106 protein-coding genes, 1 tRNA gene, 4 pseudogenes and 1 riboswitch (1 of these 112 running past the window's edge) are annotated in these 112,184 nt (G+C 59.1%); of the genes and pseudogenes, 65 read left to right on the top strand and 46 right to left on the bottom strand.

Features of this window, described 5'->3' with window-relative positions:
• Window positions 1–962 carry the 5' portion of a putative urea ABC transporter substrate-binding protein gene (locus F8N96_RS12230; protein ID WP_150798025.1) on the bottom strand. It extends 106 nt beyond the left edge of the window, so only the first 962 of its 1,068 coding nucleotides appear in the window; it begins with the start codon at window positions 960–962; its stop codon lies beyond the left edge, outside the window.
• A 63-nt stretch (window positions 963–1,025) separates the two neighbouring features.
• Window positions 1,026–1,126, bottom strand: a riboswitch (guanidine-I (ykkC/yxkD leader).
• Between the two features lie 425 nt (window positions 1,127–1,551).
• Here F8N96_RS12230 and F8N96_RS12220 point away from each other — a divergent pair.
• Window positions 1,552–2,025, top strand: a complete 474-nt coding sequence (locus tag F8N96_RS12220; RefSeq protein WP_150798024.1) for a hypothetical protein — start codon at window positions 1,552–1,554, stop codon at window positions 2,023–2,025.
• A gap of 116 nt (window positions 2,026–2,141) precedes the next feature.
• Here the strand turns inward: F8N96_RS12220 and F8N96_RS12215 are convergent, their stop codons facing one another.
• A complete protein-coding gene (locus F8N96_RS12215; RefSeq protein WP_150798023.1) occupies window positions 2,142–3,245 on the bottom strand; it encodes an enoyl-CoA hydratase/isomerase family protein in 1,104 nt (367 codons plus the stop codon).
• A gap of 132 nt (window positions 3,246–3,377) precedes the next feature.
• Between F8N96_RS12215 and ung the strand changes: the two genes are divergently transcribed.
• Window positions 3,378–4,073 carry a uracil-DNA glycosylase gene (ung, locus tag F8N96_RS12210; protein WP_150798022.1) on the top strand — a complete coding sequence of 232 codons (696 nt, stop codon included), beginning with the start codon at window positions 3,378–3,380 and terminating at the stop codon, window positions 4,071–4,073.
• A 111-nt stretch (window positions 4,074–4,184) separates the two neighbouring features.
• On the opposite strand, the gene F8N96_RS12205 is transcribed toward ung, so the two are convergent.
• The 4 genes from F8N96_RS12205 to F8N96_RS12190 are packed head-to-tail and all read right to left on the bottom strand — an operon-like array spanning window position 4,185 to window position 8,229.
• The gene (locus tag F8N96_RS12205; protein ID WP_150798021.1) at window positions 4,185–5,225 is read right to left on the bottom strand and encodes an AbrB family transcriptional regulator; all 1,041 of its coding nucleotides are present in this window, start codon (window positions 5,223–5,225) and stop codon (window positions 4,185–4,187) included.
• Window positions 5,218–6,732 (bottom strand): tripartite tricarboxylate transporter permease, encoded by a 1,515-nt coding sequence (locus tag F8N96_RS12200; RefSeq protein ID WP_150798020.1) that lies wholly within the window; start codon window positions 6,730–6,732, stop codon window positions 5,218–5,220. The genes F8N96_RS12205 and F8N96_RS12200 overlap by 8 nt, the downstream gene beginning before the upstream one ends.
• A gap of 1 nt (window position 6,733) precedes the next feature.
• Complete coding sequence (locus tag F8N96_RS12195) at window positions 6,734–7,192, bottom strand: tripartite tricarboxylate transporter TctB family protein (protein ID WP_150766706.1); 459 nt, start codon at window positions 7,190–7,192, stop codon at window positions 6,734–6,736.
• Window positions 7,193–7,251: 59 nt separating this feature from the next.
• Complete coding sequence (locus F8N96_RS12190) at window positions 7,252–8,229, bottom strand: Bug family tripartite tricarboxylate transporter substrate binding protein (RefSeq protein ID WP_150798019.1); 978 nt, start codon at window positions 8,227–8,229, stop codon at window positions 7,252–7,254.
• Window positions 8,230–8,611: 382 nt separating this feature from the next.
• Here F8N96_RS12190 and F8N96_RS12185 point away from each other — a divergent pair, with 382 nt between their 5' ends.
• Both F8N96_RS12185 and F8N96_RS12180 read left to right on the top strand, forming a co-directional pair.
• Window positions 8,612–9,283 carry a response regulator gene (locus tag F8N96_RS12185; protein ID WP_008034908.1) on the top strand — a complete coding sequence of 224 codons (672 nt, stop codon included), beginning with the start codon at window positions 8,612–8,614 and terminating at the stop codon, window positions 9,281–9,283.
• Window positions 9,276–10,664 carry a sensor histidine kinase gene (locus F8N96_RS12180; RefSeq protein WP_064679261.1) on the top strand — a complete coding sequence of 463 codons (1,389 nt, stop codon included), beginning with the start codon at window positions 9,276–9,278 and terminating at the stop codon, window positions 10,662–10,664. The genes F8N96_RS12185 and F8N96_RS12180 overlap by 8 nt, the downstream gene beginning before the upstream one ends.
• A 121-nt stretch (window positions 10,665–10,785) precedes the next feature.
• Here F8N96_RS12180 and F8N96_RS12175 read toward each other — a convergent pair whose 3' ends face one another.
• Both F8N96_RS12175 and F8N96_RS12170 read right to left on the bottom strand, forming a co-directional pair.
• Window positions 10,786–11,607 (bottom strand): HDOD domain-containing protein, encoded by an 822-nt coding sequence (locus F8N96_RS12175; protein ID WP_150798018.1) that lies wholly within the window; start codon window positions 11,605–11,607, stop codon window positions 10,786–10,788.
• A 34-nt stretch (window positions 11,608–11,641) separates the two neighbouring features.
• Window positions 11,642–12,583 (bottom strand): YgfZ/GcvT domain-containing protein, encoded by a 942-nt coding sequence (locus F8N96_RS12170; protein WP_150798017.1) that lies wholly within the window; start codon window positions 12,581–12,583, stop codon window positions 11,642–11,644.
• Between the two features lie 149 nt (window positions 12,584–12,732).
• On the opposite strand from F8N96_RS12170, the gene F8N96_RS12165 reads away from it, so the two are divergent.
• Window positions 12,733–12,987 carry a succinate dehydrogenase assembly factor 2 gene (locus F8N96_RS12165; RefSeq protein WP_064679258.1) on the top strand — a complete coding sequence of 85 codons (255 nt, stop codon included), beginning with the start codon at window positions 12,733–12,735 and terminating at the stop codon, window positions 12,985–12,987.
• Entirely contained in the window at window positions 12,971–13,423 is a 453-nt protein-coding gene (locus tag F8N96_RS12160) for a protein YgfX (protein ID WP_150798016.1), read from the top strand. Before F8N96_RS12165 ends, F8N96_RS12160 begins: the two co-directional genes overlap by 17 nt.
• On the opposite strand, the gene nadB is transcribed toward F8N96_RS12160, so the two are convergent.
• Window positions 13,392–15,008 (bottom strand): L-aspartate oxidase, encoded by a 1,617-nt coding sequence (gene nadB / locus F8N96_RS12155; RefSeq protein ID WP_150798015.1) that lies wholly within the window; start codon window positions 15,006–15,008, stop codon window positions 13,392–13,394. The genes F8N96_RS12160 and nadB overlap by 32 nt on opposite strands.
• 556 nt (window positions 15,009–15,564) lie before the next feature.
• On the opposite strand from nadB, the gene rpoE reads away from it, so the two are divergent.
• From rpoE to F8N96_RS12135, 4 genes are all read left to right on the top strand, one after another.
• A complete protein-coding gene (gene rpoE / locus F8N96_RS12150) occupies window positions 15,565–16,146 on the top strand; it encodes an RNA polymerase sigma factor RpoE (RefSeq protein WP_007944079.1) in 582 nt (193 codons plus the stop codon).
• Window positions 16,147–16,177: 31 nt separating this feature from the next.
• Window positions 16,178–16,765: a sigma-E factor negative regulatory protein gene (locus F8N96_RS12145; RefSeq protein WP_150798014.1), complete on the top strand. Its 588-nt coding sequence runs from the start codon at window positions 16,178–16,180 to the stop codon at window positions 16,763–16,765.
• An 8-nt stretch (window positions 16,766–16,773) separates the two neighbouring features.
• The gene (locus tag F8N96_RS12140; RefSeq protein WP_150798013.1) at window positions 16,774–17,736 is read left to right on the top strand and encodes a MucB/RseB C-terminal domain-containing protein; all 963 of its coding nucleotides are present in this window, start codon (window positions 16,774–16,776) and stop codon (window positions 17,734–17,736) included.
• A 208-nt stretch (window positions 17,737–17,944) separates the two neighbouring features.
• Window positions 17,945–19,372 carry a DegQ family serine endoprotease gene (locus tag F8N96_RS12135; RefSeq protein ID WP_150798012.1) on the top strand — a complete coding sequence of 476 codons (1,428 nt, stop codon included), beginning with the start codon at window positions 17,945–17,947 and terminating at the stop codon, window positions 19,370–19,372.
• Between the two features lie 224 nt (window positions 19,373–19,596).
• Here F8N96_RS12135 and F8N96_RS12130 read toward each other — a convergent pair whose 3' ends face one another.
• Window positions 19,597–21,030, bottom strand: a complete 1,434-nt coding sequence (locus F8N96_RS12130) for a M48 family metalloprotease (protein WP_150798011.1) — start codon at window positions 21,028–21,030, stop codon at window positions 19,597–19,599.
• Window positions 21,031–21,128: 98 nt separating this feature from the next.
• Here F8N96_RS12130 and F8N96_RS12125 point away from each other — a divergent pair, with 98 nt between their 5' ends.
• Window positions 21,129–21,368 carry a sulfurtransferase TusA family protein gene (locus F8N96_RS12125; RefSeq protein WP_028621876.1) on the top strand — a complete coding sequence of 80 codons (240 nt, stop codon included), beginning with the start codon at window positions 21,129–21,131 and terminating at the stop codon, window positions 21,366–21,368.
• A 31-nt stretch (window positions 21,369–21,399) separates the two neighbouring features.
• Window positions 21,400–22,470 carry an AI-2E family transporter gene (locus F8N96_RS12120; RefSeq protein WP_150798010.1) on the top strand — a complete coding sequence of 357 codons (1,071 nt, stop codon included), beginning with the start codon at window positions 21,400–21,402 and terminating at the stop codon, window positions 22,468–22,470.
• A gap of 147 nt (window positions 22,471–22,617) precedes the next feature.
• Here F8N96_RS12120 and F8N96_RS12115 read toward each other — a convergent pair whose 3' ends face one another.
• Entirely contained in the window at window positions 22,618–23,091 is a 474-nt protein-coding gene (locus F8N96_RS12115; protein WP_150798009.1) for a peroxiredoxin, read from the bottom strand.
• Window positions 23,092–23,101: 10 nt separating this feature from the next.
• Window positions 23,102–23,662, bottom strand: a complete 561-nt coding sequence (locus F8N96_RS12110) for a glycine cleavage system protein R (RefSeq protein ID WP_019692529.1) — start codon at window positions 23,660–23,662, stop codon at window positions 23,102–23,104.
• 328 nt (window positions 23,663–23,990) lie between these two features.
• Between F8N96_RS12110 and dapA the strand changes: the two genes are divergently transcribed.
• From dapA to F8N96_RS12075, 6 genes are all read left to right on the top strand, one after another.
• Entirely contained in the window at window positions 23,991–24,869 is an 879-nt protein-coding gene (dapA, locus tag F8N96_RS12100; RefSeq protein ID WP_150766692.1) for a 4-hydroxy-tetrahydrodipicolinate synthase, read from the top strand.
• A gap of 17 nt (window positions 24,870–24,886) precedes the next feature.
• Window positions 24,887–26,005, top strand: coding sequence for an outer membrane protein assembly factor BamC (gene bamC / locus F8N96_RS12095; protein WP_150798008.1), 1,119 nt, complete (start codon window positions 24,887–24,889; stop codon window positions 26,003–26,005).
• A gap of 4 nt (window positions 26,006–26,009) precedes the next feature.
• Window positions 26,010–26,768: an MBL fold metallo-hydrolase gene (locus tag F8N96_RS12090; RefSeq protein WP_064679248.1), complete on the top strand. Its 759-nt coding sequence runs from the start codon at window positions 26,010–26,012 to the stop codon at window positions 26,766–26,768.
• A gap of 28 nt (window positions 26,769–26,796) precedes the next feature.
• Window positions 26,797–27,510: a phosphoribosylaminoimidazolesuccinocarboxamide synthase gene (purC, locus tag F8N96_RS12085; protein ID WP_007898671.1), complete on the top strand. Its 714-nt coding sequence runs from the start codon at window positions 26,797–26,799 to the stop codon at window positions 27,508–27,510.
• Window positions 27,511–27,593: 83 nt separating this feature from the next.
• Window positions 27,594–27,683: transfer RNA gene (locus F8N96_RS12080), tRNA-Ser, on the top strand.
• A gap of 325 nt (window positions 27,684–28,008) precedes the next feature.
• On the top strand, window positions 28,009–28,326 hold the full coding sequence (locus tag F8N96_RS12075; RefSeq protein ID WP_150798007.1) for a hypothetical protein: 318 nt from the start codon (window positions 28,009–28,011) through the stop codon (window positions 28,324–28,326).
• Window positions 28,327–28,348: 22 nt separating this feature from the next.
• On the opposite strand, the gene F8N96_RS12070 is transcribed toward F8N96_RS12075, so the two are convergent.
• On the bottom strand, window positions 28,349–29,299 hold the full coding sequence (locus tag F8N96_RS12070) for a hypothetical protein (protein ID WP_150798006.1): 951 nt from the start codon (window positions 29,297–29,299) through the stop codon (window positions 28,349–28,351).
• Window positions 29,300–29,645: 346 nt separating this feature from the next.
• Between F8N96_RS12070 and F8N96_RS12065 the strand changes: the two genes are divergently transcribed.
• Window positions 29,646–30,287: a replication/maintenance protein RepL gene (locus F8N96_RS12065; RefSeq protein ID WP_150798005.1), complete on the top strand. Its 642-nt coding sequence runs from the start codon at window positions 29,646–29,648 to the stop codon at window positions 30,285–30,287.
• Window positions 30,288–30,935: 648 nt separating this feature from the next.
• Here F8N96_RS12065 and F8N96_RS35040 read toward each other — a convergent pair.
• Window positions 30,936–31,079, bottom strand: a complete 144-nt coding sequence (locus F8N96_RS35040) for a hypothetical protein (RefSeq protein WP_191635345.1) — start codon at window positions 31,077–31,079, stop codon at window positions 30,936–30,938.
• A 903-nt stretch (window positions 31,080–31,982) separates the two neighbouring features.
• Here F8N96_RS35040 and F8N96_RS12055 point away from each other — a divergent pair.
• A complete protein-coding gene (locus F8N96_RS12055; protein WP_150798004.1) occupies window positions 31,983–32,552 on the top strand; it encodes a recombinase family protein in 570 nt (189 codons plus the stop codon).
• Between the two features lie 199 nt (window positions 32,553–32,751).
• On the opposite strand, the gene F8N96_RS12050 is transcribed toward F8N96_RS12055, so the two are convergent.
• The 3 genes from F8N96_RS12050 to kwaA form a co-directional block, all read right to left on the bottom strand.
• Window positions 32,752–34,176 carry a hypothetical protein gene (locus F8N96_RS12050; protein ID WP_150798003.1) on the bottom strand — a complete coding sequence of 475 codons (1,425 nt, stop codon included), beginning with the start codon at window positions 34,174–34,176 and terminating at the stop codon, window positions 32,752–32,754.
• Between the two features lie 70 nt (window positions 34,177–34,246).
• Entirely contained in the window at window positions 34,247–35,230 is a 984-nt protein-coding gene (kwaB, locus tag F8N96_RS12045; protein WP_150798002.1) for an anti-phage protein KwaB, read from the bottom strand.
• The gene (gene kwaA / locus F8N96_RS12040; RefSeq protein ID WP_150798001.1) at window positions 35,227–35,814 is read right to left on the bottom strand and encodes an anti-phage protein KwaA; all 588 of its coding nucleotides are present in this window, start codon (window positions 35,812–35,814) and stop codon (window positions 35,227–35,229) included. The genes kwaB and kwaA overlap by 4 nt, the downstream gene beginning before the upstream one ends.
• Window positions 35,815–36,080: 266 nt before the next feature.
• On the opposite strand from kwaA, the gene tnpA reads away from it, so the two are divergent.
• From tnpA to tnpC, 3 genes and pseudogenes are all read left to right on the top strand, one after another.
• Window positions 36,081–36,413: an IS66-like element accessory protein TnpA gene (gene tnpA / locus F8N96_RS12035; RefSeq protein ID WP_150798000.1), complete on the top strand. Its 333-nt coding sequence runs from the start codon at window positions 36,081–36,083 to the stop codon at window positions 36,411–36,413.
• Window positions 36,410–36,745, top strand: coding sequence for an IS66 family insertion sequence element accessory protein TnpB (gene tnpB / locus F8N96_RS12030; protein WP_150797999.1), 336 nt, complete (start codon window positions 36,410–36,412; stop codon window positions 36,743–36,745). The genes tnpA and tnpB overlap by 4 nt, the downstream gene beginning before the upstream one ends.
• A gap of 48 nt (window positions 36,746–36,793) precedes the next feature.
• Window positions 36,794–37,888: pseudogene (gene tnpC, locus F8N96_RS12025) on the top strand (IS66 family transposase); the annotation flags it as partial.
• A 118-nt stretch (window positions 37,889–38,006) separates the two neighbouring features.
• On the opposite strand, the gene F8N96_RS12020 reads toward tnpC, so the two are convergent.
• Together F8N96_RS12020 and F8N96_RS12015 are read right to left on the bottom strand one after the other, a co-directional pair.
• Complete coding sequence (locus tag F8N96_RS12020) at window positions 38,007–38,519, bottom strand: GNAT family N-acetyltransferase (protein WP_150797998.1); 513 nt, start codon at window positions 38,517–38,519, stop codon at window positions 38,007–38,009.
• A gap of 9 nt (window positions 38,520–38,528) precedes the next feature.
• Window positions 38,529–38,945 carry a hypothetical protein gene (locus F8N96_RS12015; protein ID WP_150797997.1) on the bottom strand — a complete coding sequence of 139 codons (417 nt, stop codon included), beginning with the start codon at window positions 38,943–38,945 and terminating at the stop codon, window positions 38,529–38,531.
• Between the two features lie 288 nt (window positions 38,946–39,233).
• On the opposite strand from F8N96_RS12015, the gene F8N96_RS12010 reads away from it, so the two are divergent.
• Both F8N96_RS12010 and F8N96_RS12005 read left to right on the top strand, forming a co-directional pair.
• Entirely contained in the window at window positions 39,234–39,449 is a 216-nt protein-coding gene (locus F8N96_RS12010; protein ID WP_150797996.1) for a hypothetical protein, read from the top strand.
• A 68-nt stretch (window positions 39,450–39,517) separates the two neighbouring features.
• Window positions 39,518–39,850 carry a type II toxin-antitoxin system HicB family antitoxin gene (locus tag F8N96_RS12005; RefSeq protein WP_128872000.1) on the top strand — a complete coding sequence of 111 codons (333 nt, stop codon included), beginning with the start codon at window positions 39,518–39,520 and terminating at the stop codon, window positions 39,848–39,850.
• A 221-nt stretch (window positions 39,851–40,071) separates the two neighbouring features.
• Here the strand turns inward: F8N96_RS12005 and F8N96_RS12000 are convergent, their stop codons facing one another.
• A complete protein-coding gene (locus F8N96_RS12000; RefSeq protein ID WP_150797995.1) occupies window positions 40,072–41,340 on the bottom strand; it encodes an OmpP1/FadL family transporter in 1,269 nt (422 codons plus the stop codon).
• Window positions 41,341–41,471: 131 nt separating this feature from the next.
• On the bottom strand, window positions 41,472–43,130 hold the full coding sequence (locus tag F8N96_RS11995) for an arylsulfatase (protein WP_150797994.1): 1,659 nt from the start codon (window positions 43,128–43,130) through the stop codon (window positions 41,472–41,474).
• Between the two features lie 789 nt (window positions 43,131–43,919).
• On the opposite strand from F8N96_RS11995, the gene F8N96_RS11990 reads away from it, so the two are divergent.
• The 7 genes and pseudogenes from F8N96_RS11990 to F8N96_RS35350 all read left to right on the top strand — a co-directional run.
• Window positions 43,920–44,225, top strand: coding sequence for a DUF1778 domain-containing protein (locus F8N96_RS11990; RefSeq protein ID WP_150797993.1), 306 nt, complete (start codon window positions 43,920–43,922; stop codon window positions 44,223–44,225).
• On the top strand, window positions 44,197–44,748 hold the full coding sequence (locus F8N96_RS11985; RefSeq protein WP_150797992.1) for a GNAT family N-acetyltransferase: 552 nt from the start codon (window positions 44,197–44,199) through the stop codon (window positions 44,746–44,748). The genes F8N96_RS11990 and F8N96_RS11985 overlap by 29 nt, the downstream gene beginning before the upstream one ends.
• Before the next feature lie 90 nt (window positions 44,749–44,838).
• Window positions 44,839–45,222 (top strand): hypothetical protein, encoded by a 384-nt coding sequence (locus tag F8N96_RS11980; RefSeq protein WP_224794089.1) that lies wholly within the window; start codon window positions 44,839–44,841, stop codon window positions 45,220–45,222.
• A gap of 124 nt (window positions 45,223–45,346) precedes the next feature.
• On the top strand, window positions 45,347–46,273 hold the full coding sequence (locus F8N96_RS11975; RefSeq protein WP_150797991.1) for a LysR substrate-binding domain-containing protein: 927 nt from the start codon (window positions 45,347–45,349) through the stop codon (window positions 46,271–46,273).
• A 57-nt stretch (window positions 46,274–46,330) separates the two neighbouring features.
• Window positions 46,331–46,696 (top strand): 5-carboxymethyl-2-hydroxymuconate Delta-isomerase, encoded by a 366-nt coding sequence (locus F8N96_RS11970; protein WP_150797990.1) that lies wholly within the window; start codon window positions 46,331–46,333, stop codon window positions 46,694–46,696.
• A 64-nt stretch (window positions 46,697–46,760) separates the two neighbouring features.
• The gene (locus F8N96_RS11965) at window positions 46,761–47,531 is read left to right on the top strand and encodes a class I SAM-dependent methyltransferase (RefSeq protein WP_150797989.1); all 771 of its coding nucleotides are present in this window, start codon (window positions 46,761–46,763) and stop codon (window positions 47,529–47,531) included.
• A gap of 21 nt (window positions 47,532–47,552) precedes the next feature.
• A pseudogene (locus tag F8N96_RS35350) lies at window positions 47,553–47,651 on the top strand (5-carboxymethyl-2-hydroxymuconate isomerase); the annotation flags it as partial.
• Between the two features lie 3 nt (window positions 47,652–47,654).
• Here F8N96_RS35350 and F8N96_RS11955 read toward each other — a convergent pair.
• Both F8N96_RS11955 and F8N96_RS11950 read right to left on the bottom strand, forming a co-directional pair.
• On the bottom strand, window positions 47,655–48,590 hold the full coding sequence (locus F8N96_RS11955) for a LysR family transcriptional regulator (protein WP_150797988.1): 936 nt from the start codon (window positions 48,588–48,590) through the stop codon (window positions 47,655–47,657).
• Between the two features lie 223 nt (window positions 48,591–48,813).
• Window positions 48,814–49,998 carry a cyanate transporter gene (locus F8N96_RS11950; RefSeq protein ID WP_150797987.1) on the bottom strand — a complete coding sequence of 395 codons (1,185 nt, stop codon included), beginning with the start codon at window positions 49,996–49,998 and terminating at the stop codon, window positions 48,814–48,816.
• Window positions 49,999–50,522: 524 nt separating this feature from the next.
• Between F8N96_RS11950 and F8N96_RS11945 the strand changes: the two genes are divergently transcribed.
• The 6 genes from F8N96_RS11945 (at window position 50,523) to F8N96_RS11920 (ending at window position 57,079) form a co-directional block, all read left to right on the top strand.
• Window positions 50,523–51,905 carry a glutamine synthetase family protein gene (locus tag F8N96_RS11945; protein WP_150797986.1) on the top strand — a complete coding sequence of 461 codons (1,383 nt, stop codon included), beginning with the start codon at window positions 50,523–50,525 and terminating at the stop codon, window positions 51,903–51,905.
• A 179-nt stretch (window positions 51,906–52,084) separates the two neighbouring features.
• Window positions 52,085–53,734, top strand: coding sequence for a phosphoethanolamine transferase (locus tag F8N96_RS11940; RefSeq protein WP_150797985.1), 1,650 nt, complete (start codon window positions 52,085–52,087; stop codon window positions 53,732–53,734).
• Window positions 53,735–53,807: 73 nt separating this feature from the next.
• Complete coding sequence (locus tag F8N96_RS11935; RefSeq protein ID WP_150797984.1) at window positions 53,808–54,470, top strand: class I SAM-dependent methyltransferase; 663 nt, start codon at window positions 53,808–53,810, stop codon at window positions 54,468–54,470.
• A 123-nt stretch (window positions 54,471–54,593) separates the two neighbouring features.
• Entirely contained in the window at window positions 54,594–55,727 is a 1,134-nt protein-coding gene (rnd, locus tag F8N96_RS11930; RefSeq protein ID WP_150797983.1) for a ribonuclease D, read from the top strand.
• Window positions 55,724–56,017, top strand: a complete 294-nt coding sequence (locus tag F8N96_RS11925; protein ID WP_150797982.1) for a YcgL domain-containing protein — start codon at window positions 55,724–55,726, stop codon at window positions 56,015–56,017. The genes rnd and F8N96_RS11925 overlap by 4 nt, the downstream gene beginning before the upstream one ends.
• Window positions 56,018–56,146: 129 nt before the next feature.
• Window positions 56,147–57,079 carry a D-2-hydroxyacid dehydrogenase gene (locus tag F8N96_RS11920; protein WP_150797981.1) on the top strand — a complete coding sequence of 311 codons (933 nt, stop codon included), beginning with the start codon at window positions 56,147–56,149 and terminating at the stop codon, window positions 57,077–57,079.
• A gap of 253 nt (window positions 57,080–57,332) precedes the next feature.
• On the opposite strand, the gene F8N96_RS11915 is transcribed toward F8N96_RS11920, so the two are convergent.
• The gene (locus F8N96_RS11915) at window positions 57,333–57,926 is read right to left on the bottom strand and encodes a nitroreductase family protein (RefSeq protein WP_150797980.1); all 594 of its coding nucleotides are present in this window, start codon (window positions 57,924–57,926) and stop codon (window positions 57,333–57,335) included.
• A gap of 278 nt (window positions 57,927–58,204) precedes the next feature.
• On the opposite strand from F8N96_RS11915, the gene F8N96_RS11910 reads away from it, so the two are divergent.
• Both F8N96_RS11910 and F8N96_RS11905 read left to right on the top strand, forming a co-directional pair.
• A complete protein-coding gene (locus F8N96_RS11910) occupies window positions 58,205–58,654 on the top strand; it encodes a YcgN family cysteine cluster protein (RefSeq protein ID WP_150766671.1) in 450 nt (149 codons plus the stop codon).
• A gap of 19 nt (window positions 58,655–58,673) precedes the next feature.
• Window positions 58,674–59,903 (top strand): hypothetical protein, encoded by a 1,230-nt coding sequence (locus tag F8N96_RS11905; protein WP_150797979.1) that lies wholly within the window; start codon window positions 58,674–58,676, stop codon window positions 59,901–59,903.
• A gap of 127 nt (window positions 59,904–60,030) precedes the next feature.
• Here the strand turns inward: F8N96_RS11905 and F8N96_RS11900 are convergent, their stop codons facing one another.
• The 4 genes from F8N96_RS11900 to F8N96_RS11885 form a co-directional block, all read right to left on the bottom strand.
• A complete protein-coding gene (locus F8N96_RS11900) occupies window positions 60,031–60,408 on the bottom strand; it encodes a DUF2892 domain-containing protein (protein ID WP_150797978.1) in 378 nt (125 codons plus the stop codon).
• 92 nt (window positions 60,409–60,500) lie between these two features.
• Window positions 60,501–60,971 (bottom strand): RNA methyltransferase, encoded by a 471-nt coding sequence (locus tag F8N96_RS11895; RefSeq protein WP_128872026.1) that lies wholly within the window; start codon window positions 60,969–60,971, stop codon window positions 60,501–60,503.
• Window positions 60,972–61,194: 223 nt separating this feature from the next.
• On the bottom strand, window positions 61,195–61,566 hold the full coding sequence (locus F8N96_RS11890) for a YajD family HNH nuclease (protein ID WP_150766668.1): 372 nt from the start codon (window positions 61,564–61,566) through the stop codon (window positions 61,195–61,197).
• A 49-nt stretch (window positions 61,567–61,615) separates the two neighbouring features.
• Entirely contained in the window at window positions 61,616–62,302 is a 687-nt protein-coding gene (locus F8N96_RS11885; RefSeq protein ID WP_150766667.1) for a spermidine synthase, read from the bottom strand.
• A gap of 96 nt (window positions 62,303–62,398) precedes the next feature.
• Between F8N96_RS11885 and F8N96_RS11880 the strand changes: the two genes are divergently transcribed.
• Complete coding sequence (locus F8N96_RS11880; RefSeq protein WP_150766666.1) at window positions 62,399–62,689, top strand: hypothetical protein; 291 nt, start codon at window positions 62,399–62,401, stop codon at window positions 62,687–62,689.
• A 5-nt stretch (window positions 62,690–62,694) separates the two neighbouring features.
• On the opposite strand, the gene F8N96_RS11875 is transcribed toward F8N96_RS11880, so the two are convergent.
• Window positions 62,695–64,749 carry a S9 family peptidase gene (locus F8N96_RS11875; protein WP_150797977.1) on the bottom strand — a complete coding sequence of 685 codons (2,055 nt, stop codon included), beginning with the start codon at window positions 64,747–64,749 and terminating at the stop codon, window positions 62,695–62,697.
• Between the two features lie 212 nt (window positions 64,750–64,961).
• Between F8N96_RS11875 and F8N96_RS11865 the strand changes: the two genes are divergently transcribed.
• From F8N96_RS11865 to F8N96_RS11855, 3 genes are read left to right on the top strand one after another with little or no spacing between them, the layout of a single operon-like run.
• Window positions 64,962–65,459, top strand: a complete 498-nt coding sequence (locus F8N96_RS11865; RefSeq protein ID WP_150797975.1) for an MFS transporter — start codon at window positions 64,962–64,964, stop codon at window positions 65,457–65,459.
• 31 nt (window positions 65,460–65,490) lie between these two features.
• On the top strand, window positions 65,491–66,267 hold the full coding sequence (locus F8N96_RS11860; RefSeq protein ID WP_128872030.1) for a class II glutamine amidotransferase: 777 nt from the start codon (window positions 65,491–65,493) through the stop codon (window positions 66,265–66,267).
• Window positions 66,268–66,279: 12 nt separating this feature from the next.
• Window positions 66,280–66,822, top strand: coding sequence for a DUF2937 family protein (locus tag F8N96_RS11855; RefSeq protein ID WP_150797974.1), 543 nt, complete (start codon window positions 66,280–66,282; stop codon window positions 66,820–66,822).
• Window positions 66,823–66,863: 41 nt separating this feature from the next.
• Here F8N96_RS11855 and F8N96_RS11850 read toward each other — a convergent pair whose 3' ends face one another.
• Window positions 66,864–67,790: a LysR family transcriptional regulator gene (locus F8N96_RS11850; RefSeq protein ID WP_150797973.1), complete on the bottom strand. Its 927-nt coding sequence runs from the start codon at window positions 67,788–67,790 to the stop codon at window positions 66,864–66,866.
• A gap of 160 nt (window positions 67,791–67,950) precedes the next feature.
• Here F8N96_RS11850 and F8N96_RS11845 point away from each other — a divergent pair, with 160 nt between their 5' ends.
• The 4 genes from F8N96_RS11845 to F8N96_RS11830 all read left to right on the top strand — a co-directional run bounded on the left by F8N96_RS11845 (window position 67,951) and on the right by F8N96_RS11830 (window position 71,690).
• Window positions 67,951–69,237, top strand: a complete 1,287-nt coding sequence (locus tag F8N96_RS11845) for an MFS transporter (RefSeq protein WP_150797972.1) — start codon at window positions 67,951–67,953, stop codon at window positions 69,235–69,237.
• A gap of 76 nt (window positions 69,238–69,313) precedes the next feature.
• Entirely contained in the window at window positions 69,314–70,066 is a 753-nt protein-coding gene (locus F8N96_RS11840; protein ID WP_150797971.1) for a 5-oxoprolinase subunit PxpA, read from the top strand.
• A complete protein-coding gene (locus F8N96_RS11835; RefSeq protein ID WP_150797970.1) occupies window positions 70,063–70,767 on the top strand; it encodes a 5-oxoprolinase subunit B family protein in 705 nt (234 codons plus the stop codon). Before F8N96_RS11840 ends, F8N96_RS11835 begins: the two co-directional genes overlap by 4 nt.
• The gene (locus F8N96_RS11830; RefSeq protein ID WP_150797969.1) at window positions 70,764–71,690 is read left to right on the top strand and encodes a biotin-dependent carboxyltransferase family protein; all 927 of its coding nucleotides are present in this window, start codon (window positions 70,764–70,766) and stop codon (window positions 71,688–71,690) included. The genes F8N96_RS11835 and F8N96_RS11830 overlap by 4 nt, the downstream gene beginning before the upstream one ends.
• 109 nt (window positions 71,691–71,799) lie before the next feature.
• On the opposite strand, the gene F8N96_RS11825 is transcribed toward F8N96_RS11830, so the two are convergent.
• A complete protein-coding gene (locus F8N96_RS11825) occupies window positions 71,800–72,978 on the bottom strand; it encodes a vWA domain-containing protein (RefSeq protein ID WP_150797968.1) in 1,179 nt (392 codons plus the stop codon).
• Window positions 72,979–73,011: 33 nt separating this feature from the next.
• A complete protein-coding gene (locus F8N96_RS11820) occupies window positions 73,012–73,857 on the bottom strand; it encodes an AAA family ATPase (protein ID WP_150797967.1) in 846 nt (281 codons plus the stop codon).
• A 204-nt stretch (window positions 73,858–74,061) separates the two neighbouring features.
• Between F8N96_RS11820 and F8N96_RS11815 the strand changes: the two genes are divergently transcribed.
• Together F8N96_RS11815 and F8N96_RS11810 are read left to right on the top strand one after the other, a co-directional pair.
• Entirely contained in the window at window positions 74,062–74,292 is a 231-nt protein-coding gene (locus F8N96_RS11815; protein ID WP_150797966.1) for a DUF4160 domain-containing protein, read from the top strand.
• The gene (locus F8N96_RS11810; RefSeq protein WP_150797965.1) at window positions 74,280–74,780 is read left to right on the top strand and encodes a DUF2442 domain-containing protein; all 501 of its coding nucleotides are present in this window, start codon (window positions 74,280–74,282) and stop codon (window positions 74,778–74,780) included. Before F8N96_RS11815 ends, F8N96_RS11810 begins: the two co-directional genes overlap by 13 nt.
• Here F8N96_RS11810 and F8N96_RS11805 read toward each other — a convergent pair.
• Complete coding sequence (locus F8N96_RS11805; protein ID WP_150797964.1) at window positions 74,777–75,853, bottom strand: DUF748 domain-containing protein; 1,077 nt, start codon at window positions 75,851–75,853, stop codon at window positions 74,777–74,779. The two genes, F8N96_RS11810 and F8N96_RS11805, sit on opposite strands and share 4 nt — an antisense overlap.
• Window positions 75,854–75,979: 126 nt before the next feature.
• Here F8N96_RS11805 and cysK point away from each other — a divergent pair, with 126 nt between their 5' ends.
• Both cysK and F8N96_RS11795 read left to right on the top strand, forming a co-directional pair.
• Window positions 75,980–76,954 (top strand): cysteine synthase A, encoded by a 975-nt coding sequence (cysK, locus tag F8N96_RS11800; RefSeq protein ID WP_150797963.1) that lies wholly within the window; start codon window positions 75,980–75,982, stop codon window positions 76,952–76,954.
• A 242-nt stretch (window positions 76,955–77,196) separates the two neighbouring features.
• Complete coding sequence (locus tag F8N96_RS11795; RefSeq protein ID WP_150797962.1) at window positions 77,197–78,135, top strand: aspartyl/asparaginyl beta-hydroxylase domain-containing protein; 939 nt, start codon at window positions 77,197–77,199, stop codon at window positions 78,133–78,135.
• A 130-nt stretch (window positions 78,136–78,265) separates the two neighbouring features.
• Here F8N96_RS11795 and F8N96_RS11790 read toward each other — a convergent pair whose 3' ends face one another.
• The 4 genes from F8N96_RS11790 to F8N96_RS11775 all read right to left on the bottom strand — a co-directional run bounded on the left by F8N96_RS11790 (window position 78,266) and on the right by F8N96_RS11775 (window position 82,400).
• Window positions 78,266–79,204: a LysR family transcriptional regulator gene (locus F8N96_RS11790; protein WP_150797961.1), complete on the bottom strand. Its 939-nt coding sequence runs from the start codon at window positions 79,202–79,204 to the stop codon at window positions 78,266–78,268.
• A 69-nt stretch (window positions 79,205–79,273) separates the two neighbouring features.
• Window positions 79,274–80,803, bottom strand: a complete 1,530-nt coding sequence (locus tag F8N96_RS11785; protein ID WP_150797960.1) for a tripartite tricarboxylate transporter permease — start codon at window positions 80,801–80,803, stop codon at window positions 79,274–79,276.
• Entirely contained in the window at window positions 80,800–81,333 is a 534-nt protein-coding gene (locus F8N96_RS11780) for a tripartite tricarboxylate transporter TctB family protein (protein WP_150797959.1), read from the bottom strand. The genes F8N96_RS11785 and F8N96_RS11780 overlap by 4 nt, the downstream gene beginning before the upstream one ends.
• A gap of 53 nt (window positions 81,334–81,386) precedes the next feature.
• Window positions 81,387–82,400, bottom strand: coding sequence for a Bug family tripartite tricarboxylate transporter substrate binding protein (locus F8N96_RS11775; RefSeq protein ID WP_150797958.1), 1,014 nt, complete (start codon window positions 82,398–82,400; stop codon window positions 81,387–81,389).
• 350 nt (window positions 82,401–82,750) lie between these two features.
• Between F8N96_RS11775 and F8N96_RS11770 the strand changes: the two genes are divergently transcribed.
• From F8N96_RS11770 to F8N96_RS11750, 5 genes are all read left to right on the top strand, one after another.
• On the top strand, window positions 82,751–83,707 hold the full coding sequence (locus F8N96_RS11770; RefSeq protein ID WP_150797957.1) for an amidohydrolase family protein: 957 nt from the start codon (window positions 82,751–82,753) through the stop codon (window positions 83,705–83,707).
• Window positions 83,704–84,708, top strand: coding sequence for a 4-hydroxythreonine-4-phosphate dehydrogenase PdxA (locus F8N96_RS11765; RefSeq protein WP_150797956.1), 1,005 nt, complete (start codon window positions 83,704–83,706; stop codon window positions 84,706–84,708). Before F8N96_RS11770 ends, F8N96_RS11765 begins: the two co-directional genes overlap by 4 nt.
• A 713-nt stretch (window positions 84,709–85,421) precedes the next feature.
• Window positions 85,422–86,597, top strand: a complete 1,176-nt coding sequence (locus F8N96_RS11760) for an L-rhamnonate dehydratase (protein WP_150745842.1) — start codon at window positions 85,422–85,424, stop codon at window positions 86,595–86,597.
• Between the two features lie 54 nt (window positions 86,598–86,651).
• Complete coding sequence (gene araD1, locus F8N96_RS11755; protein ID WP_150797955.1) at window positions 86,652–87,647, top strand: AraD1 family protein; 996 nt, start codon at window positions 86,652–86,654, stop codon at window positions 87,645–87,647.
• A 122-nt stretch (window positions 87,648–87,769) separates the two neighbouring features.
• Window positions 87,770–89,350 (top strand): aldehyde dehydrogenase (NADP(+)), encoded by a 1,581-nt coding sequence (locus F8N96_RS11750; RefSeq protein ID WP_150797954.1) that lies wholly within the window; start codon window positions 87,770–87,772, stop codon window positions 89,348–89,350.
• Between the two features lie 153 nt (window positions 89,351–89,503).
• Here F8N96_RS11750 and F8N96_RS11745 read toward each other — a convergent pair whose 3' ends face one another.
• A complete protein-coding gene (locus F8N96_RS11745) occupies window positions 89,504–90,412 on the bottom strand; it encodes a DMT family transporter (protein WP_150797953.1) in 909 nt (302 codons plus the stop codon).
• Window positions 90,413–90,542: 130 nt separating this feature from the next.
• Here F8N96_RS11745 and aceK point away from each other — a divergent pair, with 130 nt between their 5' ends.
• The 3 genes from aceK (at window position 90,543) to F8N96_RS11730 (ending at window position 98,944) form a co-directional block, all read left to right on the top strand.
• Window positions 90,543–92,264, top strand: coding sequence for a bifunctional isocitrate dehydrogenase kinase/phosphatase (gene aceK / locus F8N96_RS11740; protein WP_150797952.1), 1,722 nt, complete (start codon window positions 90,543–90,545; stop codon window positions 92,262–92,264).
• A 194-nt stretch (window positions 92,265–92,458) separates the two neighbouring features.
• Window positions 92,459–96,370, top strand: a complete 3,912-nt coding sequence (gene hrpA, locus F8N96_RS11735; protein ID WP_150797951.1) for an ATP-dependent RNA helicase HrpA — start codon at window positions 92,459–92,461, stop codon at window positions 96,368–96,370.
• Window positions 96,371–97,822: 1,452 nt separating this feature from the next.
• Window positions 97,823–98,944, top strand: a complete 1,122-nt coding sequence (locus F8N96_RS11730) for a beta-ketoacyl-ACP synthase III (protein ID WP_150797950.1) — start codon at window positions 97,823–97,825, stop codon at window positions 98,942–98,944.
• Window positions 98,945–99,185: 241 nt separating this feature from the next.
• Here the strand turns inward: F8N96_RS11730 and F8N96_RS11720 are convergent, their stop codons facing one another.
• Complete coding sequence (locus F8N96_RS11720) at window positions 99,186–100,478, bottom strand: putative porin (protein WP_150797949.1); 1,293 nt, start codon at window positions 100,476–100,478, stop codon at window positions 99,186–99,188.
• A gap of 280 nt (window positions 100,479–100,758) precedes the next feature.
• On the opposite strand from F8N96_RS11720, the gene F8N96_RS11715 reads away from it, so the two are divergent.
• Window positions 100,759–101,883, top strand: a complete 1,125-nt coding sequence (locus F8N96_RS11715) for a GNAT family N-acetyltransferase (protein WP_150797948.1) — start codon at window positions 100,759–100,761, stop codon at window positions 101,881–101,883.
• 125 nt (window positions 101,884–102,008) lie between these two features.
• On the opposite strand, the gene F8N96_RS11710 is transcribed toward F8N96_RS11715, so the two are convergent.
• The 4 genes and pseudogenes from F8N96_RS11710 to F8N96_RS11695 all read right to left on the bottom strand — a co-directional run bounded on the left by F8N96_RS11710 (window position 102,009) and on the right by F8N96_RS11695 (window position 106,226).
• Window positions 102,009–103,841 carry an ABC transporter ATP-binding protein gene (locus F8N96_RS11710; protein ID WP_150797947.1) on the bottom strand — a complete coding sequence of 611 codons (1,833 nt, stop codon included), beginning with the start codon at window positions 103,839–103,841 and terminating at the stop codon, window positions 102,009–102,011.
• A gap of 80 nt (window positions 103,842–103,921) precedes the next feature.
• Window positions 103,922–104,479 carry a peptidylprolyl isomerase gene (locus F8N96_RS11705; RefSeq protein WP_150797946.1) on the bottom strand — a complete coding sequence of 186 codons (558 nt, stop codon included), beginning with the start codon at window positions 104,477–104,479 and terminating at the stop codon, window positions 103,922–103,924.
• Between the two features lie 3 nt (window positions 104,480–104,482).
• A pseudogene (locus F8N96_RS11700) lies at window positions 104,483–105,288 on the bottom strand (alpha/beta fold hydrolase).
• A gap of 14 nt (window positions 105,289–105,302) precedes the next feature.
• Window positions 105,303–106,226 (bottom strand): LysR family transcriptional regulator, encoded by a 924-nt coding sequence (locus F8N96_RS11695; protein WP_034146184.1) that lies wholly within the window; start codon window positions 106,224–106,226, stop codon window positions 105,303–105,305.
• 48 nt (window positions 106,227–106,274) lie between these two features.
• Here F8N96_RS11695 and F8N96_RS11690 point away from each other — a divergent pair, with 48 nt between their 5' ends.
• From F8N96_RS11690 to F8N96_RS11675, 3 genes are all read left to right on the top strand, one after another.
• Window positions 106,275–106,604 carry a 3-phosphoglycerate kinase gene (locus tag F8N96_RS11690; RefSeq protein ID WP_150797944.1) on the top strand — a complete coding sequence of 110 codons (330 nt, stop codon included), beginning with the start codon at window positions 106,275–106,277 and terminating at the stop codon, window positions 106,602–106,604.
• A gap of 174 nt (window positions 106,605–106,778) precedes the next feature.
• Window positions 106,779–107,378 carry an FMN-dependent NADH-azoreductase gene (locus F8N96_RS11685; RefSeq protein ID WP_150797943.1) on the top strand — a complete coding sequence of 200 codons (600 nt, stop codon included), beginning with the start codon at window positions 106,779–106,781 and terminating at the stop codon, window positions 107,376–107,378.
• 340 nt (window positions 107,379–107,718) lie between these two features.
• A complete protein-coding gene (locus F8N96_RS11675; protein ID WP_150797941.1) occupies window positions 107,719–108,585 on the top strand; it encodes a carboxylate/amino acid/amine transporter in 867 nt (288 codons plus the stop codon).
• A 109-nt stretch (window positions 108,586–108,694) separates the two neighbouring features.
• Here the strand turns inward: F8N96_RS11675 and F8N96_RS11670 are convergent, their stop codons facing one another.
• The gene (locus tag F8N96_RS11670; RefSeq protein ID WP_150797940.1) at window positions 108,695–109,993 is read right to left on the bottom strand and encodes a mechanosensitive ion channel family protein; all 1,299 of its coding nucleotides are present in this window, start codon (window positions 109,991–109,993) and stop codon (window positions 108,695–108,697) included.
• 192 nt (window positions 109,994–110,185) lie between these two features.
• Between F8N96_RS11670 and F8N96_RS11665 the strand changes: the two genes are divergently transcribed.
• A complete protein-coding gene (locus F8N96_RS11665) occupies window positions 110,186–111,532 on the top strand; it encodes a DEAD/DEAH box helicase (protein WP_128871778.1) in 1,347 nt (448 codons plus the stop codon).
• Between the two features lie 118 nt (window positions 111,533–111,650).
• Here the strand turns inward: F8N96_RS11665 and F8N96_RS11660 are convergent, their stop codons facing one another.
• Together F8N96_RS11660 and F8N96_RS11655 are read right to left on the bottom strand one after the other, a co-directional pair.
• On the bottom strand, window positions 111,651–111,926 hold the full coding sequence (locus tag F8N96_RS11660) for a hypothetical protein (RefSeq protein ID WP_150797939.1): 276 nt from the start codon (window positions 111,924–111,926) through the stop codon (window positions 111,651–111,653).
• A gap of 151 nt (window positions 111,927–112,077) precedes the next feature.
• Window positions 112,078–112,184: pseudogene (locus F8N96_RS11655) on the bottom strand (IS110 family transposase); the annotation flags it as partial.

The following is a 112,184-nucleotide window of genomic DNA, read 5'->3' as shown; positions in this document are numbered from 1 at the left end:
GCGCTGGTGTCCTTGGCGCCTTCACCCAGCAAACCGTGCTGGAACGAGAATTCGGCGACCTTGCGCATGGTCTCCGGCAGTTGCTTGCTGGTGGCAAACACCAGGGCTTCTTTGGGCGTGGCGAACAATCTGGTGGTGTCCAGTTGCGCCTGGAAGCCGGGCAGGTCGGTGCCTGATGCTTTGGCCATGTGTTCGAGGGCGGCTTTGCCGGCGGCGTTTTTCGCGTTCATCAACTCGACCACTTCGAACCAGGCGCCGGTCAGGGCTTTGCCCAGGGCCGGGTTGTCTTTGAGGGTGGCGCTGTTGACCACCATCATGTCCATGATTTCGCCGGGGATCTGGCTGGAGTTGAAGACTTCGGTCACGCCGGGCCTGGCCTTGATGTCCGACAGCATCGGGTTCCAGGTGGTGACGGCGTTGACTTGATCGGTGTTGAAGGCGGCCGAGATGTCGGCGTCGGAGGTGTTGACCACTTTCAGGTCTTTCTCGGTGAGGTCCACCGAATCCAGGGCCCGGGCCAGCAGGTAATGGGACACCGACAACTCCACCAGATTGACGTCCATGCCCTTGAGGTCGCCGACTTTCTTGCCGTCGCCCTTGAGCACGATGCCGTCGTTGCCATTGGAAAAGTCGCTGACGATCAGTGCGGTGCTGTCGACGCCACCGGCCGCCGGAATGGTCAGTGCGTCCATGTTGGTCATGGTGCAACCGTCGAACTGGCCAGCGGTGTATTGGTTGATGGATTCGACGTAATCGTTGAGCTGCACCACATCGATCTGGATGCCGTACTTTTTCGCCCATTTGTCGACGATGCCCTGGCTGCCGGCGTATTCCCAGGGCATCCAACCGGCGTAGATGGTCCAGCAGACGCTGAAGTGATCTTTCTGGGCGGCCTGGGACGAGACGCTCATGAAGGCTGCGAAGGCAGCGGCGAGCAGGGCGGGTAATCGAAGTCGGGACATGGGATGGTTCTCCAGTTGATCAGGGGCGGGCAGGAGTCAACGCGGCACCGCGAACGGTGGCTTGTCTCCCGGGCTTTTGTCCCGCCGTGTAACCTCAACTGGAGGTCGCCAACTCTCGGACCAGCCACTCGCCTTAGCGAGCCGGAACCCTAGTCAGCCATTGCAAATTGTGGTGCCGCGAACCTGTGATGACTCCTGCACGCCTTTGCTAAAGCGAGAGCCGTGCCAAGTTCGCGGGAGCGCTCTAGGTCGCAGGAAACAGCTGCAGTCGTTGCAGGAAAGGGTAAAGGATTGCCTTGTGATGGTGCGTGAGTGCACTGCAATGGACCGGATTGGCCACTTATCTGAGCTATCGCTATTGGTACTTTGGCGGCCATGGTCCGGATTATTACCGGGGGTGGAGATCACCCCTGGCACCATTGATCTGCAGGTGAATGATGAAAAACCTTTCATCGGGCACTTGTTTCAATGTGTTTCACAAACGCACCAGATTTCGAATTCGATGTCTGATCTTTCGACAGTCACCGAATAATTGACTGTCGCCTGCCAGCGTCGCTGGTGTGGCTCACTCGCGGTCCAGGAGGCCGCCATGCTCTGTCGAAAACAGCTCCGCCAGATTCTGCTGATTGCTCTTTCGGGATTGTCTCTTGGTGCGTGCGTGCCCTATTCCGATGGAGGAGCCAGCTACTACCGGTCCGAGGTCTACACATCCCCTGCGCCGTATTACTCCGGTGGCGGGCCTTACTACTCCAACGGGGGTTATTACACGGCGCCGCGCCGCTATTATTCGCCGCCTGCACGGTATTACCAGCCAACGCCGCGGTATTACCACCAGCCGCGGGTTTATCAACCGGCACCGCGTTATTACCAGTCAGCGCCGCGAGCCGACTACCGGGCTCATCAGGGTCGCAGTTGGGATGGACACAGTCGGGGCGGTTGGGACAGCCGTAACCGCGGCGGTCGGGACAACGACAATCGCAGCCGTGGCGGGCGCGACAACCGAGGCGGACGAGGCGACCACGTCGGCCGCGGCGATCACGGTGACCGGGGTGGCCACCGTTAACGACGAATACCTGTGAATACCTGTAGGAGCGAGCTTGCTCGCGATGGACGTTAACGATAACGCATTTTTTCTGGTTAGACGCGCTGCCCTTGAGTCCATCGCGAGCAAGCTTGCTCCTACAAATCCGCCAGCGGATGCCGACCTTCCCAGGCCTTGTGGAAATGGGCATCCACCACCGCATCGGGCACGTTGTTGATGTCCGGCCAGTGCCAGTGCGGTTTCTGATCCTTGTCGATCAACCGTGCCCGCACCCCCTCGCTGAACTCAGGATGACGACAGCAGTTGAGGCTCATGGTGTATTCCATCTGAAAGACTTGAGCCAGGGACATGTGCCGGGCGCGGGCGATCTGCTCCCACACCAGATGAGCGGTCACGGGCGAGCCTTCACACATGGTTTTGGCCGCACGACTGAGCAGCAGGTCGGTGTTGTCGCGCTGCAAGCTGATGGCTTTCCAGGCGCAGCTCACGTCACTGACATCCAACAACTCGTCGATCTGCTGGCGACGCGGCAACCATTGGGCTTCGGGCATCTGCGCGACCGCCTCCTGCTGCAAGGCCTTGAGCAGACTGTTGAGTTGCATGGCCGTCTGTTCCTGCCAATTCAACTGCAGCAAGCCTTGGAGCAGCTCTTCTTGCTGTTCATCGAGCAGGAAACGGTCAGCCAGGTCCAGATCGATCGCATCACGACCGTTCATCTGGGCGCCGGTCAGGCCGAGAAACAAACCGAGTTTTCCGGGCAGCCGCGACAGGAACCAGCTGGCGCCGACATCCGGGTACAGGCCGATACTGATCTCCGGCATTGCCAGGCGGCTGCTCGGCGTGACTATGCGGATACTCGCCCCTTGCAGCAGCCCCATGCCGCCGCCCAGCACGTAACCATGCCCCCAGCAGATCAGCGGTTTGGGGTAAGTGTGCAGCATGTAGTCCAGGGAATATTCCGCGGCAAAGAAGTGCGCAGCCAATGGCGGCACTTCACCCGGGTGAGCGCGACAGGCCTCCACCAGGCTGCGCACTTCGCCACCGGCGCAAAAGGCCTTGGTGCCGTTGCCACGCAATACGACACAGACGATTTGCGGTTCCTTGGCCCAGGCCTCCAGTTGATCGCGCAGGGCGTTTATCATCGGCAGGGACAGGGCGTTGAGGGTCTTTTCGGCATCCAGGCTGGCAACGCCGATGCGTGCGCCGTCGGTGCCGGTGAGTTCTTCGAAGTGCAGATTCATCGTGACCTCGATCGGGAAATTGAGCGTTCAGTATGATCGCTGTTCAGGAAAGTGCCGGATCTGCGTCAGATCAATTGACAAGCATGGTCGGCTTTCCTAGGGTTCGCTCCATTGTTTTTGCCGGATGTAACCATGACTGCTGACGACCGTATCAAACTCGAACCGAGCTGGAAGGAGGCCCTGCGTGCCGAATTCGACCAGCCCTACATGGCAGAGTTGCGCAATTTCCTGCAACAGGAGCGCGCGGCGGGCAAGGAGATCTATCCGCCGGGCCCGATGATTTTCAATGCGCTCAACTCGACGCCGCTGGACAGGGTCAAGGTGGTCATTCTTGGTCAGGACCCGTACCACGGCCCGGGCCAGGCCCACGGCCTGTGCTTCTCGGTGCAACCGGGCGTGCCGGCGCCGCCGTCGCTGGTGAACATCTATAAAGAATTGAAGCGCGACTTGAACATCGATATCCCGAGCCACGGTTATTTGCAAAGCTGGGCCGACCAGGGCGTGCTGATGATCAACACCACCATGACCGTGGAACGCGCCACCGCCAACGCCCATGCGGGCAAGGGCTGGCAGCACTTTACCGATCGGATCATCGAGGTGGTCAGCGAGCACCAGCCGCATCTGGTGTTCCTGCTGTGGGGCGCCCATGCCCAGAGCAAACAGAAATTGATCGATGCCACCAAGCATTTGGTGCTGACCTCGGTGCATCCGTCGCCGTTGTCCGCCTATCGCGGTTTTCTCGGGTGCGGGCACTTCAGCCGGACCAACAAGTTTCTGGAGCAGAATGGCGAGACGCCGATCGAGTGGCGGTTGCCGCCGGTGGCGTGATCGTTCCCCCGCTCTGTGTGGGAATGCCTCAATGGACGCTCCGCGTCCGCTTCGGCAGGGACGCGGAGCGCCCCGGGCTGCATTCCCACGCGGAGCGTGGGAATGATCAGGTTAGGGGGAATCCGGCTGACGGTCCCAATACTTGAACAACGGCTCCGCCAAAAACAACACAAACAAAAGCCGCATCACCTGCATCGCCGTCACCAACGGCACCGACAGCTGCAGGGTTTCAGCGGTGAGGCTCATCTCCGCAATCCCGCCGGGCATCATGCCCAGGGTCAGCGAACGCAGGTCCAGATGAGTCAGCGCACTCAATCCCAACGCCGCCAGCGTAGCGATCAACATGGTCAACCCAGTGCCGATCAATGTCCGGCCCATGAACGACGGCGCGCGACGGAAAAACTGCCGATTGAAGTGACAACCCAACCCGCTGCCGATCAGCCATTGGCCGATCTGGCTGCCGCCATTGGGCAAGCCGATGTGCAGATCCCAACCGATGCTCACCGCCGCACTCACCAGCAACGGTCCGAACAGCCACGGATTGGGTTGACGAAGACGCTCCCAGACCCAGGCCGCCAGGGCGCCTGCCGGGAATAGAAAGGCCAGCCACCGCCAGTCGACGGCGCTCGGATGGAACACCGGTGCACCGTCGCCCAGCAAATACTTGAACGCAGCGGGCACGCATAGCACCACCACCAACACCCGCAGGCTTTGCCCCGCGGCCACCCGGCTGAGCACCGCGCCATTACGCGCGCCGAGGTTGACCATTTCCCCGGAGCCGCCAGGCATGCTGGAAAAGAATGCCGTGGCGCGATCTTCACCGGTCCGCCGCATCAACCAGACCCCGACCACCGCCGACAGGCTGGTAATCAGCGCACCGAAGAAGATCAAGCCGAAGTGGCTCAGCACTTGCTCCATCACCACCGGGGTGAAGTGCAGGCCGATACCGATGCCGATGATCCACTGGCCGACCTTGCGCCCGCCAGGGATTTCCGCCAATTGCCAAGGGGTCAGGCACCGCACCAGGATGATCGCCAGCAACGAGCCGACCATCCACGGCAGCGGCCAGCCGATCTGGCTGGCGAGGTAACCGCCCAGCAGACCGGCCAGCGGGGTTCCCCACCAGGCTTTGAACGGCGTTCGATCAGACATCGGCGAGGGCGCGCCGGGCGACCGAACGCTTGCGCCAGATCCGCAGCAGCGGCATCAGCAGCATCAGCGCGGTCAGTATCCAGACGCCGAAGGTGATCGGGCTCGACCAGAGGATTTCCAGTGCACCGTTGGAAATCGACAGCGCGCGTCGCAGGTTCTGTTCCATCAGGCCGCCGAGGATGAAGCCCAGCAACACGGGCGACAACGGGAAGTCCAGCTTGCGCAGGATGTAGCCGAAGATGCCGATGCCGATCATCAGGAACAGGTCGAAGGTGGTGGCGTGCACCGCGTAGACGCCAATCCCGGTGATGATGGCGATGACCGGCACCAGCGCCCAGTTCGGCACGGCGAGGATCCGGGTGAAAATGCGGATCATCGGGATGTTGAGGATCACCAGCATGATGTTGGCGACGAACAACGAAGCGATCAGGCCCCAGACAATGTCCGGTTGCTGTTGGAACAGCAGCGGGCCGGGGGTGATGTTGTACAGCGACAGCGCGCCGATCATCACCGCCGTGGTGCCCGAACCCGGGACGCCGAGGGTCAGCATCGGCACCAGGGCGCCGCACGCCGAAGCGCCAATGGCGGTTTCCGGTGCCGCGAGGCCGCGCATGTCGCCCTGGCCGAACGTGCCCTTGGTGCCAGCGATGCGTTTCTCGGTCATGTAGGCCACCGCACTGGCCAATGTTGCGCCAGCCCCCGGCAGCACGCCCATGATGAAACCCAACAGACCGCATCGGACGTTCACCACGAACACCGAAGACGCTTCCTTGAAGTTGAACATCATCCGCCCGGTGGCTTTCACCGCTTCCTGGCCGCGATGGGTTTTTTCCAGCAGCAACAGGATTTCGCTGATGGAGAACAGGCCCAGCACCAGCACCACGAACTGAATGCCGTCAGTCAGATGGATATTGTCCCCGGTGAAGCGGTACACGCCGCTGTTGGCATCGATGCCGACGGTCGACAGGAACAGCCCGATCAGCGCCGCAATGAAGGTCTTCAGCGGTCGATCACCGGCCATGCCGCCCAGGCAGACGATCGCGAACACCATCAGCACGAAGTATTCCGCCGGTCCGAAGGCAATCGCCCATTTCGCCAGCAGCGGGGCGAACAGCACCATGCCGCAGGTGGCGATGAAGGCACCGATGAAGGAGCTCCAGGCCGACAGCGACAACGCTACGCCGGCCAGGCCTTTGCGGGCCATCGGGTAACCGTCGAGGGTGGTCATCACAGTGGAGGCTTCGCCCGGGATGTTCAGCAGGATCGAGCTGATCCGGCCCCCGTATTCGCAGCCCAGGTACACCGCTGCCAGCAGGATCAGCGCCGATTCCGGTGGCAGACCCAGGGCGAAGGCGATCGGGATCAACAACGCCACGCCATTGATCGGGCCCAGGCCCGGCAGCAGGCCAACGACGGTGCCGATCAGGGTGCCGCACAGCGCCGTCACCAGGTTGTACGGACTGAGTGCGACGCCGAAGCCCTGGCCCAAATAGCTGAAAGTATCCATATCAGTTCTCCAGAACGTCGAGCAGGCCCAGGGGCAGCGGCACGTCCATCAACTTGTCGAACAGCAGGTAAAGGCCAATGCTCATCAGCGTAGTCACGATGATGCTCGGCCCCCAGCGACCGCCGTACAGGCGCGCCATCGGAATGCCGATCAGGATGCTGCTGAGGATGAAGCCCAGCGGTTCGAACAGCCCGGCGAAGATCAGCAGCAGGACGACGCAGATGCCGATCTTGTTCAGGGTTTCGCGGTCGAGCCTGGGGTCATCGTCGCTGTGCACGATCGGCGTCGGGCGAAACAGCATGTACAGCAGGCCAAGGCCCATCAGGCCGAGCATCAGCAGCGGAAAGGCCCGTGGTCCCACCGGTTCATAGGAAAAAGCCGCTTGATATGGCCACGCCATCAGCGCCAGGCCGATACAGGCCAGCAACAGCACCGAAGCGAAAATGCGTTGTAAGAGCATGAAAAACTCCTGGGCCGCGGCCCCGGGGATACGGAGCCGCAGCCGCTAGACAGAGGCGATCACTGGATCAGGCCGAACTCTTTGGCCAGCACTTTGTAGTCCGCTACCTGCTTCTTCACGTAGGTGTCCAGCTCCGGGCCGGTCATGGCGAACGGGAAGAGCTCGCGCTGATCGCGCAGCTTGGCGAACTCATCGGAAGCCAGCAGTTTGTCGAAGGAGTCTTTCCACCAGGCATAGTCTTCGTCGCTGACCTTTGGCCCGAGGTAGAACCCGCGGACCACAGGCCAGACGATGTCGTAGCCTTGCTCCTTGGCGGTCGGGATGTCCTTCATTTCCGGCTCGTCCAGACGCTTCTCGGAGAACACCGCCAGCAGGCGCATGTCACCGCTTTGGATATGCGGCATGGAGTCGGAGATGTCGGTGCTGCCGACTTGGATATGGCCGCCGAGCAGCGCGGTGGCGATTTCACCGCCGCCTTCGAGGGCGACATAACGCAAGTCCCGCGGGTTGATCCCGGCGGCCTTGGCGATCAGGGCGGTCTGCATCCAGTCCTGGCTGCCGACGGTGCCGCCGGAACCGATGACCACGGCGCTCGGGTCTTTCTTCAGCGCCTTGACCAGGTCGTCGAGGTTTTTGTAAGGCGAATCCTTTTTCACCGCGATGGCGCCATAGCTGGTACCGACCGCCGCCAGCCAGCGCACGGCGTTTTCATCGAAGCGACCGAATTTGCCCTGGGCCAGGTTCAGCAGCGAACCGCTGGACCAGGCGACCAGCGTGCCGGCGTCGGCCGGACGCTGCGCCACCACGGCGTTGTAGGCCACTGCGCCGACACCGCCGGGCATGTAGGTCACGCGCATGGGTTTGCTCAGCAGTTTCTGGTTCACCAGCGCGCTTTGCACCAGCTTGCAGGTCAGGTCGAAACCGCCGCCTGGCGAGGCCGGGGCGATGCATTCCGGGCGTTTTGGCTCGGCCATCAGTTGGCCGGCAAACAGCATGCAGCTGGCGGCGAGGGCAAAACGGCGCAGTGATCGATTCATTTTTTTTGTCTCCACGGGAGTTGTTGTTTTTGGGGATGTTTCAGAAGCGACGGTGTTGCGCCGTGCAGCCGGGTTTGGCGCTGGCGAGCGTGAACGATGGGAAAGGAAGGGGAGGGTGAGCCTGGAGCTGCAAGGACAGCATGGTGCAGTACCTCGTTATTGTTCTTATTGGCGAAAACGCTTCAAGGCGTTTTTCGGGAGCTACATTTCAAAGCAGGGTTCGATGGCCTGTCGAAACCATCCGTGGGCCGACTCTAACGGTCGAACCTTTCGCTAACCTTTCAGCGGGCTTTCACGGTTTTCGGGCTTCACAGTGGCGGAGGCGGCTGTAAACTCCGCGCCAGAGAATGACGTCGAACATCCCTGAATGAGGTAAATATCCATGCGTGTTCTGCTCGTCGAAGACCATCTGCAGCTCGCCGACAGTGTCGCCCAGGCACTCAAGAGCACCGGCCTGACCGTGGACGTGCTGCACGACGGTGTGGCCGCCGACCTGGCCTTGAGCAGCGAGGAATACGCCATGGCGATCCTCGACGTCGGCCTGCCGCGCATGGATGGTTTCGAAGTGCTGGCGCGCCTGCGGGCCCGGGGCAAGAACCTGCCGGTGTTGATGCTGACGGCACGCAGCGACGTCAAGGACCGGGTCCATGGCCTGAACCTCGGCGCCGACGACTACCTGGCCAAACCTTTCGAGCTGACCGAACTTGAAGCCCGGGTTAAAGCCTTGCTGCGCCGCAGTGTGCTCGGTGGCGAACGTCAGCAGACCTGTGGGGTGCTGGCTTACGATCTGGACACCCGGCGCTTTACCCTCGGCGATGAGCTGCTGACGCTGACTTCCCGCGAGCAGGCGGTGCTCGAAGCCCTGATCGCCCGACCGGGCCGGGTGATGAGTAAAGAACAACTGGCCGCCCAGGTGTTCGGCCTGGACGAAGAAGCGAGCCCCGACGCCATCGAGATCTACGTTCACCGCCTGCGCAAGAAACTCGACGGGCAACCGGTCGCTATCGTCACCTTCCGCGGTCTCGGCTATTTGCTGGAAAGCCGCGATGCATAAGCCCAGCAGCCTGCGCTGGCGGTTGCTGTGGAACCTCGCGCTGTTGCTGGTGGTGTTGATGCTGGCCAGTGGCTTGAGTGCGTACTGGAACGGTCGCGAAGCTGCCGACACCGCCTATGACCGGACGTTGCTGGCCTCGGCCCGGACCATCGCCGCCGGGGTGTCCCAGCGCGATGGCAGCCTCAGCGCCGATGTGCCCTACGTGGCCCTCGATACCTTTGCCTACGACAGCGCCGGGCGGATTTTCTACCTGGTCAACGACATCAACCAGAAGCTGATTTCCGGCTACGAAAACCTGCCGCCGCCGCCGCCGGGTACACCGCGCACGGACGACTACCCGGCGCTGGCACGCTTCTACAACGCTAAATACCAGGGGCAGAACGTACGGGTGGTCAGCCTGCTCAAGCCCGTGAGCGAGCCGAACATGAACGGCATGGCGGAAATCCGCGTGGCGGAAACCGACGAGGCGCGGGTCAGCATGGCACGCAGCCTGGCGGCGGACACCTTGCTGCGCCTGGGCATGCTGGCGATCGGTGCGTTGTTGATGGTGTGGTTCGCGGTGAGCGCGGCACTGCGCCCGCTGGAGCGCTTGCGCACGGCGGTGGAAGAGCGTCAGCCCGATGATTTGCGGCCGTTGCCGCTGGTGGAAGTGCAACACGAGTTGTGGCCGCTGGTGCGGGCGCTCAACCATTTCACCGAGCGCCTGCGCGGGCAGTTCGAGCGGCAGGCGCAGTTCATTGCCGATGCGGCCCATGAATTGCGTACGCCCCTGGCGGCGCTCAAGGCCCGGCTAGAACTGGGGCTGCGCTCGACCGAGCCGCAGACCTGGCGCAGCACCCTGGAAACGGCCGCCCAGGGCACGGATCGCCTGACCCATCTGGCGAACCAGCTGTTGTCCCTGGCACGGGTGGAGAATGGCGCGCGGGCAATCGCCGAGGGCGGCGCACAGCTGCTGGACCTCAGTCAGCTGGCGCGCGAATTGGGCATGGCGATGGCGCCGCTGGCGCACAAGCGTGGCGTGGCACTGGCGCTGGAAGCGGATGAGCCAGTGTGGCTGCGCGGCGAACCGACGCTGTTGAATGAATTGCTCAGCAATCTGGTGGATAACGCGTTGGCTCACACGCCACCGGGCGGCAATGTGATTCTGCGGGTGACCGCGCCGGCCGTGCTGGAGGTCGAGGACGATGGCCCCGGGATCCCGCTTGAAGAGCGTGATCGGGTGTTCGAGCGTTTCTATCGACGCAATCAGCAGGTGGCTGGGTCCGGGTTGGGCCTGGCGATTGTCGGTGAAATCTGCCGCGCACACCTGGCGCAGATCAGCCTGCATGATGGCGAGCAGGCGGGGTTGAAGGTGCGGGTGAGTTTTATTGCTGGAGATTGATGGTGTTTGTGCCGGCCTCTTCGCGGGCAAGCCCGCTCCCACATTTGACCGAGTTGTTCCTGGAGAAATGCGATCGAAAGTGGGAGCGGGCTTGCTCGCGAAGGGCGCGACGCGGTCTCGATCAATAGAACATCGACCGCGATTCTTCCAGCGCCCTGCATTGCACCTCGTTTTCCAGATCAATTCCCAGCTTCTTCAACGCCGGCACGCCGGATGCGTCGATTGCGCCAAGCGGGTGGTCCGTGCCCCTGTAGCAAAACAGGCAAGCCACCTGCACCAGGTCGACATAATCGACCCGCACCGACTGGCGCTCGAAGTCCAGGTACTTCCCAGGCAGCTGCACCAGCATCTCCGGAAACTCCCAGACCCTGAGCAGTTTGTCGCCGATCAATGGATGGATCCGGTCGATCACATGGTTCAGGCTGATCGAATCGGACAGCAGTTCGTTGTGTTCTTCGGCGTAGGTCAGGATCGGCAGCACACCGATCTGATGCACCAGCCCACCGAGGGCGGCCTGGTCGGGTTTGAGTCGGGTGTAACGGCGGCACAGCGCATAACTGATCCCGGCGATTTCCAGGCTTTTGCGCCAGACGTCGCGCATTTTCTGTTCCACGACCTCGGAGCGGGCATGGAAAATCTGCTCCATCACCAGGCCGATCGCCAGGTTGCTGCTGTAATTGACGCCCAGGCGAGTGATCGCCGTGTGCAGGTCAGTGACTTCCCGGGTCGCGCGCAGCAGCGGGCTATTGACCACTTTGATCAGGCGCGCCGACAACGCGGTATCGCGGGCGATCACTTTACTGAGGGTACTGACGCTGATTTCCGGGTCTTCGGCGGCCTTGCGAATCTGCAAGGCCACTTCCGGTAACGTTGGCAGAACCAGGTCATCGTTATCGATGGCCGCAACCAAATCCTGTTGGACCTTATCCGCCAGCTTGCTCATTTCGTCTCTCTGGGTGTTGCGACAAGTACTGCAGTCAACGCTGGATTTCGCGATCGCGATCCAGTTGATAAGGCAGGTCGAGCAGGTGCAGGGCTGGCCCTTCGAGCGCGCCCAGATGAATATCGCCACCTTCTGCCGCTTCGGCCTGCAGCACGGCCAGGAGTTCAATGTTTTGTCCGGCGCGGGCGGCCAGCACCACTTCGCCGATAGCGCTGCCATGGGTCGGCGAAAACAGTGGCGTAGCGGGTTCCGGCAGTTCGCCGGCATCCAGGCGCAGGCGATACAAGCGACGCTTGAGTTTGCCCAGGTACTGCATCCGCGCAACGATTTCCTGGCCGGTGTAGCAACCTTTCTTGAAACTCACGCCACCGACGGCTTGCAGGTTGAGCATCTGCGGGATGAACAGTTCACGGGTGCCCGGCATGACCTGGCCGATGCCTGCGCGGACCTGGCCCAGCAGCCATTGATTCAGGTCGCCTTCGGCCAGCAGCGTCGACAGCTTGCCCTTGAGGACGTCCGCTTGATCGGCGCCGGCCCAGAGCTCGGCGCGATCAGGGGAAACGCGGATGGCAATCAGGCCATCATTGCGCACGACACTGTCGGTGTCTGCCGGCAGATCAAGACCGAGGCCGAGCAGTGCGGCATCGCCCTGCTCGATGCCGAAGCGCACCCAGGCGGCGCTTTCATCGGTCAACTTGGATTTGGAGAACACCGCGTACTTTTTCAGGTCCGCCAGTTGCGGCTCCAGCAACTCGCTGGCCATGGCCAGCAGGACGCCGTCACCTTCGAGCAGGATGCGGAAACTCGACTGCATCCGGCCTTTTTGCGTGCAGCGCGCGCCAAGGCTGGCCCGGGTATCGCCCAGGTAATCGAGGTTGCAGGTCAATTGGCCTTGCAGGAATTTGCCGGCATCCGCGCCGCGGACCGCGAGAACGCCTTCGTGAGACAGGGTGCAGAAAAAAGCTGAGTCGGCCATGGGTCATCGCAGGGTAAATAAGTCTGGGGGACATCATAAGGGGGCGCCCATGAAATGGGTAGTTCACAAAAGACCCTGTTGCCCGACCAAAGCTGAGTGTTCGACCGAGCATGGGGCTGTATACTTGCCGCCTATTTGAGGAGCGCTCCATGGTCGAAGCTGTTGAACTGAATCGCCTCTACTGGCACAGCCGTCGCGGCATGCTTGAACTTGACGTGTTGCTGGTGCCGTTCGTGAAAGAGGTTTATCCGCACCTCAACGAAGTTGACCGCGCCTGCTACGTCAGGCTGCTCGAATGCGAAGATCAGGACATGTTCGGCTGGTTCATGGAACGCGCCGAATCGGAAGATCCGGAGCTGCAGCGCATGGTGCGCATGATCCTGGATCGTGTCCAGCCCAAGTAACTCGTTCGAATGCCGCTGGCAGGCCTCACGGCAGCTGCTGGCGGTGTATCTGTTGGCCCAGCTGTTCGCGCTGGGTGCGTTTTCTCTTCTGTCGATACCGCTCTGGGCCAGTCTGCTCGGCATTTCGCTGTGCGTGGCTCACGGCATCCGGGTGTTGCCGCGCCAGATTCTGCTGACGCATCCCCAGGCGTTTCGCGGCTTGCGTCGCGACGGGGATGGCTGGCAGCTGTGGAACCAGGCAGCGGGCTGGCAGCCGGTGCAACTGCGGCCGGACAGCCTGGCGCTGCCCTTGATCGTGGTGCTGCGTTTTCGTCTGCAGGGTGAGTGGCACGACCGATCGATCTGTGTACCCCGGGATTCGCAGGCGGCGGATCTGCACCGACGCCTGCGGGTCCGGCTCAAGTTCAGTCGGCGTAGGTGGGCGGCACCAGAATAGTGTCCAGGGCGTCCGGCAGCATGTTCGGGTAGTCGAGGGTGTAATGCAGGCCGCGACTCTCCTTGCGTTCCATGGCTGACTGGATCATCAGTTCGGCCACCTGGGCCAGGTTGCGCAGCTCGATCAAATCCCGACTGACCTTGTAGTTGCTGTAGAACTCGTCGATTTCATCCAACAGCAGCCGCACACGGTGCTGGGCCCGTTGCAGGCGCTTGTTGGTGCGCACGATACCCACGTAGTCCCACATGAATCGCCGCAGCTCATCCCAGTTGTGCGCAATGATCACGTCTTCGTCGGAGTCGGTGACCTGGCTCGCATCCCAGACGGGCAGGGCGGCAGGAATCGACACCCGGGGCAATTGCTCAAGAATGTCCGCCGCCGCCGAGCGCGCATAAACGAAGCACTCCAGCAAGGAGTTGCTGGCCATGCGGTTGGCCCCGTGCAAGCCGGTGAAACTGGTTTCGCCAATGGCGTACAGGCCTGGCACGTCGGTGCGGCCGTGCTGGTCGACCATCACGCCGCCGCAGGTGTAATGCGCCGCCGGCACCACCGGGATCGGTTGCTTGGTGATGTCGATGGAGAACTCGAGGCAGCGCTCGTACACCGTCGGGAAATGAGCCTTGATGAAGGCTTCGGGCTTATGGCTGATGTCCAGATACACGCAATCGACACCCAGGCGCTTCATTTCATGGTCGATGGCCCGGGCGACGATGTCCCGGGGGGCCAGTTCGGCGCGTGGGTCGAAGCGCTGCATGAAGCGCTCGCCGTTGGGCAACTTCAGGTGCGCACCCTCGCCGCGCAGGGCTTCGGTGACCAGGAAACTCTTGGCTTGCGGGTGATAGAGGCAGGTGGGGTGGAACTGGTTGAATTCCAGGTTTGCCACCCTGCAGCCGGAACGCCAGGCCATGGCGATGCCATCACCACAGGCACCGTCAGGGTTGCTGGTATAGAGGTAGACCTTGGCGGCGCCGCCGGACGCGAGGATTACAAAGCGTGCGCCGTAGGTGTCGACTTCTCCGGTGCCACGATTGAGCACGTAGGCGCCGAGGCAGCGGTCGCCTTCCAGGCCCAGGCGTTTTTCGGTGATCAGGTCGATCGCGACCCGCTGTTCCAGCAGTTCGATGTTCGGTCGTTGCCGGGCCTTGTCGAGCAAGGTTCTGAAAATCGCGGCGCCCGTGGCATCGGCGGCATGAATGATGCGCCGATGGCTGTGGCCGCCTTCACGGGTCAGGTGGAACTCGAATCCACCGTCCTCGGTGCCTGACTGTTCATCGCGGGTGAACGGCACGCCCTGGTCGATCAGCCATTGAATCGCCTCTTTACTGTGCTCGACGGTAAAGCGCACGGCGTCTTCGTGACACAGGCCGCCGCCGGCATTGAGCGTGTCATCGACGTGGGATTCAACGGTGTCGGTGTCATCCAGGACGGCTGCGACACCGCCCTGGGCCCAGAAAGTCGAGCCATTGGCGAGGTTGCCTTTGCTCAGGACGGCAATGCGCAAATGATCGGGCAAGGTCAGCGCAAGGCTCAAGCCGGCAGCGCCGCTGCCAATTACCAGAACATCATGTTGAAACTGTTGGCTCATTTCAGGATTCCGCTCAAAGCGACCCGGGTCGGGGTTGGCGCATGACACCTGGATCGGCGAGTCAAGACAGCCACACAGCCCACTAGTATATAGAGGGGGGGAGCGGCACAATAGCCGAGCCTGTATGGCATTGTGAAACTACTGTGAAGGAAAAACGGGGCGCTTCGTCGGATGATTTTTCCTCCGGTTCGGCGACACCAGCACTGTATCGTGGATTTAACACCTTTTTCCGTTCACGGACGCACAATGTCGGCCTGGTCCGGCTATAAATATTTGGAACTTTTGCCAAAGGCCCAAGATCAATAGACGGTTGCCTGAATCAAGGGACAGTGTCGGCTTCAGTGTTGGATCGTGGTTGGATCCTCACCGGCGAAACCGATGACAAGATTATTCGCGCAGCCGGGTCAACTCGCGCTGCGCTTTTCGTGCGTGCCAAATCAGAGCCCGCAGGAAACTTGCTTGTAGGGGGAGAACTTTTGCGAAAAGCCCGAGTCTATGTTTGCAAGCCTGGTTGTTTAGTCATGCAAGCCTCCTTCGAGCTTATCGAGGAGTGTTCATGCTAACCCAGGAAGAGGATCAGCAGCTGGTCGAACGCGTTCAGCGCGGCGACAAGCGAGCTTTCGATCTGCTAGTGCTGAAATACCAGCACAAAATTCTCGGGTTGATCGTGCGATTCGTGCACGACACCCATGAAGCCCAGGATGTAGCACAGGAAGCCTTTATCAAGGCGTACCGTGCGCTTGGAAATTTTCGCGGAGACAGCGCGTTTTATACGTGGCTTTACCGTATCGCCATTAACACGGCGAAAAACTATCTGGTTTCACGCGGCCGCCGGCCGCCTGATAGCGATGTCAGTTCCGAGGATGCAGAGTTCTACGATGGCGATCATGGCCTCAAGGATCTCGAGTCGCCTGAACGTGCACTGCTGCGCGATGAGATCGAAGGCACTGTCCATCGAACCATCCAGCAACTTCCAGAAGATTTGCGTACAGCCTTAACTTTACGTGAATTCGATGGTCTGAGTTACGAGGACATTGCGGCCGTCATGCAATGTCCGGTGGGTACCGTGCGCTCCCGGATTTTCCGCGCTCGGGAAGCCATCGATAAAGCCCTGCAGCCGTTGTTGCAGGAAAACTAAAGACAGCGGCGACAGCCAAGAGAGGAACGCCATGAGTCGTGAAGCCCTGCAGGAATCGCTGTCCGCAGTGATGGATAACGAAGCGGACGAATTGGAACTGCGTCGGGTGCTGAATGCCTTCGACGATGTTGAAACCCGTGAAACCTGGGCTCGTTATCAAATCGCTCGGGCAGTGATGCACAAGGATCTGCTGCTTCCACGCCTGGACATTGCCGCGGCTGTTTCCGCTGCGTTGGCTGACGAAGCCGTACCGGCAAAAGCTACCCGTGGTCCATGGCGCAGCCTGGGTCGTCTGGCAGTCGCTGCTTCGGTCACCGTTGCAGTATTGGCAGGTGTTCGTCTGTACAACCAGGACGAGATCGCCGGAGTCGAACTGGCCCAGCAATCCACTCAGCAAGGTCTGATCGCTCCTCAGGTCAAGGGTCCAGCTGTTTTGGCAGGCTATAGTGAGAGTTCGGATGCCACCGGTCCCATGGCCAATGGCGTATTGCAAGGCCAGCCAGGCTGGCACGATCAGCGTTTGCCAGGCTACTTGCGCCAGCATGCTCAACAGGCCGCACTGAAAGGTACTGAAAGCGCGTTGCCGTACGCTCGTGCAGCAAGTCTGGAAAACCGTTAAGGAGGACCATGCGCTCCATACCTTTACTTACGCTTCTGCTCGGTGGCTGGTTCATTGTTCCAGCCCATGCCGATGAAGCCCAGGACTGGTTGACCCGTCTGGGCCAGGCCGAGCAACAGCAAAGCTTTCACGGTACTTTCGTTTACGAGCGTAACGGTAGTTTTTCTACCCATAACATCTGGCACCGCGTCCAGGATGGCAAGGTCCGCGAGCGTTTGCTCCAGCTCGATGGCTCGGCCCAGGAAGTCGTACGCATTGATGGGCATACTCAATGCGTCAGCGGCACCCTGATCGCAGGACTCGGGGACGCCCCGAATTCCGCTGCTCGTGCACTCGACCCTCAAAAGCTCAAGAATTGGTATAACCTTGCCGTCATTGGCAAGTCGCGTGTGGCCGGGCGTTCGGCAGTGATCATTTCCCTGACGCCTCGCGATCAGCATCGTTATGGGTTCGAACTGCATCTGGATAAAGAAACCGGCCTGCCTCTGAAGTCGTTGCTGCTCAATGACAAAGGGCAGTTGCTGGAGCGATTCCAGTTTACGCAGCTCAATACCACCGATGTGCCGGCGGACAGAGACTTGCAGCCGGGCGACGACTGCAAGGCGATCGCCCTCGATAGCGACAAGGCTTCTGCAGCCAAGGTTGCCCAGGCCTGGCACTCGGACTGGTTGCCACCCGGTTTCGAGCTGACCAGCAGTACCGCACGCAAGGATCCGCAGACCAAAATCCAGGTCAACAGTCTGATGTATGACGATGGTCTGGCCCGGTTCTCGGTATTCCTCGAGCCATTGGATGGCGCAGCCGTGACCGATACTCGCGTTCAGATGGGCCCGACCGTCGCTGTCTCCCGACGCTTGACTACCCCTGAAGGCGAAATGATGGTCACGGTGGTCGGTGAAATTCCGGCTGGCACCGCTGAACGCATTGCGCTGTCCATGCGTAACGATAGCGCTGCCACCAGCAAGCAGTGAGCTGGCCTCGGCCATTTTTCACCTCGTCGGCGAGATGTCGAAATGTTTGCTGAGCATTTTCATTTGCAAATATCCCGAAAATTTTTTATAGGTCAGAGCATCTCGGCTCTGGCCTTGTCTGTTGTTCCCGGAACAAAAATGCCGGCCTGTCGTGACCGGTGTTCCTTGCTCCATATCGCTTAACCCTGCTCGTCGTAATGGGAGCTGTATGTCGATACTCAGTTTGAAGTCTTATCTCTCCGTTGTTGCCACCGTACTGGTGCTTGGTCAGGCTGTTCCTGCGCAAGCGGTCGAATTGCCTGATTTTACGCAGCTGGTCGAGCAGGCCTCGCCGGCGGTCGTGAACATCAGTACCACGCAGAAACTGCCGGACCGTAAAGTGAACCAGCAGATGCCCGACCTCGAGGGCTTGCCGCCGATGCTGCGCGAGTTCTTCGAGCGCGGCATGCCGCCACAACCGCGTACGCCACGGGGTGACCGTCAGCGTGAAGCCCAGTCCCTGGGGTCGGGTTTCATCATCTCGTCCGACGGCTACATCCTGACCAACAACCATGTGATTGCCGATGCCGACGAAATCCTCGTCCGCCTGGCTGACCGCAGCGAATTGAAAGCCAAGCTGGTCGGCACCGATCCGCGTTCCGACGTGGCCCTGCTGAAAATCGAAGGCAAGGACCTGCCGGTGCTCAAGCTCGGCAAATCCCAGGACCTGAAGGCCGGCCAATGGGTGGTGGCGATCGGCTCGCCGTTCGGCTTCGACCACACCGTGACCCAGGGCATCGTCAGCGCCATCGGTCGCAGCCTGCCGAACGAAAACTATGTGCCGTTCATCCAGACCGACGTGCCGATCAACCCGGGTAACTCCGGTGGTCCGCTGTTCAACCTGGCGGGCGAGGTGGTGGGGATCAACTCGCAGATCTACACCCGTTCCGGCGGCTTCATGGGCGTGTCGTTCGCGATACCGATCGACGTGGCCATGGACGTATCCAACCAGCTGAAAAGCGGCGGCAAGGTCAGCCGTGGCTGGTTGGGCGTGGTCATTCAGGAAGTGAACAAGGACCTGGCCGAGTCGTTCGGTCTTGAGAAACCAGCCGGTGCGCTGGTGGCTCAGATCCAGGATGACGGCCCGGCGGCCAAGGGTGGCCTGCAAGTCGGCGACGTGATCCTGAGCATGAACGGTCAACCGATCGTCATGTCCGCCGACCTGCCGCACCTGGTCGGCGCGCTGAAGGCTGGCTCGAAAGCGGATCTGGAAGTGATTCGCGAAGGCAAGCGCAAGAACGTCCAGCTGACGGTGGGCGCTATTCCCGAAGAGGGCAAAGAGCTGGACGCCCTGCCAAAATCCAGTGTCGAGCGCAGCAGCAATCGCCTGGGTGTTGCCGTGGCCGAGCTGACCGCCGAGCAGAAGAAAACCTACGACCTCAAGGGTGGCGTGGTCATCAAGGAAGTTCAGGACGGTCCTGCTGCCCTGATCGGCTTGCAGCCTGGCGATGTGATCACTCACCTGAACAATCAGGCGATCGGTTCCACCAAGGAGTTCACCGACATCGCCGAGGCACTGCCAAAGAACCGTTCGGTGTCGATGCGGGTTCTGCGTCAAGGTCGCGCCAGCTTCATCACCTTCAAGCTGGCTGAATAATCCGGTTGTTACTGTAGGAGCGAGCTTGTTCGCGAAGGTCTCAAGGGCAGCGCGTTCATGCAGAAAGAACGCGTCATCGTTGACACCGTCCCTGTAGGAGCGAGCTTGCTCGCGATGGTCCCAAGGGCGACGCGTTCATTCAGAAAGAACGCGTTATCGTTGACGTCCATCGCGAGCAAGCTTGCTCCTACAAGGGCGGTTTTTTTATGCGTTCGCAAAAGGCGTCAGCCCATCATGTCCTTGATCATGCGCTCCTGCTCCATCAACTCCCGTTGCCGCGCGTCGATCCGCGACGACAGCGGGAAGTTGGTGCCGGCCTTGCGCTTGGCGAAGTCCAGTTGCTGAATGGCCTGGCGGTAATCGCCGACCAGGGCGAAATACTCGGCGCGAGCCTGGTGCAGGCCGATGATGTTGCCCGACAAGCCACGAGTTTCGGCCACCATGTACCAGACGTCCGGATCGTCCGGACGACTCTTGAGCAGATTCTCCAGGGCTTTTTCCGCTTCGGGCGCACGGTTTTGCTTGAGCAGCAGGTCGACACGCACTGAATTGAGCGGATAGTTGCCCGGATACTGGGTCAACATCCGGTCCACCCGGGATTGAGCATCGGGCAGCCGGTTGTTGGTGATATCCAGATCGATCTGAGCCAGGTTATAGATGATCTCGTTCGGCGACTTGGCCAGCAGCGACGCCAGGTTTTCCCGAGCTTCGTTCAACTGGCCACCCTTGATCTGGGCGATTGCCAGGCCATAGCGGGCGACATCGTTTTTCGGATTTTCATCCAGCTGGGCGCGGAAACGCTTGGCGCCCAGGCCCGGGGTTTCTTCATAAATCAGCTGGACCCGTGCACGAATCAGCTGATATCGCATTGTGTCTTCGATGCCGCCCGGTTTGGCCTGTTCGGCACGGTTGCGGGTGTCGGCGATCCGCGATTCGGTCACCGGGTGAGTCAGCAGGAATTCCGGTGGCTTGGCGTCGAAGCGGTATTGGCGCGACAAGCGTTCGAACATGGTCGGCATCGAGCGCGGGTCGTAACCGGCTTTTTCCAGGTTGAGGATGCCGATGCGGTCGGCTTCCTGTTCGTTCTGGCGCGAAAAGCGCCGCTGTTCCTGGATCGCCGCCGCCTGTGTACCGGCAATGGCGGCGATCCCGGCATCGCCGGCACCGGCCGCGGCAATCACGATCCCGGCCAGCAGGGCGGCCATCATCGGTACCTGCATCCGCTGTTGGGCTTCGACGCCTCGGGCAAAGTGACGCTGCGACAAGTGAGCCAGTTCGTGAGCCAGTACCGAGGCGTATTCGCCTTCGGTCTGGGCATTGAGGAACAAACCGCCGTTGACCCCGACAATGCCGCCCGGTGCCGCGAAGGCGTTGAGCTGCGGGCTGTTGATCAGGATGAACTCCAGGCGCCGGTCGTTGACCTGGCTGGTCTCCACCAGGCGGTAGACGCTGGATTCGACGTAGTCCTTGAGCTGTGGGTCGTTGAGCTGGGAAACCTGGCTACGCAACAGCGCCAGCCAGGCCCGGCCCAACTGGTGTTCCTGTTGCGGCGAGACGATGGCAGAACTGGCGTCGCCGAGTGACGGCAGGTCGTCGGCGAAGCCCGGTGAGGCGAGCAGGCAAGCGAGCGTCAGCAGGGTAGGGCGCAAAAAAGTCATGCACAAAGCCTTAGTCGACAAAGACCTTACTGTAGCCGGACACCAGGCTTCGGACCAGATATTCTAAGCCCCTCGACCACCTGAACCGGAGTGATGCAATGACCGATGCTGTAGCCCATGACGCCGAACTCGACGCCAGCGGCCTCAATTGCCCGCTGCCGTTACTCAAGGCCAAACTGGAACTCAATCGCATGGCCAGCGGCGCGGTGCTCAAGGTAATCGCCACGGATGCGGGCTCGCAGCGCGACTTTCGCACCTTTGCCCGATTGGCCGGTCATACGCTGCTGCGTGAGGAAGATGAGGCGGGGGTTTACCGCTATTGGCTGAAAAAAGCCTGAACCTGCTGCGTTCGTTTCTAAGGGATTATTGATGTTCAAGGTGTTACGCGACTGGATTCAGCGCTATTTTTCCGACGAAGAAGCCGTGGTGCTTGCCGTGCTGCTGTTTCTGGCGTTTAGCGCGGTACTGACGCTCGGTGGCATGCTCGCGCCGGTGCTTGCCGGGATGGTGCTGGCGTATCTGATGCAGGGCCTGGTGGCAACGCTGGAGCGCCTGCGTGTGCCGGGCGGCGCGGCGGTCGGGCTGGTCTTTGCGTTATTCATGGGACTGCTGCTGGTGTTCATCGTGGTCGTGGTGCCGTTGCTGTGGCATCAGCTGATCACCTTGTTCAACGAACTGCCCGGCATGCTCGCCAAGTGGCAGTTATTGTTGTTGCTGCTGCCCGAGCGTTACCCGCATCTGGTGTCCGATGAGCAGGTGCTGCGGGCCATCGAAGTGGCACGGGGCGAGATCGGCAATTTCGGCCAATGGGCGCTGACGTACTCGCTGTCGAGCCTGCCGCTGCTGGTCAACATCATGATCTACCTGGTGTTGGTGCCGATCCTGGTGTTTTTCTTTCTCAAGGACCGGGAAATGATCGGCCAGTGGGTGCGCGGTTACCTGCCTCGCGAGCGGGCACTGCTCACCCGCGTTGCCCGGGAGATGAACCGACAGATCGCCAACTACATCCGCGGCAAAGGTATCGAGATCGTCATTTGCGGCGGCGCGACTTACATCGGTTTCGTGGTGCTGGGGCTCAACTACGCGGCACTGCTGGCGCTGCTGGTGGGCGTTTCGGTGGTGGTGCCCTATGTCGGGGCGGTGGTGGTGACCGTGCCGGTGCTACTAATCGCGCTGTTCCAGTGGGGCTGGAGCGATCAGTTCATCTATTTGATGGCGGTCTACGGCATTATCCAGGTCCTGGACGGCAACGTGCTGGTGCCATTGTTGTTCTCGGAAGCGGTCAACCTGCACCCGGTGGCCATCATCTGCGCGGTGCTGTTGTTTGGCGGGTTGTGGGGGTTTTGGGGAGTGTTCTTTGCGATTCCCCTGGCGACGCTGTTCAAGGCTGTGCTGGATGCGTGGCCGCGCAAGGAGCCGGTGGTGGCGCCGTTGCTTTAACTGCCAGCTCTGAATCTTCAGTGGGGTTGATGGCCTCTTCGCTGGCAAGCCAGCTCCTACAGGTTTGCGTCGTTCGCAAGATCTGGTACGACAAAAACCTGTAGGAGCTGGCTTGCCAGCGAAGGCGTCCGAAAGGACGCCAAATAATCAGGCCTGGTTCAACGCCTGCGCAGCCGTCAACACCGCATCCACATGCCCCGGCACCTTCACCCCACGCCATTCCTGACGCAGCACCCCATCCTTATCAATCAGGAACGTGCTGCGATCCACCCCCATGTATTCCTTGCCATACAGCTTCTTCAACTTGATCACATCGAACAGCTGGCAAAGCGCTTCTTCCTTGTCGCTGATCAGCTCGAAGGTAAACGCCTGCTTGGCCTTGAAGTTCTCATGGGATTTCAGGCTGTCGCGGGACACGCCGAAGACTTCGGTGTTGGCCGCTTTAAAGGCGTCAAGCTGGTCGCGAAAACCCTGGCCCTGGGTGGTGCAGCCCGGCGTGCTGTCCTTGGGATAGAAGTAGATCACCACCTGCATACCCTTGAGGCCTGCGAGGCTGACGGTCTGCCCATTGGTGGCGGGGGCTTCGAAATCGGCAACCGGTTGGTCGATGGCAACGGCCATGAAAGCTTCCTTACATTGGGTTTTGTGGACGCCACGGTTCGATCAGGGCGTCCAGGTTCAGCGCGTCGGCGAAATCCAGGAACTGATCGCGCAGCCAGCTGATCTGCACGCCGGCGGGCAAGGTCACGGTGAACGTGGCATTGAGCATGGTGCCGCCGGTCTGGGGCGCCTGATAGGTGTCGCAGGTCAGGTTTTCCAGCTCGACGTTGTGGTCCATGAAGAACTGGCACAGCTCGTTGATGATGTCCGAGCGGTAGGCCGAGCTGACATAAGCGACGTACGGCAGAGCCTGGGGGCGATTCTCCAGCGCCGCACTGCGCACCACATTGACGGTGAAGGCGTGCTTCTTGGCCAGGCTCGACAGGCTGCCTTCGAGGCGCGCAAGGGCGTCCCAGCTGCCGGAGATCTCGAGGACCAACGCACTGCACTCGCCATGACGGGTCAGGCGAGACGTAACCACGGCGCAGCGGTTTTCATGGCTGGCGCGGCACAGGACGTTAGTCAGCTCCATGGGGTTGGCGCCGAGGGCACTGATGACAAGGAATTGTTCGCGAACTGTGGGGGTGGACATGCAGCATTCCTAAAGCGATGAGCGGTCGATACTTTTATCGGCTTTTTTTGCCGGGGCGAGCCTGCGGATGCGAATTCAGAAAACCCGAACCGGGAGGGTGCAACCTGCTCCAGAGTGGCAAGAGCGAAGGGTGGCAACGCTGGATCGGGGCTTGTGATGCCGAAAATGGAGGCTGGAACCCGGCTTGCGAGCTTATCAGTACCGATCAAAGTCTGAAGGGTAGCGAAAAGCAGCGCCAAGGGGAATGGCAGTAGCGCAGTACTTCGCTTGTACAAGCATCTTGGCGCCAGTACCATTACCGCTCTCTTTTTCCGGCAGGAGCGGTTGCATGATTGCGGGCAGTATGGTGGCACTGGTCACACCCATGGATGCACAAGGTCGTCTCGACTGGGACAGCCTGAGCAAACTGGTGGACTTTCACCTGCAAAACGGCACCCACGCCATCGTGGCGGTCGGCACTACAGGTGAATCGGCCACCCTTGACGTGAACGAGCACATCGAAGTGATTCGTTACGTGGTCAAGCAGGTTGCAGGGCGCATTCCGGTGATCGCCGGGACGGGCGCCAACTCGACTCGCGAAGCGATCGAGCTGACCACCAATGCGAAGATCGCCGGCGCCGACGCCTGCCTGCTGGTGACGCCGTATTACAACAAGCCGACCCAGGAAGGCTTGTACCAGCACTTCAAGGCCATCGCCGAAGCCGTCGACATCCCGCAGATCCTGTATAACGTGCCTGGCCGCACCGCGTGCGACATGCTGGCCGACACCGTTATCCGCCTGTCGACCGTGAAGAACATCATCGGCATCAAGGAAGCCACCGGCGACCTGTCCCGTGCCAAAGCCATCATCGACGGCGTCAGCAAGGACTTCCTCGTGGTGTCCGGCGACGACGCCACCGCCGTCGAGCTGATGCTGCTGGGCGGCAAAGGCAACATCTCGGTGACCGCCAACGTAGCGCCGCGCGACATGGCCGATATGTGCAATGCCGCCCTGAAGGGCGATGCCGTCACCGCCCGCGCGATCCACGAAAAGCTGATGCCGCTCAATAAAACCCTGTTTATCGAATCCAACCCTATTCCCGTGAAATGGGCGCTGCATGAAATGGGCCTGATGCCGGACGGTATCCGTCTGCCGCTCACCTGGCTCAGCGCTGCCTGTCACGAACCGCTGCGGCAGGCCATGCGCCAGTCCGGCGTCCTGGTTTAATTGAGGAAGCACTACGCATGAAGCGAATGGCCGGACTTTCCGCACTTGCCTTGATTATCTCCAGCACCAGTGGCTGTGGATGGGTCTGGGGCCCGGAAGGTTATTTCCGTGACCGTGGCAGCGATTACCTGGAAGCGCAACAGACTGCACCGATGCAATTGCCGCCGGATGTCAACACCGCCAAACGTCTGGATCCACTTCTACCGATCCCGCGCAACGTGGCCGATGACACCGCCAAGGGCGAATACGTCGTGCCGCGGCCACAGCCGCTGACCGCCGGCGCCGACGCGGCTGGTGCCTACTCGTTGCAGAAAACCGGTGACACACGCTGGATCGTGGCCCAGAGCCCGCCGGCCGAAGTCTGGCCAGTGGCCGTGCAATTCTTCCAGGACAATGGTTTTCGCCTGGACGAACAGCGCCCGCAAACCGGTGAATTCACCACCACCTGGCAACATTCCGACGAACTGTCGGCCGCGATGGCCAAGCGCCTGAGCGCCGCCGGCGTCGGCACGGACGGCGAAACCCGCGTGCGGGTCCGCATCGAGCCAGGCGTGCAGCGCAACACCAGTGAAGTCTATGTGGTCAGCGCCCAACGTCCTGCCGGCAGCACCGCCGACGTGGCCTTCACCAACCGTTCGGTCAACACTGGCCTGGACGCGGCACTGGTCGACGACATGCTTGCGAGCATGAGCCGTACGTCGGAGAAGGGCGGTTCGGTCTCCATGCTGGCTTCCCGTGATTTCGATACGCCAAGTCGCGTCAGCCTGAGCGAAGACGGCAGCGGCAACCCTGTGCTGAACGTCGGTACGGACCTGGACCGTGCCTGGTCGAGCGTCGGTCGTGCGCTGGAGCAGGGCGAATGGCGGGTTGAAGACATCAACCGCAGCCTGGGCCTGTACTACATCAACCTGGCGGAAAAAGCCGAGAAGCCAGACGACAAGCCTGGTTTCTTCAGCAGCCTGTTCGGCAGCGCGTCGGACAAGGAAGCCGTCGAAGCCCGTGCCGAGCGTTATCAGGTTCGCCTGAGCAAGGTGGGCGAAAACGTCCAGGTCACCGTCGAGAAAAACATCAACACCGTGGCGCCGGCTGACGTGGCGCGCAAAGTGTTGAGCGTGATTCAGGACAACCTGGGCTGATCTCATGCGTTTTGCCGTTCTCGGCAGCGGTAGCCAAGGGAACGGCACGCTGATAGCCAGCGCTGACACGTACGTGTTGGTGGATTGTGGTTTCTCCCTGCGGGAAACCGAAAAACGCCTGCTGCGCCTGGGTGTCAACCCGGCGCAACTGAGCGCGATACTCGTGACCCACGAACATGCCGACCACGTGCATGGCGTGGGTTTACTGTCTCGGCGTTACAATCTACCGGTCTACCTCAGTCGCGGCACACTGCGCGGGATGCGCAAACCAATTGAACCGGCCGGCCTCCTGGCAGGCGGCGAGCAACTGCAGATCGGCAACCTGAACATCGGTGTCATTGCCGTGGCCCACGATGCACAGGAGCCGACGCAATACGTCTTCAGTGACGGTGAACGGCGCTTCGGCCTGTTGACCGACCTGGGTTCATATTGCAACAAGGTGCTGGACGGCTATCGGGACCTCGATGCATTGATGATCGAGTCCAACCATTGCCGTGACATGCTGGCTCGCGGTCACTACCCCTACTTTCTCAAGCAGCGGGTGGGCGGTGAACTGGGACATTTGAACAACCACCAGGCGGCATTCCTGGTGTCCGAGTTGGGCTGGCAAGGCCTGCAACACCTGGTCCTGGCCCATCTGAGCAGCAAGAACAACCTGCCGCAGCTGGCCCGGCAATGTTTTGTCGACACCCTCGGGTGCGACCCGGACTGGCTGCAACTGGCCGATCAAGATTCAGGGCTCGACTGGCGACACATCGCCTAGCCCACCTACTTAGCAAGCGGAGCCCATCATGGAAAAACGTGAAGAACTCTACCGCGGCAAAGCCAAATCGGTTTACAAGACCGACGACGCCGACCGCTTGATCCTGCTGTTTCGCAACGACACTTCGGCGTTCGACGGCAAGCGCATCGAACAGCTCGACCGCAAGGGCATGGTGAACAACAAGTTCAACGCCTTCATCATGCAGAAACTCGAAGCCGCCGGCGTGCCGACCCAATTCGACAAACTGCTGGGCGACAACGAGTGCCTGGTGAAAAAACTCGACATGATCCCGGTCGAATGCGTCGTGCGTAACTACGCCGCCGGCAGCCTGGTCAAGCGCCTGGGCGTCGAAGAGGGCATGAAGCTCAACCCTTACACCTTCGAACTGTTCCTGAAGGACGACGCCAAGGGCGACCCGTTCATCAACGAATCCCACGTCGTGGCCTTCGGTTGGGGCACCGCCGAGCAACTGGTTCGCATGAAAGAACTGTCGCTCAAGGTCAACGAAGTCCTGAGCAAACTGTTCGACGACGCCGGCCTGCTGCTGGTCGACTTCAAACTCGAATTCGGCGTGTTCTCCGACGGCTCCATCGTCCTGGGCGACGAATTCAGCCCGGACGGCTGCCGCCTGTGGGACAAGGCCACCGGCAAGAAAATGGACAAGGACCGCTTCCGCCAGGGCCTCGGTGACGTCATCGAAGCCTACGAAGAAGTCGCCAATCGTCTGGGCGTACCGCTTTAATCGACGCAAGCATCTGATAGCACAGAAATATTTCGCTTAGGGGGTTCGCTTCCGGCGAAAGTGTTGTTATGATGCGCGCCGTTGGAGAGATGCCAGAGTGGCCGAATGGGACGGATTCGAAATCCGTTGTACCTTCACCGGTACCTAGGGTTCGAATCCCTATCTCTCCGCCATTATTTGAAGAGCCCCGTAGATCAAGGTCTGCGGGGCTTTTTCGTTTCTGCATTCTACGTAACGATTCTACGTAAAACACTTCCCTCGCTTTGTCTCCTATGGCCCCCAGCGGCCCGTTTTGATGTTCGCAGACCCCGAGTCAGTCTAGTCGCCCATTCGCCTCATACGGGCCTACAGGGCGTCCACGCTCCGATCCTACCGACCTCATCGACATCCTTTGAAGTAGCGTCAACACTTTATGTTGATCAGTCCCCTTGTCGCTGCCCCTGTCGTTCTGTGATGATGCTGGCCATGTGACGCTACTTCTCAAGAAAGGACCTCTGTATGAAGCTATCTTTATCGTTGTTGTGCTTGTTCCCTCTGCTGGCCTCTTCCGTGTTTGCTAGCGATTTTCCTCAGAAGACGCTGAAACCCAATTCGGTAATCTGCTTTGACTTCAGTGATTGGAAAGAAATGCTCGCCGCTTATGCTGATGAAGACGAAGCGGCTGCTGATAGATTGGTTTCGTCAGGTGCGTGTCGGGTTGTAACGAAGGCTACGAGAGTCAGCTATTTAGATCCTGCTGCGGGCGGAACCGGTGCGCTTATTCAATTGCCAAGTGGGAAGGGTGCATATACTGCTGACGGGTTCCTGAAAAACTAAAGTCGGAGATCTGTTCGGTTTTCTAGTGTGTTCTCTCTGGGAAAGGGTCGCTGTATGCGATATCAATCATGTCTAGATTATCGACCAAGAAGTTTACGTATTTTTTTTCTGGAGCTATTTCTTTAATGATAGGGCTTCCATAGAACGCTACAAAGGCGACTGGATGTTCATTTTTAGTAATCTTTTCGAGTCGTGTGATTACAAGTTTTTTTATTTTGTAGGCTGCTATCAGCGAGTCACTAATTAGTATCGTTGGTTTGATTTTTTCACCGTTGACAATAAACGGTTTTTTAAATTTAATCTGATAGGCTTCGAGCTTTGGTAGTCGATTGATATAGGCCCATCCACAGAAGACTATCGGGTGTTCGGGCAAAGTATTAATATCTAGATCCCAAATATGTTTGAAGATAGAGCGGTATAAAATATCTTTGCCATTTATATTGATGCGCATGTGCGACAGCGAGTTATTGCTCCTGTAGCGTATGTAGCGTCCCACTAGTGTCCGTACGGAATAAACTGTTCCAATTGATCCTGACTCTTTAAAGGTTATAGCTAATCGCTTTTTTATTTGCTGAATCTTGGTTCGTTTAATGGAGTTTTGGTCGTCAATTGGGCTGGCATCTTGATAATAAGATGCCGGTCTCTTCATCTCAAAAATATCTACAATCGATTTTTCAATTGCTTGCTTTTCTTCTGCTTTGTCTTCTACTTGATCTAGTATCAGGTTGAGAGGGATATGATTGTAAATCTCACAGGCAGTGTCATGTTTTCCGTATATTTTGAAATGCGGTACTACCTTCATGTCGCCAAGGTCTTTGTCGATATTTGCACATGTGACTTGTGCGAAGCAGTTGCTGCCTGGGCATACGAACCCTCTTTTGTTTTTTATAATATCGGCCCAGAACAGGTCGTATGCACGGTCAGGGTCGATGAAGTCGGATGTTTCAGTGCAGAAAGCTATGTCCAGTGCCAAGATATATCCTTCCTCTAAATCTCTATCGCCGTCACAGTTCGCTTTAATATTAAATAATCGGAAATCAATGTGTCAGCATATACAAGGTTGACGTTTTTTGCTACCGAGAAGAAATTTTGGCTTGTGTGTGAGCCGGATTACATCAACAGGCTGCTCGAATTTTAATGTTGACATCTCCATCGTCTTACTTTAAGGTACGCATCTCATCGCAACACACCAGACCGCATCCGCCACCTACCAAGGTGATCTCGGAGTGTGGTATTTGTGCGTCCGCGATTTGATAAGCCAACCCGGCACTAGCCGAGAGGAACTGCCTATTGAACAGAACTAACCAAGGAGAAAAACTATGAATGACGTACACCTGCCGATTACCACTACCACTCTCATCAGCGTCGATGGATTGATAATCGACAAACACACTGGTGAAATACATGGCCATGACGGCAAGTCATCTCCGTGGAGTGGGCACTACGATTATAAGCATGAACTCGGTAAGTGCCGAAGCGTCGATGATTTCCAAGATCACCTGGACTTCGTGGATCGACGCAAGCTACCAGTTTACGAGCTGCATTCGTTGCGTGATGAAGTCGACCATGCTCTTGGAGAGTGGCGTCGTACTGGTTTTGACTGTCGTATCACATTGCCCCAGCAACGCTTACTTGAGAAGCTTCATAGGCTTGTTCTCTACCGTAATGTTATTATTATGACTCACGCGGACCTGGCAAAGTCACTGGGCACTGTTGAATCGAATCTGATGAAAAAGTTGAGGGTGCTGATGGATGCCAATATGCTCAGAGTCAGCACCTCACGGGATGGCAATATTCGTACGGGGGAGATCAAGTTGGTCGTCAATCCCCGCATGGTCTTCAGAGGTGATGACTACCGCCGCAGAAAATACATTGAAGAGTGGTATCGCCCGGTTGGCTGCCTGCACACTGGGGTATTTCACCCAGGCAGTGTGGACGAGTGTCTCGCCATGGTCGCGTAGTTCTTTCGTAGGTATTTTAAAAAGTTACGCAAGAATTCGTCTGCAGGCCCCGAAGTACAAGGGGGTCGAGAAAGTCCTATTATTAGAAGGAGTTACTTTGACGACCTTCGTAGAAGGAATTGCACGGTAAGCGGAGTCTTACAGTGGTATTCCAGTGAAGGACGCTTCACGACTGTTTGCCTTGTGAAGAGGCGATAGCTTGAAGTAATACCTGGGGAAATCGATATTCATATCATCCCAGCATTCGAATCTAGGCTTTCGCTTGCGGTGTACATCGTCAGCTTCGCTGAAGGGTTGCTACATGATGCTGCGCATTCTTCTTGCACTCCAAACAAGATCAACAGCGAAGCTGGATTGTATTTCTGTATTAATGGTTATGTGCAAGACCGGAAGGTCTATAGTGTCCTGCAATGAACGGTAGTTCAAAGGCGTAGGCGGATTGATCCAAATCAATTCATCCGCCATCATTCAAATGGAGTACGCTGAGGCTATCGCCTATTGCGGGGTGACACTTGTAGCAGGTGTACAGTTCTGTGCAATCTTTGTTGGGCTGGTGCAAGTATGGACAGTACAAGGGCGAGAGAACGGGAGTTCTCAACAGTAATCAGGCGAAGGAGGATACCCTAGCAACACCTTGGAATTATTCATTCACTCCCTATGCTTGAACACTTCACGTTCGCTGGTAGGCGGTGTCTCTTCATTCGGCTCATACCACTGGGTAACACCATACACCAACAGTAGCCAAACGATGGCAATCATGCTCAGCAGCATGATGAACTTCGGGAGGTTCATGGAGCATGTTCCCGGTGGTAGTCATGGCTGCTCGACTCTTCACTAACAGCGGGCATTAGAGGCAGACGTGATGGTCTTGATGTGGATATCACCATAACCCCCATTACTAACGCAAACCACGCTACACAGACAACTAATAAGAAGAGGACGAACTGATATAGTCTCATCAGAGATTCCAGCTCCCTAGGGTTGTGCGGAGGGCGTCGCTTGAGCCTAGTTTATTGTGTGGCTTGTGCAGGTGCAGTTCGTCGAATAACAAACACTATCAATAACATCGAACAACTATCGCAAAACGTCCGGTTTTGTTACAGGTGTCTCATTCACGTAACTTGTTAGTGGCCCTGGGGGCCGCATTCCATATAGGCCCTGGTAGATAATTGCGAAGCAAGGTGCGTTAGTAGCGCTGAAGTTTAGTATTTTGCACGGGAATGGAATATTTCGTCGGTAATCGTCGAATTGCTGCAAGGAATGACCTGTTCATGACCCTCGAACAGTGTCAACTACTGGATGTCGGCGTTTGCCCAGGAATGGGCTAGGATGGCCGTTCCCACTATCAAGGACGACTGACATGACCACCCGAGATGAAACTATTGCCGATGCATTGGAACTGATCCAGCTCAACCAAATCGCGATAGCTGCTGGCCCTGAGGAAGTGGCGTTGGATTAAAGCCAGGGGCAGTTTGAATGTGCACGACAACATCACCACAGCCCTGGAAGCCTTAGACAAGAACGCAGGTGGCATCACCAGTGCTATTCGACTGTTGCGTCAGGGATCATCAAACCACCGATTTACGAGCCCCTGAAAGCGCCGGTGATTTCAGCACAACAAATTAGCCCTTGACGGTTTTTGATACCTTGGTAGAGTGATACCATCTTTTATGATCCTCTGCTAAGGATGATTTCATGGCGCGAACATTTCTTTACTGCCGAGTGAGCACCGGGAACCAGTTCACCGAAAACCAAGTGCAAGAAGTGAAATCTGCGGGTTTTGAAATCCAACCAAACCGGGTGGTCGAAGAAACCATTTCGGGAAGCATTGCTGCGTCAGAACGTCCGGGGTTTCAAAAGCTGCTGGATCGAATGGAATCGGGTGACGTTTTGATCGTTACCAAACTTGACCGCTTAGGCCGAAATGCAATGGATGTACGCCAGACGGTTGAGAAGTTGGCCAGCAATGGAATTCGCGTCCATTGCCTAGCTTTGGGCGGCGTTGACCTAACCTCTGCGGCAGGGAAGATGACAATGCAAGTCCTTGGAGCGGTCGCGGAATTTGAACGTGATCTACTGATCGAGCGCACACAGCAAGGTTTGAAACGTGCGAAAGCTGAAGGAAAGAAATTGGGTCGGCCTGTCGCAGCGAAAACCACTGTAAGCGTCCAAAAGTTGAAAGAGCAAGGATATATACAGACCCAAGTTGCAACGGAATTAGGGATAGGTATTGCAACCGTGAAACGCCACTGGAACGCCATCTAGGTAGGGTGCCCCTGCCGGGGGTGTAAGTTTAGTACCACCCTATTTTCGGACTGAACGCCATTCTGGGTCCTATGGCTGAGGTTAGATGTTCGACGCAATTTGTCCTTCGAAAAGAATAAAGGAGCATGCTCGATTGAATATATTTTTGTAACCGTCGAGTGAGCCTTTCATAGTGTGGGTCTATCCCATAATAGCTTGTTTACGATGCTGGTTCACTCAACAAACGTTTTGGAAAGCCCAGAGTGAAGTAATCAAAATAATAATCCGTTGAGTTTGTTATTTTTAATAGCATTCTGTGAAAAACTGCCATCAACAATTTAGTTTCACGAATGGTCTGAGTATAGCCGTCGCCAACAATTTCATTCCCATGTGCCGCATGGTTGCGCTGCTGCCAAGCTCGAAGTTCATGTTCACCCAAAGCTATGCCGACCTTAGCCAAGAAGCGTTGCATGAAAATCTTTTGTGGTACGCGATTAAGATTGTGGATGTGTTCGAGGAATATTTGGTGCGTCATGCCTTGAATGCCAGATTCCTTTAAGGCTGCAACCAATCCGCTCTTGAGCAAAGCCCACTCTTCCTTTTCGACTATTTTGGAGATGGATTTGTCGTCAGCGTGTTCGGTAAACCGTTTTTGCAGGGCTTCAATCAATGCTCCGTAATGTACGGCGGCTATGTGTACCGGAGCTGTTCGTGCATGCCAGTACCCCCAGAATAATGACTTCAGGTTTAAAGTTTCGTAATTTTTATATAGGCCTGCAACCATTCTGTGAATGACGGCTGGATCAACCTCATGTATGTATTGAAAACCCAAGGGTGCAGGGGGCAGCGTATTCATACTGAATACTTGCCCTTTTTGGGTATACCCTGCGATTGCCTTAAAGGCGTTGGGTCTACCATCCCGGTTGAACGTTGCATATCCGATTGGAATCAAGCAGACGCCTAACGCAAAGCTGACGCAATCCATTATTTTAGAACGTTGGGACTGCGGGACCTCGCCCTTATAAAGAATGTATCCCGCTTTAAGTTTAGGCTCTGCGGCTGTTTTGCATGTGCCAACGGCAAATTCAATACCATCAATTGTCAAGTGCAAGCAAGAATGCCCGATTGAATGGTGTTTTACTTCGCTGGACAGATTGAACTCTTCACCCCATTCGCGATGATGTAAAATCTCAATTTCAGTTGTTTTTGTTGATTTCGAGTGAGGCCAATGTAGCAGGCTGTCATCCAGGTTTATCACCCAGTCTATTGTCATTTCAGCGGGAGTTATTTGAGAATTTCGTTCAAGGCTGTGGATTATAGACCGTTCTTCGGTGGAGCTCGTTCCTGTTTTATGGTTTCGGTGGACAGTGTGATTCAATGAAGTCACACCGACGCCGAGCACTATACTTCCAAACAGACTTTCAAATTTAATGCTGTCTGTATTGATGCGTAGTTGCCCCTCGACGATATTGTTGGGCGGTGCGGTGGCATCTCCGTCTGAAAATGTCGTCAATACGATACGTAACTGTTCATCGCGACCAATATGAAAACTATTAATTGGACCATGCAATGGGCCAGTATCAACAATTCTGTAGTTCCCAGAGGTTAGCACTTCCTGAAAGTTTTCCCAGTCCCAGATAGGCATAGTCGGTAGCTCCATTATATGGTGTGCGTGACTTATCTAATGGTTGGCGGTGGACACCATTAGAAATGGTTTATATCACCTCAATACCAACTCCTTCTACGGCTGCTTCTATTGCGTCTTTTGCCAAGCTATCATAGTAGCGCTTAGTAAGTTCAGATTGAAGAAAGTCGTCATTCAATAACTTCAGAAACAGCCCCTGAGACTTTTTCGTAGCCAAACTAAATCTCTCACCATCCGCCGTAAACTTGAATTGACCACGTAATGCCGGATGCGTACTTGCAAAACTAACAACTTCCGCATTTGGTATCAAATTTAGAACCGGAGAAGAACTTGCCGCCTTAACCAACTTCCTTGAAAACGAAATGTCATCCAATCTATCAGAAAACACTTGCACATCTTCTACTAAGTCGGCCTGTCTAATATTATCAATGCCTTGGGTTGCTATGTTTTTTATGGCATCATGAAACCCAAAAAATCGTTCCAGCGCTTTCAGGTCGAATATATAATACTGACCACCTATTTTAAAGAATTCAAACTTCGCATTAATTTTCAACACGTCTTCATCGAGTTTCTTAAACCTGTTGCTACCGCGAGAACGCATCAAATTGAAGCCTGTATCTTTTCGCAATAAAGAAATTGGGTATTGATACTTATACAGCGCCATCTGATGTTCCGCATTGCCCAGCAGAATCAATATTCCTTCAAGGTTATTCAACCTGTCGTCAGCAAAAGAAAACTCGTCAAATTCATCAGCGGCAATGATGCTTCGTAGGTGCTGTAACTCATGAGGAACATCAGGCAAATCATAATGATAAATAGTTTCCCTGCGGTCATCGGCACTTGAAAGTTCGATAAGGGAAAGGTCATCATTAAGAAGTATTTTGTTCGTTATTGACTCGACGAACATGCTGGTCAATTCAGCCTGAGGCACCTCATCGATGTCAGCCTTCTTTATCTGCATCCCGTTATCGGAATCTAAAAGAAAAAAGATTTCAGCCATGCAGCCATCAGCAATAGCGGCAGATATTTGCACCTTTAACTCATCTATTGTCACGACGCTTTCCTTACGAAGTACACCTTATCATCTAGGCCTAAGCGATTTATTTGGTCGCCTTCAGCCAATCGTTCTTTCGATATAACCACCACGCCTTCCTTCAACCCCACGCGCGTTTGCAAGTTTACCTTGTACACCCTAAAACCAAGCACCGCCAAGGTTGGGTTGGCGTAAAACTTATCTGTTTTTATGTATATAATGCCAATGATAAATAACAACATCGCCAGTGCAAATAAGTACCTAACACTTGTTAAGTTAAAACAAATCAAAGGAATAATGTAGGTTGTGAGAAACGTCAGATGCTCATAATTCACATCTTCAATCTTTACTATTTTCGCAGCAATACTTTTATTTCCCGCGATGCGATAATCAAAACGAAAGTAAAACGCTGTACCAAAAAGCAAAAAAAGAAAAGCAATAAGAGGAACGATATTTCCCTGAAGCAACGTTAGAAACCCGATAAACTTACAATTGCTGCCATAACAGAACGGCACGTCAATGGTAACGACAATAATAAGCAAGAAAAGAAACCATAGTGAGAGTATGTATAATTCAAATTTCTCACTACTTTCATTTATTCGCATTGAGTCACGATTCCTTCGTTTACCCTTAGCTATTTTAGCCGTCTAGCTTACCGTATTCCATTACTCGATAGATGTCTATAGGCCACTACTGCAGCTAGTCATGAATCATGATGGATTCCGTTTAGTTTTAAATAAATTGGCTTGGAGAATGCGTGCTTCCATCGTAACCGTGCGGCCAACACACCTTACTGACCCCGTCGCTTGAGGCGATGGTGTCCACCTAAATTCAAGTGGACACCTTTTTTAGCCTTTTTAAGCGGACGCCCATGCCACAAGAACGCCGTTCCTATTCCAAATCCTTCAAGGCTCAGATCATTGGCGAGTGTGCCCAGCCTGGCACTTCAATTGCCAATGTCGCGCTGACCCACAACCTCAATGCCAATCTCGTTCATAAATGGATTCGGGTGAATTCGCAGAAAACTCTGGCGCTGCAAACTGCTTTTATTCCGGTCAAGGCCGCGCCTTCGATAGCGACGCATCAAGCTCTTCCCGCTACGATCCGAATCGAAGTCCCTCATTCAAAAGGTGTAGTCGTGGTGAGCTGGCCGGCAGAAAATCCAGCGGCGTGTTCTGCTTTCCTCCGCGACCTGCTGCGATGATCCGCATCGACTCCATCTGGCTCGCCACCGAGCCCATGGACATGCGCGCCGGCACTGAAACCGCACTGGCCAGAGTGGTGGCGGTGTTCGGTGCGGCGCAGCCGCACTGCGCTTATCTTTTCGCCAATCGCCGCGGCAACCGCATGAAAGTACTGGTGCACGACGGTCTGGGTATCTGGCTGGCCGCACGCCGCCTGCACCAAGGCCGATTTGTCTGGCCAGATACTCGGCACGGTTCGCAGCTGGAACTCAATGCCGAACAGCTTCAGGCGCTGGTGATCGGTTTGCCTTGGCAACGACTTGGGTCTGACAGAGCAATCCGTCTGCTTTAAAGGACGCGTCTGACATACACCGATCAGCATTTTGGCCAGAATCAGCGAATGATTTCTGCCTCTTCTCTCGCTCAACTCAACCCCGAACAACTGCGCAGCCTGGCTGCGCAGTTGTTCCAGCGCGTCGAGCATTTGGATAAGCAGGTTGAAACACTCGATAAAGCACTGCTGCACCACAAAACCCGCAACCAGCAACTTACCCACGAGATTGCCCTGCTCAAACGCCACCGGTTCGCCAAGCGCGCCGAGTCGTTCTGCCCGGGGCAGGCCAGTTTGCTGGATGATTTGCTGGAGACAGATCTGGCCGCCATCGAGGCCGAGCTTGAAACGCTGACACCCGAAGTCGAGCCCGCGTCAAAGCGTCAGCCACCCAAGCGCGCCGCATTGCCCGCCGAATTTCCGCGCACGCTGATCCATCACGAACCTGAACACACCCTGTGGCCGTGCGGCTGTGCCCTCAAGCGCATCGGCGAAGATGTCAGCGAAAAGCTCGACTACACGCCCGGCGTGTTCACCGTTGAGCGCCACATCCGTGGCAAATGGGTCTGCAATCAGTGCGAAACCTTGATCCAGGCACCGGTTCCGGCTCACGTCATCGACAAGGGCATTCCCACTGCCGGGTTGCTGGCCCAGGTGATGATCGCCAAGTACGCCGATCATTTGCCGCTGTATCGCCAGGAAAAAATCTTCGCCCGTGCCGGGCTCGCCATCCCGCGCTCAACCCTGGCGAGCTGGGTAGGTGCTTGCGGCGTGCAGCTGCAGCCGTTGGTCGATGCCTTGCGCGAAGTGGTGCTTGAGCACAACGTGGTGCACGCCGACGAAACACCGGTACAGATGCTCGCGCCAGGCTCGAAGAAAACTCACCGCGCTTACGTCTGGGCCTACGCGACCACCTCGTTCGCCGACATCAGCGCCGTAGTGTACGACTTCAGCCCCAGCCGAGCTGGCGAGCATGCTCGAGCCTTCTTGCAGGACTGGAAAGGCAAGTTGGTTTGCGATGACTTCGGCGGGTACAAAGCCAGTTTTGAAGGCGGCGTGACCGAACTGGGTTGCATGGCCCATGCGCGCCGCAAATTCTACGACTTGCACGCGACTCACAAAAGTCAGATCGAAAGCCGCATGGCGAAGGCTGCGCAAGGGATTGGTAGGGAGGGGGTTTCCGGGAATGATGTAGGACTTTGCTACGTTGGTTTACGGATGTTTGCGGTCGACAAAATTACCGTATACGAATCAAATCGGCTGTTTTGAAAATCAATCAGATCTACTTGGCTTCCTGCTCGCGCATCCCTTGGATGATCGTAGACGCGGACAAAACAAGGCGAAGCGGATTATCCTTCGAGGGCACGAACTGCAGGCCCTGGTAGTAAGCTGCAGCAGCCTCATCTTTCGCATCAACAACGATGAAAGCTACGCCAGAGTGCTTCGATACCGCGTACACGCGGCGAAAGAAATCAGCCATCAACCGCTGACCAAGCCCCTTCTTCTGCATGCGCTTGTCGACGGCCAGTCGGCTCAACAGCACTGCCGGCATCGGGTACCGAGGCATCTTCTTTTTCATCTCATCACTGAGCTGATCGAGCGCTACAGCGGCGTTGGCCAGCGTGTAGTAGCCCAACAATACTCCGTCCTGCAGATACATGAATGTTCTGGAGACGTTACGCTTTTCGTCCTGGCCAGCCTGCTGGGCAATATATGCATTGAGGGCCGGATGCACTTCGCAATCGAACGCAGCGCGATCAATCGACTTATCGAAGTCGACAGTGATGAAATCCATCGAAAGCCCTTAGCGCAAGGCAAGCAGGTTGCGGAGCGCCTTGTTGGGCTCAGGGGGATTGTCGAGCATCTGGTATGCAGTATCAGCATCGAGCACCGTCATACCCTCGAAATCAACAGAGTCAGAAAGCTGAGCCGACTGATCGTGCACAACGGAGCGGACGGCGAGTGCATCGACGACTTTTTTCAGGTCGCGAAGCTCCCGTTCCAGATTCTGAAGATGCGGGACTCGTGGAGCGCGAGGGGCTTTGTGTACGCCCGTTTGGCTCAGAGCACTGCCGGCAAAAGCCTTTGCGGCTTGTCGCTCAACCACTTCGTTTGCGAGTGCAGACACAGCCACATAGCGACCGTCATCGTGCCGGGCGATGGCAGGCGACTTCTTGGTTGCCGTCGGCTGCAGTAGTTTGTTCTGTGCTTGCTTGGTCACGGTGCTGCTCCTGTTGAATAACAAGAATATCACAAACTGCTTGACACCCCAGGTTTTCGAATTAACCGACCCGAAAAGCCCCGGGTCTGCATCCTTGCCTTGGCGATCGGTGCGGACCCGCATGCCGGATGGTGTGGCAGGGGAGCGGCCTAGGAAGGCCGTCCCCTATACCGATTCTGGTGGTTTTGTTTGGGGCATTTTTAGGGCAAGAGTTTGTAACGGATTATTGGTGTACCAACCGAATCCTTGTGTGTTCCGATTAACATCCTCAGCGGCCCGGGTATGGGTATGTCAGAAGTAGACGAAATGCTCAAATCCTCAAATGATACTTGCCTTCAGCTTAGAGCGTTGGAGGGCGTACCGGAACAACATCGGCGTATCGTTGTGTCGGAACAAAGCTATGTCCGGGCGTTGGAAATCCTTGATAGAGATACCACCCCGGCGCTCGGCCTGGTGCAGCTGATGAGAGGGAAACATGAGGATGAAGGTGATGCTGGTCTATGAACATGAAGAGGATCTCCTGCGGCTGTTTACCCCCTGTTCGGCATCATGATTCAAGCAGGAGTCACCCCATGAACGTAATGAACTATCAAGGCTATGCCGCCCGAATTGAATACAGCGACGAAGACGGTCTATTTGTCGGCCACATCGCGGGTATCAAGGATATCGTTGGCTTTCATGGCGAGTCGGTACGGGAGCTTCGAGCGGCCTTTGAAGAGGCTGTCACTGATTATCTGGATACGTGTGCCAAGCTTGGCCGCACGCCGCAGAAACCTTATTCGGGCAATCTCAGTCTGCGTTTGGCACCAGCGCTCCACGCAACCGTTGCCGTAAAAGCTCAGCTGGCTCGCAAAAGTATCAATCAGTGGGTGGCTGATGTGCTTGATCGTGAGGCGCATGCCTGACGAAATGGCATGGGGGGGGCGCACCCGAAAAATAGGGACGACTCGGAATGCCCAATCATTGATCTGACTCATCACTGAGCTGATCGAGTGCTACAGCGGCGTTGGCCAGCGTGTGTAGCCCAGCAAAACTCCGTCCTGCAGATACATGAAATAACGCTGCATCACGCGGTTGATGCGAACGATGTCGACAGCGATCCACTTCATTCAAGCCGTCGCGGGTTTCAGAAACGCCAGGTCATGTTTCCGGTCACGGTTTGTATCCAGGCGTTGTCGAACTGGCCCGAAGTGCGGTTGCCCGACAGCGATTTGGTCTGATCCACCGGCATATCGCCGAGCCAGATCAAGGCCCAACTGACGTTGACGTCCGTGTCCTCGTTCAGCGCATAGGTGGCGCCCGTCCCCAGGCGCCAGGATTCGGCCATGGGCACGGTAAAGGTGCGATTGCCGTCGGACACCGCACTGCTGTCGTACGCCACACCGAAATTCCACAGCAACTGCGGGGTGGCCTGGAATTGCCCGCCAAGCGACACGTGCCAGGTGTCTTTGTAGTGGGCATCGATCGTGGTAGATACAGCATCGATCGCCGTGGTGTCGACCTGGGCGGCGATCTCGCCGAATTCCGACCAATCCTGCCAGTTGACCGAGGCGAGCAGGGCCCAGCGTGGGTCGAGTTGCTGGAACAGGCTCAATGTGACGGTTTGTGGCACCGTCATGTCGAGTTCGGTGTTGGTGCCGTCCAGGCGCTGCAGGAGCGGGCCGTTACCCTTTACGTCCAGGCCGTCTTCGAACTCCAGGTCGACCTTGCTGGTATAGGTCAGGCCGATGCGCGTGCCGGGTTGCGGGGCATAGATGACTCCCACGTTCGCGCCAAAGCCCCAATCGTTGTCCTTGTACTTGTACTGTCCATCGCCGCGGTCGGTAAGGGCGAAGGGTGAGCGGTCGATGGCCGTCTGGGCTTGCAGCATGCCGTACATGGCTTTCACGCCTACGCCCACCGACCATTGGTCATTGAAGCGGTAGGCCAGGCTCGGCACAAAAGACAAGCCGAGGAGGCTGGAATTCTGCGCGAAGTAGCGCCCGGACCAGTCGTTGTCGTAATTGACGGCAAGACCGAAGTCACCGTAGTTACCGAAGCCCACGCTCCAATGATCATCAAGTTGATGGCTAATGAAAAAACTGGCACCCGGCATCGGGTCAAGGGCAGCGCCACTGCCACTGCCCACGACATTGGTGTGGTCGTCGCGATTGAATTTGAGGTTGCCGTAGAGCACCTGCAAGCCACCTGTGATTTGCGTGCCCGGCAGGTAGCTCATGCCTGCCGGATTGCTGGCAATCGTCGAAGGGCCTTGAGCCCTGGCGGCGGCACCGGCGTTGGCGAGGCCGACGTTATCGGTGCCGATTTCGTAAAGCATGATCCCGCCAGCCCATGCTTGCTGAGAACACAGGACAAGTAGCGTACAAGCGGGCAAGGTAGTTATTTTTGTCGGCATACATTCACCTTACCAACTGTTTTCATTGTGATGCTCCCGGCAGTGAGTTATTGACGCGTTACCGGATACTCAAAAACCTCAGGTCAAAAGTGACGGCGTGTGAACAGCCCGCCACTTTTTTACCAGGTTGACTAGTTGCCGGCTGGCATCGGCAGGTGAATGCCTTCCTTCTGCAATTCTTCTCGAATCGACTGGAATTTCTGGTATTTGGACAACTCGATCGGCCCGTCATAGGTCATGCTTTGCATCTTGCGTGGCGGGTACTGAACGTAGGTTTTCATCAGATTGTTGATCGCCACGCTGATGGGAACCATCGACCAGGTACGCTCGGTGAAGTTGTTCATGAAAATGTCGTAGCGTTCCTGGTGATCCTGCAACAAGTCGAAGACCTGCGCCACGGTCGCCACATACTTGCTCGCGCCTTTCCAGCCTTGGTTGGTATCGACAGCCAGGCCACCGGTGGGGGCGCCGTCATCGCCCCGCAGGTTGAATACGGCCTTGAAGTTACCGACGCGGGCAGCACCGGGCGACAGTTCGTTCTCGGTGAAGTAGAACCACTCTTTGCGAGGGGAAGGGCCGGTGCCGAGCAGTACCGGGGTCATGTCATAGCTGTCAAACATGATGGGCTGGCCTTCGCGATCTTTCTCCGGCAGTTTGATGCCGGCGACCGCGGCAAAGGTCGCCATCAGATCAAGCCCACCGATAATGTCGTGGTTTTTCATACTGGGTTTGATTTTTTCCGGCCAGACCATTATCGCAGGCACCCGGTTGCCACCTTCACGCACCGTGCCCTTGGTACCCCGGAAGGGTGTGTAGCCGGCGTCGGGGTATACGTCCTGCCAGGCACCATTGTCGGTGGTGTAAACCACCAAGGTATTTTTATCCATGCCCAGTGCCTTGAGCTTGGCCATGATGCGGCCAATACGGGTGTCGAGTTCCACCACCGAGTCGGCATACTTGGATTTGGAGATCGATTTATGGACGAACTCTGGTGCCGGCATGTTCGGTTGATGCACTTTCATGAAGTTGATGTTGATAAAAAACGGCTTGTCCGATTTGGCCGCGGTGTCGAGGAACTCCATCGCGGCTTTCTCGACATACCCGTCAAAGAACGGAATTCCGACCACACCGGGCTTTCCATCCACTACAGGTGTATCAACGTACTGGCCATTGATCTTGAACTCTTCGACCGGCTTTTCGCCGGCCTTGGCCGATAGCGCACCCTTGGTCACTTGGGTGAACATCGCCCGGGTTTCAGGATCCATGTCGGGGAACCATTCCGGGTCAGCGTAGGTGTAGGCATTGAGATGATACAGGCCGACGTATTTCATCACGTCATAGCCCTGGGCGTTGGGCATCGCATAGTCGGCTTCGCCCAAATGCCATTTACCGGTGAAGTACGTGTCGTAGCCGCCGGTCTTGAGGACCGAAGCCAGCGTCCACTCGGCCGCAGGCAAACCGCCGCCCTGGCCCTGGAACGCTACCGTGGTCATGCCACTGCGGTTCGGAATGCGCCCGGTTTGCATGGCTGCCCGACCGGGTGTGCAACTGGGTTGGGCGTAAAAGGAATAAAAGGTCGTACCTTGTGCGGCCAGTTCATCAATGCTGGGTGTTGGCATGCCTCGACCGACACCGCCACCGTAAGGTCCCAAGTCACCATAGCCAGTGTCGTCGGAGACGATAAACAGAATGTTGGGTTTTGCCGTTTGCGCAGCCTGGACAAGACCGTTGAGCGCTATCAGCAATGAACAGGCAAGGTAAAACCTGGCGCGATGCGGGGGTTGTTTCATGACTGGATTCCTCTGCCAAGCATTGATCCTGTTGCTGCCACTCAAACATCAAGTGCGCAACAACCAGAATCCTGGTGAGTGATCCCCCAAATCTTGTTCCTGAGCAGTTCAATAAGGTCAACCAGTAATAGAACTCCCGTTCACTACTCAAGGTGCCCGTAATAGCGTAGTTCGGTTGTTTTCATTCGCGCGTGTTACGGACTACAAATTCAGTTTTTTGTAGAATATTTCGCTCTATAGGGTTTGGTGTTTTAAAAATTGTGGGTCTGAAGCAACTAATAGAAAATTAAAGCAGTGTCTCGCCCTGAATAAGGCTGCTGGATTCTTATCAGGAAAGTGTAATAAATACGGACACAAAACGCAGTCGCCGCGATTACGTACGCGCATTACCGCGCGCGACGCGGCAGCAGAATGGACCGCGCCGAATCGCCGCGAACAGCGAGCCGTTGGTGTTTGTCATTCGATGGCCGCTATTCCTGCCCTGGCACTGAGCTGCGAGTATCGGCAACCTCCTCAAATTGTCCCCACACCTGCAGCAACAAGTGGATGAAGTCCGGGGCAAGCACCCGATTGCCATGCCCGCTCAGGTGATCGGAAGGCAGTTTCGTACGGTTATTGTACGGGTGGGAATTGACTCTTGTTTACTCGTACGTCTAATATCCGTACATCGCAATGAAGACCTCTGGTCCCGAATGAAGCTGAGCCCATGACTAACCCACGCTCCTGGGCTGGGATGCAACAAAATGAAACCAGTAAGGGAAATATTCTCTCTGAAAACGGGGACACCCCATGCTAGAAATCAACGAAATACTCAAAGCACCAAAAAACGCTCGGCTTGAGCTCAAAACCACGGATGTCGCGAAGGAATTCATCCGCAAGGCCGCAGCAATCTCTGGGCTTGATATGACTTCTTTCATTATTTCCTCTGCCTTTGAGAAGGCGGAGGAGGTGATGGAAAAACATCGGCGTATCGAACTGTCGGAACAAGCCTATGCCCGAGCTCTGGAGATCCTTAACGAGGATACGGCTCCAACGCCTGGGCTACTGAACCTGATGAGAGGCAAGCATGGGGACAAAAGCGATTCCGGCTTATGAAATCGACAACCATTTGCAGGCCCGTCTTGAGACTTATCTTTACCTGAAAGATTTCGATTGTGGGCTTGCCATGATGGACGAGTACTACAAAAGCAGTTTGAAGCGTGCCTTAAAGAGCGAAAACATCCGGGGGATTGGTGCCATCAACCCGGCAAGCGAAGTCGTGGGCTTTGGTACGCTCACGCTGGGGCACATTGACAGGACGCTAGCGAAACCAGCCATCCAAAAATCGAACCTGCCGTCTCAGCTGCCCGTGGTGCGGATGGTGATGTTTGGTGTGGATCGTCGATATCAAGGGCTTGGAATTGGTCAGGAAATCCTGAGACATACATTCATCCAGGCGGCCAAGGTTCACAACGAAGTGCCTATCAGGGGCTTGTACCTGGACGCGGCGCCGAATGCAGTTTCGTATTATGAGTCCTTGGGTTTTCAATCCCTGAGCGGGCCGGATGTCAGGGGAGGAGTGCCTATGCTCGTCAGCGTCGAGCCGATCCTGCGGGCGATTGCCGATACGGCCGAGTAGCTAGATACCTGGAAAAGCCTTGTGGCTGGACAAGCGGTGGGACTTTGTCGCTTTTCGATCCAGCAAGGCGCATCCCACTGATTAGCTATCATGCAATACAGAGCAAATCACCTGATGGCGGGGATGTGCATGAACAGATGGCAACGGCTGTGGTTGGTCGCAAAGCTGCTGGTAGCCGTGGCGGTCTGCCTGTACGTCGCTGTCCAGGCTTCTCGCTACATGCTGGAAAGCCCTGACGCCGACCAAATTCACCCCTTGAGCATTCTGGTTGTCGGGCTGATCTTCGGCTTCGTTACCTTCGTACTGCTCTCAGTGATCGGATGGATTGTACGACTTTTCCTGCCTTTCCCTGATCCGGTCACCCCCAGAGCAGAAGTTAAGCCTCAAACAACACCTGAGGAAGATGCGTCGCCGATGCCCGGATCTCCTCCGACCCTGCCTGCCGACGATCCAGCTCAGCGGAAAAATCAGTGAACTGACATCAGCCATTTTTTGGAATTTCAAGCGCAAACCGCATCAGCCTATTCACATCGCCGCATAGACGCCGATTGCGACACCTACCTAAACTGTCGGCAGACACAGGGATCGGGATCAGTGGATGAATCGCAATGAACTACGCAAGGCCGATATCAACCTGATGGTGGTGTTCGAGACCTTGATGCTCGAGCGCAATGTCACGCGGGTAGCGGAGAAGCTGTTCCTCGGTCAGCCGACCATCAGCTCGGCGCTCAACCGCTTGCGTACGATGTTCAACGATCCATTGTTCATTCGCGTCGGCCATCGCATGGAGCCGACGGCGCGGGCCGAGGAGATCATTCGGCACCTGTCGCCAGCGTTGGATTCGTTGTCGGTGGCCTTGAGCCTGACCCATGATTTCGACCCCGCCAGCAGCACCATGACTTTCCGTATCGGGCTGTCGGACGATGTCGAGTTTGGCCTGCTGCCGCCGTTGCTGCGGGCCTTGCGCCAGGAGGCACCGAAAGTGGTGTTCGTGGTGCAGCATGTCGATTACTGGCGGATTCCGGATTTGCTGGCGTCCGGCGATATCACCGTAGGTATCAGCCAGACCCGCGGGCTGCCGGCCAATGCCAAGCGCAAGTTGCTGCGGCATATCCAGGCCAATGTGTTGCGCGCCGATGCTTGCGACAGGCCGCTGACCCTCGATGAATATTGCCAGCGTCCCCACGTGCTGGTGTCCCATACCGCCAATGTCAGTGGCTACGCCGATGAGTGGCTGGCGGAGATTGGCCGGACGCGCCATGTGGTGCTCTCGGTGCCGCAATACAGTTCGTTGCCGGCCTTGCTCGCCGGGACTGACCTGATTGCCAGCCTGCCGGATTACACCGCCGAGGCGATGGCTGCGTCCGGGGTGCTGTTCAGGGAACCGTTTCCGTTCCAGACGCCGACTTTGGACCTGTCGATGGTCTGGCTCAGCCATGTCGATACCGACCCGGCCGAGCGCTGGTTGCGGTCGCGGCTGGAGGCGTTCATGAGTGAGCGCGCGTTGTTGCCGCTGCCCGAGTGAGCAGGGCGCCGCCGTGTTATATCTACGACCCTTTCGCCCACTTTCAGGAGCAACGTAATGCCTCATCTGCACATGGAATACACCGCCAACCTGCCTGAGCTGAATGCCGACGTGGCGTTGATCCGGCTCAACAATGCACTGGTGGCTTCCGGTCAGTTCGCTGCCGAATTCGACATCAAGAGCCGAGCGGTGAAGGTCGAGACGTTCAAGGTCGGTACTGCAATGGCTGAACGGGCGTTCGTGCATGTGAAGCTGGCGTTGTTGAGCGGTCGCTCAGGGCAGATCAAGAAGCAGTTGTCGGACAGCCTGCTGGCGGTGGTACAGGACTTGTGTCAGTGGCCGACAGGCGTTGAAGTCCAGCTGGCCGTGGAAATTCTCGATATCGATCGCGAGTCTTATGTGAAGACGGCCATTAACCACTGACCTGTTTCGCATCGCTGGTCAGGGTGATCAGCTCCTCTTCAATCAACTACGCGGGTCGCTACTCATGGCAGGTATTCAGAAAGTTGCCCAACTCGGCTACTCATCACAAGCCAGCACCTATGCCAAGGGTCGCCCAAGCTATCCCATCGAACTACAAGCTTGGCTTAGAGATGCACTGGACATCCGTCCGGGAGCAACGGTTATTGATTTGGGGGCCGGCACTGGCAAATTCACTCGACTGTTGAGCTCCATGGAGAGCGATGTTGTCGCAGTCGAGCCCGTCGATGCTATGCGAGCCGAGTTTGCAAAGTATCTGCCGAACATAAAAGTCCTGAAGGGTACGGCTGAATCTATCCCGGTAGAGTCAGGAACGGCGCAAGCATTGATATGCGCCCAAGCCTTCCACTGGTTTGCGAATGAAACAGCCCTTGCCGAGATCTATCGTGTGCTCAAACCGAACGGCCGACTGGGGCTGATTTGGAACGTACGCGATGAGTCGGTGGACTGGGTGGCGGCCATCACTGACATCATTACTCCGTACGAAGGCGATACCCCACGCTTTCATACCGGAGCCTGGCGATTGCCATTCAAGGGGCATTACTTTTCTGACCCTGAACTGACCTGCTTTCGCTACACACATGCTGGCAGTGCCAAGGAAGTCATCATTGACCGGATTCTGTCGGTGAGTTTCATCGCCGCTTTACCTCCTTCCGAAAAGGTGAAAGTTACCGAGCAGTTGCAGAGTCTGATCCGAACGCACCCGTCGTTGCGCGGGCGTGAAATTATTGAGTTTCCCTATCAAACCCAAGCCTATCTGTGCCGCCGTTTGGATTGACGCAAAGCGTTTCGCCAACCGGACCTGTGTCAGTGGCCGACAGGCGTTGAAGTCCAGCTGGCCGTGGAAATTCTCGATATCGATCGCGAGTCCTACACCAAGATCGCCATCGGTCACTGAGTCTCAGGGCTTTTCCTGCTCGATGCAGGCCTGGGCCACTTGCTCGCGCAACCAGGTATTGGCGCTGTCCTGATCGACACTTTGACTCCAGTGCATGTCGAGGGTGAAGCCCGGCAGGCCGTTGGGCGCTTCGCAATGTTTGAAGATCGCCTCGCTGGCCAGCAATGGCTGGAGGCGTCGGGGCAAGGTCACGATGAAGTCGGTGCCGGTGATCAGTTTCAGCGCCGCGCTGTAGCTGTTGGCGCGGGCGACGATCTGCCGTTTTTGCGCCTGCTGCGCCAGCCAGCCATCGACCATGTTGGTGTTGGACGTCCAGGGTGTCGGGAACACATGACGGCGCGCGACGAAGGCTTGCAGGCTTAGACGCGGCTCCAGCGGTGTGGCGCGCTTATCGAAGACACAGACCAGGTCATCCTCCAGCAATACCCGGGATGTGAGATCGCTGTGGCTGCGATGGAAGTTGGGGCCGAAGCAAATCGCCAGGTCCAGGCTGCCATCGCGCAGTGCCTCGGCCGGGATGTCGGTTTCGAACTTGTGCATGTTGATCATCACCGGCAGGCCGGCGACATCGAAGCGTTTCAGCAGGCGCGGCAGGATCAGTTGTTCGAAGTACTCCGGGGCGCAGATGTTGAATGTGAGCGGCTGCAGGGTTGGGTCGAACGCCTGGGTGCCGGCGTGACACAGGTTGATGCTTTCGAGGATCTTCAGCACGTGGCTGTACATGGTGCTGGCTTTGCAGGTGGGGCACATACCCGCGCGGGTATTGATGAACAGCTCGTCTTCGAAACTGGTGCGCAGCTTTTTCAGGCAGTAGCTCACGGTGGACTGGCTGACGCAGAGTGTCTCGGCTACACCGGTAACGCTGCTTTGCTCGTACACGGCGACAAACACCATGAGATCTTGCATGTCGAGCTTTCTAAGCAAATTGCTGTTCAGCATCCATTCCGTCTCATTGCGTTCTTTGCGCTGAACGTGCGCAAACGTGTGCGCAAGATCCTAGCGGAACGATGGTGCCAGGAAAATGCCTTGTGGGAAGTTTCGCTGATAATTGTGAGGCGGTTGCCATAAGCCTTGAGCTTATGAAAGGCGGCAAGCATTGCGCGGCGCCTGGGCATCGACAGTGGTCGCGTGCCAATGCATGACCCCGATCGCCCGTTCCAGATTAGCTGATGTGTCTGGTGTAATGCCGTGGATCGAAGCGCAGGACCATCAGGATCATCAGCGCCATGACGCCGGTCAGTGCCCACCAGGCCCATTCGAAGCTGCCGAGTTGATCGCGGATGATCCCGGCCATCAGCGGCGAGACACCGGCGATCAGGTAGCCGATGCCTTGCACGAAGGCGGTCAGTCCACCGGCTCGCCGAGGGTTGTCCAGGTGATCCAGCGACACGATCAGGCTCATCGGAAACAACCCGCCGATGCCCAGCCCCAACAGGCATGGCCACAACAGGCTCAGGTGTTGCGGGCCGAGAATCAGCCCGCAGAACCCGGCCATGATCAGTGCCAGCAATCCCACCAGCACTCGGCGTCGGTCGCGGCTGCGGTTGGCGATGACCGGCGTCAGCAGGCCGGACAATACTTCCATGGCGGTCAGGAAGCCCAGGAGCAAGCCGGCGTTCTGTTCGCTCCAGCCCTTTTCCACGTAGTACGGCGCCAGCCAGGCCAGCACACAGGTGTAGGACGCTGTACCGAGACCAAAAAAGATCGCCAGCAACCAGGCGCGGGAATTGCCGAAGAAGGATTCGTTGGGTGATGACGCCGAAACCGGCGTTGGCAGCCTCGAGCGCCGGCCGCACCAGAACAGCAACGCCACCAGCGCCAGCGTCGCCCAGATCGCCAGGCCGACGCGCCAGCTGCCGGTCCGGGCCAACACAAGGGGTGCAAAAGACGCGGCGATGGCGGCGCCGCCCATGATCGAGGTGACGTAAAGGCCCATGCATACGGATACGTTATCGCTGAAGCGGGATTTGATCAGCGCCGGCATCACGGCCTGGATCAGCGCGATACCGATACCGGCCAGTACCGCGCTGAGGATCAGTTCGGCCGCCGTATCAAGGAACAGGCGCGACACGGTGGCCACGCCGATAATCAGCAGCGAGAGCACCACGGTGCGCTGTTCCCCCAGTCGTTGGCTGACCCTGAGACCGAAGAACATCGCCAGCCCCATCGCCATCACCGGGAGCATGGTCAACAGCGAGGCCAGGCTGAAACTCAGCGCAATGTCGCCGCGAATGGTGGATAACAAAGGACCCACGGCGGCCATGGAGGGGCGCAGGTTCAGGGCGACGAGCATGATGCCGGCCATCAGCCAGAGGGCAGGGCGGGAGGTTGCGCGGACGTTTTCCATCAATCGGACCTTGGATGACGAGGAGCCGATTAAGCGCGGGGGGGCTGGAGGCCGCAAATCAGAAAGTCCGGAACGGTATTTAAAAACTAAATATCTCTGTCGGAACACAGCACCCTGTAGGAGCGAGCTTGCTCCGGGCGGCGTTCCGACGATGGACTCAAGAGCGCCGCGTTTAACCAGTAAGCACGCGTCATCGTTGGCGACTATCGCGAGCAAGCTCGCTCCTACAATGATCTGTGAATGTTTAGCCAACCCACACCCAAAGTTCTTCAAATCCCGATTTAACGACTTGACCACCCGTGTGACGCTGCGGCTCATCTGTTTACTGCGGTCTTATCTATGGACGGTTGTCCGGTCGCACTCCCTTGCAAACTCGCCTTCTGGGCGCTGTGGCATTGTCGTCACGCGCGCCCGCCGGATTCTTACATTTCCTGCTGATAGTCCTTACAGATCTCGTGCCCTGCGCGAGATTAAAGTGTGGGTGCTTTTGCGCGCCCCTCCTGACACGGAAAAAGAGAATTCCCATGCGTTGTGCCACGACCTCCTTCGCCTCCACGCAAGAAGCCCTGACCTTCCTCGAACAGAACCCCGATATCGAGATGTTCGAGTTGTTTATCCTCGACAACAACGGCGTACCCCGGGGCAAGTTGCTGCACCGCGATGAGTTGCTGGCGGTGTATGAAAGCGGGCGGCCGCTGCCAAGCACCATTCTCGGCCTGACCATCAACGGCGATGACGTGGAAAACAGCGGGCTGGTCTGGGACGTGGGTGATATCGATTGCCGGGCCTACCCGATCAGCGGCAGTCTGACGCGCATGCCATGGCGATTGATACCTATGGCGGCGGTGCAGGTCAGCATGCACCCGAAGGAGGGCATGCCCGCGACCATTGCCGATCCACGGCATCTGCTGGCGAAAGTCATCGAAGGCTTGCAGGCCGACGGCTATTACCCGGTCATGGCCGCGGAGCTGGAGTTCTACCTGCTGGATCAGCAGCGCGACAGCAACGGTCGGCCGCAGCCGGCGCGGGATGTCGATGGCGGGCGTCCGCGTGGGACTCAGGTCTACGGCTTGCGTGAGCTGGAGCAGATCGAACCGTTCCTGGCCGACCTCTACAGCGCCTGCAAACTCCAGGGCATTCCGGCGCGTACGGCGATCTCCGAATACGCGCCGGGGCAGGTGGAAATCACCCTCGAACACCGCACCGACGCCTTGCAGGCGATGGACGAAGCGGTGCGTTACAAGAGGCTGGTCAAGGGCGTGGCACACAAGCACGGGATGGTGGCGTGCTTCATGGCCAAACCCTTCGATGACCTGGCAGGCACCGGGATGCACATGCACGTCAGCCTGGCAGACAAGGACGGCAACAACCTGTTCGCCAGCGAAGCCCCGGATGGCACGCCGCTGCTGAAACAGGCCGTGGCGGGGATGCTCGGCACCTTGCTCGATTCGTTGTTGCTGTTCTGTCCCAACGCCAACTCTTACCGCCGTTTCCAGACCAATAGCTACGCGCCGCTGGCGGTTACCTGGGGCGTGGACAATCGCACCGTGAGTTTGCGTGTGCCCGGCGGGCCGGCGTTCTCGCGCCATATCGAGCATCGGATCTGTGGCGCCGACGCCAACCCGTATCTGGCGGCGGCGGCGATCCTGGCCGGTATCCATCGCGGTATACGCGAGCAACTCGACCCGGGCGCACCGGTGGAGGGCAATGGTTACGCCCAGGCCACTAAACTGCTGCCGACGGACTGGCTGACGACGTTACGGGCGCTGGAAGGTTCGAGCTGGGCGCGGGAGGCGTTCGGTGCTGAGTTTCTAGGCGTTTACCTGGCGGTGAAGCGTGCCGAGTATCGACAATTCATGGGTGAAGTCGGTGAGCAGGACTGGCGCTGGTATTTGAATCAAGCCTGAACAGAACCTGAACCATTCTCAAATAAGTTTAAAGTTATGCGCTAGTACCCGGAGCCAACTAATCGTTGGCTTCTTTTTCACAAAAAATTGATGGTTGGCCGCTTAAAGTTTGTGTTGTCGCGGTCAATGAAATTTTCACATTGACCGACGGCACTTCTTTTCAGGAACAGCCGATCATCATGTTGAAGATTAAAGCCGTGCGCCCCGAGTGGGTGACACTGATTGCCAGCGCCTTGTTATTTTCGGCGTTCAATCTTGTGCTCTGGCAACACCTGTTTGCAATCACCGCGTCTGACGGCAAAGGCTTGGTCATGCGCGTGGCTTTCGGGGTGATGATCCTCGCCGCGTTTAATCTTGTGCTGACCCTGCTGGCTTTCCGGGCCGTGATGAAACCGGTGCTGACGCTGATCTTCATGGTCAGTGCCGGGGTGGCTTACTTCATGAGTCAATATGGCGTGCTGATCGACATTGGCATGCTGCGCAACTTTGCACAGACCAATGCGACGGAAGTACGCGACTTACTCTCGATAAAACTACTTGTTTATATTCTGTTGTTGGGCGTTCTCCCATCGTGGTTGTTGTGGAAGACACCGATCAGTTATCGTCGCTGGCACCGTGAACTGTTAAGTAAAGTGCTGGTGAGTGTCGCCTCGGTGGCCGTCATGGGCGGCGTGGCGTTGATCAACTACCAGGGCTTGTCTTCATTGTTTCGCAATCACCATGAACTGCGCTTGATGGTGGTGCCGAGTAATTACATCGGTGCCACGGCCAGTTACTTGCGCGAACAAGTAGTCTCCGCGCAGCAACCTTTTGTCAAAGTAGGTGAAGACGCCGAGAGAAATCCGGCCTGGCAAACCCATGCCCGTAAATCCCTGACCGTACTGGTGGTGGGCGAAAGCGCCCGGGCCGAGAATTTCGGCATTCTCGGCTATGACCGCGATACCACGCCAACGCTGGATAAAGAGGTCGGCCTGATCGCGTTCACCGATGTGCATTCCTGCGGCACGGAAACAGCCGTATCGGTACCGTGCATGTTCTCCAACATGGGCCGCAAGGATTACAACGCCAGCAAGGCGAAAAACGAAGAGAGCTTGCTGGATGTACTCAAGCGCGCGGGCCTTGACGTGATCTGGCGTGACAACCAGTCGGGCTGCAAAGGCACCTGCGATCGGGTCACCCTCGAGGACGTCAGCAACCTGAAGGACCCGGTACTGTGCGCCAACAGTGAATGCCGTGATGAAATTCTCCTGCAGGGCCTGCAGCACTTCATCGATACCCTGGACAGGGACACGGTCCTGGTGCTGCATCAGATGGGCAGCCACGGTCCGGAATATTTCAAGCGCTACCCGAAAGAGTACGAACGCTTTACCCCGGTGTGCGACAGCAACGCGCTGAACAATTGCAGTCGCGAAAGTATCGTCAACGGCTACGACAATACCCTGGTGTACACCGATCATGTGCTGTCGACCCTGATCGATCTGTTGCGCAGCAATCAGGACAAAGTCGATACCGCGATGCTGTACCTGTCGGACCACGGCGAGTCCCTGGGCGAGTACAACCTGTTCCTCCATGGCACGCCTTACCTGCTGGCGCCGGAACAACAAAAACATGTCGCAATGCTCGCCTGGTTCTCCGACAGCTATCAAAAATCGTTCTCGGTGGACACCCACTGCCTGCAGATGAGCCGTGAGAAGCCCTTGAGCCAGGACAACCTGTTTCATTCGATGCTCGGTCTGCTGGAGGTCCGCAGCAAGGTCTACAACCAGGATCTTGATCTGTTTGCCGGTTGCCGCGGTGCCGTGATCGACGGTGTGCTGGCCAAGGACTGAGGACGTCGACCTTTTTTTCACGCGCCGGCCGCTAACCTGCTGCAGGTATCTATTCCTACAAGAGTCATTGCACATGTCCGCGCAGTCCCCATCCGCCATCGAGCTGGAGTTCGCCCGGCGCTACGACCGGGAACACGCCCGCGTCTGCCTTCAGTCGCGACCGCGGGGCCTGGGGCGGCGTTTGACGGTCTGGCGCGACGAGCAGTTGGTGCGCAACGCCCTCAAGGTGGCTGGCGAGCCGGGCCTGATCCTCGATGTGGCCTGCGGTGCCGGGCGCTTCTGGCCGGTGTTGGCCGAGCATGCGAACCGGGTGATCCTCGCGTCCGATCCATCCCAGGACATGCTCGATCACGCCCAGACCCACCATCCGCAGAACCTGCTCAAGCGGATCAAGACCTTTCAAAGTTCAGCCTTTACCATCGATTTGCCGGCGAATGCGGTCGACTGCATTTTTTGCATGCAACTGTTTCAACACATCGACAGTACCGAGCATCGGTTGACCATGCTCAAGGAATTCCACCGGGTCAGCCGCGATACCGTGATCGTGGCGGTGCGGGTTGATGCGCATTTCAAGCTGCAACGCCCCGGCGCAGAGGTTGCGCCACCCCGGCAGTTGCCTGGCAAGGCCGAGGTTGAAGCCGAATTCAGGTTGGCGGGATTACGCTTGCTCAGCCATCAGGATTTCCTGCCCGGTTGCGCCCGGATGCGGGTCTATGTGCTGCGTAAGACCAGATAACCTCCCTTTGTCAGACAATTCTTGCTAATTGGCGGGTATTTTCGCTAAAGCTCTTGTTCAGTGGATGCGTGGAAAACGCCTGCGGCGATATATACTGCGCGCCATTCTTCAAGGGAGAGCCGTGTGGCCATCGATATTCACTGGATTCGCGACAACGATAGCCTCGGTCGGTTTTGTGCCGAGTGGCAGCAGCTGCCCTACGTTGCCCTCGACACCGAATTCATGCGGGTCGACACCTTTTATCCGATCGCAGGCCTGCTGCAGATCGGCGATGGCGTACGCGCTTACCTGATTGACCCGCTGACCATCGACAACTGGCAGCCCCTGGCCGCGTTGCTGGAAAACCCGGCCGTGGTCAAAGTCCTGCATGCCTGCAGCGAAGACCTCGAAGTCCTGCTGCGCCTGACCGGCAGCCTGCCGGCGCCACTGTTCGACACCCAACTGGCCGCCGCCTACCTGAACCTGGGTTTCTCCATGGGGTATTCGCGGCTGGTGCAGGAAGTGCTCGGCATCGACCTGCCCAAGGGCGAGACCCGTTCCGACTGGCTGCAACGCCCGCTTTCCGATACCCAGATCAGCTATGCCGCTGAAGATGCCGTGCACCTGGCGGAAGTTTTCGTACAGTTGCGCCCGAAGCTTTCTGACGACAAGTATGCCTGGGTCCTGGAAGACGGTGCCGAGCTGGTGGCCAACCTGCGCCGCGAAACCGACCCGTACGAGGTCTATCGCGACGCCAAGCTGGCCTGGAAACTGTCCCGTGCCCAACTCGCCGTATTGCGTGAACTCTGCGCCTGGCGCGAGCGCGAGGCGCGTGCCCGCGATCTGCCGCGCAATCGCATTGTCCGTGAGCATTCCCTGTGGCCGCTGGCGCGGACTCAGCCGGACAACCTGGGCGCGCTGGCGAAAATCGAAGACATGCACCCGCGCACCGTGCGTCAGGACGGCGAATTCCTGCTTGAACTGATCAAGCGCTCCGGCAGTGTGCCGCCGGATCAATGGCCGCCTGCCGTGCCGGAGCCGTTGCCGGTGGAGGCCGCCGCGCTGGTCAAACAGCTGCGGGCGATCGGCCAGGCCGAAGCCGAGCGCCTGAACATCGCGCCGGAACTGATGCTGCGCAAGAAAACCCTGGAAGCGCTGCTCAAGAGCGGCTTCCCCAATGGTCCTTACCGACTGCCTGATTCGCTGCGTGGCTGGCGCCGCGAATTGATGGGCCAGGCGCTGCTCGACAGCCTGGCCACCGCCGGAGAACAGCCTTGAAACGTATTTGCTCCATCTACCGAAGCCTGAAGAAAAACGGGATGTACCTCTATGTGCTCAAAAGCGATGCACTGGAACGCGTCCCGGAAAGCCTGATGGCGGCTTTCGGCAAACCGCATCACGCTTTCGACCTGGTGCTGAGCCCCGAGCGCAAACTGTCGCGCGAAGACATCAACCTGGTCCTGGAAAACCTCGACAAGCAGGGTTATCACCTGCAAATGCCGCCGGCCGAGGACGAATACATCGAACATTTGCCGGAAGAATTGCTACGACGCAATGACCCGATGTGATCGGCAGGGCATCTGAGTTCCTGTGAAGAGCGTTCTCTTGAATCACTGGAATTGAATTTGGCGACGGCCAGGGCGATGGAGCGTTACTTCATCGACGGTCGTCTGCACTGTTTTCGAAAGGTTTGAACCATGCGCGTGCTGATTGCTGAACACGACCACCCTGTGTACGCCCAACTGCTGCGTCAGGCAGCGCCCGACCTGGAAGTGCTGACCAGCGGCGATTCCGCCGAACTGGCCAGTCAGGCCGCCGATTGTCCGATCTGGCTGGGCCAGCCGGATTTGTTGGCGACCCTGCTGCGGCAGGGCCACCAACCGCAATGGCTGCAATCGACCTGGGCCGGCATTACGCCGCTGTTGGCCGACGGCTTGCCACGGCATTATCGCCTGACCCGGGCGGTGGGGATTTTTGGCCAGGTCATGGCCGAATACGTGCTCACCTACATGCTCGGCCACGAGCGCGAAGTGCTGCCGCGACTGGTCAGCCAGGTCGAGCGCAAGTGGGACAGCCGCCAGGGGCACAGTCTGGCAGGGCGCAAGGTGTTGATCGTCGGCACCGGTGACATTGGCCAGACCGTGGCGCAGTTCCTGCTGCCGTTTGGCGTCGAACTGTATGGCATCGCCAGCGAGGCCCGCGAGCAGGCGCCGTTTGTCGAAGTCGGCGCGCTGGCCGATTTGCCGCGTCTGGTCGGTGAAGTGGATTACGTGATCAATCTGTTGCCGAACACGCCCAATACCCATGACCTGTACGACGCGGCGCTGTTCAAGCAGTTCAAGCCGACCGGCTTGTTCATCAACGTCGGACGTGGCGTGGCGGTGGTCGATGCGGATCTGGTGGAAGCCTTGAAGGAAGGGCATCTGGCAGGCGCCGTGATCGACGTCTGCCGTCAGGAGCCGCTGCCGCAACGTCATCCGTTCTGGACCGCCTGGGGCTTGCTGTTGACCGGGCACAGTTCGGCGCCGACCTCGCCATCGATGATGGTCAAGTTGTTTGTCGAGAACCTGCGGGCGTATCAGGCGGGTGAGGCGTTGCGCGGGGAAGTGGATTTCAATCGCGGGTATTGAGCCCACCATGAACCTGTAGGAGCCGGCTTGCCGGCGAAGGCGTTTTCATGGCCGCTGCAAGACTTGAGGCTGTCTTCGCCGGCAAGCTGAACCTGTAGGAGCCAGGCTTGCCGGCGAAGGCGTTTTCATGGCCGCGGCAAGGCTTGAGGCTGTCTTCGCCGGCAAGCTGAACCTGTAGGAGCCAGGCTTGCCGGCGAAGGCGTTTTCATGGCCGCGGCAAGGCTTGAGGCCGCCTTCGCTGGCAAGCCAGCTCCTACAGGGTGAAATCGCCTTCGGCCGCCAATTCGCTCAACGGACGACGCGGGCTCGGCGCTTCACGCGCTTGCAGATACTCCGCCAGGCTCGCCTTGTCGCCCAGTTTGCCGATCGCCACTGCCGCATGCAGGGCGTAGCCTTCAGGAATATTCAGCACCTTGCGGGTCAGATCCTGATCGAAGCCGGCCATGCCGTGGGTGTGCCAGCCGCTGATGCTCGCTTGCAGCGCCAGATGGCCCCAGGCCGAACCGGTGTCGAAGGTGTGCCACAAGGCCGGGGTTTCTTCGGTGGCACCCGGCGCCACGAAGGTGGTTTTCGAGACCACGATCACCAGCGCCGAGGCGTGTTGTGCCCAGCTGCGGTTGAATTCGTTCAGCAGGCCCAGGTAACGCTCCCAGTTAGGCGTGTCACGACGCGCGTAGAGAAACCGCCAGGGTTGCGAGTTGTAGGCCGATGGCGCCCAGCGCGCGGCTTCGAAGAAGCTCAGCAGGGTCTCGACCGCAATGGTTTCACCGGTGAAGGCGCGGGGCGACCAGCGATCGGTGAACTGAGGGTGGATGGCATAGTCGGCAACGCGAGGATTAGCGCTCATCAAGAGATTCCTTGCTACGGTTGGAGGTGAGGGTGGTCTGAAACCTGCGGCCGCAGTTGAGCTGAGCGTTGAGGTTTTTCTTGAGCCTGGGCAGTTCGCCTGAATGCAACGCGGTCGAGCGTTAATGGCACGCGGGTCTGGCCCCTTGCGACTGGCAAAGCTACTGGGCGGCGCAAAAACTGACAAGCCCTGTCGACCGGCAGTCGCCAATGCTTGGCCCGCAAGGGCCTTGGCACTAGACTGGCGGCCTTTTCACCACCTGATGTCGATGTTGAACCATGGCCGCTAAAGTCGAACCGTTCTGGATGCGTAAAACCCTCGATCAACTCGATCAAGAGGAATGGGAATCGCTGTGCGACGGCTGCGGCCTGTGCTGCCTGCAAAAGCTCGAAGATGAAGAGGATAACTCGGTCTATTACACGCGCATTGCCTGCAAATTGCTGGACCTGAAAACCTGCCAGTGCACCGATTACCCCAACCGTCGCGACTTCGTGCCGGACTGCATCCAGCTCACGCCAGGCAAGGCCGACACGTTCAAATGGCTGCCACCGACCTGCGGTTATCGACTGGTCAGCGAGGGCAAGGACCTGCCGCTCTGGCACCACCTGGTGTGCGGTGATCGCGACGCCGTGCACCACGAACGAATTTCACAATCCGGGCGCATGCTCGCCGAAGGCAGCGTGGCCGAAGAGGATTGGGAAGACCATCTGATTTTCCGGGCGGGTTAAGGTTTCACCAGGAGTGTGTATGGCTGTGGGATTGCGGCTGGCGTTGGTCGTTGGGCTGTTGGCTCTGGGGTCGCCGGTGTGGGCGGCGAAGAAGGTCGATCTGGATTATCACGTGCGCCTGTTGCCGCAAAGCGATCAGGCCGAAGTGCGCCTGACCCTGGCCCAGGGCTCGGCGGTGCGCAGTCTGGATTTCGACCTGGGCGATGGCAGTCGCTACAGCGATTTCAAGGCCGACGGCCAATGGCAACTGACGCCGGGCAAGCCGGCGCGCGGTGTCTGGCAGCCCGCCACCGACAAGGCCAGCCTGACCTACCGCGTGCGCATCAGCCACGGCCGCAAGAGCGGCAGCTTCGACACCCGCATGACCCCGACCTGGGCGTTGATGCGCGGCGACGATCTGGTGCCGGCCGCCCGACTCGATCAACAGGACGGCATCGAACTGGTTTCGCGCCTGGAATTCGAATTGCCCAGCGGCTGGAAAAGCGTCGAAACCGCCTGGCCGCGGATCGGCAAGAACAGGTTCCGCATCGATAACGTCTCCCGATTGTTCGACCGACCCACCGGCTGGATGCTCGCCGGCCACCTCGGCAGCCGGCGCACGCGGTTGGGAGAAACCGAAGTCACCGTCGCCTCGCCCCAAGGCCAGGGCATGCGTCGCATGGACGTGCTGACATTGCTGACCTTTGTCTGGCCGCAGGTGCAGGCGGCGTTCCCGCGTCATCCCACCAAGCTGCTGATCGTTGGTGCCAATGACCCGATGTGGCGCGGCAGCCTGGCGGCGCGTGAATCGATTTACCTCAACACACGTCTGCCGCTGGTCAGCGAAAGCGGCACCAGCGCGGTAGTGCGTGAATTGGCTCAGGTGTTCAGCCGGATCAACGACCGGCAGCGCAGTGACTGGATCAGTGAAGGCTTTGCCGAGTATTACGCGATCGAACTGGTGCGCCGGGCGGGTGGCATGAGTGATGAGCGCTATGAGCATTTGCACGGCAAGTTGGTCAGGGATAGCCAGAAGGTCACGACGTTGCGCGGTGAGCAAATGAGCCCGGCACAGGTTTCCAAGGCGGTGTTGTTGCTGCAAGAGCTGGATCGCGAGATTCGCCTGAAGACCCGCAACAAGCGTTCGCTGGATGATGTGTTGCGTGGGGCGATGCGGCTGGAAAGTGTGGACACCAAGGAATTCGTTCAACTAGCCGAGAGTGTCATTGGCGAAGCTTCCAAGGTCCTCGACACCGGGTTGCTTCAGTAATACCGCCTTCGCTGGCAAGCCAGCTCCTACAGTATTCGCGGCGATCACAAATTATGTGTGCGCCGCCGAACCCTGTAGGAGCTGGCTTGCCAGCGAAGAGGCCATAAGCCCCACTACAAACCCCGGATCAAACCCCGGTCTTAGGCGACTTCAACGAATCATTCCCGGTCACGGTAGCCGTCTTGGTCGCCGCCTCGGCATTCGCCTTCAACCGTCCCAACTCTTCCCCGGCCCGCTCGATCTTCGCCCGCACGTTATTCATATCCTGGCGGCTTTTCTCCAACAGGCTCTTGACCGAACTGTGCCCGGTAATCCCGCGAGCCAGCGCCACGCCGCCGATCGCCACTTGAATCAACCCGAACACACCGCCGCGACGCAGGCCCTTGGTAACCATCACCACGCCACCGGCCACGGAGCCGATGCGCTCCCAGCCCTGAACGTTGTGGTCGGAATGAGTCTGGAACGGGGTGGACTCGATGCGCTCTACGCGTGTGAGTTCGCTCATGATCTGTCTCCTGGCTGGATGGGCTGCTTCAAGAATAGATAATTAAGCTGACTGCCGAGGCGGGCGGCTTGTTCCATCGGATGTGCAGAGATTCAGCGGAATTTCGGCCCCGAGCGGGTGTTGAGGCCCTTGGCCATGCGGTCGTACAGCACGACGTTGACGGTGGCCGCCAGGTTCATGCATCCGGTGGTCGGGATGTAGACCACGTCTTCGCACCAGTCGCGAATCTCCTGATCCAGCGAGCCGTCTTCCGGGCCGAAGATGTACAGCGCACGATCCGGGTGGGTGTATTCCGGCAGCGAACGGGCGCCTTCGACCAGTTCCACCGCGACCGGGACGCAGCCCAGGGGCAGGATTTTCTTCAGGTCGTCGATGCCGATCAGCGGAATGTCGTAGTGCACGCGCTTGGTGTCGGTGACGAAGTCGGCGGCCCGTTCATAACGCTTGCCGGTGTAGAACACGGACGCGGCGCCATAACAGCCGGCGGCGCGCATCACCGAACCGACGTTTTCCGGTGATTTGGGGTTATACAAACCAATGCAGCTGTACCGTTTGTCTGCCACGAGCGGGGTGCCTTCGGGGAAAAAGCGCGATTATACGGGGATTGGGGGAGGGGTGGTCAGATTGGAGACTTGTGGTGATTGTTCTATCGCCTTCGCTGCGGTGCGGCGATCCGACAAGCCAGCTCCTACAGGGTTCTGTGGTGATCACAAATGTCGTGTTCGCCACAGAACCCTGTAGGAGCTGGCTTGCCAGCGAAGAGGCCCTTACCAACGACGCAAATCGTCAGTCGTCTTTCTTCATCAACCCGGCCAACGCCGCAAACGGGTTATGCGTCGCCTTGGCGATCTTCGGCGAGCTCAGCGAGCCTTCACCAAAGTACTGCTGGTCGGTGTACCGCGAGTGTTCATTGTCGTGGCAATACAGGCACAACAGTTCCCAGTTCGAGCCGTCCTGCGGGTTGTTGTCGTGGTTGTGGTCGCGGTGGTGCACGGTCAGTTCGCTCAGGCGCTTGCCGGAGAACTCGCGGGCGCAGCGGCCGCACACGTGCGGGTACATCTTCAGGGCCTTGTCGCGGTAACCCATTTCCTTGTCGCGCTGGTTGTCGGCGAGGATGCGGTCCAGCTTCGATGTATTGGTTGGGGTGGACGAACTCATGGGTTCACCTTTGTAAAAAGACTAATGACGGTTATGAGCTCAGTTTAGCTCAGCCCTTGAGCTTCTCGGCAATCCAGATGGTGTGGCGGGTGCCTTTGTTGCCGTGGGCGAATACTTGCACTTCCTCGGCCTTGAAACCGGCCTTTTTCAGCTTGTCGGAAAACTGCCGGTCGGCGCTGGCCGACCACACCGCCAGCACGCCTTTGGGGCGCAGTGCCTTGGCGCAGGCGCTCAGGCCTCCAGCGGAATAGAGCCAACTGTTGGCTTTCTGGGTCAGGCCTTCGGGGCCGTTATCGACGTCGAGCATGATCGCATCGAAGCCCTGTGGCTCGGCTTGCAGCACCTTGGCCACGTCTTCCATGCGGATCACCGTGCGCGGGTCGAGCAGCGGTTTGCCGGCTTTCTCCCCCAGCGGTCCACGGTTCCATTCCACGACGCCGGGCACCAGTTCGGCGACCACCACTTGCGCGGTCTTGCCCAAATGCTTGAGGGCCGAGGCGAGGGTGAAGCCCATGCCCAGACCACCGATCAACACCCGTGAATCGGGTCGACCAGCCACCTTGCGGCACGGGATCTCGGCCAGGGCGTCTTCGGATCCGTGCATGCGCGTGTTCATCAACTGCCCGCCATCGCCTCCCTGGATCTTGATGACGAAATCCTCACCGTATTCGAACAGGCACAAGGCACCGCCATTTTCAGGAATCGGAGTGGTGTCGAGCAGAACGAAACGTTTCATTGGGGCACTCTTGAAGGGAATTCGACAATCAGGGGCAGGCAAACAGCGGCGGTTGAGAGTAGCCTGCAAAAAGACACAAGGCCAACGGAGCCATTGATGAAGCGCACCATTCTAACGGTCATTGCCTTGGCCGCGCTCTCGATAACTGCAGTGCAGGCCCAGGAGCAACCCACCATTCCCACCACCCCCGGGCCGCTGCCCGGTTCGCCCGGCACCGCGACGCCGACGCCCTACCCGCAGATCACCCCGGTCAGCGTGCCCAAGGCCGGACCCGGCAGTGGCGGGCCGCCGCTGTTGCCGCCGATCGAAATGCCCAACCCGCCCAAGGACCAGACGTTGCCGGGGCTTGAGCAGAACGGCACGAAGATCAAGTCGCCGGGCGGCTGATGCGCTCAGGCAATACCCAGCACCTTGAACACAAATGCATATTCGAGTGCAACGTCACGCAAGCCCTGGTACCGGCCGCTCATCCCGCCATGCCCGGCGCCCAATTCGGTCTTGAGCAACAGGGGATTGGTGTCGGTTTTGGTCGCACGCAACTTGGCCACCCACTTGGCCGCTTCCCAGTACTGCACGCGACTGTCGTTGTAGCCGGCAATCACCAGGGTCGCGGGATAGGCCTGCGCGGTGACGTTTTCGTACGGGGCGTAAGCCTTGATCCGCTCATGGACGTCCGGTTCCTGTGGATTACCCCACTCGTCGTATTCAGTGACGGTCAACGGCAGATCCGGGTCGAGCATGGTGTTGAGCACATCGACGAACGGCACTTCGGCAATCGCTGCGCCGAACAACTCCGGCCGCATGTTGAGGACGGCGCCGATCAGCAAGCCACCGGCGCTACCACCGCTGATCGCCAGTTGCCCTGATGTGGTGAAGCCGTTGTCGATCAAGTGCTCGGCGCAGGCGATGAAGTCGCTGAAGGTATTGTGCTTGTGCTCCTGCTTGCCGGCGCGATACCAGGCTTCGCCCAATTCACCGCCGCCACGCACGTGAGCGATGGCAAACGCCACGCCGCGGTCCAGCAGGCTCAGGCGCGCATGGGAGAACCACGGGTCGAGGCTTTCGCCATACGCACCGTAGCCGTACAGATAAAGGGGTGTCGGCTTACCGAGGGCTTCGCGTTTGACGACGAGGCTGATCGGCACTTTCGTACCGTCGGGTGCCGTCGCCCACAGACGCTGGCTGACGTAGGCATCGGCATCGAACGGGCCCAGCACCGGGGTTTGCTTGAGGACTTTCTGCTCGCCGGTGGCCAGCCCCAGCTGGCGGATTTGCGCGGGACGGTTCAACGCTTCGTAGCGCAGGCGAATCCTGTCGCTGACGAATTCCAGGCTGTTCTGCACGTGAAGGCTGTAGGCCGCATCCGGCAGTTGCACACGGTAGCTCGGCAGGTCTTGCGGATGGACCTCGATCACCGGCAAGCCACCGACCCGCAGGCTCAGGGTCATGGCCCCGGCGTTGAGGCTCATGCCGTCAATCATCGTGGTGTCGCTGTGGGGAATCAGGTTCTGCCAGTCGGCCAGGGTCGGCGCGACGCCGGTATCGACGGCCGTGTACAGGGCAAAGTTGATGCCGTCGCGATTGGTGCGAATGAACCAGGTCCAGACACCGTCGAGCACACCGTGGTCGACGTCGTATTCATGATCTTCAACCCGCGGCGCTACGCAGGCAAAGGCTTGCTGCGGCTGGAACGCGTCGAGCACCCAGACCTCGCTGGTCGTCTTGCTGCCCAGGGACAGCAGCAATTGCTGCTCGGAACTGGACCGGTAGCAGTGCATGAAGAATCGACCGTCCGGTTCATGGAACACTTCTTCAGCCGCCGTGCCATCGAGTCGATAGCGGTACAGTTTGTGCGGGCGGTGGGTGTCGTCCAGTTCCCCGAAGAACAGCGTCAGGCTGTCGTTGGCCCAGGTCATGCTGCCGTCGCAGTCCTGGAATTCCAGTTCGCTGACACGACCATTGGACAATTCCTTCACGAACAGCGTGAAAATCTCATCGCCCGTGGAATCGATGCTGTAGGCCAGGCGTTGGTGGTCCGGGCTGATACTGAACGCGCCCAGGGAAAAGAAGCCGCCCTTGGCCAGTTCGTTCGGGTCCAGCAGCAGTTGCTCCTGGCTTTCGTCGAGCTGCAGGCTGTCGTCGGCCGGGCGCGGGCAACGGTAGTGACGGGCGTATTCGTCACCCGCCGTGGTGCGCGTGTAATACAGGTACGGCCCCCAGGGGGAGGGCAGCGACAGGTCGGTTTCGAGAATCCGGCCCTTGATCTCTTCGAACAGGGTCTCGCGCAGCCCGGCCTGATCGGCGGTTTGCGCCTCTTGATAATGGTTTTCCGCTTTCAGGTAGTCGAGCACCGCGTCGGTGTCGCGCTCCTGGAGCCAGGCATACGGGTCATCGCCTTCGGCCATGCGGGCGATCGGGGCGTTGGAAACGTTGGCGGATAGGGGCATGAAGGGCTCTCGTGCAATGTGCGGAATAGGGTTTGCGGGCAATGTCTGGTGCCCTGCAGCCCCTGTAGGAGCCAGGCTTGCCGGCGAACCGAGCGCTGCGGTGTATCTGTCGCACTGCGTTATCGTTCTTCGCGGGCAAGCCTCGCTCCTACAGGGAGCAAGCCTGATGGGCGAAAAGTCGTTACTATAAGCGCCTCTTTGCCTGCCTTGCCATGGACACCATGACCGAGAACGACTATCTGATCGCTTGGGGCCTCTACGCCTTCGCCGCGTTAGGCTGCCTGTTAGTGTGGATGCGCATGACCCGCTGGATGTGGCGCTGGCTACGTGAGCCGCTGCGGCTGCTGGTGGTCGTGTTGCTGTTCAGCCCGACCATCATTGACCCGGTGAAGGAAAAGGTCGCCCCGGCCATCGCCATCACGGCCCTGGATCTGTTGTTCAAGGTCGGCAACAACGCCTGGCGGGCGATTTCCGACCTGTTCATGTACGGCATCCTCGCGTTCGGCCTCTACCTGGTGTTCGTGGCGATCCGTTTCATGATCGAGCGCGGCGCCAACGCCCGCAAGGAGCAGGCCGCCGCCGCCCAGGCCGCGGCCAGGGCCGACGCACCTGAAGAAGACCAGCCATTCGGCGGTGCCGGCGATGATCGCTACGGTCGCCCGCCGGTGCCGAGCAACCCCCAGCGTTTGCGGGTCGAACCGCGGCTGTAACCTTGCCCCTGCATTAATCGAGAGCCAGAACATGTGTGAGTTATTGGGCATGAGCGCCAATGTCCCGACCGATATCGTGTTCAGCTTCACCGGGCTGATGCAGCGCGGCGGCCGCACCGGTCCGCACCGCGACGGTTGGGGCATCGCCTTCTATGAAGGCCGAGGCCTGCGCTTGTTCCAGGACCCGGCAGCGAGTTGCGAATCGGAAGTCGCGAACCTGGTGCAGCGCTATCCGATCAAGAGCGAAGTGGTGATCGGGCACATCCGCCAGGCCAACGTCGGCAAGGTCTGCCTGTCCAACACCCATCCGTTCGTGCGCGAGTTGTGGGGGCGTAACTGGTGTTTCGCCCACAACGGCCAACTGGCGGACTTTCAACCCATCACCAGTTTTTATCGCCCGGTCGGCGATACCGACAGCGAAGCGGCATTCTGCGACGTGCTCAATCGGGTGCGTGCCGCCTTCCCGGAACCGGTGGAAGTCGAAGAACTGCTGCCGGACCTGGTGGCCGCGTGCGCCGAATACCGCAGCAAAGGGGTGTTCAATTGCCTGCTCAGCGACGGCGACTGGCTGTTCTGCTATTGCTCGACCAAACTGGCGCAGATCACCCGCCGCGCACCGTTTGGCCCGGCGCGCCTGAAGGATGTCGATGTGATCGTCGACTTCCAGGCCGAAACCACGCCCAACGACGTGGTCACGGTGATTGCCACCGAACCCTTGACCGAAAACGAAACCTGGACCCGCTACGAGCCGGGCCAATGGAGCCTGTGGCGGCGCGGTGAATGCGTCAGCCAGGGCAAGACCGAATAAGGACACGCAACCATGTTGCTCAGTTATCTACGGCTGGTGTTGTTTGCGGCAGGCCTGTTGATTGGTGTCCAGGTGCCGGGGTTCATCAGCGATTACGCCAAGCGGGTCGAGGCCCACCTGATCGAAGCGCAGACCGGTTTGAACGGTTTCCAAGGGACTGCCAATCAGTTCTTCAAGGGTGACATGCAGGCATTGGTGGCCCATTACCGCGCCAGCGAAGACCCGATCTTTCGCAGCGATGCCGATAGCCTGAACACCCTGCTGACCCGTCGGCAGGCGCTCGACAAGCAGTTCCAGGCCATGCAGGGGCCGTGGTATATCCGCTTCCTGCAAGTGGTCCTGGCGGCCGATCCGCAGATACGCAAGGAAACCTGGAATGGCTACAGCTACCAGATCCTGCTGACGCCGGAAGCGATGATCTGGGGCATGAGCGGCGCACTGCTGCTGTCCTTTGGCATTGAATGCCTGTTCCGGCTGATCGACTGGGTGGTGCTGGGCGGCAAACGCCTGCGCCAGAGCCGGCCGATTGAAGATCGGGATGTGCGGGGGCTCTAGGCCGATGATCGTTCCCACGCAGAGCGTGGGAACGATCACTCTTAACTGACCGAAGGTTTGCTCAAGATGATGTAGCCCTCTCCCACTTTGCGCGCATACCCCTCCAACACCTGCTGACACAACGCCACAATCTCCTCGACCCACTCCACCCCGGTCCGCCACGACACCACCACCTGCAAATTCGGCGGGCGTTGCTCGATGGCCAGCAAGGTCAGTTCCCCTCGCGCCAGTTCCTCGGCCACCAACACCGGCGGCAACGCGCCAATACCGAAGCCATCCCGGAGCAACCGCGTGATCGCCGACACCGAGTTCACGCAGTTGAGCCGTGGCGCCATGACGCCGTTGGCCTGCATCAGGCTCAAGATGTCCTGGTGCGGATGTGAGTTTTTCGAGTAGGTGATAATCCGCTCGCGAGCCAGGTCGACGATACCGGAGTACTCGCGGTTGTAAATCGAATGACTGGCAACGATCCAGCCCATCGGGTGACTGGCCAGCTCCAGGCTGCGCACACTTTCCTGGCGCAGCAGGTCGGTTTGCAGGATCAGATCGAGAAAACCTTTTTGCAGCTGATCGCAGAGGTTGAGCGCTGTATCGGCCACAAGTTCGATCTCCACCAGCGGATAGTGATCCATCATCTGTGCCACCAACGGGCTCAGCCACGTGTGAATCACCGTGTCCATCACGCCGATCCGCACGCGTCCGACTTTGCTTGAGCGCGTCTCGATCGACTGCTTGAGCGCCTGCATGGTGTCCATCATCTGCTCGGCATAGTCGAGCACTTTCAGGCCTTCGGGCGTCAGGCTCACGCCACGGGAATCGCGCAGGAACAGCTTCACGCCGAGCTCGCCTTCGAGCACCGCGATTCGGCTGGAAATCGATGCCTGGGTGGTGAAGAGCTTGTCTGCCGTCAGGCGAAAACTCTTGAGTCGGGCGACCCAGACAAAGGTCTCGAGAAACTTCAGGTTCATGGGATCAGCTCGCGGGATAAAGTTTTCTTATGTCTAGGGCGGGGTTTAATTAGTTGGACGCAGCGGGGGGCAAGCGCCAAGAATCAGGCCATCCGGTTCCCACGATAGGCGTCGTCGGGGCTCAGAACAATACCAATAAAAACCAGCGCGGAGATTTGCCATGAGTGCGCCCGACACCACCGCCATTCCGAAAGCAACGGCTCGCCCGGGACCTTTCGACTGGTATCGCAATATCAATAAACAGGAACGCCGCACCTTCTGGAGCTGCAAGATCGGCTATGGCCTGGACGGCATGGACACCCAGATGCTCAGCTTCGTGGTGCCGACCCTGATTGCCATGTGGGGCATCACCACCGGTGAAGCCGGGTTGATCCACACCAGTACCCTGATTGCTTCCGCCATCGGCGGTTGGGTGGCGGGGATTCTTTCCGATCGCATCGGTCGCGTGCGCACCCTGCAACTGACCGTATTGTGGTTCGCCTTCTTCACCTTCCTCTGCGGCTTCGCCCAGAACTACGAGCAACTGCTGATCAGCCGCACCTTGATGGGCTTCGGTTTCGGTGGCGAGTGGACGGCCGGCGCGGTGCTGATGGGTGAAGTGATTCGCGCCAAGGACCGCGGCAAAGCGGTGGGCATGGTGCAATCGGGCTGGGCACTGGGTTGGGGGCTGACGGCGATTCTGTATGCGCTGCTGTTCTCGGTATTGCCACCGGAAGACGCCTGGCGCGCATTGTTTCTCCTCGGCATCGTGCCGGCGATTTTCGTGATCTTCGTTCGCCGCTTGGTCAAGGACCCGGAAATCTACCGTGAAGCCAAGGCGAAACAGGAGCCGAGCAACCCGGCGAAGTTCTACGAGATCTTTGCCCCCGGCATCCTCTTCACCACGATTCGGGCTTCGGTGCTGACCACCGGTGCCCTGGGCGGTTACTACGCGATTACGTCCTGGTTGCCGACTTTTCTGAAGAATGAACGTGGCTTGAGCGTACTGGGTACGGGCGGTTATCTGGCGATGGTGATCGTCGGTTCCTACGTCGGTTATGTCATCAGCGCGTATTTGACAGACATCCTCGGTCGCAAGAAGAACTTCATCCTGTTCGCGGTCGGCTCGTTCATCATCGTGCTGCTCTATACCCAACTGCCGGTCAGTAACGGCGTGATGCTCTGGCTGGGCTTTCCCCTGGGTTTCTTTGCCTCGGGGATTTTCAGCGGCATGGGCGCGTTTCTGACCGAGCTGTTCCCAACGCGGATTCGTGGCTCGGGCCAGGGCTTTTGCTACAACATCGGCCGGGCGCTGGCGGCGTTGTTCCCGCTGCTGATCGGCTTGCTGAGCCAGAAGGTGCCTTTGAGCGTAGGCATCGGGGCGTTTGCGGCAGTGTCCTACGGGGTGGTGATCCTGGCGGCCTTGAGTCTGCCGGAAACCCGTGGCAAGCAACTCGAAGCCGAATAACCCGATGCCCGGCAACTGATAATCTGCGGGCAAATGCCCTGAAGATAAAAGAATAAAACCTACAGGAGTGTTCACCGTGAACCGCCTGCTATTGAATTGCGACATCGGCGAGAGCTTCGGCAACTGGACCATGGGTCTGGACGCCGAGGTCATGCCCTTCATCGATTGCGCCAACATCGCCTGCGGCTTTCACGCCGGCGATCCGAGCATCATGCGCAAGACCGTCAGCCTGGCCCTGGGCAACGGCGTACAGATCGGCGCCCATCCGGCCTATCAGGACCTGGTGGGATTTGGCCGACGTTCCATGGCTTATACCGCCCAGGAACTTCAAGACATTGTGCATTACCAGATCGGTGCCCTCGATGGCATCTGCCGGGCCCAGGGCGGGCGGGTGAGCTACGTCAAGCCCCACGGCGCCATGTACAACGACATGATGGCCAACCCGGCGCAACTGCGCGCTGTGCTGCAGGCGGTGGCGACCTATGACCGCAGCCTGCCATTGATGTTGATGGCGACACGTGACAACAGCGCCGCGCAGCAGCTTGGCGACGAATACGGCGTGACCCTGTGGTTCGAAGCTTTCGCCGATCGCGCCTACGACAGCAAGGGCATGCTGGTCTCGCGACAACTGCCCGGCGCCGTGCATCACGATCCGGAGACAATCATTGAACAGGCGCTGACCATCGCCCGCGGCGGCAATCTTGTCGCCAGCGATGGCAGCGCCTTGCACTTGCAGGCCAACACCCTCTGCGTACACGGCGACAACGCCAGTTCGGTGGCGGCCGTGCGGCGTATTCGCCAGGCACTCGATCAGCAGAGTGCGTCATGAAGCCGCGCGTGGAAGTGGTGGCGCTGGACTGCCTGATGGTGCGTCTGTTCGATGAGATCGCCGAGGCCAACATGCCGTGGATACTCGCGGCCAGCGAAAGTCTTCGCGCCGCGTTCGCCGGGCACCTGATCGATCTGGTGCCGTCCTATACGACGTTGATGGTGCATTACGACCTGACTTCACTGAGTCCTTCCCAGGCCCGGGAGCTGATTGCCGAAGCCTTGATCGACCTGTCGCCCAACGCCCGCACCCCTGGCAAATGCCATGTGCTGCCGGTCTGGTACGACTTGAGTGTCGGTCCGGAGCTGAGCCTGTTGTCGCAGCGCAGCGGATTGGCGGTCGATGAAGTGATCCGCCGCCATAGCGAACGCGAGTATCAGGTGTTCGCCTTGGGCTTCGCGCCGGGCTTCGCCTTCATGGGCCTGGTGGAAGAAGCACTGGCCGCACCGCGCCTGGACACTCCGCGTAAAAAGGTCGCCGCCGGCAGTGTCGGCATCGCCGAACGCCAGACGGCGGCTTACCCCGTGGTTTCGCCGGGTGGCTGGAACCTGATCGGCCGGACCCCGGCCAAATTGTTCGACCGCGAGCGCGACGGCTACAGCCTGATGCAACCGGGCGACACCGTGCGTTTTGAAGCCGTCAGTCATGACGAGTTCGTCAACCTGGGCGGTGACGACACGCCACTGGAGGCCCAAGCATGAGCCGTCTATCGATAGAAACGAGTACACCGCTGTGCCTGTTGCAGGACGCTGGCCGTTTCGGCGTGCGGCATCTGGGCGTGACCCAGGGTGGAGCGCTGGATTGGCGATCGATGTCCTGGGCCAACTGGTTGCTGGGTAATCGGCTGGATGCGCCGGTGATCGAGATTACCCTCGGCGGTTTCAGCGTGGTGGCGCAGGAGGATTGTGTGCTGGCTCTGGGCGGCGCGGATCTGGGGGCGCAAATCGATGGCGAGCCGTTGGCGCCGTGGCGTAGTTTCAGGTTGCACAAGGGGCAACGGCTGCAATTCACCCAGCCGTTACTCGGCGCGCGGGCCTATCTGGCGGCGCCAGGGGGATTCGACGCCCCCGAGGTCCTGGGCAGCCGGTCGACGGTGGTGCGCGAAGAGCTCGGTGGTCTGGAGGGCATGGGGCGCCCGCTGACCCAGGGGCATTCGTTGAGTTATTCCGGGAGCTCGCTGATGTTGCTGCGGGAGTTGCCTGCCGATCGGCGACCGGACCTTGATCTGGCGGTACCGCTGGACCTGGTGCTCGGCGCGCAGATCGGTGAGTTCAGCGGGCAGAGTCTGTTCGACGCGTTCAACAGCGTCTGGACTCTCGACAGCCGTGCCGATCGCATGGGCATTCGCTTGCTGGGAGCGGCGTTGGAGTACCAGGGCAAACCCATGATTTCCGAAGGCATCCCGCTGGGCGCGGTCCAGGTGCCGCCGGACGGGCAGCCGATCGTGCTGCTCAATGATCGGCAGACCATCGGCGGGTATCCGCGGTTGGGGGCGTTGACGCCGTTGGCGCTGGCGCGGCTGGCGCAGTGTTTGCCCGGATCAAAGGTGAGATTGAAGCCGGTGGTGCAGGAGGTGGCGCATCGGGAGCAGGTCGAATATTTGCGGCGGTTTGTTTCACATTGATCGTTCCCACGCTCTGCGTGGGAATGCATCCAGTGACGCTCCGCGTCACAGGGGACGCAGAGCGTCCCGGGCGACATTCCCACGCGGGAGCGTGGGAATGATCGGCGCTCTACTTGGAAAGAAACCGCATCGCCTCTTCCAGCCCCCGCAACGTCAACGGATACATCTGGTCGTCAATCAATTCCCGCACAATGTTGGTCGACGAGGTATAGCCCCAGGTGTCTTTCGGATACGGGTTGATCCAGATGAGCTTCTTGTACTTCTCCTTGAACCGCTGCATCCACAGGTAACCGGCTTCTTCGTTCCAGTGTTCGACGCTGCCGCCGGCCTGGGTGATTTCGTAGGGCGCCATGGCGGCGTCGCCAATGAAGATCACTTTGTAGTCGGCGCCGTACTTGTGCAGCAAATCCTGGGTCGAGGTGCGCTCGGAAGTGCGGCGCATATTGTTCTTCCACACCGATTCATAAATGAAGTTGTGGAAGTAGAAGTACTCCAGGTGCTTGAACTCGGTCTTGCAGGCCGAGAATAATTCCTCGCAGATCTTCACATGCGCGTCCATCGAACCGCCGATGTCGAACAGCAGCAACAGCTTGACGGTGTTGCGCCGCTCCGGCCGCATCTGGATGTTCAGCAGCCCGGCATCGCGCGCCGTGTGGTCGATGGTGCCATCGATGTCCAGCTCTTCCGCCGCACCCTGACGCGCGAATTTGCGCAGCCGACGCAAAGCGACCTTGATATTGCGCGTGCCCAATTCCACCGAATCGTCGAGGTTCTTGTACTCGCGCTGGTCCCAGACCTTGACCGCCTTGCCCTGGCGCTTGCCGGCATCGCCGACCCGAATGCCTTCCGGGTTGAAACCGCCGGAGCCGAACGGGCTGGTGCCGCCGGTGCCGATCCATTTGTTGCCGCCGGCATGGCGTTCCTTCTGTTCTTCCAGGCGTTTCTTGAATTCTTCGATCAACTTGTCCAGGCCGCCGAGGGACTGGATCTGCGCGCGCTCTTCATCGCTCAGGGAGCGTTCGAATTCCTTGCGCAACCAGTCTTCCGGGATCAAGGCCTGAAGGTGGTCGTCGAGTTTCTCCAGGCCATTGAAATAGGCACCGAACGCCCGGTCGAACTTGTCGAAATGTTTTTCGTCCTTCACCAGGATCGCCCGGGACAGGTAATAGAACTCGTCCATGTCGGCGAACGTCACCCGGTGTTTCAGCGCGTTGATCAGGTCCAGCAGCTCGCGCACCGAGACCGGGACCTTGGCTGCGCGCATTTCATTGAACAGGTTGAGCAGCATGGCTATCGCCCTCTATCTTGTTGAACAGAGGGATCAGCGAGTGCCGCGACGGCTCATGAACGCCAGACGCTCAAGCAACTGCACGTCCTGTTCGTTCTTCACCAGGGCACCGGCCAGCGGCGGAATGGCTTTGGTCGGATCGCGCTCGCGCAGCACCGCTTCGCCGATGTTGTCGGCCATCAGCAGCTTCAGCCAGTCCACCAGTTCGGAGGTCGACGGCTTTTTCTTCAGGCCCGGCACCTTGCGCACGTCGAAGAACACATCCAGCGCTTCGCTGACCAGGTCTTTCTTGATGTTCGGGTAATGCACGTCGACGATCCGCTGCATCGTCACGCGATCCGGAAAGGCGATGTAGTGGAAGAAGCAGCGGCGCAGGAAGGCGTCCGGCAGTTCTTTTTCGTTGTTGGAGGTAATGATGATGATCGGACGTTTCCTGGCCTTGATGGTCTCGTCGATCTCGTAAACGTAGAACTCCATCTTGTCGAGTTCTTGCAGCAGGTCGTTGGGGAACTCGATGTCGGCCTTGTCGATCTCGTCGATCAGCAGGATCACCCGCTCTTCGGCCTCGAAAGCCTCCCAGAGCTTGCCCTTTTTCAGGTAGTTGCGAACGTCGTGGACCCTTTCCGTGCCCAGCTGCGAATCGCGCAGGCGGCTGACCGCGTCATACTCGTACAGGCCCTGATGCGCCTTGGTAGTGGACTTGATGTGCCAGGTGATGAGCTTGGCGCCGAAGGAATCGGCCAGTTGCTCGGCGAGCATGGTCTTGCCGGTGCCCGGTTCGCCCTTGACCAGCAGCGGACGCTCCAGGGTAATGGCGGCGTTGACCGCCAGCTTCAGGTCATCGGTGGCAACGTAGGCCTGGGTGCCTTCGAACTTCATCTGCTAATCCTCGAACGTTAACGCCGACCTGAACGAGGCAGGGCGGGGCGCAATAATTTGTAGTACCCCGACTATAACGCGGTGCCCGGTCCACTGTGAACGCAGACGGCTTATTCAGTCTCTGAATGGGGCGTCACATCTTGACTCGGTGTCGGCGGCGGGCCAGTATTGAGCTATCGCCATTTTGGCGATAGCTTGCCCGGCATGTCTACTAAATATCGATTTCGCGATAAGTACCGCATCCAGTTGCGCGAGAAGGATCATCCGCCTCCCCATGTCCACCTTACCGGTGGCGGGCTGGATGTGATGTTGAGCCTGGAAACCGTCGAAGTGATGGTGGGCAAGGCGCCGCCGCTGATCATCAAGGAAGCACTGGAGTGGGTTAAGGCTCATCAAATGCAATTGCTGGAGGACTGGAAACGATGTTATCCATGAAACGACCGCGGCTGTCGGCCGTGCAGGCATTGCCGGATTATCGCCTCGCACTGACCCTTATCGACGGTCAGCAACTGACTCTCGATTTGAGTCGTGACCTGCGCGCCTATCCAGGCTTGCAGCCCTTGCTGAGGTCCGGCGCTTTCGAAGGTGCGACCCTGGGCGATGATGGCTGGAGTGTCGAGTGGCCTGAACTGGATATCCAGATTGGCGCGGACACGCTCTACCTGGATGCGCTTGCACAGAACGCCTGCGACGAAAATACCCGGATTTTTATCGATTGGCGCGCTCGCACCGGGTTACCGCTCAATCAGGCGGCCGAGGCGCTGGGCGTCAGTGCACGAAGCATCACCCGCTACAGCAGTGGCCGTGAAGCGGTGCCGCGGTCGTGGGCCCTGGCGTGTCTGGGCTGGGATTTTCTGCAGCAGCGAGATCCGGCGCGAGCGGCTGAGGAGACCGGTCGATATACCGTCACGCGCAAATCTTAACCCGCATCGGGCTTCGGTCGTTCATACCGGGCATTGAACGCCTGAATGAAACCATTGCGTAAAATCTGTAAAAACGCCTGGAACGCGCTGATATCTTGCCGATGCACGTTGCCGCTCAGTTCGACCCGGGTTGCAAACTGATTCTTACCCTGGTTTTTCAATACCGTTTCGGAGCCGCCGACGATGGCCTCCCAGATGGAACGGAAAATCCCTTTGTCCTTGTTCTCCACATCCTGCTGCCAATTGAATACGTCCACATCCTTCAACAGCGGTTTGATGTAACCCGTCAATTTTGCCTTTTTGGCCTGCGCCTCAATCACCACATCCCCATGACCGGCGTTGAAATCGAACTTGCCATAGGCTGAAGCGAAGTCGTTCATGCGCTTGAGTTCGATGTTCCTCGCGCGCAGCCGGAATTCGAAGTCTTCGAAATTGCTCAGCGGGTCGAAGGTGGCGGTGGTTTCCAAGGGGGCGTGTCCCAGCAACATCGCCTTGCCTTCGAAGCGAGCGTCGCGTTTTCCTTCGGTGTCGACCACGTTGGTCAGGTTATAGATACTGGCGTCGACCTGGGTGGCGTTCATGTTGACGGGTGGTTTTGAATTGAAATTTCGAAAGCTGATCTTGCCGTCATTGATGCGCACTTCGTTCAGGGTGATCGGCAGTAGCTTGCCCAGTTGCGCCCGCCAGTCGGTGCCCTGGCCGGTCTGGGAGTTTTGCTTGTTGGCGCCGCCGTCGACGAAGTTCACTTCGGGCTTGATGAACTGCACCTCGGCCACCACTGCGTGGTCATGCCAGAGCGAGTGCCAGCTGACGGAGAGGTCGATCAGCGGCGCGTTGACGAAGGGCACCGGCACCTTGCCGTCGACCTTGACGATTTTCAGCCCGTTGATTTTATAAGCGCCGCGCCACAGGGCCAGGTCGACATCGACGATCTGGCCACGGTAGTCGCCCATGTCCGCCAGCTTGTCGTTCAGGTAGTTGCGCACCATGTAGGGCAGGGCGAAATGCAGGGCAATCAGCAGCACGACCAGCCCGGCTAGCGTCCACAGCGGCCAACGGTATCTGCGTTTCATGATGGCAAATCTCTGGCGATGTAAAGCCATTGACTGTTGTTGTAACCGGACGTTCGACTGACTGGACGACCACAGGCAACAGGCTTACCTTGGAGGGCTTATTCAACGCTGTACAAGGACCCAGCCATGAGCCGTATTTTCGCTGACAATGCCCATTCCATCGGCAATACGCCGCTGGTGCAGATCAACCGCATCGCCCCGCGTGGCGTGACCATCCTGGCCAAGATCGAAGGGCGCAACCCTGGTTATTCGGTCAAGTGCCGGATCGGCGCGAATATGATCTGGGACGCCGAAAGCTCCGGCAAACTCAAAGCGGGCATGACCATCGTCGAGCCGACGTCGGGCAATACCGGTATCGGCCTCGCGTTTGTTGCCGCGGCGCGTGGTTACAAGTTGATGCTGACCATGCCGTCCTCCATGAGTATCGAGCGTCGCAAAGTGCTCAAGGCGCTCGGCGCCGAGCTGGTCTTGACCGAGCCGGCCAAGGGCATGAAGGGCGCGATCGAGAAAGCTGCTGAAATTGTGGCCAGCGCCCCGTCGTCCTATTTCATGCCCGCGCAGTTCGACAACCCGGCCAACCCGGCCATTCACGAGAAGACCACCGGCCCGGAAATCTGGAACGATACCGATGGTGCGGTCGATGTATTGGTGGCTGGCGTCGGAACGGGTGGAACCATTACCGGGGTTTCGCGGTATATCAAGAATACCCAGAGCAAACCGATCATGTCGGTGGCCGTGGAGCCGGTGGCCTCGCCGGTCATCACCCAGGCCCTGGCCGGGGAGGAGATCAAACCAAGCCCGCACAAGATCCAGGGTATCGGGGCCGGGTTCGTGCCGAAAAATCTGGACCTGTCGATGGTCGATCGGGTCGAGTTGGTCAGCGATGAAGAGTCCAAGGCCATGGCCCTGCGTTTGATGCAGGAAGAAGGGATTTTATGCGGGATTTCCTCTGGTGCGGCGATGGCTGTAGCGGTTCGACTGGCGGAAACCCCGGAAATGCAGGGCAAGACCATCGTAGTGATCCTGCCCGATTCCGGCGAGCGCTACCTGTCGAGCATGTTGTTCAGTGATCTGTTTACCGAGCAAGAGACTCAGCAGTAACTGGAAAATCGAAAGATCGCAGGCTGCGAGCTTTTGATCTTGTTTTTAATCTTGGGAAAAAGGGGGATGACTCAGGTCAGCCCCCGTTCAGGAGCCCTGTGTTAGAAGTGCTTTGTTGCATATTTCTCAACACTGAATGTTGATTCATGCAGGTTTTCCCGACGCCGGTAGTGTTTATCATGCCGGCTGCAACGTCGGGTACATGGCGTTGTGCAGAGTTGTCGACTATCAAGGAGTTGCTGATGACCTTTTCCCTTGCCGCGAAGGCGTCGCTGTTGCTGCTGTTTCTGGGCAGCACGCTTTATGTGCATTTGCGCGGCAAGGCGCGATTGCCGGTCCTGCGCCAGTTCGTCAACCACTCGGCCCTGTTCGCCCCCTATAACGCCTTGATGTACCTGTTCTCCAGCGTACCGTCCAGACCCTATCTGGACCGCAGCAAATTCCCCGAACTGGATGTCCTCAAGGACAACTGGGAAGCGATCCGCGACGAAGCGATGCACCTGTTCGACGAGGGCTACATCCGCGCCGCCGAGAAGAACAACGATGCCGGTTTCGGTTCGTTCTTCAAGAAGGGCTGGAAGCGTTTTTATCTCAAGTGGTATGACAAGCCACTGCCCTCGGCACAAACCCTGTGCCCGAAAACCGTGGCCCTGCTCAACGGCATTCCCAACGTCAAAGGCGCGATGTTCGCCTTGCTGCCAGGCGGCAGTCACCTCAACCCGCACCGCGACCCGTTTGCCGGCTCCCTGCGTTATCACTTGGGGCTGTCGACCCCGAACTCCGACGACTGCCGCATTTTCGTTGACGGTCAGATTTACGCCTGGCGCGATGGCGAGGACGTGATGTTCGACGAGACCTATGTGCACTGGGTCAAGAACGAAACCGAAAAGACCCGGGTCATCCTGTTCTGCGATGTCGAACGCCCGCTGAGCAACCGCTTGATGACCCGCATCAACCGTTGGGTCAGTGGCTTCCTGGGCCGCGCCACCGCACCGCAGAACCTGGATGACGAACGTGTTGGCGGGATCAACCAGGCCTATGCCTGGAGCAAGAACTTCGGCGACAGTTTCAGTGGCGGGATCAAACAATGGAAGCGTCGCAACCCCAGGGCATACCGCGTAATGCGGCCAGTATTGGCGGTCGTGGTTCTGGCGTTATTGGGATATTGGTTGTTTGGTTGATGCATATTCCCGAATCAAACACCGGCCCCTGTAGGAGCGAGCTTGCTCGCGAAGATCTCAAGAGCGACGCGCTCATTCAGAAAGAACGCGTCATCGTTAACGTCCTTCGCGAGCAAGCTCGCTCCTACGCCTACACCCGCGCATGTTCCGCCCGCACCGAGTTCATGAACGCCTGCATCGCCGACGATTGAATGCGATGACGCCGGGTGATCAGCCCATAGGGGGGCAGCCGGGCTTCGAACTTGATCGGCAACACGGCCAGCAGATCACGGCCGGGATAGTCCTCTACCACCGACACCGGTGTCACACCGAGCATGTCGGTCTGCTGGATCAATGAGAGCAAGGTCATGATCGAGGTGGTTTCGACAATGCTGCTGGGGATATCGACCCGCGCATTGTGGAACACCTGATTGATGATCGCGCGCATCGGGCTTGGATGCTGTTGCAGCACCCAGGTCATGTTCTGCAATTCTGCCCAGCTCAGCTGCTTTTCCTTCGCCAATGGATGTTGTGCACCGGCAATCACACACAGGGCTTCTTCGCCGAGGCTGTCGAAGAGCAACTCTTCGGCTCGCGCACCGGCTGGAATCCGACCCAGCACGATGTCCAGCTGATCCTGGAGCAAGGCCTGCACCAGCACGTCGCTGGTGTCGACCTGGATGCTCATGGATAACCGTGGATGGCTTTGTTTCAAGGTGGCGATGGTGCGGGTCAACAGCCCGGAAGCCAGCGCCGGAATCGCGCCGACCGCGACCCGGCCAAGGTTGCCGGATTCGAGTGCTACCAGTTCTTCACGCATGCCGCTGAGTTCGGCGAACACCATGCGTGCGTAATAGGTGACGGTTTCCCCGAAGGGGGTAGAACGCATGCCCCGGGGCAGCCGCTCGAAGAGCTCCACACCCAGCAAGTCCTCGGCTTCGTGCAGCATCTTGGTCGCCGCCGGTTGCGTCATGCCGATGTGGTCGGCGGCGCGGCGCAACGAACCGAATTCCTGCAACGCCAGCATCAGCCGTAGCTGGCGCAGACGCAATCGACTGTGGATCACATTGGCAACAGGAATTCGGGTCATGGCCGCGCTCGCGAAAAAGGACTGCGGCAAGCCTGACAACAAATGTCAGGCGTTGCCAGCATTGCTGTGTCACAGCACCGATTTTGGCTTGGCGACCTGGGGTTTGCGCAGGCCCATCAGGGTTTGCAGCGCCTTGGAAATCAGCGGCCAGAACAGCATCAGCAGCGCTGCCGTGGTCAGGCCGCCCACCAACGGGTTCGACCAGAAGATCCCGATCTGACCATCGGAGAACAGCATCGACTGACGGAAAGCATCTTCCGCCTTGTCCCCCAGTACCGCGGCCAGAACCAGCGGTGCGATCGGGTAACCAAGTTTTTTGAACAGATAACCCAGCGCACCGAAGCCGAGCATCAGCACCACGTCGAAGAACGAGTTGTGCACCGAGTAGGCACCGATGGCGCAGACCATGATGATGATCGGCGCAATGATCGAGAACGGAATGCGCAGGATCGACGCGAACAGCGGCACGGTGGCCAGCACCACGATCAGACTCACCACGTTGCCCAGGTACATGCTCGCGATCAGGCCCCAGACGAAGTCATGTTGTTCGACGAACAGCGTCGGGCCAGGGTGCAGGCCCCAGATCATCAACCCACCGAGCATCACGGCGGCGGTGGCCGAACCGGGAATGCCCAGGGTCAGCATGGGTAGCAGCGCGCTGGTGCCGGCCGCATGGTCGGCGGTTTCCGGGGCGATCACGCCTTCGAGTTCACCCTTGCCGAAGTTCTCGCGGTTCTTCGAGAAGCGTCGCGCCAGGCTATAGCTCATGAACGAGGCCGCGGTCGGGCCGCCAGGGGTGATGCCCATCCAGCAACCGACCAGGGTGCTGCGCACAATGGTCCACCAGTAGCGGGGCAACCTGGCCCAGGTGCGCAGGATTACCATGGGTGTGATGCGCGCATGCTCGCCGCGGAACACCAGGCCTTCCTCGACCGTGCAGAGGATTTCGCCAATGCCGAACAGGCCGATGACCGCCACTTCGAAGCTGATGCCGGTCATCAGTGTCGGCTGGTCGAAGGTCAGGCGCAGGTTGCCCGAGACCGTGTCCATGCCGACTGCGGCCATGGCGAAACCGATCATCATCGCCACCACGGTTTTCAGCGGCGGGTTCTTGCTCATGCCAATGAAGGTGCAGAACGCCAGCAGGTACACCGCGAAGAACTCCGGCGAACTGAAGGACATGGCGAATTCGGCAATCCGCGTCGACAGGAACGTCAGCAACAACACCCCGGCCAGCGCACCGATCAGCGCCGAGCTGAAGGCCGCGGTCAGCGCTTCGGCGGCGCGGCCTTCGCGGGCCATCGGGTAGCCGTCGAAGGTGGTCGCCACCGATGAGGGCTCACCGGGTATGTTGAACAGGATGGAGGTGATCGAGCCGCCGAACAGCGCGCCCCAATACATGCACGACAACAGGATGATCGCCGACACCGGCGACATGGTGAACGTCAGCGGCAGCAGCAACGCCACGCCGTTGGGGGCGCCGAGGCCGGGCAACACGCCGACCAGAATGCCCAGCAGCACGCCGATCACCATCAGGCCGATATGGCCGGGGGTCAGGATCAGGTTCATGCCTTGCAGCAGGGAATCGAACTCGCTCATTTGAAATGTCTCCCGGCCAGGGCAATCCAGTCGCCTAGAGGGCCGGCATCCAGCGGGACCTTGAACCACAGTGCGAAAATCATGTAGCTGGCGAGGACCGCACCGAGGGATATAGAAGCGATCATCAACTTGCCATAGGGTTTGACGCGGGTTTTGTCATGCCACATGAACCAGGCGATGAAGCAGGCCGAGGCCACGTAAATACCGGTGAACGGCATGGCCGCGACGAACAGCGCAATCGGGATGAACACCGACAGCACTTGCCTGAACGCACTGCGGCTGACGAATGAGATGCTCAGCGCTTTCCAGCGCACCAGGGTCAATACGCCGTTGCCCACACTAGCGGCGCTCAGCAACAGGCCGATGTAAAAGGGGAAGTAACCCGGCTCGGGGCCGGAATCGCCCCAGCCGATACCCTGTTCGACGCTGCCGAACATCACCACCACGCCGATCAGCGTGGTGAAGAGTGTCAGGCCGAGTTCGACCCAGCGGGTACCGACCAGCGCCGGTGAATCCGAAGATTGGGACATGAAAGCACCTCCAGCAGGTGACGGCCGTGCGCAGGCGGACGGCCGCGGGCAACTCAGTTTTTCAGCCAGCCGGCTTCTTTGAACACCGGGGTAACGCGAGCGGTGTCTTTTTCGATGTAGGCGGTCAGTGGCTCGCCTTCGAGGAAAGTCGGCACCAGCGCGTTCTGCTTGACGTAGGCCTTGAACTCCGGGGTCTCGGTGACTTTGCGCATCAATTCGACATAGAACGTGCGCTGTTCGGCGGTGACTTCGCCGGGCATGAACACGGTGCGCGGGAAGCGGTACTGGTCGATGCCCAGGCCCTGTTCGTGGCAGGTCGGAACGTCGGCCCAGGATTTATCGCCGGCGACTTTCTCGGTATAGCTCATGCGCTCCTTACTGAACACGCAGAGCGGCTCGACCTGGTCGCCACGCCATTGGCTGATGCTTTCGCTGGGATTGTTGACGTTGGCGGCGATGTGCTTGCCGGCCAGTTGGGTCGCGGCTTCACTGCCGCTCTTGAACGGGATGTACACCAGTTTGCTGTTGTTGGTCTGGTTCAGCAGCAGGGTCAGGGTCTGGTCGACATCCTTGGACTGGCTGCCGCCCATGCGCAGTTTCGACGGGTCGGCCTTGGCTGCTTCATAGAAGCCCTTGGCATCTTTCCACGGTGCGCCTTTGTAGCTCCAGAGAATGAAGTCATCCTCGGCCACGGCCGCGACCGGGGTCAGTTCCTGCCATTGATAACCGAGCTTGGACACCAGCGGCAACAAGTAGATGTTGTTGGTGCCGATCACCAGTTTTTCCGGATCGCCCTTGTTCATTTTCAGGTCGAGAAAGGCTTCGGCGCCATTGCCGCCACCCTTGTTCAGGACGATGGTATTGACGTCGAGGAACTTGTGAGTGGTGATGATCGACTGGATCAGGCGACCAAGCTGGTCGGTACCGCCACCGGGGCCACCGGCGACGACGATTTCGACGTTCTTGTCCGGTTGCCAGGCGTGAGCCAGAGCCGGGAGGATCCCTGCGGCGACCAGTGTGCAACCAAGAGCCAGACGGGACGTGCGACGGACGAATGCATTTCGCATGGAAGGGCCTCGTTTTTGTAGTTGTTATGAGTGACTTGTCGGTGATGAAAGTTGCAAGCCTGGAATGAGTGTGGGAAGACAGCGCCTGCGCGTCTAGTCAAAACAATACATACGCCGATAGCCTGGGGTTATAGGTCGCCACAAATAAAATCACCTGTATCGCCAGGATCAGCGCGCCAGAGCCATTTGAGTGGAAAGTCGGTATAGGCGCAATACCCCGCAAGCCCCCTGAAAGCAGGGCATGACATAACCCAGGGCTATCGCCTTATTTCAAGTTTTGATTGGACGGTTATCACTGTGCCTTCGATAGTGCTGGTCAGTACCGATCATCAACCTCGACGAGGTGCCTCATGGGTGAGCTGTGGAGTGGACCGATCATCGATGCCCATCATCAATTCTGGGACCCGTCGATCAATGCCCATCCCTGGTTGGCGCCCGACGCCGATATCCCGTTTTGCTACGGCGATTACGGTGCGCTCAAGCGTCGCTATTTTCCCGAGGATTACTTCGCCGATGCCCGTCCTCATGACGTCGTCAAGACGGTGTACATCGAGACCGAATGGGACCCGCAAGACCCGATTGGCGAAACCCGCTTCATCGAACAACTGGCCGCCCGTTACGGCGTACCGAATGCAATCGTCGCTCAAGCCTGGCTGGACCATCCCGACGCCATTGCGGTCATGACCGAGCAAGCGAGTTACAAGTGCGTGCGCAGCGTTCGCCACAAACCCGGTGGCCCGACCACGCCGGCGCAGGTAGGCCATGTGCGCAGCCTGATGAGCGACGAGCATTGGCGGCGCAGTTACGCTGCACTGCAAGGGTTGGGGCTGCATTTCGATTTGCAGACACCCTGGTGGAACCTGCACGAAGCCGAGCGGCTGGCCCGGGACTTTCCCGGCACTACGCTGATTCTCAATCACGCCGGGCTGCCGAGCGACCGCAGTGCCGAGGGCCTGGCGGGTTGGCGTCTGGCGATGGCGCGGCTGGCCGAATGGCCGAACGTGCAGGTGAAAATCTCCGGCCTTGGGCAGCGCGGCCAGGCATGGCGCGCCAAGGACAATGCCTGGATCGTGCGCGAAGTGATCGCGATCTACGGTCCCGGTCGAGTGATGTTCGCCAGCAACTTTCCAGTGGACGGCCTGTGCGGCTCATTCAATAACATCTACAACGGTTTCAAATCCATTGTTGCCGATCTGCCGCTGGCCGATCAGGAGCGACTGTTCTACAGCAACGCGCAGCGGGTTTATCGTTGCGAGCCTGCCGCCATTGACCGGACGCGGCCAGAACCCTTGAGGAGTGAAGCATGAACAAGACAACCATCGCCATGGTCCTGGGTGACCCGGCGGGCATCGGCCCGGAACTGATCGCCCGCCTGCTCGGCGAGCCCGACGTGCGCAGCCAGGCCAATGTGATTCTGATTGCCGACGAGGCGGAAATGCGCCGCGGCATGCGCATCGCCGGGACAGAGTTTGCGTATCGTCGCGTGGAGTCTCTGGATCAGCTGGATTTTCGAGATGACACGCCGCTGTTCTATGACTTTCGTGGCGACACCCTCGGCGAATTTGCGCGCAGTGAAGCCAGTGTGATCGGCGGCCGCTACAGTCTCGACACCTTGGAAAAAGCCCTGCGCCTGACCGAGGCCGGTAGCACCGACGCGGTGCTGTTCGGGCCGTTGAACAAGACCTCGTTGCACATGGCCGGCATGGCCCATAGCGACGAACTGCACTGGTTCGCCGAGCTGCTGGGTTTCCACGGGCCGTTCTGCGAATTCAACGTGCTCGACAACCTCTGGACCTCCCGGGTGACGTCCCACGTCGCCCTGGCCGATGTGCCGGGCATGCTCACCCAGGCGCGGGTGGTGGAGGCGATCCAGCTGATCGACACGGCGCTCAAGCGCAACGGCCTGGAGAAACCGCGCATCGGTGTGTGTGGGTTGAATCCGCACAACGGCGACAACGGCTCGTTCGGACGCGAAGAACTGGACATCATCGGCCCGGCTGTTCGCTCGGCTCAGGCGCTGGGGATTGCGGCTGAAGGACCGTATCCCGGCGATACGATTTTCCTCAAGGTTCAGGGTGATGCCAGTGCCTTCGACGCAGTGGTGACCATGTATCACGACCAGGGACAGATCGCGATCAAGCTGATGGGGTTCTCCCGTGGCGTGACGGTGCAGGGCGGATTGCCGATTCCGATCACCACGCCGGCCCACGGTACTGCGTTCGATATCGCGGGGCAGGGCAAGGCGAATGTCGGGGCGATCCGCCAGGCGTTCGAGATTGCGTGCCGGATGGGTGCCAACAGCTACTGACAGAACACAGCCCCCTGTAGGAGCTGGCTTGCCAGCGAAGACGACCTGACAGACACCCATGAGGTGACTGTCGGACCGCTTTCGCGAGCAGGCTCGCTCCCACAGAGATCGATGGTGTTGCCGGATTTTTGTAATCAACGCAAAACCCTGTAGGAGCTGGCTTGCCAGCGAAGACGGTCTGACAGACACCCATGAGGTGACTGTCAGACCGCTTTCGCGAGCAGGCTCGCTCCCACAGAGATTGATGGTGTTGCCGAATCTTTGTAATCAACGCAAAACCCTGTAGGAGCTGGCTTGCCAGCGAAGACGACCTGACAGACACCCATGAGGTGACTGTCAGACCGCTTTCGCGAGCAGGCTCGCTCCCACAGAGATTGATGGTGTTGCCGGATCTTTGTAATCAACGCAAAACCCTGTAGGAGCTGGCTTGCCAGCGAAGACGGTCTGACAGACACACATGAGGTGACTGTCAGACCGCTTTCGCTGGCAAGCCAGCTCCTACTTTTTTTTGTGTGGTGCCTGATAACTCGATCTACTCAATAACTGCTTTTACCTATCACCCCAGGTTATCGCCGGATACGCATAAGTGATTATCCGTCACACCCAAGCGCTGGCTAAAGTCGCTCCATCGAATGCCCGGACCGGCCCACACGAGCGGCTCCGCGCAGCGACCCGACAACTACAAAAAGCCGGCAGCGCAAGGAACTGTATTCATGAAAATCAAAGCCATCCGTACCCGCGTTTTCGAGTGGAAAGGCAAAGTCGTCCCACCGCAAGCGCACTTCTGCACCAACGCCAGCGACATCCTGTTCGAGCGCGGCGACGCCATGGGCTCGTTCCGTTTCCATGGCTGGCTGGTGGTGGAAGTCGAGACCGACACCGGTCTTGTCGGCATCGGTAACTGCGCCCTGGCGCCGCGTGTGGCCAAGGAAATCATCGACACCTACCTGGCACCGATCGCCATTGGCGAAGACCCGTTCGACAACGAATACATCTGGCAGAAAATGTACCGCCAAAGCCACGCCTGGGGCCGCAAAGGCATCGGCATGGCGGCGATCTCGGCGATCGACATCGCCATCTGGGACATCATGGGCAAAGCCGTGAACAAGCCAGTGTTCAAACTGCTCGGCGGGCGGACCAAGGAAAAGATCTGGACCTATGCCTCCAAGCTCTACGCCAACGACAACCTCGACCTGTTCCTCGAGGAAGCCCAGGGCTATCTGAACCAGGGCTTCACCGCGCTGAAAATGCGTTTCGGCTACGGCCCGAAAGACGGCCCGGCGGGCATGCGCAAGAACATCGAACAAGTGCGGGCGCTGCGTGAACTGGCCGGCCCGGACATCGACATCATGCTCGAATGCTACATGGGCTGGACCCTGGAATATGCCCGTCGCATGTTGCCCAAACTCGCCGAGTTCGAACCACGCTGGCTCGAAGAACCGGTGATCGCCGACGACATCGAGGGTTATATCGAGCTGAAGAAAATGGGGATCATGCCGATCTCCGGCGGCGAGCATGAATTCACCTCCTACGGCTTCAAGGACCTGCTGGAGCGCCGCGCCATCGACGTGATCCAGTACGACACCAACCGCGTCGGCGGCATCACCGCCGCGCGCAAGATCAACGCCATGGCCGAAGCCTGGTCGGTACCCGTCATCCCGCACGCCGGGCAGATGCACAACTACCACCTGACCATGTCCACCACCGCCTCGCCGATGGCCGAGTTCTTCCCGGTATTCGACGTCGAGGTCGGCAATGAGCTCTTTTACTACGTGTTCAAGGGCGAGCCACAACCGGTCAACGGCTACATCCAGCTCGACGACAACAAGCCGGGCCTGGGCCTGGAAATCTCCGATGAGTACTTGAGCGACTTCAACATCATCGAGTGACTTTGAGGCGCCGTTTTTGAACGGCGCCATCCACGACTTTCTGGAGGGCCGGACATGCGCCTGATTCAATTTGAAAACACTGCCGGGGAGCGCCAGGTCGGACTCGTCGAGGGTTCACAGGTCCAGGTATTGCGCGATACCCGCAGCACCCGTGAACTGGCACTCGCGGCGATCCGCGCCCAACGCAGCCTGCAGGATGAAGTCGCCTTGCGCGGCACCGAGCCGGGCCCGGCTTACACGCAACTGTTGCAACAGGGCAAGGTGCTGCCGCCGCTGGACCATGAAGACCCGGCCCATTGCCTGATCAGCGGTACCGGCCTGACTCACCTGGGCAGCGCCTCGGCGCGGGACAAGATGCACCAGCAGGACGGTGCGGTCGAAGCGGGCATGACCGATACCATGCGCATGTTCAAGTGGGGCCTGGAGGGCGGCAAACCAGCGGCCGGTCAAGTCGGTGCACAGCCGGAATGGTTCTACAAGGGTGACGGCAGCATCGTCGTGCGCCCCGGCGCGGACTTCCCCGTGCCGCCGTTTGCCGAGGACGCTGGCGAAGAGCCGGAGTTGACCGGTCTCTACGTGATCGGCGACGACGGCCAGCCCTATCGGGTCGGTTATGCCTTGGGCAACGAGTTCTCCGACCATGTGATGGAGCGCCGCAATTACCTGTACCTCGCCCATTCGAAACTGCGCTTCTGTGCCTATGGTCCGGAGCTGCGGGTCGGTGAACTGCCCAGGCACCTGGCGGGCACCAGTCGCATCACTCGCAACGGCGAAACGATTTGGGAAGAAGAGTTTCTCAGCGGCGAAGACAACATGTGCCACAGCCTGGCCAACCTCGAATTCCACCACTTCAAATATGCGCAGTTTCTGCGGCCGGGCGATGTCCACGTGCATTACTTCGGCACCGCCACGCTGTCGTTCGCCGACGGGGTGAAAACCCAGCCGGGGGATCGCTTTCAGGTCAGCCTCGATGAGTTCGGCGCACCGCTGGAAAACGGCATCGGCGAAAGCGCCCAGCCGTTGGCCATCGGCCAGGTGCGCACACTCTGACCCCCTGTAGGAGCCGGCTTGCCGGCGATAGCGATTTGGCATGCGACGTTGATGTTTGCCCTGCCATGGCCTTCGCCGGCAAGCCGGCTCCTACAGGTCTGCCATCGATCAAGGAATCTGAAATGACCACGCTACTCGGACACAACTACATCGGCGGCCGGCGCAGCGCCAACGGCACCCTGCAGCTGCAAAGCCTCGACGCAACCAGCGGTGAACCACTGCCCGGCAGCTTCTTCCAGGCGACCGAAGCCGAGGTGGATGCCGCCGCCAACGCTGCCGCCGCTGCGTACCCGATCTACAGAAATCTCAGCGCGCAAAAACGTGCGTTGTTCCTCGACGCCATCGCCGATGAAATCGATGCCATGGGCGATGATTTCGTCGCCACCGTGTGCCGTGAAACCGCGTTGCCGGCCGGGCGCATTCAAGGAGAGCGCGGGCGCACCAGCGGCCAGATGCGCCTGTTCGCCAAGGTCCTGCGCCGGGGTGATTTTTATGGCGCGCGAATTGACCGGGCGCTGCCGGATCGTCAGCCGTTGCCCCGTCCGGATCTGCGCCAGTACCGCATCGCTCTAGGGCCGGTCGCGGTATTCGGTGCGAGTAACTTTCCGCTGGCATTTTCCACCGCTGGCGGTGATACCGCGTCCGCGCTGGCCGCCGGTTGCCCGGTAGTGTTCAAGGCGCACAGCGGCCATATGGCGACCGCCGAATGGGTGGCGGATGCGATCATCCGCGCCGCCGAGCGCACTGAAATGCCGGCCGGCGTGTTCAACATGATCTACGGCGGTGGCGTCGGTGAATGGCTGGTCAAGCACCCGGCGATCCAGGCCGTGGGCTTCACCGGCTCGCTCAAGGGCGGCAATGCCCTGAGCCACATGGCCGCGACACGGCCGCAGCCGATCCCGGTGTTTGCCGAGATGTCGAGCATCAACCCGGTGTTCCTGCTGCCCGAAGCCCTCGCGGTGCGTGGCGAGCAGATCGCCGCGCAGCTGGCCGGTTCGGTAACCCTGGGTTGCGGTCAGTTCTGCACCAATCCGGGCCTGGTGATCGGCCTGCGCTCTGCACAATTCAGCACATTCGTCGAAACGTTTTGCGCCAGCATGAACCAGCAACCACCGCAGACCATGCTGAACGCCGGCGCGTTGCTGAGCTACAGCAAGGGCCTGGGTGAGCTGCACGAACATCCGGGGCTGACGCATCTGGCGGGCAAACCGCAACAGGGCAGTCAGGCTCATCCGCAGGTGTTCCAGGCGGATGTCAGTCTGTTGCTCAAGGGCGATGAACTGCTGCAGGAAGAGGTTTTCGGACCGACCACCATCATCGTTGAAGTCGAGGATCGGGTGCAGCTGACGGCGGCGCTGCAGGGCCTGCGCGGGCAACTGACGGCGACGCTGATCGGCGAGGCGGATGAATTGCTGGAATACCGCTGGCTGGCCGAATCACTGCAGGAAAAGGTCGGGCGGATTCTGCTCAATGGTTATCCGACCGGGGTCGAGGTCTGTGAAGCGATGGTGCATGGCGGGCCGTACCCGGCCACGTCGGATTCACGCGGGACATCGGTCGGCACCCTGGCGATCGACCGGTTCCTGCGGCCGGTGTGCTTCCAGAATTATCCGGATGCGTTGTTGCCGGACGCGTTGCAGGACGCTAATCCGCTGGGGATTCGGCGGTTGGTGGATGGGGAGGTGAGTGCCGCAGCGTTGTGATTTGCGGTGTCTGGACCGACGCTTTCGCTGCGGTGCGGCGATCCGACAAGCCAGCTCCTGCAGGATGGGGTATTGCTCACAAATTTTGTGTACGACACCAATCTCTGTAGGAGCTGGCTTGCCAGCGAAGGCGTCATCAGCGGCACCAAAAATCTACTTGGCAGCCACCGCTGAAGCCTTCACCACCGAAGGCTTCAACACCAACCACAACGCCGCTGCAATCAACACCCCGCCATAGATATGCGCCATCGACAACGGCTCATCCAGCAACATCGCGCCCCACAACACTCCAAACGGTGGAATCAGGAAGGTCGTGGTCATCGACTTCACCGGCCCGACCGAGCTGAGCAGGCGGAAGTAAATAATGTACGCCAACGCGGTACATACCAGGCCCAACCCCAACAACGACAGCCAGACACTCCAGCCGCCCCAGCTCGCCGGCGGTTGGCTGATCACGCTGTAGCCAAACAGCGGCAGCAACAACAACGTCGCGCCCAGCATGCTGCCCAGCGCCGACAGACGACTGTCGAGACCGCCGGCCTGGTCGAGCCAGCGGCGTGCAAGGAACCCGGCGAAACCGTAGCAGGTGGTGGCGAGCAGGCAGGCGAGGGCGCCCATCAACAGGTCCATGTCGAACGCCACCGGCCCGGCCCGGGTCAGGATGCCGACGCCGAACAGGCCGAGAAATACCCCGCCCAGCTTGGCGGCGGTGAATTTTTCATGGAAGAACAGACCGCCGATCAACACCCCCATCAGCGGCGTCGTGGCATTGAAAATCGCCGAGTAACCGGCCGGCAGCACTTGGGCGGCGACGGAATAGAGGGTCGCGGGAATCCCGGAGTTGATCATCCCCAGCAGCATCACCGTCTTGAGTTTGCCTTTGAAGTCCCAGCTGATGCGCATCAGGCCCAGGATCACCAGCAACCCGGCTGCCGCAATCGACACGCGGAAAAAAGCCGTGGGAACCGTGCCGATCACGGGGGCGATGATGCGCATGAACAGGAAGCTCGCCCCCCAAATGGCGGCAAGTGCCAGCAAGCGCAGAGTATCGACGAGGTTCACAGCGGTTTCCTTCCATGATTGGCGCGCAAGTGTCGCGCCAGTCAGGGCACAAGGCAATGGTTGCGTTGCGTCACACAGGGCCACTAAGCTCAGGCTCCAACGATCAGCATCAGCCGCCGAGGTTTTACCTATGCCGCAGCATTGGCCAGCCGCCGACATCGCCCGAATGATCCTCGACGGCTTTGACGATTACCGCGAGCATTTCCGTCAGATCACCGACGGCGCTCGAGCCCGTTTCGAACAGGCCAAGTGGCAGGAGGCGCAAATCGCGTCGGCTGCGCGGATCAATCTGTACGAAGAAAAAGTCGGCGAAACCGTGGCGCGACTGCGCAGCGCCTTCGACGCCGACACGCTGATGGATGACAGCTGCTGGCCGCTGGTCAAGAGCGCCTACATCACCCTGATCGACCTGCGCTTCGACGATGAGTTATCCGAGACCTGGTACAACTCGATCTTCTGCGGGTTGTTCAGCCACGACCTGATCAGCGATGGCTGCATGTTCATCCACACCACCCGGCCCAGCCTGCGCCGGGCGCGCGCCGCGCAAACCCGCACCTATAAACCTCAAGGCAGGCTGTCCGGCATGCTGTCGAGCATTTTTTCCGATTACCGCTTCAGCGAGGATTACGCCGACCTGCCCGCTGACCTGCGCCGTCTCGAAGCGCAATTGCGCGAGAACCTGCCGGACTGGGTGTGCAAGGACCCGGAGCTGAGCGTCGAACTGTTTTCCTCGGTGCTTTACCGCAACAAGGGGGCGTACCTGGTGGGGCGCATCTACACCCAGGACGAGCAGTGGCCCTTGGTGATTCCGCTGCTGCACCGCGAAGGCCGCGGGATTCAGATCGATGCGCTGATCACCGATGAAGCGGACGTGTCGATCATCTTCTCCTTCACCCGCTCGTACTTCATGGTGGATGTGCCGGTGCCGGCGGAGTTCATCGGTTTCCTCAAACGCATCCTGCCGGGCAAGCACATCGCCGAGCTGTACACCTCGATCGGCTTCTACAAACACGGCAAGTCCGAGTTCTACCGGGCACTGATCAACCACCTGGCCAACACCGACGACCAGTTCATCATGGCGCCCGGCGTGCGCGGCATGGTCATGAGCGTGTTCACCCTGCCGGGTTTCACTACCGTGTTCAAAATCATCAAGGACCGCTTCTCGCCGTCGAAAAACGTCGACCGCGCCACGGTGATCGAGAAGTACCGCCTGGTGAAAAGCGTCGACCGGGTCGGGCGCATGGCCGATACCCAGGAGTTCGCCGATTTTCGTTTCCCGTTGAGCAAGTTCGAGCCGGCATGCCTGGAAGAGTTGCTCGAAGTGGCCGCGTCCACGGTGTCGGTGGAAGACGACACGGTGCTGATTCGTCACTGCTGGACCGAGCGGCGGATGACACCGCTGAACCTGTACCTGGAACACGCCAACCCGGCGCAGGTGCGCGAGGCGCTGGAAGATTACGGCCTGGCGATCAAGCAACTGGCGGCGGCGAACATCTTTCCTGGCGACATGCTGCTGAAGAACTTTGGCGTCACCCGCCACGGGCGTGTGGTGTTTTATGACTATGACGAAATCTGCTTCCTGACCGAGGCCAACTTCCGCCATATTCCGCTACCGCGCACCCCGGAAGACGAAATGGCCTCCGAGCCGTGGTATTCGATCGGACCGCTGGATGTGTTTCCCGAAGAGTTTCCGCCGTTCCTGTTTGCCGATGCCGGGCAGCGCAAGTTGTTCGATCAATTGCATGGCGAGCTGTACAACGCCGATTACTGGAAAAGCCTGCAGGAGGCGATTCGCGCCGGCAAAGTGATCGACGTGTTCCCGTACCGCCGCAAAGGCCTCGATAACGAGTAGCCCACACCGCCACACCTGACACTGATCATTCCCACGCTCTGCGTGGGAATGCTTCCCCGGACGCTCTGCGTCCGCTCCTGGGACGCAGAGCGTCCCTTGCTGCATTCCCACTCAGAGCGTGGGAACGATCACTTGACGGCGCAAATCTGCGACAATCGCCCCCCTGCGCCACTAGACGACTTATTGCGTACCTGATGACTGACGAATCGCCTTCCATCGACAAACTGCTGAAAAACCTCGATCACGCGATGCTCGCCGACCGCCACCGGCTGCGGCGGCAGTTGCTCGAGCTGCGCAAGAAACCTGACGAGGCCAAGCTGGCCCAGTGGGTGGCGCGCATGCAAGCCTCCTGCGATCAGGTGCTGGCGCGGCGTGCCAGCCTGCCGGTGGTGCGTTACGACGACAACCTGCCGATTGCCGCCAAGCGCGATGAAATCAAGGCAGCGCTGCTCAAGCATCAGGTGCTGATCATCGCCGGCGAAACCGGTTCGGGTAAGACCACCCAGTTGCCGAAGATCTGCCTGGAAATCGGTCGCGGCCAGCATGGCCTGATCGGCCACACCCAACCGCGTCGGATCGCTGCGCGCAGCGTGGCCAGCCGGGTCGCCGAAGAACTGGGCACGCCGCTGGGCGCGCTGGTCGGCTATCAGGTGCGGTTCGAGGATCAGAGCGATGCCAACACCCTGATCAAGCTGATGACCGATGGCATCCTGCTGGCGGAAACCCAGAACGACCGCTACCTCGAACGCTACGACACGATCATCGTCGACGAAGCCCACGAACGCAGCCTGAACATCGACTTCCTGCTCGGTTACCTGAAAACCCTGCTGCCGCGCCGTCCGGACCTGAAAGTCATCATCACCTCGGCGACCATCGACCTGGAGCGTTTCTCCAAGCACTTCGATGACGCGCCGATCGTCGAAGTCTCCGGCCGCACCTTCCCGGTGGAGACGTGGTATCGCCCACTGACCTTGGAGCAGGACGAGGAGGGCAACCGCGTCGAGGATGACTTGACGGTGGATCAAGCCATTCTGGCGACCCTCGACGAAATCGCCGCGTTCGAACGCAGCGAGCGCAAGAGCCCGGGCGATGTGCTGGTGTTCCTGCCCGGCGAACGCGAGATCCGCGACGCCGCCGACATGTTGCGCAAGGCCCAGCTCAAGCACACCGAAATCCTGCCGCTGTACGCACGATTGTCGCCGGCCGAGCAGCAGCGGATTTTCCAGTCGCACCCAGGCCGGCGCGTGGTGCTGGCGACCAACGTCGCCGAAACCTCGCTGACGGTGCCGGGCATTCGTTACGTGATCGACAGCGGCACCGCGCGCATCAGTCGCTACAGCTACCGGGCCAAGGTCCAGCGCCTGCCCATCGAAGCCATTTCCCAGGCTAGCGCCAACCAGCGCAAAGGCCGTTGCGGGCGGGTCGAGCCGGGCATCTGCGTGCGGCTGTTCAGCGAAGAGGACTTTATCGGTCGTCCGGAATTTACCGACCCCGAGATCCTGCGCACCAACCTGGCGGCGGTGATTTTGCAGATGCTGCACCTGCGCCTGGGCGAGATCACCGATTTCCCGTTTATCGAGCCGCCGGATGGCAAGGCCATCAGCGACGGTTTCAACCTGTTGCAAGAGCTTTCGGCAGTGGATCGCAACAGCCAGCTGACCCCGCTCGGTCGCCAGTTGGCGCGGTTGCCGGTGGACCCGCGCATGGGCCGCATGCTGCTGGAAGCGGCGAAGCTCGGCAGCCTGCAGGAAGTGCTGATCGTCGCCAGCGCCATGTCGATCCAGGACCCGCGCGAACGTCCGCCGGAGCGTCAGCAAGCGGCGGATCAGGCCCACGCGCAATGGAAAGACGTGGACTCGGATTTCGCCGGGCTGGTCAATCTGTGGCGTGGTTTTGAAGAGCAGCGCCAGGCGCTGACGGCGAGTCCGTTGCGCAACTGGTGCCGCAAGCATTTCCTCAATTACCTGCGCCTGCGCGAGTGGCGCGACTCTCACCGGCAGTTGAGCCTGATCTGCCGCGACATGCAGCTGAGCCTCAATAAAGAGCCGGCGGATTACCCGAAGCTGCATAAAGCCGTTCTCTCCGGCCTGCTCAGCCAGATCGGGCAGAAAACCGAAGACGGCGATTACCTGGGTGCCCGTCAGCGACGCTTCTGGATTCACCCGTCATCCGGGCTGGGTAAAAAGCGCCCGCAATGGCTGATGGCCGCCGAGCTGGTGGAAACCACCAAGCTCTATGCGCGGATGGTGGCCAAGATCGACGCCGACTGGATCGAGCCGCTCGCCGGGCACCTGATCAAGAAAAACCACTTCGAACCCCATTGGGAGAAGAAGCGCGGCCAAGTCGTGGCCTTCGAACAGATCACCCTGTTCGGGTTGATCGTGGTCGGTCGCCGGCCGGTGCACTACGGACCGATCGATCCTGCGACGTCCCGTGAGTTGTTCATTCGTGAAGGCTTGGTGCGTGGCGAGATTCAGTCCAAAGCCAAATGCCTGATTGCCAACAAACAACTGTTGGAACAGCTCGACGAACTCGAAGCCAAGGCGCGTCGCCGGGACATTCTGGCGGACGAAGAAACCCTGTTCGCCTTCTACGATGCGCGACTGCCGGCCGAGATTCACCAGACCGCGACCTTCGACAGCTGGTACCGGGTCAACAGCCAGAAAGATCCGCAGCTGCTGATCATGCGCGAAGAAGACGTGCTGGCCCGCGAGGCCAGTGAAGTCACCGCCGCGCATTACCCGGACACCTTGCACATCGGTGACCTGGAACTGGCCCTGAGTTACCACTTCGAACCCAACCATCCACGGGACGGCGTCACCCTGCGGGTGCCGGCGCCGCTGTTGCCGATGCTGCCGCCGGAACGCCTGGAGTGGCTGGTGCCGGGCGTGATCGAGGCCAAATGCATCGCGCTGGTGCGCAACCTGCCCAAGGCCCTGCGCAAGAATTTCGTACCAGTGCCGGACTTTGTCAAAGCCGCGTTGCAGCGCATGACCTTCGCCGAGGGCTCCTTGCCCCAGGCCTTGGGCCGCGAGCTGCTGCGCATGACGGGCGCGCGAGTCAGCGACGAAGCCTGGGCCGAAGCGGCGCAGCAGGTCGAAAGCCATTTGCGGATGAACCTGGAAATCGTCGACGGCCAGGGCAAGTTCCTCGGTGAAGGCAGGGACCTGGCCGAGTTGACCGCGCGCTTTGCCGAGGCGAGCCAGGCCGCGTTGGCCGTGCCGCAAACCGCGAAAAGCCAGCAGCCGGTGGAGGCGAAAGTCTTTGCCGCCGTCGCTGAGAAGACCCAACAGAAGATTGCCGGCCTGTCGATGACGGTGTATCCGGCGCTGGTGGAAGAGAGCGGCACGGTCAAGGAAGGGCGTTTCTCGACGCCGGCCGAAGCCGAATTCCAGCATCGCCGCGCCTTGCAGCGTTTGTTGATGCAGCAATTGGCCGAGCCGGCGAAGTTCCTGCGCGGCAAGTTGCCGGGGCTGACCGAGCTGGGCTTGATGTACCGCGACATGGGGCGTATCGACAGCCTGGTGGAAGACATTCTGCTGGCCAGTCTCGACAGCTGCATCCTCGACGGCGAAGACCCGATGCCGCGCGATGGCGCCGCACTGGCGGCGCTGGCCGAACGCAAGCGCGGCGGCTGGACCGAGCACGCGGAGCGTTTGGCGAAGCTGACCCTGGAGATTCTCAAGCTCTGGCACGGTCTGCAAAAACGCTTCAAGGGCAAGATCGACCTGGCGCAAGCCGTGGCCTTGAACGACATCAAGCAGCAGCTCAGTCATTTGGTCTATCCGGGTTTTGTGCGTGAAACGCCGATGCAGTGGCTCAAGGAACTGCCACGTTACCTCAAGGCCATTGAGCAGCGCTTCGAAAAACTCGGCGCCCAGGTGCAGAAGGACCGGGTCTGGAGCGGCGAGTTGTCCGGCCTCTGGAGCCAATACCAGACCCGCGCCAACAAGCATGCCCAGGAAGGCAAGCGCGACCCGCAGCTGGAGCTGTATCGCTGGTGGCTGGAGGAGTACCGGGTTTCGCTGTTCGCCCAGCAACTGGGGACCAAAGTGCCGATCTCCGACAAGCGCCTGGGCAAGCAATGGAGCCAGGTCGAACCCTGAAGGCTTTTTGTAGAAGCCAGGCTTGCCGGCGAAAGCGGCCTCAAGCCTTGCATCGCCCGCGAAGACGCTTTCGCCGGCAAGCCGGGCTCCTACAGGGATTGGCGTTGACCACTCTCCATCTGCATACCGGAGATCGTGTAGGAGCTGGCTTGCCAGCGAAGGCGGCCTCCAGTCTTGCAGCGCCTATGAAGACGCCTTCGCCGGCAAGCCGGGCTCCTACAGGGATTGGCGTTGACCACTAGCCATCTGCATACCGGAGATCGTGTAGGAGCTGGCTTGCCAGCGAAGGCGGCCTCCAGTCTTGCAGCGCCTATGAAGACGCCTTCGCCGGCAAGCCGGCTCCTACAGGGATTGGCGTTGACCACTAGCCATCTGCATACCGGAGATCGTGTAGGAGCTGGCTTGCCAGCGAAGGGTGCCTCAAGCCTTGCATCGCCTATGAAGACGCCTTCGCCGGCAAGCCGGCTCCTACAGGGATTGGCGTTGACCACTAGCCATCTGCATACCGGAGATCGTGTAGGAGCTGGCTTGCCAGCGAAGGCGGCCTCCAGTCTTGCAGCGCCTATGAAGACGCCTTCGCCGGCAAGCCGGCTCCTACAGGGATTGGCGTTGACCACTAGCCATCTGCATACCGGAGATCGTGTAGGAGCTGGCTTGCCAGCGAAGGGTGCCTCAAGCCTTGCATCGCCTATGAAGACGCCTTCGCCGGCAAGCCGGCTCCTACAGGGATTGGCGTTGACCACTAGCCATCTGCATACCGGAGATCGTGTAGGAGCTGGCTTGCCAGCGAAGGCGGCCTCCAGTCTTGCAGCGCCTATGAAGACGCCTTCGCCGGCAAGCCGGCTCCTACAGGGATTGGCGTTGACCACTAGCCATCTGCATACCGGAGATCGTGTAGGAGCTGGCTTGCCAGCGAAGGCGGCCTCCAGTCTTGCAGCGCCTATGAAGACGCCTTCGCCGGCAAGCCGGCTCCTACAGGGATTGGCGTTGACCACTAGCCATCTGCATACCGGAGATCGTGTAGGAGCTGGCTTGCCAGCGAAGGCGGCCTCCAGTCTTGCAGCGCCTATGAAGACGCCTTCGCCGGCAAGCCGGCTCCTACAGGGATTGGCGTTGACCACTAGCCATCTGCATACCGGAGATCGTGTAGGAGCTGGCTTGCCAGCGAAGGCGGCCTCCAGTCTTGCAGCGCCTATGAAGACGCCTTCGCCGGCAAGCCGGGCTCCTACAGGTTTTTGCGTGATGCTGCCCGGTTCGCAAAAGGCGCCAAAACCCCAGGTTTATGGCAAACTTCGCGCCTATAAACACCAGTCCCGCAGTTTTTGGCCTTCACGGACCCGGGCGGATCGGAATCAAGCGATGCCAGGTTTGCGTCCGGACCTGGAATAGACCCTTTGCGTGTTGGTACGCCAGTGCCAACGCTTTCTGCCTGAACAGATCAGAGAAACGACCATGCATAACGTCGTCATCAGCGGCACCGGCTTGTACACCCCGGCCAACAGCATTTCCAACGAAGAGCTGGTGCAGTCTTTCAATACTTACGTCGGGCAGTTCAACGCCGATAACGCCGAAGCGATCGCCCGCGGTGAAATCGAAGCGTTGACCGAGTCCAGCGCGGCGTTTATCGAAAAGGCCTCTGGCATCAAAAGCCGCTTTGTCATGGACAAGGACGGCATCCTCGACCCGCAACGCATGGCGCCACGCCTGCCGGAGCGCTCGAATGACGAGTGGTCGGTGCTCTGCCAGATGGCCATCGGCGCCGCCGAGCAAGCCCTGCAGCGTGCGGGCAAGACCGCCGCGGACATCGACGGCGTGATCGTCGCCTGTTCCAACCTGCAGCGCGCCTACCCGGCCATCGCCATCGAAGTCCAGGAAGCGCTGGGCATCCAGGGTTTCGGCTTCGACATGAACGTGGCCTGCTCTTCGGCGACCTTCGGCATTCAGACCGCGACGAACAGCGTGCAACTGGGCCAGGCCCGGGCGATCCTGATGGTCAACCCGGAAGTCTGCACCGGTCACCTGAATTTCCGCGACCGCGACAGCCATTTCATCTTCGGCGACGCCGCCACCGCGGTGATCATCGAACGTGCCGACCTGGCTACCTCCCCGTACCAGTTCGACGTGGTCAGCACCAAGCTGCTGACCAAATTCTCCAACAATATCCGCAACAACTTCGGCTTCCTCAATCGCGCAGCGGAAGAAGCCATCGGTGCCAAGGACAAACTGTTCGTCCAGGAAGGCCGCAAGGTGTTCAAGGACGTCTGCCCGATGGTCGCGGAACTGATCGCCAAACATCTGGAAGAAAACCAGCTCAACGTCACGGACGTGAAGCGTTTCTGGCTGCACCAGGCCAACCTCAGCATGAACCATTTGATCGTCAGGAAACTGCTGGGCCGCGAAGCCACCGAAGAAGAAGCCCCGGTGATTCTCGACACCTACGCCAACACCAGCTCTGCCGGTTCGGTGATTGCCTTTCACAAGCATCAGGATGATCTGGCGGCCGGTTCGCTGGCGGTGCTCAGCTCGTTTGGCGCCGGTTATTCGATTGGCAGCGTGATTCTGCGCAAGCGCTGAATCCGCACCTGTAGGAGCGAGCGGTGCGGCGATCCGACTGCCCGCGAAGAACGATGACGCGGTTTGTCAGCAGGACCGCGGCGAATTCTTCGCGGGCAAGCCTCGCTCCTACAGGGGGAGGTGGCCACAACAAAACAGCCTGGTGTTGCCGGATCGGACGGAGGATGGGGACCGATGCAGCAACGCCAGGCTGTAAAAAGATGCGCCTCGGGCTTCCTTGCCCGAGCCATGTAGCGAGGAATCAGAACTTGGCTTCTGCATCCAGCTGCAGGGTGTTGATTTTCGAATCCCGCAGGGTGGCGTTGGTGTAGTCGGAGTCAGCCATGAAGTACGTCGCGCCGAGGGCGAAGTTCTTGTCGATCTCGTAGCTCACTTTCAACTTGCTGCCGCGCGAACCGGTAAAACCGTTGGCGAAGTCGGAGTCGGTGAAAGCACCGACCACGGCGTTACGTTGAATGTCGCGATAGTTGTAATCCACGCCGAAGCCGTAGAACTTGGTCTTGACGCCGGCCAGCCAGCCCATGTCCTGATCGTTGCTCGCACTGGCGTTGTTGACGATTTGACCGTATAGCGACAGTGGCATTGGCAGACCACCGATGTCGAGCGAACCAAAGCCTTCGTACACTTTGAATTCTTCGCCCGGGCTGTTGCCGTTGATGGCCAGGGAAGCGGTGTCTTCGTCGTTGTCGTAAGCGTAGAGACTGCCACCGAGCGTCATTTTCAGGTTGTCGGTGATAGCAAAGCGTGCGCCCAACTGGCCAGCGTACAGGCGCAGGTCGTGGCGGAACTGCTTGCCTTCGCCGTCGACGTTGTCCTGGAGGGTGTAGTGGCCGGCGCTACCGAACAGCTCGGTCGCGCTGCCAAGCGGGTATTTGTAAGTGACAGCCAAACCTTCCGGGCTGATGTCGCTATCCCAGATGATGTCGCCCATGCTCACCCAGGGTTGCGGCATCTTGCCGCCGATCAAGTGCAAATTCTTGATGGCAGTCGGGTGGTAGTCGACGTAGCCCTGGTCCAGCCAGATATCTTTCTTGGAGAAGTTGCCTTCCAGGCTCTGGTTGGTGGAGCGAGCATCATTGTTGTTGCCAGTGGCGATACGAATGCCGGTGTCCACCTGCGGATTGATTTCGGTGTAGGCACCCAGGCGCGCGCGAATTCGTTGACGATCCTGGTCGCCGGTGTTCGATACGCCATCGTTCTTGACCGTTTCCTGACGGAAACGAACGTCGCCCTTGAACTGGGTCTTGGCCGCCCACGCCAGCTTCTGGTCGAAGGTGCTCAGTTCATTGGTCTTCTTCGCCGTCGCCGCGATTTGTTCGTTGGTCTCTTGCTGAGCCTGACGGGCAATCTGCTGGTCCTTCTGATCCTTGGCCAGTTCGGCCTGCAGTTCAGCGTACTGCGCCTGGGAAATCGAACCGTTGGCCTTGAGCATGTCGAGCAGTTTGGCGTCGACTGCGGCGCTGGCCGGAACACTCATGGCCAGCATCAGGCTACCGCACAGGGCTGCCGCAGTTTTCGTGGAAGCAAGACGCATATCAATCTCCGAAGATGTAAGAGGATGACTGAGCCATCCAGAACACAACCGACCTTGAAGGACGGAAAACAGGGGCCGGGTAGAACCCGACGCTCTAAAAACTGGCGCCAGTATCGCGATGGATTATTACAAAGCAGTGGCAAAGTGATGGCGTCTCGATGACGATCCGAATGCCCTGAACACCCCTTTCCAGAGCATTGCGGTCGGATAGGTCGTGTGGAGCACACCGCGATAGGCGATACTCGCGGGGCTTTCACGCAAAGAAGTGGAGAGGAAGTTGATGCCGTTGCAACGTCTGGAAAATCTGTCCGAAATCGCTGCGCACACCTGGGATGCCCTGGTGCCGGATACTCAGCCGTTTCTGCGCCATGCCTTTCTCAGCGCGCTGGAAGACAGCGGCAGTGTTCGCCCCCATACAGGCTGGCAGTCCGAGCATTTGTTGCACATGGAAAGTGACCGGTTGATCGCCGCGTTGCCCGGTTACCGCAAGTGGCATTCCTACGGCGAATACGTGTTCGATCACGCCTGGGCCGATGCCTGCGAGCGCGCCGGTATCGACTATTACCCCAAACTGTTGAGCGCCGTACCGTTCAGCCCGGTCAGCGGCCCGCGCTTGCTGGCGGCCAGGGTCGAGGACGGTTTCGAGCTGCTGCAAAGCCTTCCCGGCTACCTTGAGATCGAACAGCTCTCAAGTGCTCACATCAATTTCACCGATCCCTTCACCGACGCCGCCTTGGCCGAACAGCCGGGCTGGTTGCAGCGCATCGGCTGTCAGTACCACTGGCAGAATCGCGGCTATCGGGACTTTCAGGATTTCCTCGACGTGCTCAGTTCGCGCAAGCGCAAGCAGATGCGCAAGGAGCGCGAGCAAGTGGCGGGGCAGGGGATTGATTTCGAATGGCTCGAAGGTCGGCAGCTGGATCAGGTGCAGTGGGATTTTGTCTATGCCTGCTACGCCAACACTTACGCAGTGCGGCGGCAACGGCCCTATCTGACCCGAGAGTTCTTCAGTCTGCTGGCCGAACGGATGCCGGAAGCGATTCGCGTGGTGTTGGCCAAACAGGGTTCACGGCCGGTAGCCATGGCGTTCAGCCTGGTGGGGGGCGACAGTTTTTACGGTCGCTACTGGGGGTGCCTGGCGGAGTTTGACCGGCTGCATTTCGAAACCTGCTTCTACCAGGGCATGGACTATGCCATTGCCAATGGCTTCCAGCGTTTCGACGCCGGGGCCCAGGGTGAGCACAAGTTGATTCGCGGTTTCGAGCCGGTGATCACCCATTCCTGGCACTACTTGCGCCATCCCGGCCTGAAGGCTGCGGTCAAGGACTTCCTGCGCCAGGAACGCGCGGGGGTGCTGGCGTATGCCGAGGAAGCGCGGACCGCCTTGCCCTATCGGCAAGTCTGATGGGGGGCAAGATCGTTCCCACGCTCTGCGTGGGAATGCAGCCCGTGACGCTCCGCGTCACTGGACGCGGAGCGTCCCTTGAGTCATTCCCACGCGGAGCGTGGGAACGATCGGTCTTGGGGGGCTCAATCGATCCCGACAAACCCACCCGTCTGGTGCTGCCACAACCGCGCATATAAGCCGCCATGGGCCAGCAGTTCGGCGTGGCTGCCGGTTTCGGCGATCGTGCCTTTTTCCAGCACCACCAGCCGGTCCATCCGGGCAATGGTCGAGAGCCGGTGGGCGATGGCGATCACCGTCTTGCCTTGCATCAGGGTTTCGAGGCTTTCCTGGATCGCCGCTTCGACCTCCGAATCCAGCGCCGAGGTGGCTTCGTCCATGATCAGGATCGGCGCGTCCTTGAGCAGCACCCGGGCAATCGCAATGCGCTGACGCTGGCCGCCGGAGAGTTTCACCCCGCGTTCACCGACATGTGCGTCGAAACCGGTGCGCCCTTCGGAGTCCGACAGCAGCGGGATGAACTCGTCGGCCCGGGCCTTGCGTACCGCTTCCCACAGCTCGGCGTCGGTGGCGTCGGGCTTGCCGTAGAGCAGATTGTCGCGGATCGAGCGGTGCAGCAGCGAGGTGTCCTGGGTGATCATGCCGATACGCTCGCGCAGGCTTTCCTGGCCCACCTCGGCAATGTTCTGGCCGTCGATGAGAATCCGCCCGCCCTGCACGTCATACAGGCGCAGCAGCAGATTGACCAAGGTCGATTTACCGGCGCCGGACGGGCCGATCAGGCCGATTTTCTCACCAGGTTTAATCGTCAGGTTGAGGTCGGCGATGATCCCGCTCTTCTTGCCGTAGTGGAAATCCACCTGTTCGAAACGCACTTCGCCACGGGGGACGAGCAAGGGCTTGGCCTGCTCGCGGTCGGTGACGCTGACCGGCTGGGAAATAGACTGCAAACCGTCCTGGACCATGCCGATGTTTTCGAAAATGCCGGTGACCACCCACATGATCCAGCCGGACATGTTGACGATACGGATCACCAGGCCGGTCGCCAGCGCAATGGCCCCCACGGTGATCAGCGACTGCGTCCACAGCCACAGGGCCAGGGTGGTGGTGCAGACGATCAGCAAGCCGTTCATGCTGGTGATGACCACGTCCATGCTGGTCACCACCCGGCCGGCCAGTTGGGCTTTTTCGGTTTGTTCCTTGATCGCTTCGCGCGCGTATTGCTGCTCGAAGTTGGTGTGGGCGAACAGCTTCAGGGTGGTGATGTTGGTATAGCCATCGACAATCCGCCCCATGAGCTTGGAGCGCGCGTCTGAGGACACCACCGAGCGCTCCTTGACCCGCGGCACGAAGTAATAAAGGGCGCCGATGAAGGCGGCGATCCAGGTCAACAGTGGGATCATCAGGCGCCAGTCGGCCTCGGCGAACAGCACCAGCGAGCTGATCGCATAGATCAGTACATGCCACAGCGCGTCCACCGCTTGCACGGCCGAATCGCGCAGCGAGTTGCCGGTCTGCATGATGCGTTGGGCAATGCGTCCGGCGAAGTCGTTCTGGAAAAAATTCAGGCTCTGCTTGAGCACATAACTGTGGTTCTGCCAGCGGATCAGGCTGGTCATGCTGGGGCTCAGGGTCTGGTGCACCAGCAAATCATGCAGGCCGACGAACACCGGGCGCAGGAACAGCGCAACCACGGCCATCCAGGCCAGTTCGACCCCGTGATCCTTGAAGAAATCGACGTTCGGCGTGCCCTGGGCAAGGTCGATGATCCGGCTCAGGTAACTGAACAAGGCCACTTCGATCAGCGCGCCGAGCAGGCCGACGATCAGCAGCACGGCAAAGCTGGGCCAGACCTGTTTCAAGTAATAGGTATAAAAAGGGAGAACCCGATCCGGTGGAGCGGCCGTCGGTGCATCGCGGAAAATGTCGATCAGTTTCTCGAAACGGCGATAAAGCATCGGTTCTCCGCCCGCGCACGGGCTCTCCTTTGAACAGTGTGAGCGGCGCACTCCGGCAGCCGCTCATTTTGCTGTGTAGCTTAGTCGATGACTTTGGCCGACTTGATGAACACAGGGTCGGCCGGCACATCTTTCATGCCGCCACGGACGGTGGTTGGCGTGTTGACGATGATGTCCACCACGTCCATGCCTTTGACGACTTTACCGAACACGGCATAGCCGTCGCCCTGGTCCAGGAAGTCGTTGTCCTTGACGTTGACGAAGAACTGGCTGGTGGCCGAATCCGGCACGGAAGTACGGGCCATGGACAGCGTGCCACGGACGTTATGCAGGCCGTTTTTCGATTCGTTCTTGATCGGTGCCTTGGTTTCTTTCTGCTGCATCTGTTGAGTGAAACCACCGCCCTGGACCATGAAGCCCGGAATCACACGGTGAAAGATCGTGTTGTTGTAGAAGCCGCTGTTGACGTAATCAAGGAAGTTCTTGGTACTGATCGGCGCCTTGACCGGGTCCAGTTCGATTTCGATCTGGCCGTTGGTGGTTTCCAGCAGCACGTGCGGCGCCTTGGCGGGCGTTGCGGCCATCAGGTTGGCGGCAAACAGAACGGAGCCAGCGACGAGGGCGATTTTTTTCAGCATGGGTCAGTGATCCTGAGTGAGGTGGTGTCGACTGCGGTGAGAAACTCGAGCAGCCTTTGGTTGAATATTTCGGGTTGATCCAGCGGGGTGGCGTGGCGCGAATCGGCGACCACCACCAGCCGCGCATCGGGCAGCAGTTTTACGTACGTCTCTTTCAGCGATACCGGTGTGTAGTCACGGTCGGCGCTGACGATGAGGGTTGGACAGGTCACCCTGGAAAGTCGTTCCTGAACCCCCCAGCCAACGATCGCATCGAAGCTGGCGAGATAAGCACGCTTGTCGTTTTTTGCCCAGCGCTCGGCCATTTTTTGCCGTAATTGAGCCTGCTCGGGTTTAGGGAACAGCTTGGCGCCCAGGGCTGTGCCGATGGCGCCCAGGCTGAGCACGCGCATCAGGCTCCAGCGCTTGAACCACCACCAGTACTCGTTGCGGCTGCGCAGCTTGACCTCGGGCGCACTGTTGACGATGCACAGGCTCTTGAGCAGCTGTGGCTGGTCCACCGCCAGTTGAAAGCCGATCATGCCACCCATGGACAGGCCGACATAATGCACCGGGCCGAGGTTCAAATGTTCGATCAGCGCAACCAGATCGGCACTGAACCCGGCGATGCTGTAGCGCTCGCGGGGTTTATCGGAGCGACCGTGGCCGCGCACATCCGGGACGATCACCCGGTAGCGCGTCGACAAGGCCGGGATCTGCTGTTCCCAGTCCAGGGTGCTCGAACCCAGCCCGTGGACCAGCAGCAACGGCGCGCCGTGGCCATATTCCTCATAGTGCAGGTTACAACCTTCATGTTCGAAATAGGCCATGTTCACACTCCGTGTCAGGCTTGTTCAGGGGCGGCGAAAGGCGCATCCAGCGGCGCGGTATCAAAGGTGCGCAGCAATTCGATGAGGATCTGTGTCGCCGGGCCCAGGGGTTTGTCCTTGTTCGAATACAGGTAGAAGCTCGGATTACGGCTGCCACCCTGATCCAAAGGTAGCAGCTTGAGCGTACCTTCCTTGAGTTCCCGTTCGATCATGTGCCGGGGCAACCAGGCAAAACCCAGGCCGCTGCTGACAAAAGTCGCCGCGGTGGCCAGGCTGCCGACGGTCCAGCGCTGCTCGGCGCCGAGCCAGCCGACATCCCGTGGCTGCTGGCGACCGGAGTCGCGAATGACCACTTGCATCTGGCTTTCCAAGTCCTGGAAATTCAGTTCGCGATTGAGGCGGTGCAGGGGATGGTCGGGGTGGGCGACCGCGACGAATTCGACGTCGCTCAATTCCGCGCCCAGGTAACCGGGAATGCTGAAACCGGTGATGGCCAGATCGGCCACACCCTCGAGCAATACCTCCTCCACGCCGGACAATACTTCTTCGCGCAGACGCACCCGGCAGCCACGGCTTTGCGGCATGAACGCGGTCAAGGCGCGCACGAGACGGGCGCTCGGGTACGCGGCGTCGACCACCAGTCGCACTTCCGCTTCCCAGCCTTGTTCCATGTGGTGGGCCAGGTCTTCGAGCTGACTGGCCTGTTTCACCAGCTGCCGGGAACGGCGCAGCAACACACCGCCGGCTTCGGTCAGCACCGCTTTGCGGCCGTCGATGCGCAGCAGCGGGACGCCGAGTTGGTCCTGCATGCGTGCCACGGTGTAGCTGACCGACGATTGCGAGCGGTGCAGCGCTTCGGCGGCCTGGGCGAAACCGCCGTGGTCGACCACGGCCTGTAGCGTTCGCCATTGATCAAGGGTCACGCGGGGCGCTTTCATGAACAGCTCCTCTTGTCTAAGCTGGCAGTCCTTAATGGAGACTGCTGAATGAAAAAGCTTTGTGGTGTGATGTCGGGTTGTGCAGTGCTGGCGCTGCTGCCGCTGACGGCGTTGGCCTATCCGATCGATGTGCAAAAACAGCTGAACGGCTTGAGCATCGACTACAACGCGTACGACACCGACAACGACATCGCTTCCATTCAGGTCAATAACTACGGCACTACCGATGCGATCTGCAAGGTGGTTTTCAACAATGGCCCGGAAGCGCCGCGCACCCGCAAGATCGAAGTACCTGCCGGCAAACACACCAATGCCACCGCCAAGTTCACCCGCACCATCATCAAGATGCGCATCAACCTGAGTTGCACCCCGAAATAGCATCGATACCTCCTGTGGGAGCGAGCCACACTGGCTTGTTCCCACAGGGGGTATCCAGCTTATAAACGAATTTATTGATGGGTTATAGCAGTTATTTGCGCTTTTTCATCGATATGGTTCTGTTTAACCTTCACTCCATCGACCTACAACATTCTCAGATGGAGGCTACAGCCCATGTCCCAAGTTCTGATCATCGAAAGCAGTGCCCGTCAGCAAGACTCGGTTTCCCGTCAACTGACCCAGACGTTCATCAGCCAGTGGCAAGCCGCTCACCCCGACGACCAGATCACCGTGCGTGACCTGGCCGCCAACCCGGTGCCGCATCTGGACATCAACCTGTTGGGTGGCTGGATGAAACCCGCCGAACAGCGCAGCGACATCGAACAGGCTTCGCTGGAACGCTCCAACCAATTGACTGACGAACTGCTGGCCGCCGACGTGCTGGTCATGGCAGCGCCCATGTACAACTTCGCAATCCCGAGCACCCTCAAGGCCTGGCTCGACCATGTATTGCGTGCCGGTGTGACCTTCAAGTACACCGAGACCGGCCCGCAAGGCTTGCTCAGCGGCAAGCGCGCCTACGTGCTGACGGCTCGCGGCGGGATCTATGCCGGCGGCCCGGCGGATCACCAGGAACCCTACCTGCGCCAGGTCATGGGTTTCATCGGGATTCACGACGTGACCTTCATTCACGCCGAAGGCATGAACCTGGGCGGTGACTTCCAGGAGAAAGGGCTGAACCAGGCCAACGCCAAGCTTTCCCTGGTCGCCTGAGGTGTTAATCGCCAGATAATCGCTGGATGTTCTAGTGACCTGGCGCAACCCTCAAGCCTGTACGCGCATCGAACCTCCCTTTGCACTTGTTGCTCCTGAGTGCGGTAGCCCGATTGAACGCTTTAGCGAGATCGGGCTTTTTTTTTGCCCACAATTTTGTGGGCACAAACCCAAACCCCTGTAGGAGCTGGCTTGCCAGCGAAGGCGGCCTGGAGAGCGCTGCAAGACTTGAGGGCCCCTTCGCTGGCAAGCCAGCTCCTACAGGGGTTTGTATTGCCTGACGAGTCGCAGTCAAGGGCAAAACCCGCTATCGTCGCCGCCATCCAAAAACGAGGCGAGCATGGGCTATCTACTTTTTGTCACGCTGATCCAGGCGTTTTCCTTCAGCCTGATCGGCGAATACCTGGCCGGACATGTCGACAGTTACTTCGCGGTACTGGTGCGAGTCGTGCTCGCCGGTCTGGTATTTATCCCGCTGACGCGCTGGCGCTCGGTGGAACCGGCGTTCATGCGCGGCATGCTGTTGATCGGCGCCTTGCAGTTCGGCGTGACATACGTGTGCCTGTACCTGAGCTTTCGGGTGCTGACGGTGCCGGAAGTGTTGCTGTTCACCATTCTCACGCCATTGCACGTGACCCTGATCGAAGACGCCCTGAACCGGCGCTTCAATCCCTGGGCCTTGATCGCGGCACTGGTTGCGGTGGCGGGCGCGGCGGTGATCCGCTTTGACCGGATCAACCCGGACTTCTTCATGGGCTTTTTGCTTCTGCAACTGGCCAACTTCACCTACGCCGCCGGGCAGGTGCTCTACAAGCATCTGGTAGCCCGTCACCCAAGCGACCTGCCGCACTACCGGCGCTTCGGTTACTTCTACCTCGGCGCATTGGCGGTGGCATTGCCGGCGTTCCTGTTGTTCGGCAAACAGAACTTCCTGCCTGAAGCACCGCTGCAATGGGGCGTGCTGCTATTCCTCGGCCTGGTCTCGACGGCGTTAGGGTTGTACTGGTGGAACAAGGGCGCGTGCCTGGTGAATGGCGGGACGCTGGCGGTGATGAACAATTTGCACGTGCCGGTGGGGTTGCTGATCAATTTGCTGATCTGGAATCAGGATGAGGAGCTGGGGCGGTTGTTCCTGGGCGGGTCGGTGATTCTCGCGGCGGTGTGGATCAGTCGGCTGGGTATACGCAAACCTGTGGCCGTACACTGAACCCTGTGGGAGCGAGGCTTGCCCGCGAAGGCGGTGTGTCAGTCAGGCGATTGGTGTCTGACACACCGCCTTCGCGGGCAAGCCTCGCTCCTACGGGGGGTATGTAGTCTTACATGACGTGCTTTTCAGGCTGGGGAATGTGGCTCGTGCCGAGTACCGCCGGCAACAACCCGGCCCTTAGATCCCCACCACTGGGCTGCTGATACAGACTCAAGCCAAACTCCGGCAGCACCGCCAGCAGATAATCGAAAATATCCCCCTGGATCCGCTCGTAATCGGCCCACGCCGTGGTGCGGGTGAAACAATAGATTTCCAGCGGAATGCCCTGGGCAGTGGTCTGCATCTGGCGAACCATGCACGTCATGTTCGGCTGGATTTCCGGGTGGCTCTTCAGATAGGCCAGGGCATAGGCGCGGAAGGTCCCGATATTGGTCATCCGCCGCCGGTTGGCCGACATCGCCGCGACGTTGCCCTGGGCTTCGTTCCAGGCCTTGAGTTCGGCCTGTTTGCGGCTGATGTAATCAGTCAGCAGATGGACCTGGGCCAGCTTCTGCTCTTCGTCGTCGCGAATGAAGCGCACGCCGCTGGCATCGATGAACAGGCTGCGCTTGATCCGGCGTCCACCGGACTGCTGCATGCCGCGCCAGTTCTTGAACGACTCGGACATCAGGCGCCATGTCGGGATCGAAACGATTGTCTTGTCGAAATTCTGCACCTTCACCGTGTGCAGGGTGATGTCCACTACATCGCCATCGGCGCCGACCTGCGGCATCTCGATCCAGTCGCCGACCCGCAGCATGTCGTTGCTGGTCAGCTGTACGCTGGCGACGAATGACAGCAGGGTGTCCTTGTAGACCAGCAGAATCACCGCCGACATGGCGCCCAGCCCCGACAGCAGCAACAGTGGCGAACGGTCGATCAGGGTGGCGACGATGATGATCGCACCGAACACGTACAAGACCATTTTCGCCAGTTGCACGTATCCTTTGATCGAGCGGGTGCGGGCGTGTTCGGTGCGGGCATAGATGTCCAGCAGGGCGCTGAGCAGGGCGCTGATGGCCAGCACCAGGAACAGGATGGTGAACGCCAGCGCCACGTTGCCGAGAAAGGTCAGGCTGGTCTTGCCCAGCTCAGGCACCAGGTGCAGACCGAACTGGATCACCAGCGACGGCGTCATCTGCGCCAGGCGGTGAAACACCTTGTTATGACGAAAGTCGTTGATCCAGTGCAGCGCCGGCTGGCGGCCAAGCAATTTGGTCGCGTGGAGAATGAGGTAGCGCGCCACTCGTCCGAGGACCAGCGCAATCACCAGCAATATCATCAGCGCCAGGCTGGAATGCAGGAGCGGGTGCTGATCGAGGGCACCCCAAAGGTCTTGGACATTGAGCCAGAGCTGTTTGATATCCATGGGCAAAACGTATCTTCTGTAGAATGCGACGGGGCGATTAGAGCATTTAACACGCTTTGGATGACGCTTGAGGACAACAGGTGCAACAAAAAAACCATTGTTTCGCGCCGTTTGTATAAAGAAACTCGGCCTTCGCGCTCGAAACCGTTACCCTATGCAGCTGTTTTTTTGTATTTCTTCGAGGTAGCACCCGTGTTTTCCCAATTCGCCCTGCACGAACGCCTGCTCAAAGCCGTGGCCGAGCTAAAATTTGTCGAGCCAACGCCTGTGCAAGCAGCGGCTATTCCGCTGGCGCTCCAAGGGCGTGACCTGCGGGTGACAGCGCAAACCGGTAGCGGCAAAACCGCCGCCTTCGTTTTGCCGATCCTCAACCGCTTGATCGGCCCGGCGAAAGTCCGCGTCAGCATCAAGACCCTGATCCTGCTGCCGACCCGCGAGCTGGCCCAGCAGACCATCAAGGAAGTCGAGCGCTTCGCCCAGTACACCTTCATCAAGTCCGGCCTGATCACCGGCGGTGAGGACTTCAAGGTCCAGGCCGCGATGCTGCGCAAGGTGCCGGACATCCTGATCGGTACGCCGGGGCGGATGATCGAGCAACTGAACGCCGGCAACCTCGACTTGAAAGAAGTTGAAGTACTGGTGCTCGACGAAGCCGACCGCATGCTCGACATGGGCTTTGCCGAAGATGTGCAGCGTCTGGTGCAAGAGTGCACCAACCGCCAGCAGACCATGCTGTTCTCCGCCACCACCGGTGGTTCGGGCCTGCGCGAGATGGTCGCCAAGGTGCTGAACGATCCTGAACACCTGCAGCTGAACAACGTCAGCGATCTGAACGCGACCACCCGTCAGCAGATCATCACCGCCGACCACAACCAGCACAAAGAGCAGATCGTGAACTGGCTGCTGGCCAACGAGACCTATCAGAAGGCCATCGTGTTCACCAACACCCGGGCCATGGCCGACCGTATCTACGGCCGCCTGGTGGCGCAGGACTACAAAGCGTTCGTGCTGCACGGTGACAAGGACCAGAAAGACCGCAAGCTGGCCATCGACCGCCTGAAGCAGGGCGGGGTGAAAATCCTCGTCGCCACCGACGTCGCCGCTCGTGGCCTGGACGTTGACGGCCTGGACCTGGTGATCAACTTCGACATGCCGCGCAGCGGCGACGAGTACGTGCACCGCATCGGTCGTACCGGCCGCGCCGGCAACGACGGCCTGGCCATCTCGCTGATCTGCCATGGCGACTGGAACCTGATGTCGAGCGTCGAGCGCTACCTCAAGCAGAGCTTCGAGCGCCGCACCATCAAGGAAGTCAAAGGCACCTACGGCGGACCGAAAAAGGTCAAGGCCTCGGGCAAAGCCGTGGGCGTGAAGAAGAAAAAGGTCGACGCCAAGGGCGACAAGAAGAAAACCGGCGCCAAGGCTCCGACCAAGCGCAAGATCGCCAACCGCCCGAAGACCGACGCCCTGTCGCTGGTCAGCAAGGACGGCATGGCGCCGCTCAAGCGCCGCAAGCCGGAAGCGCCGGCTGCCGAGTAAGGCGCCATAGCGATCCAATAAAAACCCGGACAGCGTCCGGGTTTTTTATGCTTGGAAATCTGTTTGGCCTTTTAACATCAAAAGATCGCAGCCTCGTTGCACGTCTTTGATCGTGCCTTCAACCCTCAGCTTTCTTCTCAGCCGTTCCCAGTTCTTTCAATCGCTGGTCGATCAACTGGCACTTGTCGGGCAAATCCTTGCTGGCGGTGCCCAGGTCCATCTTTTGCAGTTCGTCGTTGATCTCCTTGGCTTTGGTTGGATTCTGCTCAGTGAGCTTGGTGATTTCCCTGGCCAGTTGTTCGCGCTTGGCCGTGGCTTCTTCGGGTGTGCAAGCCCAAACGGGAAGAGCGCAGGCGAAAGTGGCGACCAGGGTGAGTTTCAACAGGGTTTTCATAGGGCGAGCCTCAGTTCCGGTTAAGGCGGGTTATCCGGTTGAGGGTTCGAGCATGGAAAAGTTCAGCGACGGAAGCGCTCAATTGCAGATTGCCCCTTTCAAGCTGAACTATTAAGAGCGCCGCTGGCAGCTGTAGATACCGTCTTGAACCTCACCGGGCAAGCGCAAGTTTCGGGTCGTAGGGTTGGCCCGACTTGAGCACACCGTAAACGAAGTGCAGCAGCTTGCGCATCGCCGCACAGATAATCTGCTTGGGGG

The sequence above is a fragment of the Pseudomonas fluorescens genome (assembly GCF_902497855.1).
In the GTDB taxonomy this organism is placed as follows: domain Bacteria; phylum Pseudomonadota; class Gammaproteobacteria; order Pseudomonadales; family Pseudomonadaceae; genus Aquipseudomonas; species Aquipseudomonas fluorescens_BI.
Note: the sequence above shows the minus strand (reverse complement) of the source record. Positions and strands in the feature narration are given on the sequence as shown.

Coding starts and splice junctions, on each gene's coding strand:
- F8N96_RS11990 (WP_150797993.1), top strand. CDS start 43,920: ATGCTAGAAATCAACGAAATACTCAAAGCACCAAAAAACGCTCGGCTT.
- F8N96_RS11775 (WP_150797958.1), bottom strand. CDS start 82,400: ATGCGAAATGCATTCGTCCGTCGCACGTCCCGTCTGGCTCTTGGTTGC.
- F8N96_RS11790 (WP_150797961.1), bottom strand. CDS start 79,204: ATGACCCGAATTCCTGTTGCCAATGTGATCCACAGTCGATTGCGTCTG.
- F8N96_RS11935 (WP_150797984.1), top strand. CDS start 53,808: ATGTCCGCGCAGTCCCCATCCGCCATCGAGCTGGAGTTCGCCCGGCGC.
- F8N96_RS11705 (WP_150797946.1), bottom strand. CDS start 104,479: ATGCTGAAAAAAATCGCCCTCGTCGCTGGCTCCGTTCTGTTTGCCGCC.
- F8N96_RS12055 (WP_150798004.1), top strand. CDS start 31,983: ATGGCGCGAACATTTCTTTACTGCCGAGTGAGCACCGGGAACCAGTTC.
- F8N96_RS12050 (WP_150798003.1), bottom strand. CDS start 34,176: ATGCCTATCTGGGACTGGGAAAACTTTCAGGAAGTGCTAACCTCTGGG.
- F8N96_RS11865 (WP_150797975.1), top strand. CDS start 64,962: ATGGACACCATGACCGAGAACGACTATCTGATCGCTTGGGGCCTCTAC.
- F8N96_RS12190 (WP_150798019.1), bottom strand. CDS start 8,229: ATGAATCGATCACTGCGCCGTTTTGCCCTCGCCGCCAGCTGCATGCTG.
- F8N96_RS11810 (WP_150797965.1), top strand. CDS start 74,280: ATGTTATCCATGAAACGACCGCGGCTGTCGGCCGTGCAGGCATTGCCG.
- F8N96_RS11685 (WP_150797943.1), top strand. CDS start 106,779: ATGTCCCAAGTTCTGATCATCGAAAGCAGTGCCCGTCAGCAAGACTCG.
- F8N96_RS11825 (WP_150797968.1), bottom strand. CDS start 72,978: ATGCTGCTCAACCTGTTCAATGAAATGCGCGCAGCCAAGGTCCCGGTC.
- F8N96_RS11890 (WP_150766668.1), bottom strand. CDS start 61,566: ATGAGTTCGTCCACCCCAACCAATACATCGAAGCTGGACCGCATCCTC.
- F8N96_RS11880 (WP_150766666.1), top strand. CDS start 62,399: ATGAAGCGCACCATTCTAACGGTCATTGCCTTGGCCGCGCTCTCGATA.
- F8N96_RS11805 (WP_150797964.1), bottom strand. CDS start 75,853: ATGAAACGCAGATACCGTTGGCCGCTGTGGACGCTAGCCGGGCTGGTC.
- F8N96_RS12130 (WP_150798011.1), bottom strand. CDS start 21,030: ATGACTTTTTTGCGCCCTACCCTGCTGACGCTCGCTTGCCTGCTCGCC.
- F8N96_RS11920 (WP_150797981.1), top strand. CDS start 56,147: ATGCGCGTGCTGATTGCTGAACACGACCACCCTGTGTACGCCCAACTG.
- ung (WP_150798022.1), top strand. CDS start 3,378: ATGACTGCTGACGACCGTATCAAACTCGAACCGAGCTGGAAGGAGGCC.
- F8N96_RS12165 (WP_064679258.1), top strand. CDS start 12,733: ATGGTCGAAGCTGTTGAACTGAATCGCCTCTACTGGCACAGCCGTCGC.
- F8N96_RS12125 (WP_028621876.1), top strand. CDS start 21,129: ATGACCGATGCTGTAGCCCATGACGCCGAACTCGACGCCAGCGGCCTC.
- rpoE (WP_007944079.1), top strand. CDS start 15,565: ATGCTAACCCAGGAAGAGGATCAGCAGCTGGTCGAACGCGTTCAGCGC.
- F8N96_RS11975 (WP_150797991.1), top strand. CDS start 45,347: ATGAATCGCAATGAACTACGCAAGGCCGATATCAACCTGATGGTGGTG.
- F8N96_RS11710 (WP_150797947.1), bottom strand. CDS start 103,841: ATGCTTTATCGCCGTTTCGAGAAACTGATCGACATTTTCCGCGATGCA.
- F8N96_RS11875 (WP_150797977.1), bottom strand. CDS start 64,749: ATGCCCCTATCCGCCAACGTTTCCAACGCCCCGATCGCCCGCATGGCC.
- F8N96_RS11730 (WP_150797950.1), top strand. CDS start 97,823: ATGCATAACGTCGTCATCAGCGGCACCGGCTTGTACACCCCGGCCAAC.
- F8N96_RS12175 (WP_150798018.1), bottom strand. CDS start 11,607: ATGAGCAAGCTGGCGGATAAGGTCCAACAGGATTTGGTTGCGGCCATC.
- F8N96_RS11995 (WP_150797994.1), bottom strand. CDS start 43,130: ATGAAACAACCCCCGCATCGCGCCAGGTTTTACCTTGCCTGTTCATTG.
- F8N96_RS11850 (WP_150797973.1), bottom strand. CDS start 67,790: ATGAACCTGAAGTTTCTCGAGACCTTTGTCTGGGTCGCCCGACTCAAG.
- F8N96_RS11785 (WP_150797960.1), bottom strand. CDS start 80,803: ATGAGCGAGTTCGATTCCCTGCTGCAAGGCATGAACCTGATCCTGACC.
- F8N96_RS12170 (WP_150798017.1), bottom strand. CDS start 12,583: ATGGCCGACTCAGCTTTTTTCTGCACCCTGTCTCACGAAGGCGTTCTC.
- F8N96_RS11830 (WP_150797969.1), top strand. CDS start 70,764: ATGAGCCGTCTATCGATAGAAACGAGTACACCGCTGTGCCTGTTGCAG.
- hrpA (WP_150797951.1), top strand. CDS start 92,459: ATGACTGACGAATCGCCTTCCATCGACAAACTGCTGAAAAACCTCGAT.
- F8N96_RS11720 (WP_150797949.1), bottom strand. CDS start 100,478: ATGCGTCTTGCTTCCACGAAAACTGCGGCAGCCCTGTGCGGTAGCCTG.
- F8N96_RS12140 (WP_150798013.1), top strand. CDS start 16,774: ATGCGCTCCATACCTTTACTTACGCTTCTGCTCGGTGGCTGGTTCATT.
- F8N96_RS11670 (WP_150797940.1), bottom strand. CDS start 109,993: ATGGATATCAAACAGCTCTGGCTCAATGTCCAAGACCTTTGGGGTGCC.
- F8N96_RS11900 (WP_150797978.1), bottom strand. CDS start 60,408: ATGAGCGAACTCACACGCGTAGAGCGCATCGAGTCCACCCCGTTCCAG.
- purC (WP_007898671.1), top strand. CDS start 26,797: ATGGAAAAACGTGAAGAACTCTACCGCGGCAAAGCCAAATCGGTTTAC.
- F8N96_RS12200 (WP_150798020.1), bottom strand. CDS start 6,732: ATGGATACTTTCAGCTATTTGGGCCAGGGCTTCGGCGTCGCACTCAGT.
- F8N96_RS11715 (WP_150797948.1), top strand. CDS start 100,759: ATGCCGTTGCAACGTCTGGAAAATCTGTCCGAAATCGCTGCGCACACC.
- F8N96_RS11835 (WP_150797970.1), top strand. CDS start 70,063: ATGAAGCCGCGCGTGGAAGTGGTGGCGCTGGACTGCCTGATGGTGCGT.
- F8N96_RS11905 (WP_150797979.1), top strand. CDS start 58,674: ATGGCTGTGGGATTGCGGCTGGCGTTGGTCGTTGGGCTGTTGGCTCTG.
- aceK (WP_150797952.1), top strand. CDS start 90,543: ATGCCGCAGCATTGGCCAGCCGCCGACATCGCCCGAATGATCCTCGAC.
- F8N96_RS11695 (WP_034146184.1), bottom strand. CDS start 106,226: ATGAAAGCGCCCCGCGTGACCCTTGATCAATGGCGAACGCTACAGGCC.
- F8N96_RS12000 (WP_150797995.1), bottom strand. CDS start 41,340: ATGCCGACAAAAATAACTACCTTGCCCGCTTGTACGCTACTTGTCCTG.
- F8N96_RS12195 (WP_150766706.1), bottom strand. CDS start 7,192: ATGCTCTTACAACGCATTTTCGCTTCGGTGCTGTTGCTGGCCTGTATC.
- F8N96_RS12075 (WP_150798007.1), top strand. CDS start 28,009: ATGAAGCTATCTTTATCGTTGTTGTGCTTGTTCCCTCTGCTGGCCTCT.
- F8N96_RS12115 (WP_150798009.1), bottom strand. CDS start 23,091: ATGGCCGTTGCCATCGACCAACCGGTTGCCGATTTCGAAGCCCCCGCC.
- F8N96_RS35040 (WP_191635345.1), bottom strand. CDS start 31,079: ATGAACCTCCCGAAGTTCATCATGCTGCTGAGCATGATTGCCATCGTT.
- F8N96_RS12145 (WP_150798014.1), top strand. CDS start 16,178: ATGAGTCGTGAAGCCCTGCAGGAATCGCTGTCCGCAGTGATGGATAAC.
- F8N96_RS12220 (WP_150798024.1), top strand. CDS start 1,552: ATGCTCTGTCGAAAACAGCTCCGCCAGATTCTGCTGATTGCTCTTTCG.
- F8N96_RS11965 (WP_150797989.1), top strand. CDS start 46,761: ATGGCAGGTATTCAGAAAGTTGCCCAACTCGGCTACTCATCACAAGCC.
- F8N96_RS12010 (WP_150797996.1), top strand. CDS start 39,234: ATGTCAGAAGTAGACGAAATGCTCAAATCCTCAAATGATACTTGCCTT.
- F8N96_RS11970 (WP_150797990.1), top strand. CDS start 46,331: ATGCCTCATCTGCACATGGAATACACCGCCAACCTGCCTGAGCTGAAT.
- F8N96_RS12005 (WP_128872000.1), top strand. CDS start 39,518: ATGAACGTAATGAACTATCAAGGCTATGCCGCCCGAATTGAATACAGC.
- F8N96_RS11860 (WP_128872030.1), top strand. CDS start 65,491: ATGTGTGAGTTATTGGGCATGAGCGCCAATGTCCCGACCGATATCGTG.
- araD1 (WP_150797955.1), top strand. CDS start 86,652: ATGCGCCTGATTCAATTTGAAAACACTGCCGGGGAGCGCCAGGTCGGA.
- F8N96_RS12020 (WP_150797998.1), bottom strand. CDS start 38,519: ATGGATTTCATCACTGTCGACTTCGATAAGTCGATTGATCGCGCTGCG.
- F8N96_RS11980 (WP_224794089.1), top strand. CDS start 44,839: ATGCAATACAGAGCAAATCACCTGATGGCGGGGATGTGCATGAACAGA.
- tnpB (WP_150797999.1), top strand. CDS start 36,410: ATGATCCGCATCGACTCCATCTGGCTCGCCACCGAGCCCATGGACATG.
- tnpA (WP_150798000.1), top strand. CDS start 36,081: ATGCCACAAGAACGCCGTTCCTATTCCAAATCCTTCAAGGCTCAGATC.
- bamC (WP_150798008.1), top strand. CDS start 24,887: ATGAAGCGAATGGCCGGACTTTCCGCACTTGCCTTGATTATCTCCAGC.
- F8N96_RS11750 (WP_150797954.1), top strand. CDS start 87,770: ATGACCACGCTACTCGGACACAACTACATCGGCGGCCGGCGCAGCGCC.
- F8N96_RS11955 (WP_150797988.1), bottom strand. CDS start 48,590: ATGCTGAACAGCAATTTGCTTAGAAAGCTCGACATGCAAGATCTCATG.
- F8N96_RS11780 (WP_150797959.1), bottom strand. CDS start 81,333: ATGTCCCAATCTTCGGATTCACCGGCGCTGGTCGGTACCCGCTGGGTC.
- F8N96_RS11845 (WP_150797972.1), top strand. CDS start 67,951: ATGAGTGCGCCCGACACCACCGCCATTCCGAAAGCAACGGCTCGCCCG.
- dapA (WP_150766692.1), top strand. CDS start 23,991: ATGATTGCGGGCAGTATGGTGGCACTGGTCACACCCATGGATGCACAA.
- F8N96_RS12120 (WP_150798010.1), top strand. CDS start 21,400: ATGTTCAAGGTGTTACGCGACTGGATTCAGCGCTATTTTTCCGACGAA.
- kwaA (WP_150798001.1), bottom strand. CDS start 35,814: ATGCGAATAAATGAAAGTAGTGAGAAATTTGAATTATACATACTCTCA.
- F8N96_RS11950 (WP_150797987.1), bottom strand. CDS start 49,998: ATGGAAAACGTCCGCGCAACCTCCCGCCCTGCCCTCTGGCTGATGGCC.
- F8N96_RS12135 (WP_150798012.1), top strand. CDS start 17,945: ATGTCGATACTCAGTTTGAAGTCTTATCTCTCCGTTGTTGCCACCGTA.
- F8N96_RS11675 (WP_150797941.1), top strand. CDS start 107,719: ATGGGCTATCTACTTTTTGTCACGCTGATCCAGGCGTTTTCCTTCAGC.
- F8N96_RS11760 (WP_150745842.1), top strand. CDS start 85,422: ATGAAAATCAAAGCCATCCGTACCCGCGTTTTCGAGTGGAAAGGCAAA.
- cysK (WP_150797963.1), top strand. CDS start 75,980: ATGAGCCGTATTTTCGCTGACAATGCCCATTCCATCGGCAATACGCCG.
- F8N96_RS11885 (WP_150766667.1), bottom strand. CDS start 62,302: ATGAAACGTTTCGTTCTGCTCGACACCACTCCGATTCCTGAAAATGGC.
- F8N96_RS12180 (WP_064679261.1), top strand. CDS start 9,276: ATGCATAAGCCCAGCAGCCTGCGCTGGCGGTTGCTGTGGAACCTCGCG.
- F8N96_RS12205 (WP_150798021.1), bottom strand. CDS start 5,225: ATGTCTGATCGAACGCCGTTCAAAGCCTGGTGGGGAACCCCGCTGGCC.
- nadB (WP_150798015.1), bottom strand. CDS start 15,008: ATGAGCCAACAGTTTCAACATGATGTTCTGGTAATTGGCAGCGGCGCT.
- F8N96_RS12090 (WP_064679248.1), top strand. CDS start 26,010: ATGCGTTTTGCCGTTCTCGGCAGCGGTAGCCAAGGGAACGGCACGCTG.
- F8N96_RS12110 (WP_019692529.1), bottom strand. CDS start 23,662: ATGTCCACCCCCACAGTTCGCGAACAATTCCTTGTCATCAGTGCCCTC.
- F8N96_RS11855 (WP_150797974.1), top strand. CDS start 66,280: ATGTTGCTCAGTTATCTACGGCTGGTGTTGTTTGCGGCAGGCCTGTTG.
- F8N96_RS11915 (WP_150797980.1), bottom strand. CDS start 57,926: ATGAGCGCTAATCCTCGCGTTGCCGACTATGCCATCCACCCTCAGTTC.
- F8N96_RS11690 (WP_150797944.1), top strand. CDS start 106,275: ATGAAAAAGCTTTGTGGTGTGATGTCGGGTTGTGCAGTGCTGGCGCTG.
- F8N96_RS11660 (WP_150797939.1), bottom strand. CDS start 111,926: ATGAAAACCCTGTTGAAACTCACCCTGGTCGCCACTTTCGCCTGCGCT.
- F8N96_RS11815 (WP_150797966.1), top strand. CDS start 74,062: ATGTCTACTAAATATCGATTTCGCGATAAGTACCGCATCCAGTTGCGC.
- F8N96_RS12215 (WP_150798023.1), bottom strand. CDS start 3,245: ATGAATCTGCACTTCGAAGAACTCACCGGCACCGACGGCGCACGCATC.
- F8N96_RS11765 (WP_150797956.1), top strand. CDS start 83,704: ATGAACAAGACAACCATCGCCATGGTCCTGGGTGACCCGGCGGGCATC.
- F8N96_RS11910 (WP_150766671.1), top strand. CDS start 58,205: ATGGCCGCTAAAGTCGAACCGTTCTGGATGCGTAAAACCCTCGATCAA.
- F8N96_RS12185 (WP_008034908.1), top strand. CDS start 8,612: ATGCGTGTTCTGCTCGTCGAAGACCATCTGCAGCTCGCCGACAGTGTC.
- F8N96_RS11940 (WP_150797985.1), top strand. CDS start 52,085: ATGTTGAAGATTAAAGCCGTGCGCCCCGAGTGGGTGACACTGATTGCC.
- F8N96_RS11795 (WP_150797962.1), top strand. CDS start 77,197: ATGACCTTTTCCCTTGCCGCGAAGGCGTCGCTGTTGCTGCTGTTTCTG.
- F8N96_RS11945 (WP_150797986.1), top strand. CDS start 50,523: ATGCGTTGTGCCACGACCTCCTTCGCCTCCACGCAAGAAGCCCTGACC.
- F8N96_RS11985 (WP_150797992.1), top strand. CDS start 44,197: ATGGGGACAAAAGCGATTCCGGCTTATGAAATCGACAACCATTTGCAG.
- F8N96_RS11820 (WP_150797967.1), bottom strand. CDS start 73,857: ATGAAGTTCGAAGGCACCCAGGCCTACGTTGCCACCGATGACCTGAAG.
- F8N96_RS12065 (WP_150798005.1), top strand. CDS start 29,646: ATGAATGACGTACACCTGCCGATTACCACTACCACTCTCATCAGCGTC.
- F8N96_RS11770 (WP_150797957.1), top strand. CDS start 82,751: ATGGGTGAGCTGTGGAGTGGACCGATCATCGATGCCCATCATCAATTC.